Origin of the sequence: Pseudoduganella umbonata (assembly GCF_014192225.1) — a bacterium.
Taxonomy (GTDB): domain Bacteria; phylum Pseudomonadota; class Gammaproteobacteria; order Burkholderiales; family Burkholderiaceae_D; genus Rugamonas; species Rugamonas umbonata.
The window spans coordinates 57672-173014 of sequence record NZ_JACHXS010000003.1; the positions used below are offsets into that span (position 1 = coordinate 57672).

Sequence of the window (115343 nt, forward strand, 5' to 3'; positions counted from 1 at the left end):
CCTGAAGAAGATCGCCGTGCCGTCGCGCAGCTCGTACTTCGGCATCGTCGACCTGGCCGGCTTCAAGAAGGATCGCTTCTACCTGTACCAGGCGCGCTGGCGCCCGGAACTGCCGATGGCGCACCTGCTGCCGCACTGGAACTGGGCGGAGCGCGTGGGCCAGGTGACGCCTGTGCACCTGTACACGTCCGGCGACGAGGCCGAGCTGTTCCTGAACGGCAAATCGCTGGGCCGGAAGAAGCGCGGCCCGCGCGAATACCGGCTGCGCTGGGACGACGTGGTCTACCAGCCGGGCACGCTGCAGGCGGTGGCCTACAAGGACGGCAAGCGCTGGGCCGAGGATACCGTGCACACCACCGGCAAGGCGGCCAGGCTGCTGCTGTCGGCCGACCGGCAAACCATCCGCGCCGACGGTGACGACCTGTCGTTCGTGACGGTGACGATCGCCGACAAGGATGGCCGGCCGGTGCCGCGCACCAGCAACCGCGTGAAATTCACGCTGACCGGACCGGGCGACATCATCGCCACGGACAACGGCGATCCGACCAGCTTCGAATCGTTCCAGTCGCGCGAACGCAATGCATTCAACGGCCTGGCGCTGGCAATCGTGCGTACCCGCGCGGGACAGGCGGGCAAGCTGGTGCTGACGGCGACCGCGCAGGGGCTGGGAAGTGCGAAGGTGACGCTGGAGAGCAAGGCGCCCTGAGCGCCGGGCCGATGTGGCGTGCGGCGTCCTGGGGAGCGGCTACAATAGCCGCTTTTCCCGGCACCGACGCCGGCATCCCATGATCCCCGGCCTGCCCTCCACGCCCTTCCGCCTCGACCGCCTGCGCAACGCCTCGTCGCAGGTATTCGACCACCTGCGCGGACTGATCGTGACGCTGGTGCTGGCGCCGGGCACGCAGCTGCACCGCAGCGAACTGGCGGACTACTACGGCCTGTCGTCGACGCCGCTGCGCGATGCGCTGTCGCGGCTCGGCGAGGAAGGCCTGGTCGACATCGTGCCGCAACAGACGACGACCGTCAGCCGCATCGACGTGGACGCGGCGCGGCAGGCGCACCTGCTGCGGCTGTCGCTGGAACTGGAAGTGGTCAATTCCCTGGCGCAGGCGCCGGATGCGGCGCTCGCGCTGGCACTGCAGCAATCCATCGCGCAGCAGCGGCTCGCCGCGCAATTGCAGGACGACGCGGCATTCGACCGCGCCAGCACGGCGTTTCACCGGCAGCTTTTCAAGCACGCGCAGGTTGCCGACCTGTGGGAACTGCTGCTACGCCAGGGCGGCAACCTGGAACGGCTGCAGCGGCTGCAGCCGCGCACCGGCGCGCAGCATGTGCTGGCCGATCACGCCGGCATCGCCGATGCGATCGGCCGCGGCGATGGCGGGCTGGCGATGGACCGCGTGCGGCAGTGCCTGGGCGATGCGCTGGCGGGGGTGGCGGCGATCCGGGCCAAATATCCAGAGTATCTGGGAACCGGGGACAGCCGTTGAGTATGCTGGTATCGGCCGATTACGCCCGCGCCGCTGGTGTCGGACACCCTTGGGTGTCGGACACCGGTTTTCGGTGACGATTCCTGCGCATTACGCAAGAACCGGTGTCCGACACCACAAGGCCGGTGTCCGACACCGCGACGCTGGCACTTTCGTCAGCATCAAACGCCGCTCGCTTGCCGACATCAAGTCTTGGCCAAGCCACTCAGTCCCGTGCGAGGCTGGGCTTGTTCGGGTGGTACGTCCAGCCGGGCACCAGGTAGCGCATCGCCATCGCGTCGTCGCGCGCCCCGCCGGCCACTTCCTTATAGAGTTCGTGCGCCGCTTCGATGCGCTCCATGTCCGGTTCGATGCCCAGGCCCGGCTTGTCCGGCACCGCCACGGCGCCGTTCTCGATCCGCAGCGGCTCGCGCGTCAGGCGTTCCGCGCCCTCCTGCCAGATCCAGTGCGTGTCGATCGCCGTGATGTCGCCCGGCGCCGCGGCAGCGGCGTGCGTAAACATCGCCAGCGACACGTCGAAATGGTTGTTCGAATGCGAGCCCCACGTCATGCCCCAGTCGGCGCACAGCTGGGCCAGGCGCACCGACCCCTGCATCGTCCAGAAGTGCGGGTCGGCCAGCGGGATGTCGACGGCGCCCAGCAGATACGAATGGCCCATCTGGCGCCAGTCGGTGGCCACCATGTTGGTGGCGGTACGGATGCCCGTGGCGCGGCGGAATTCGGCCATTGTCTCGCGGCCCGAGTAGCCGTTTTCCGGACCGCACGGATCTTCCGCATAGGCCAGCAGATGGCCCTTGCCCTTGCACGCGGCGATCGCCTGCTCCAGCGACCACGCACCGTTCGGATCGACCGTCACGTTGCCTTGCGGGTGGCGCGCCTTGATCGCGGCCACCGCCAGCAGTTCGTCGTGCGGCGACATCACGCCGCCCTTCAGCTTGAAGTCGCGGAAGCCATACTTCGCCACGGCCGCATCGGCCAGGTCGGCCACGCTTTCCGGCGTCAGCGCCTCGCGGTGGCGCAGCTGGTACCAGTCGTCGCCGGCCTGCGCCTGCACGTAAGGCAGGTCGGTCTTGCCGGCATCGCCGATGTAGAACAGGTAGGCCAGCATCGTCACGCTGTCGCGCTGCTGGCCGTTGCCCAGCAGTTCGCAGACGGGCACGCCCAGGTGCTGGCCCAGCAGGTCGAGCAGCGCCGCTTCGACGGCGGTGATCACATTGTCGAGCCGCAGGTTGATTTCATGGGGCTGGCGCAGCACCGCCGCTTCCGCCTCGTTGGTGACCTGGTGCTGCATGCCGCCGCGCGCGCCGAATGCGGCGCGCAGCGCATTGAGCGTGCGCTGGTAGCGGCCGACCGGCGTGCCCACCACCAGCGGCACGATGCGCTCCAGCGCCTTCAGGATGCCCTCCCCGCCCGGCACCTCGCCCATCCCGGTATTGCCGGCGCTGTCGGTCAGCAGCACGATGTTGCGGGTGAAGTACGGCGCATGCGCACCGCACAGGTTCAGCAACATGCTGTCGCGGCCGGCAACGGGAATCGCGCGCATGGAGGTAATGACGGGTGTGGTCGAAGTCATGGTCGGTAATGGGCAGGCTATGGTCGAAAACGGTCGGCAATGTTTCCTGAAAAATGGGGACGTACCCCATTTTTCGAGCAACATTTCCTAAAACCGGGGTCTGACCCCGGTCTTCGGAAATGTTGCCTTACATCAGGTCGTCATTGGTATTTCCTCAAAAACAGGGTCCGTCCCTATTTTTGGATTTTTACAGGGTTGTGATGCACTAATATATCACGACGGTTAAAACGGCTGGCGGGAAATCAGCCGGCGAGGAATTCGGGATAGTGCTCGCGCAGCGCCATCAGCCGCGACAGCGTGCCGCTCAGGTGGCGCCGGATGCATGCCTCGGCAAGGCCGGCGTCGCCGGCGGCGATGGCGTCGGCCAGATCGGCGTGCTCGGCCAGCACGGACTCAGCCTTGCCGTTCAGTTGCATGTGCAGACGCCGGAGCCGGTCCATGTTGCCGCTGCTGCCGCGCATCAGCCGCCACAGGTCGTGCGCCCGCGCGGCGGCGAACATGCGCTCGTGGAACGCCTGGTCGGTATGGATGAACGCTTCGAGATCGCCCCGCTCCAGGCACTGCCGCTGCCGGGCGACGAGCGCCTGCAAGCCTTCTGCCAGGCCGGCATCGCGCTGCCGCGCCACGGTGCGGGCGATTTCCAGTTCCAGCGCGAGACGCAGGAAGTGCGCGTGGCGGGCCGAGTCGATGTCGACGGCGCTGACCCGCGTGCCATGCTGGGGGAAGATGTCGACCAGCCCTTCTTCTTCCAGTTTCAAAAGCGCGTCGCGCACGGGCGTGACGGACACGCCGTAATAGCGCGCCAGCTCGCTGCGGTCGAGGTTCATGCCTGGCTTGAACGCCAGCGTGACGATCGCGCTACGGAGGTGTTCGTAGACCTGCCGGGCCGCGCCTTGCGACTTGTCGGGTACGAACGGGGCCGCCAGGTCGAGCGTCGTCATGGATTCCCCGCCGCCGCGGGCCAGCTGCCGTAGGCGTCGCGCAATGCGCGCAGCGCCACGCCGATCAGGTCACCCGCGGTCAGGCCGCCATGCAATTGCTTCACGTGGCCGTAGGCGATGTTCATCACCAGGGCGCCCAGCTGCAGCACCGGGACCGGCGCCAGACCGTCCGGAAATATCTGCGACAGCCGCGACCCCACCTGGTGCCATTCGTCGTCGAACATCTTTGTGTGGCGCGCCGCCACGGCGGCATCGGCGCGCGCCAGACGGGCCATGTCCACCACGAGCAGCCGCAGGTCCGGTTCGTGGCGCATGCCGTCGGCCCATGCGCAGGCGGTGGCGATGATCGCATCGGCATCGCCGGCCGCGTCCAGGCGCCGGCACAGTTCATCGGCCTGGCCCAGCGCATAGTAGTCGAACATCGCGAAGAACAGCTCGTCCTTCGATGCGAAGTTCGAATACATCGCGCCCTTCGAGTACCCCGCTTCCTCGGCGATGCGGTCGATCGACGCGCCGGCATAGCCTTCGCGCGTAAACACGACCGCGGCGGCGGCCAGCAGCCGTTCGCGGGTGCGGGCGCGGCTTTGTTCGCGCGTCAGGCGCGGCGGCCTGGCGGCGGGGGCGCTGGCGGCGGTAGCGATGGCGGCGGCGGATGCGTCCTGGTCAGTCATGATCCTGTTCGTAAAAGGTCAGCCCTCCGCGCAGAGGACGGTCGGCGTGACGGACATGCCCACCTTCAGCAACTGCGCGGCGCGCTGTCCCGGATCGATGACGATCTTCACCGGCAGGCGCTGCACCACTTTCGTGAAATTGCCGGTGGCATTGTCCGGCGCGATCGGCGAGAACGACACGCTGCTGGCGGGCGCGAGGCTTTCGACATGGCCGGTCAGCGTGGTCCCGGGCAGCATGTCGACCGCAATTGTAACGCGCTGGCCGGCACGCATCTTCGCCAGTTGCGTTTCACGGAAATTGGCTTCGATGTACGCATGCTGCAGCGGCACGATGGCAAGCATCGCGGTGCCGACCTGCGCGTAGGCGCCGACACGCACCGCACGCTGGCCGACGATGCCGTCGACCGGTGCCTCGATGCGCGTGTACGACAGGTTCAGCTCCGCGGCGGCCAGTGCCGCCTTCGCGCGCGCCACCTGGGCCTGCGCCTGCGCCACCTGCGCGCCCAGCACGTCGAGCTGCTGTTTCGCCGCGGCCAGCGCCGCCATGTCCGCCGTGTGGTTCGCCGCGGCGGCGTCGGTCTGGGATTCGGCCTGCTGGCGGTCCTGCACGGACGCCGAGCCGTCCGAGGCCAGGTCGCGATAGCGTTCCGCGTTGGCCTTCGCGTACTTCAGCGTGGCGGCGCCGGCATCGATGGCGGCGGACGCGCGCCGGATCGTGCTGCCCTGCTGGGCGATGGCGGCGCGCGCGCTGGCCAGGTCCGCCTCGGCCTTCGTCAATTCGGCGCGGGCGATGTCGACCGCCACGGCGAAGTCCCGGTCGTCGATGCGGGCCAGCAGCTGGCCCTTGCGCACGGCCTGGTGGTCCTCGACCAGTACCTCGGCCACCCTGCCGGCAACCTGCGGCGCGACCAGCGTGAAATCGGCGGTCACGTACGCATCGTCCGTGCTCTGGCGGCTGCCGCCGCCTTCGTCGTGGCTCCACGACCAGGCGCTGCCGGCGGCCAGCGCGGCAAGCAGGACGCCGATGGCGATCTTTGCGGAAGTTGGAAGAGACATGTAGATCCTCGAATGAATGGAATTATTGTTTTGGCAGCACCGGCGGCGCGATGTACTGCAGCGACAGCACCAGCGGCACCAGCGCCAGCGCCAGCGCACCGAGCACCAGGTAGCCGTCGGCGATGGACAGCACGAAGGCCTGGTGCGACACACGCCCGGCCACGCCGGCCAGCGCGTCCGGCGGCACCGCACCGGCGCTGCGCCGCATGTTGGCGGCGCCGTCGAGCAGCACGTTGGCATGGGTGGCTTCGCGCACGGCCAGCAGGCGGCCGACCAGCGCGCTGCCCAGCATCGTGCCGAACGCGCGCAGCGTGTTGACGATGCCGGAGACCTGCGGCCCTTCCATCGGCTGCACCACGCTGGTGGCCAGGAACAGCAGCGCGATCACGGCCATCGGCTGGCCGAACGCGTGCAGTGCCTGCGCCAGCGCGAATTCGGCCGCCATCCACGCCGGGGTGATGCGCGAGCCCACCCAGCACGCGGTGGCGATCAGCACCAGGCCCATGGCGAACACATGGCGCGCATCGATCCATTTTTTATATAGCAGCCAGGAGACGGCCGGGCCCAGGATGAATTGCGGCAGGCCCACCTGCAGGCCGATGACGGCCAGTTGCGGCGTGCGGAAGTGCCAGGCATGGCCCAGGTAGTCGGCCGGCAGCAGGGAGCCGGACAGCAGCACCACCAGCATGCCGACGAAGACCGTGAAGCCCAGGCCCAGGTTACGGCGGTGCAGCAGCTGCAGCTTGATGAACGGCATCGGATGGAACCATTCGCAGACCAGGAAGATCGCCAGCAAGGCCGCGCCGCCGCCGAACAGCCAGCACACCAGCACGCTGTTGAACCAGTCCAGCCGCTCGCCCTGCGACAGGCCGATGCCGATCATCACCAGGCCCGCCAGGCCCGTCACCAGGCCAGGCAGGTCGATCTGGCGGAAGCGTTCCAGCCGCACCGGGTCCTGCGGGATGCCCCACCCTACCGCGGCCAGCGAGAACAGCGCCATCGGCACGGTTTGCCAGAACAGCAGGCGCCAGTCGGCCACGGCGTCGGTCCACGTGGCCGATAGCCAGGTGGCCACGTTCGGCGAGAACGTGGCCGTCATCGCATACAGGGCCAGGCCATACAGCCGGATCGGCGCCGGGAAGAAGCGCAGTGCGGCAGCCATCAGCACGGGAATCAGGAGCCCGCCAAACAGTCCCTGCAGGCAGCGCAGCACCAGCAGCGTGGCTGCATCGGGCGCGAGCGGCGTGACGAGGCCCAGCAGGGTGAAGATCGCCACCACGGCCATGTGGTAGCGGCGGAACGAGAACGTGATCGCGAACCATGCCGAGAACGGCATCGCGGCCAGCTCGAAGGCGCCATACAGGCTGGCGACCCAGCTGCCGTCGTCGATGCCCATGCCGTACACGGCGCGGATGTCGCCCAGCGCCAGTGTGCCGATGCGGCTGTTCAGGCCGGACATCATCGCCGCCACGAAGACGCCGGTCACGCCGGTCAGCAGCCGCGGGCCGAACGGGTGGACGGCGGGCGCAGGAGGTACGGCGGACGGTGCGACAGGCGATGCGGCGGGCGCCGGTGCGGCCCCAGGAGCCGCCGGTTGAGCGGTTGGTTGCGCGGCCATCGTCAATCGATCCGCGTGGACGTGGTTGCCGGCAGATGCGCCGCCGCCACGGCTGCCGCCTTGGCCTCGGCCAGCGTCGCGCAGACGCCGGAACCGGCCAGGCCGGCATCGTCATAGGTCTGGATTTCCCAGTGCCAGCGGCCGTCGAATTCGTCGGGCCACACGCACAGGCGGCGGTGATCGACGCTGTACAGCGCGTCGTCGAGGTCGAGCACCCACAGTGGCAGGTCGGATTCGTCGGATTGGTGCCAGTCGCGCATGAACGGTCGGAATTGATGAAAGGCATCAATTATACCGACCGGTATCTGAATTTCAAGCGGTATTACACTTCTGAAGTTCCTTCTACGCCTGCGCCCTGGTGTCGGACACCGGCTTCCTGGTGTCGGACACCGGTTTTCGCATGATTAATCCATAAAACCGGTGTCCGACACATTTCCTGGATGAGACGCCCAGGAAAAATGTCCGACACCAGACGCATTGAAGCTAGCGGTGCTCCAGCCAGTCGGCCAGCACTTCGGCCGTATGCTCGCCCAGCATCGGTGGCGGCCGGTCGTAGGTCACCGGCGTGGCCGACATGCGGATCGGGTTGGCGACCAGTGGTACGGTGCCGGCGACCGGGTGCGGCATGTCGATGCGCATGCCGCGCGCCTGCACCTGCGGATCGTCGAACACCCTGTCGAGCGTGTTGATCGGGCCGCACGGCACGCCGGCGCCTTCCATCAGCGCCACCCACTCGGCGGTCGCGCGGGTCACGGTGATGGCGTGGATGCCGGCGACCAGTTCCGCGCGGTACCGCACACGCTGCGGATTGGTGGCGTACCGTTCGTCGCTGCCCCACTTCGGCCGGCCCAGCACCTCGCACAGCTTGCGGAACTGGCCGTCGTTGCCGACCGCGACGATCATGTAGCCATCCGCGGTGGCGAACTCCTGGTACGGCACGATGTTCGGGTGGGCGTTGCCCATCCGCCGCGGCGCGCTGCCGCCGACCAGGTAGTTGGCCGCCTGGTTGGCCAGCACGGCTACCTGCACGTCCAGCAGGGCGAGATCGATATACTGGCCCTCCCCGCTGCGCTCCCGGTACGCCAGCGCGGCCAGTACCGCGTTGGCGGCGTACAGTCCCGTCATCACGTCGGTCAGCGCCACGCCCACCTTCATCGGGCCGCCGCCCGGTTCGCCGTCGGGCAGACCAGTGAGGCTCATCAGCCCGCCCATGCCCTGGATCAGGAAATCGTAGCCCGCGCGCTGCGCGTAGGGACCGTCCTGCCCGAAGCCGGTGATCGAGCAGTAGATCAGCCGGGGATTGAGGACCTTCAAGCTGGCGTAATCGAGGCCGTACTGCGCCAGGCCGCCGACCTTGAAGTTTTCCAGCACCACGTCGGCCTTTTCCGCCAGCCGCCGCACCAGCGCCTGGCCATCCGCCGTGGCGATGTCGATCGCCACCGAGCGCTTGTTGCGGTTGGCGCTCAGGTAATACGCCGATTCGGAAGTCGGCGTGCCGTCCTCGCCGGGCAGCCACGGCGGCCCCCACGCGCGGGTGTCGTCGCCGCTGCCGGGCCGCTCGACCTTGACGACGTCCGCGCCCATGTCGGCCAGCAGCTGCCCGGCCCACGGCCCGGCCAGCACGCGCGACAGGTCGAGCACCTTCAGGCCGGCCAATGCGCCCTTGTTGATGGGGTCCGCCATGGCCGTCAGAACGCCGCGATACCCGTCATCGCGCGGCCGAGGATCAGCGCGTGGATGTCGTGCGTGCCTTCGTAGGTGTTGACCACTTCCAGGTTGACGAGATGGCGGGCCACCCCGAATTCGTCGCTGATGCCGTTCCCGCCCATCATGTCGCGCGCCAGGCGGGCGATGTCCAGCGCCTTGCCGCAGGAATTGCGCTTCATGATCGACGTGATCTCGACGGCGGCGCTGCCCTCGTCCTTCATCCGGCCCAGCCGCAGGCAGCCCTGCAGCCCCAGCGTGATCTCGGTCTGCATGTCGGCCAGCTTCTTCTGCACCAGCTGGTTCGCCGCCAGCGGCTTGCCGAACTGCTTGCGGTCCAGCACATACTGGCGCGCGCGGTGCCAGCAATCCTCGGCCGCGCCCAGCGCGCCCCAGGCAATGCCGTAGCGGGCACTGTTCAGGCAGGTGAACGGCCCTTTCAGGCCGCGCACGTCGGGGAAGGCGTTTTCTTCCGGGCAGAACACCTCGTCCATCACGATCTCGCCGGTGATCGACGCACGCAGGCCGACCTTGCCGTGGATCGCCGGCGCCGACAGGCCCTGCCAGCCCTTTTCCAGCACGAAGCCACGGATCGCGCCTTCGTCATCCTTGGCCCACACGACGAACACGTCGGCGATCGGGCTGTTGGTGATCCACATCTTGCTGCCGCTGAGCTGGTAGCCACCGTCGACTTTTTTCGCGCGGGTGATCATGCTGCCCGGGTCGGAGCCGTGGTTCGGCTCCGTCAGGCCGAAGCAGCCGATCCACTCGCCGCTGGCCAGCTTCGGCAGGTATTTCTGCTTCGTCTGCTCGTTGCCGAATTCGAGAATCGGCACCATCACCAGCGACGACTGCACGCTCATCATCGAGCGGTAGCCGGAATCGACCCGCTCCACCTCGCGCGCCACCAGGCCGTAGCTGACATAGCTCAGGCCGGCACCGCCGTACTGCTCGGGAATCGTCACGCCCAGCAAACCCAGCTCGCCCATCTCGCGGAAGATCTCGCTGTCGGTTTTCTCATGGCGGAACGCTTCCAGCACGCGCGGCGCCAGGCGGTCCTGGCAATACGCGCTGGCGGAATCGCGCACCATGCGCTCTTCGTCGGTCAATTGCTGGTTGAGCAGCAACGGGTCGTCCCAGTGGAAGGCAGCTTTGTGCTTTGAAGTCATTTCGAACTCGCGGAAAGGATCTTGAGGAAGGTCAATATGGTGCGCAATGTACAATGCGGCGAATCGTGCGGCAAACGTTTTATATGCACTCACCTGTGCGCATAACGCACTTGGAGAACCCCATGCGCAGGAAAATCCCGTCCACTCTCGCCCTGTCCGCGTTCGAAGCGGCGGCCCGCCACCAGAGCTTCACCAAAGCCGCCGACGAACTGGCCGTCACACAGAGCGCGATCTGCCGCCAGATCGGCGCGCTGGAGGAGTTCCTCGGCGTGGCGCTGTTCCGCCGCGGCCGGCGCGGCGTGGCGCTGACCGAGGCGGGCCAGGCCTACAGCCGCAAGGTAACGGCCCGGCTGGACGACGTCGAGCGCGACACACTGGAACTGATGGCCGGCGGCGGCAGCGGCGGCACGCTGGAACTGGGCGTGGTACCCACCTTCGCCACCAAATGGCTGTTGCCGCGCCTGCCCGACTTCCTGGCGCGCCATCCGGGCATCACCGTCAACCTCAGCGCCCGCGCGCGGCCGTTCCTGTTCGACGATACGCCGTTCGACGCGGCGATCCATGCCGGCGAGGCGTTGTGGCCGGGCACCGAAGGCATCTTCCTGATGCACGAGGACCTGATGGCCGTGTGCAGCCCGGCGCTGCGCCAGGCCGGCGACTGGTGCGGGCAGCCGCTGCTGCAGATCAGCACCCGCCCCTACCTGTGGCGCGACTGGTTCCGCTCCCTGGACATGGCCATGGACACGGACATGGCCGGCCCGCGCTTCGAATTGTTCTCGATGGTGGCGGAAGCGGCGGTCCATGGCATGGGTACCGGACTGGTGCCCCGCATGCTGATCGAGGACGAACTGGCGCGCGGCACCCTCGTCCCCGTCACCCCGCACGCCTATCGCAGCGACCGCTCATACCGGCTGCTGTACCCCGAACGCAAGACCGGGCATGCGCCGCTGGCGGCCTTCCGCGACTGGCTGGCGGCCCAGGCGGCCGCCTATGGCGGCCAACCGCAGTAAGCCTGACCTTTGCGCGCCTGACTTCGCGTCCGCGTCACGGCTGGTCCATCGCCGCGAACCGCTCCACCAGGAAATCCACGAAGGTCCGGATCCGCGCCGACAGCTGGTGCCGGTGCGGACACACCGCATAGATGTCGGCATCCGGCGTGCGGTAGCCCGGCAGCACCTGCACCAGCCGGCCGGTTTCCAGATAGCGCTCGATATCCCAGCCGGCGCGCATCAGGATGCCGTGGCCGTCCAGCGCCCAGTTCACCGCGATTTCGCCATCGTTCGTCGTCAGGTTGCCGCGCACCTTGACGGCGACCGCGTCCCGTTCGCCGTCCTTCCCCGCATGCAGCCGCCACACGCCATACGCCTCGTCGCCCTGCCGGATCGCGATGCAGTTGTGCCGCGCCAGGTCGGCCGGCGCCTTCGGCTCGCCGGCCCGCGCCAGGTATTTCGGCGCGGCACACAGCAGCCGGCGGTTGGCGGCCAGCCGCCGCGCGATCACGCGCGTGTCGCCCGGGGCGCCGAAGCGGATGCACACGTCGAACTGGTCGTCGGCCAGCGGCGGCGGGTCGACCGACAATTGCAGCTGCACGTCCACTTCCGGGTAGCGCAGCACGTACTGCGAAATGGCCGGGGCGATATGCAGCCGGCCGAAACCCAGCGTGGCGTTGACGCGCAACTGCCCTTTCGGCGTGCCTTTCGACTTCGTCAGCATCTGTTCCAGGTCCGCCAGCTCCTGCAGGATGCGCTGCGCATGCTCGAACAGCACTTCTCCCTCCGCCGTCAGGCTCATGCGCCGCGTGGTGCGGTTCACCAGCGGTACGCCGATCCGCCCCTCCAGTAACGCCAGGCGCTTGCTGACGGCGGAAGTGGTGATGCCCAGCTCCCGCGCCGCGCCGCTCAGGCTGCCGATGGTGGCGAGGGTGACGACGAAGGCCAGTTCCGCCGGTTGCAGGTTTGCGTTCATTGTTGATGTCCAGGTTAACAACGGATTGAGTTTAGCGGCCATTCGCACGCCGGTCCACCCGCTACAGTCCTTCCACTTTCATTCGATTCAACCAAGGAGACAGCATGAAGACCTACCAGATCGCGACCATTCCCGGCGACGGCATCGGCAAGGAAGTGGTACCGGCCGGGCGCGACGTCCTGGCGGCGCTGGCCGCCGGCAGCGCCACGTTCCAGTTCCAGTTCGAGGATTTCGACTGGGGCGGCGACTATTACCGCAAGCATGGCGTGATGATGCCGGCCGATGGCCTGGACGCGCTGCGCGGCAAGGATGCAATCCTGTTCGGCTCCGCCGGCGACCCGGACATCCCCGACCACATCACGCTGTGGGGCCTGCGCCTGAAGATCTGCCAGGGCTTCGACCAGTACGCCAACGTGCGCCCCACGCGCATCCTGCCCGGCATCGACGCGCCGCTCAAGCGCTGCGCCGCGGAAGACCTGAACTGGGTCATCGTGCGGGAAAACTCGGAAGGCGAATACTCCGGCGTGGGCGGCCGCGTGCACCAGGGCCACCCGATCGAGGCGGCGACCGACGTGTCGATGATGACCCGCGTCGGCGTCGAACGCATCCTGCGCTTTGCCTTCAGGCTGGCGCAGTCCCGCCCGCGCAAGCTGCTCACCGTGATCACCAAGAGCAATGCGCAGCGCCACGCGATGGTGATGTGGGACGAGATCGCGCTGCAGGTGTCGCAGGAATTCCCTGACGTGAAATGGGACAAGGAACTGGTCGATGCCGCCACCGCGCGCATGGTCAACCGCCCCGCCACGCTGGACACGATCGTGGCCACCAACCTGCACGCCGACATCCTGTCCGACCTGGCCGCCGCGCTGGCCGGCAGCCTGGGCATCGCCCCCACCGGCAACATCGATCCGGAGCGCCGCTACCCGTCGATGTTCGAGCCGATCCACGGTTCCGCGTTCGACATCATGGGCAAGGGCCTGGCGAACCCGGTCGGCACGTTCTGGTCCGTCGTGATGCTGCTCGAACACCTGGGCGAGCACGAAGCCGCCGCGCGCGTGATGGCGGCGATCGAACACGTCACCGCGAACCGGGCCCTGCACACGGGCGACCTGGGCGGCAAGGCCACCACCGCCGACGTGACGCGCGCCGTGTGCGATTTCCTGGCGCAGGCCGAGGACCGCAAGGCCGCCTGATCCCCCCGTATCATCGTTGCCCGTTCCGACCAGCCGCCAAGAGCCGGGCGGAACGGGTGCTGCAGCAACCCTCGCGGGACCCTCACCGGGATCCTCACCGGGATCATCACGGAGACAACCATGTCAAAACGATTCTTTGGAAAGCTGTATGTGCAGGTGCTGATCGGCGTGCTCGCCGGCGGCATCCTCGGCGTCCTGTACCCTCACTTCGCGGCGGACCTGAAGCCGCTGGGCGATGCCTTCATCCGCCTCATCAAGATGGTGTTCGCGCCCGTCATCTTCGCCATGGTGGTGCTGGGCATCGCCAAGATGGACAGCATGAAGGAACTGGGCCGCGTCGGCTCGCGCGCGCTGATCTACTTCGAGGTGATGTCGACGTTCGCGCTGGGCCTGGGCCTGGTCGTCGTCAACCTCGCCAAGCCGGGCGTCGGCATGAACGTCGACGTCGCCACGCTCGACACGACGGGCATCAAGAACTACACGGCCGCCGCGGGCCACTCCGGCGGCTTCGTCGACTTCCTGCTGCACATGATCCCCACCAGCGTGGTCGAGGCACTGGCGAAGAACGACATCCTGCAGATCCTCGTGTTCGCCACGATGTTCGGGGTGGCGCTGTCGCACATGGGCCGCCGCGCCAAGCCGGTGGTCGACTTCCTGGAAGCGTTCAGCAACAGCATGTTCATCGTCGTCGGCATGATCATGCGCGTGGCCCCGCTGGCCGCGTTCGGCGCGATCGGTTTCACGGTCGGCAAGTACGGCCTGGGCTCGCTGGTATCGCTGGGCTACCTGATGGCCTGCATGTACCTCACCTGCTTCGTGTTCGTGGTCGCGATCCTGGGCCTGGTGGCGCGCATGTCCGGCTTCAGCCTGTGGAAGTTCCTGCGCTATATCAAGGACGAGATCTTCACCGTGCTGGGCACCAGCTCGTCCGAATCGGTGGTGCCGCAGTTGATGCGCAAGCTGGAGCACGTGGGCGTGTCGAAGCCGGTGGTCGGGCTGGTGATCCCGTCCGGCGTCACGTTCAATCCGGACGGCCAGTGCATCTACTACACGATGGCGGCGATCTTCATCGCCCAGGCGACCAATACTCCGCTGACGCTGACCGACCAGCTGGTCGTGCTCGCCGTGTTGATGGTGACGTCGAAGGGTTCCGCCGGCGTGACCGGTTCCGGCTTCATCACGCTGGCCGCCACGCTGGCGTCGATGGGCAAGATCCCCGTCGAGGGCATGGTGCTGCTGCTGGGCGTGGACCGTTTCATGTCCGAGGCGCGCGCCATCACCAACACGATCGGCAATGCGGTGGGCACGATGGCGATCGCCCAGTGGGTGGGCGCGCTGGACCGCCGGCAGATGGACCGGGTACTGGACGGCCAGTCGTCGCCCGAAGAGCTGCGCGCGCTGTACACCCAGGAGGACGAGGATGGCGGCAAGGCCGCACCGGAGCTGGTACCGGTGCACAAGGTCTCCGCGTGAGATGTACTATCGGCCTACCGAGCAAGCATGGAGACAACGATGAATGACACCGAAGCACGCGCGCTGCTGCGCCGCATGCTCGACGCGGCGATCGCGGCATCGCAGCCGGCCCTGTGCATCCCCGGCCAGCTGCCCGAGCCGTCCAGCGGACGAACGATCGTGATCGGCGCCGGCAAGGCCTCCGCCGAGATGGCCCGCGCTGTCGAGCGCAACTGGAGCGGTCCGCTGGAGGGCCTGGTCGTCACCCGCTACGGCTATGCGGTGCCGTGCGAGCGCATCGAAATCGTCGAGGCGGCGCATCCGGTACCGGATGCCGCCGGCCACGCCGCCGCGCGGCGCATGCTGGACCTGGTGCGGGGCCTGTCCGAGAACGACACGGTGCTGTGCCTGGTCTCCGGCGGCGGTTCTTCGCTGCTGCCGCTGCCCTTGGACGGCATCACACTGGAAGACAAGCAGCGGGTGAATGCTGCGCTGCTGAAATCCGGTGCGACCATCGGCGAAATGAATTGCGTGCGGCGCCACCTGTCGGCCATCAAGGGCGGCCGGCTGGGCGCGGCCTGCCACCCGGCGCGCGTGGTCACACTGCTGATCTCCGACGTGCCCGGCGACGATCCGTGCGATATCGCGTCCGGCCCCACGGTGGCCGACCCGACCACCTGCGACGATGCGCTGGCCATCGTGCGCCGGTACGGCATCGACCTGCCGGAGCGCGTGCTGGAGGTGCTCAACGATCCGGACCGCGGCCGCGGCGAATCCGTGAAACCCGGCGATCCGCGGCTGGCCCGGGCCGAGGTGCGAATGATCGCCACGCCGCAGATGGCGCTGGAAGCGGCGGCCCGCGTGGCGGAAGATGCCGGCATCACGCCCTATATTCTCGGCGACAGCCTGGAAGGCGAAGCGCGCGACGTGGGCAAGGTACTGGCCGGGATCGCGCTGCAAGTGGCGCGGCGCGGCCAGCCGTTCCGTGTGCCCTGCGTGCTGCTGTCCGGCGGCGAAACCACGGTCACGGTGCGCGGCAACGGCCGCGGCGGGCGCAATGTCGAGTTCCTGCTGGCCTGCGCGCTGGCGCTCGGCGGCGCGCCCGACATATACGGCCTGGCGGCCGATACCGACGGCGTCGACGGCCAGGAAGAGATCGCCGGCGCGGTCATCGGCCCGGACACGCTGGCGCGCGCCTGGGCCGTGGGCTTGCGCCCGCACGACAGCCTGGACGACAATGACGGCCACGGCTTCTTCGGGGCGCTGGGCGACAGCGTCGTCACCGGCCCCACGCTGACCAACGTCAACGATTTTCGCGCGCTGCTGGTCCTGCCGCGCCGCGCAACCTGATACGGGAATCCCATGCACCGCAACCGCAATGCCAAGATCGTCGCCACCCTCGGCCCCGCCAGCTCCGATCCGGACACCATCCGCGCGCTGTTCGACGCCGGCGCCGACGTGTTCCGCCTGAACTTCAGCCACGGCAGCCATGCCGACCATCGCCAGCGCCTCGAGGCGATCCGCGCCATCGAAGCGGACACGGGCCGCCCGGTCGGCGTGCTGCTCGACCTGCAAGGTCCCAAGCTGCGGCTCGGCACCTTCGCCGAGGGCGCCGTCACGCTGGCCGCCGGCGATGCCTTCCGCCTCGACCTTGACCGCGACGTGCCGGGCGACGTCCACCGCGCGCCGCTGCCGCATCCGGAGATCTTCGCGGCGCTCGTGCCCGGCACCGACCTGCTCATCGACGATGGCCGGGTCCGGCTGCATGTGGAAGCCTGCGGTCCGGCGTTCGCCGCGACGCGCGTCGTCACCGGCGGGCGTATCTCCGACCGCAAGGGCGTCAACGTGCCCGGCGTGGTGCTGCCGCTGTCGGCGCTGACGGAGAAGGACCGGCACGACCTGGAATTCGGCCTGAAGCTGGGCATCGACTGGGTGGCGCTGTCGTTCGTGCAGCGGCCCTAGGATATCGCCGAGATCAGGGAACTCGTGGCCGGCCGCGCGGCGATCGTCGCCAAGCTGGAAAAGCCGGCGGCGATCCACAGCCTCGACGCGATCGTGGCCGAAGCCGATGCGATCATGGTCGCGCGCGGCGACCTGGGCGTGGAAATGCCGCCGGAACAGGTGCCGGCGATCCAGAAGCGCATCGTGCGCGCCTGCCGGAAGATCGGCAAGCCGGTGATCGTGGCCACGCAGATGCTCGAATCGATGGTGGCGGCGCCGGTACCGACGCGCGCCGAAGCCTCGGACGTGGCCACCGCGATCTACGACGGCGCCGACGCGGTGATGCTGTCGGCCGAATCGGCCTCCGGCCAGTATCCGCGCGACGCGGTGCGCATCATGAATTCGATCATCGCGCAGACCGAGGCCGATCCGTACTACCGCGAAGAGCTGGCGATCGCCGGCGGCGCCGCCGCCACGCTGGCGTCGGACGGCATCGGTGTCGCCGTGCGCAGCGTGACCGAGGCGCTGCGGGTGGCGGCCGTGGTGGCCTACACGTGTTCGGGCTACTCGGCGCTGCGCATGGCGCGCGAACGGCCGCGCGCGCCGATCGTCGGCATGACGCCGTCCGTCGAGACGGCGCGGCGCCTGGCGCTGGCCTGGGGCGTGCATCCCGTGCTGTGTCCCGCGGTGGCGGACGTGGCCGAGATGAGCGACCAGGCCTGCGCGATGGCGCTGGGCGAGGACATCGCCCGGCCGGGCGACACCATCGTCATCTCCGCCGGCATGCCGTTCGGAACGCCCGGAACCACCAACCTGCTGCGGATCGCGCAGGTGGGTTGAGCGGCTGTGCGGCGGATCATCCGCCGGCCGCCAGCGGGCCCGGATACGCTTCGCCCGCATGTTCCACGCCGGCCGCGCGCGCGGCGGCCAGCTCCGCCAGCACCTGCGCCCTTGTGACCGGGCTCATCGAGGGTGTTCCGGCCGGCCCGGGATAGGCTTCGCCTTCATACAGCGCGCCGGCGGCACGTGCGGCCGCCAGCTCGGCGCGTACCTCGGCCCGTGTCGCCATCGACGGGATGTCGAACACCAGCGCCTGATATCCTTCGCCGCCGCTGCTCAGTGTGCCGGCGGCGCGCGCCGCCAGTACTTCGGCGCGTACCTGTTCACGGGTCAGCGATTGCGATTGCGCGTTGGTGGCATTGGCGATACCGGCGGCGGCCAGGAGGATGGCGAAGATCGTGTTGGTGGTGGTTTTCATGTCGTGCTCCGTTCAAGTGGGTGTAGGAGCATTACAACCGGCGCACGTGTACGGCATATGTCCTGGCATCGGCCGGGTGTCAGCGCGGGTATCGCGACTGCGCGCCGATACATCGGGATACAAATAAGTACTACACCAGTCGGCAATTCACGCGACGGCCGCAAGGAAAATGGCGCTGTCCGCGATCGGCGATACTGCGCTCATCGGTTAAAGCAGCGGAGCGGCATGGCTGTCGGATCGGCGCGTCACTTGCAAGCAGCAATACATCTTTGCGATGTAAGTTTGGCATTCCCACCGAACGGAGATATCCATCATGCGCAAGCTGGCTCTTTCCCTGTATTTCGCGCTCGTAGCGGCCCCCGCGCTTGCGCTACCGGGCTATACGCTCACGATTGTCGATAATGCTCAAGGTAACCGGGTGACAGGTTTGAACGATAGCGGAATCGGCGTTGGCTTCACTACGTGGGAGGCGATAAGGTTCAGCAGGGATGGCGTAGCCGCTGTGCCATTTCCCGGAGCAGTATGGAACAGTGAGGCATTTGCGATCAACAACGCCGGCACCATCGTCGGTGCAGTGGTGGAGCGCAGGGGAGAGTCCAGCCGCGCTTTTGTCATACAGGACGGCGTGTATCGTGATCTCGGCGGCCTGAAAGGATCGTACAGCACGGCCTGGGGCGTGAACAATGCCGGTACCGTACTGGTCAACTACGACACGATCTCAAGGTCGGCAGGCAGCTACATATGGAACGCGAACAGCGGTCTGGTGGATCTGGGCGCGCTCAGCACGAATGGCGGCATGTTTGCCAACGCAATCAACGATCGTGGTCAGGTAGTGGGAACAGCGCGCGGAGTGGACGATGACCTGCACGCGTTCATCTGGGAAAACGGCAAGATGGTGGACTTGACGCAGCTCGTCATTTATGGCGAATTCGGCTTCAGCGTCAGCGGAATCTCCGAACAGGGCGACGTGTTTGGCACGGCCAACCAGAGGTTTACCAGCCACGCATGGGTCATCAGGGATGGCAGCTCCGACTATTACCCCGATCTGACGCGAATCACTTTCATCGATTCCGCCGGCCGCATTTATGGCATTGACCAGCAACAGCAGGCCGTGATCGTCGACGGTGCGACCACTATCCGCGTCAGCGACCTGATCGAGGGGGCTCCCGACTGGATTCTCGGGATGGATGCCGTCAACGACAATGGCGACATCCTGACGTACGCTTGCTACGACGGTAATTGCAACTACACGGCGCTGCTCACCCCGGTGCCGGAGCCTGCCACCTATGCCATGCTGCTGCTGGGCGGATTTGCCTTGTATTGCCGGCAGCGCCGCCGCCGGGGTTGAGCGTTCGCGGACCGGTCGCAATATGTGTGCACGCTTGCGGCGCCCAAAAAAAATGCCGGCTCTGGGCCGGCAAATTCCAATTCTCTGGGAGAGTTGGAGGAGACAGGTGCATCATCTCATCCGCCTCGATATTGCGCTACTTTATTTCCCGCATACCAACCATCAGCTTCATGAATGACTGCGGTATCCGCATCATTTGACCGGCGGCTTCGTCAGCGATTTCGTCAGTACCACGCGCTTGATGTCGCCCACGATGAACAGGTAGCTGAAGATCGCGACCGCCGCGTTGGCGCCGACGAACACCAGCGCGCCGGCGAACGAACCGGTGTTCTGCACGATATAGCCGATGACGATCGGCGTGGTGATGCCGGCGGTATTGCCGAAGGTATTGAACAGCGCGCCGGACAGCCCGCCCGCTTCCTTTGGCGACGTGTCGGCCACCACGGCCCAGCCCAGCGCGCCGACGCCCTTGCCGAAGAAGGCCAGCGACATCACGGCCACCACCAGCATGTCGGTCTCGATGTAGTTACAGCCGATCATGCTCATCGACAGGAACATGCCCAGCACGATCGGCGTCTTGCGCGATACCGACAGCGAGCAGCCGGACTTGCTCAGGCGGTCCGACAGCCAGCCGCCGGCGATGCCGCCCAGGAAACCGGCGATGGCCGGCATCGACGCCACGAAGCCCGCCTTCAGGATCGTCATGCCGCGCTCCTGCACCAGGTACACGGGGAACCACGTCAGGAAGAAGTACGTCAGCGTGGTGATGCAGTACTGCGCCACGTACACGCCCAGCAGCATGCGGTTCGACAGCAGCTCCTTGATGGCGGCGAACACGTCGATCTGGCTCGGCTCGGTGCCGTGGCGGGTGCTTTCCAGGTCGACCAGCGCGCCGCCTTCCTTGATGTACTGCAGTTCGGCGGCGTTGATGGACGGGTGCTGGCGCGGTCCATGGATCACCTTCAGCCAGACGAACGAGAGGCCGATGCCCAGCGCGCCCATCACGTAGAACACGCTGTGCCAGTCATAGGTGTGCACCAGCCAGCCCATGATCGGGGCGAACAGCACGGTGGCGAAGTATTGCGCGGAATTGAAGATGGCCGCGGCCGTGCCCCGCTCGTGCGTCGGGAACCAGGACGACGCGATGCGGCTGTTGCCCGGGAACGAAGGCGCCTCGGCCGCGCCCACCAGCAGGCGCAGCGCGAACAGCATGGCCACCGCGGCGCCGCCGGTGAAGAAGCCGATCGCGCCGGTCAGCATCGTGAACAGCGACCACAGGAAGATGCTGAAGAAGTACGTGATGCGCGTGCCGAAGCGGTCCAGCAGCCAGCCGCCGGGCAACTGGGCCAGCACGTAGGACCAGGCGAATGCCGAGAAGACGTAGCCCATTTCCACGGCGGACAGGCCAAGGTCGGCCTTCAGGTTCGGGCCGGCGATCGAGATCGTGGCGCGGTCGGCATAGTTGATGGTGGTGACGGCGAACAGCATCGCCAGAATGGTCCAGCGCGCGCGCGAGCGCGTCTGCGTCGCTCCGGCGGCGGTGGCGGATGGTGCGTGATCCATGGTGTCTCCTTGTTGGTCTGATCGCGGTGATCTGATCGCGTTGATCTGTAGCGCCGCCCGTGGCGGCATGCCTGCACCGTCAGATCATATGCCCGGCCCGGCATGCCGACAAACCAAAGTGTGATGACACCTATTCACGAATTGAATCACTGCCATGGTGCTGCCCGCCAGTTTTCCAGATCGGATGGCTGCACGCCGCTACGTAAAAGCACGTAGTGCGCTTCAATCAACCCGTTGATCAAGTCAGGACGGGCATTCAGGAATGGTCAGTGTGCGGCCGGCGAGCGGCCAGGGAATGCCTGGCGGCGTGGCCGGTCAATGCTGCGCGAACGTCGGCAGCACATCGTGCAGGAACAGCTGCAGCACGGGATTATCGTTGGTGCGCCGGTAGGTGCAGACCATCTCCACCGGTTCGGTGGCCACTTCGCGCAGCACGATACCCTCGAAATGCAGCCGCGAAGCGCCGGCGGCGATCAGCGCCGCGCCCATGCCGGCGCGCACCAGCGCCAGCATCGTGTGCACCTGCCCGATATGCTCGACGATGTCGGGCACCACCCCCTCGCGCGAAAAACGCTCGGTCAGCATCTGGTGGAACGGGCGCGCCTCGTATGGCGAATACATGATGAACGGCTTGCCGTGCAGGCTGGCCAGCGTGGGAGCCGCCGGCCAGGCGTCGGCCTCGCTCTCGGGAATGGCCAGCATCAGGGGCTCGGTGGCCAGCAGCGCGCTGGTCAGCTCGGCATTGATCGGGTGCGGCCGCATCAGGCCAAGGTCGAGCTGGCCAGCATTGAGCATCTCCACCTGCGTCGTGCTGACCAGTTCCTTCAGGGTCAGCGAAATGCCCGGTGCGCGGTCGCGCAGGCGCCGCACGACTTCCGGCAACAGGTTATAGCCGGACGCCGACGTGAAGCCGATGGCCAGCGTGCCCTGGTCGCCCCTGGCCGCGCGCCGCGCCGTGAACGCCGCCTCTTCGGCCATGCGCAGGATCCGCGCCGCCTCCGGGAAGAACGCCCTGCCGGCGGCCGTCAGCCGCACGGTGCGGCTGTTCCGCTCCAGCAGCTGGGCGCCCACATGATGTTCGAGCAGGCGGATCTGCCGGCTCAGCGGCGGCTGGGTCATGTTCAGGCGCTCGGCGGCGCGGCTGAAATGCAATTCCTCCGCCACTGCGACGAAGCAGCGGAGCTGGCTGATCTCGAACATCGGTATGCTTCCTGCAACGAAAGAGCCGCCATTGTACGAGACACATCGCGAGACACATCGCGGGACACATCGCGGGACACATCGCCAGAGACATCGAGAGACCCATCGCCGGACTCCTCGCGGGACCCACGGCGGGGCACTTCGCGAGACCCGCTGCCGGATCCATCGGGCCGCCCTGCCCGCCTTCCGTCACCTGTCCACGGCATCGATCGCGGCCGGCAACGGCCTTGCAGGTTTGTCTATAATGACCGGCACCTTTTCCACTCTGCCGACCATGATCTCGTTGCCACCATCGTTCTGGCCCCTGGCCGCCACCTGGCTGCTCGCCGTACTGTCGCTGTGGGCGCCGCCAATCTTCCACGTGGCCGCCTGGCTACCCGCGCTGGCGATCGCCGTCGCCACCGCCGTGGCGCTCGGCGCGATGCAGGCGACCGGCGTACTGGCCGTGCTGCTGCTCGTGGCGCTGTGCTTCGGCTGGCAACGGGCGAGCCATCGCGTGGCGAAGGGCGTGATGCTGGCGGCGATCGTCGTGCTGTCGCTGGCGATGGCACTGCACCAGGTGCCCGGCTTCGCCAATCCGCTGCTGGTCGACAAGCTGCAGGTCAGCGCGGCGTCGGCAGCCGTCTCGCTGTACCTGAACCTCGACAAGACCGCCGTCGGCATCGTGCTGTGCGCAACCTTCGCCGTCCCCGCGCGCAACCGGGCCGCCTGGCGCGGCGTCGCGGCGGCATGGCCCGTGATCGTGGCGACGCCCGTCATCGTGCTGCTGGCCGGCTACGGCGCCGGCGTGATCGCCATCGACCCGAAATGGTTCGCCAGCTGGTTCCACTACGCGCCGCTGTTCCTGCTGACGAACCTGTTCACGACCTGCCTGGCCGAGGAAGCGTTCTTCCGCGCGCTGGTGCAGGGCCGGCTTGCCGAGGCATTGTCGACACGGCCCGACGGCGCGCGCATCGCCGTGGCGGTGGCGGCCGTGCTGTTCGGCGTGCCCCACGCGCACGGCGGCCCCGCGCTAATGGTGCTCGCCACGTTCGCCGGCTTCGGCTATGGCATGGCCTACCAGCGCAGCGGCCGCATCGAGGCGGCCATCCTGACGCACTTCGCGCTCAATGCCACGCACTTCCTGATGTTCACTTATCCCGCGCTGAGCTGAATCCACTCGCGAACTTTCCTGAAAAACAGGGTCCGTCCCTATTAATTGGGAAATCAGCGCCCTGGTGTCCGCCACGGCTTCTTGTGTCGGACACCGGTTTTGCAAGCGAACGCTACCGAGAACCGGTGTCCGACACCAGACAGCCGGTGTCCGACACCAGGCAGCCGGTGTCCGACACCAGACAGCCGGTGTCCGACACCAGCGCCTGTATTCTTCCAGCCAAAAAAAAAGCCGGCTCTGGGCCGGCTGAAGTCCAATTCTCTGGGAGAGTTGGAGGAGACAGGTGCATCATCTCACCCGCATCGGCATTCCGCCACTTTATTTCCCGCATGACACACATGAGTTTGGTGAATAACTGATCGGTTCTCGATTAGTTCTCATCGGTAGCGCAACCAGAAATATTCCAACGACAACGCAAGATGGGCTACCATACGGCGATGGTTGCGCTATTCATTTGCCTCGCTGCGAGTGTTACAGCGAACGCGAAGCGGCGCGACCGATGACATAACGATAAAGCGAGACATCATGACCAACACCCAAGACACCGCTACCGCGCGGCTGGGCGTGGGGGAGAAAGTCGGCTACTGCCTGGGCGACCTGGCGGCCAACCTGATCTTCCAGACCCTGCTCACCTTCATCGCCTTCTTCTATACGGACGTGTTCAAGGTCTCCCCCAACGCGGCGGCCACGATCATCTTCGTCGGCGGCATCGTCGGCGCCTGCTTCAATCCGCTGATGGGCCTGATCGCCGACCGCACGGTCACGCGCTGGGGCAAGTTCCGCCCGTGGATCCTGTGGACCTCGGTGCCGTTCGGCCTGATCGCCATTCTCGCCTTCAGCACGCCGGACCTGGGACCGGACGGCAAGATCATCTACGCCTCGCTGACCTACGTGCTGCTGATGCTGGTGTACTCGGCCAACAACCTGCCCTACTCCGCGCTGTCCGGCGTGCTGACCGGCAGCATGAGCGAGCGCAACAGCCTGTCGGCCTACCGCTTCGTGGCCGTGATGGTGGCCCAGTTCATCATCCAGGTACTGCTGCTGCCGCTGGTGCTGATCCTGGGCGACGGCGACAAGGTGGCCGGCTTCCGCAACACGATGATCATCTTCGCCGTCGCCGGCACGATCTGCTTCCTGATCACGTTCTTCACCACCCGCGAGCGCATCGTGCCTACCGCGGCGCAGCGCTCCAGCATCGGCCAGGACATCACCGACCTGCTGCGCAACCGCCCGTGGATGGTGATGCTGGCCGTGACGATCCTCGTGTTCGTCACGCTGGCGCTGAAGGGCGGCATGTACATCTATTACTTCCGCAGCTACCTGTCGGGCCAGCACCTGGCCACGTTCCTGCAGGACGTCGGCTTCAACGGCTTCATCGCCGGCCTGAATGCCGTACTCGCCAGCGTGGGCCTGACCGCGTTCCAGTGGCCGGAAGATGCGCCGACGTCCGCCTTCAGCGTGTTCAATGCGATCGGCATCGTGATGATGATCGTCGGTATCGGCTTCTCGCGCCCGCTGGCCGACCGCTACGGCAAGCGCGAAGTGTTCGGCATCGCGCTGTTCATCTCGACGATGTTCATGCTGGCGTTCTATTTCTATGCGCCCACCTCGATCGGCCTGGTGTTCGTGTCCCAGCTGCTGCACGGCTTCTTCTACGGCATCACGATCCCGCTGCTGTGGGCGATGATCGCCGACGTGGCCGACTACTCGGAATGGAAGAACAACCGCCGCGCCACCGCGCTGCTGTTCTCGGCGATGATCTTCGGCCTGAAGGCCGGCCTGTCGGTCGGCGGCGCACTGGTAGCAGGCCTGCTGTCGGTGGTCGACTACGACGCCTCGCTGGCCACGCAGGCACCGGCGGTGGCCGACGGTATCCGCCTGTCGGTCAGCCTGTATGCCGCGATCCCGTTCCTGCTGGCCGTCGGCTGCCTGGCCTTCTACGAGATCAGGAAATCGACCGAGCGCACCATCGAACAGGAACTGGGCCTGCGCCGCGCCGCGCAGCAATAACGGGCGAACAGTCAATCACACCATCATCAATCACAGTAACGACATGGCAAATACCGAAGACGACAAGCGCAAGGACACGCTGGCACGCGTGGAGCAGCTGAAGACGAGCGCGATTTCGCAACCGCTCGTCACCCACCTCTACACGGCCGATCCGTCGGCGCACGTGTTCGACGGCCGCATCTACATCTACCCGTCGCACGACATCGAAGCCGGCATCCCGTTCAACGACAACGGCGACCACTTCGCGATGGAGGATTACCACGTCTTCTCGATGGACCGCCCGGACGGCGAAGTGACCGACCACGGCGTCGCGCTGCACGTGAAGGACGTGCCGTGGGCGGCGCGCCAGATGTGGGCGCCGGACGTGGCGCGCAAGGACGGCAAATACTACCTGTACTTCCCCGCCAAGCGCGCCGACGGCATCTTCCAGATCGGCGTGGCGGTGTCAAGCAGCCCGGCCGGCCCGTTCGCGGCGGAACCGGCGCCGATCGAAGGCAGCTATTCGATCGACCCGGCCGTCTTCGAGGACGGCGGCGAGCACTACATCTACTTTGGCGGCATCTGGGGCGGCCAGCTGCAGAAATACCGCGATAACGCCTACGGCGCCGCCAACGAGGAACCGGCCGACGGCGAACCGGCCCTGCAGGCCCGCGTGGCCCGCCTGTCGGCCGACATGAAGCAGTTCGCCGAGGCGCCGCGCGCCGTCGTCATCCTCGACGAACACGGCAACGAACTGCTGGCCGGCGACCATGAGCGCCGCTACTTCGAGGGCCCGTGGATGCACAAGTACCAGGGCAAGTATTATTTCTCGTACTCGACCGGCGACACGCATTTCCTGTGCTACGCCACGGCCGACAATCCTTACGGCCCCTTCACTTACCAGGGCAAGATCCTGACGCCGGTGATCGGCTGGACGACGCACCACTCGATCGTCGAGGTGGAAGGCCGCTGGTTCCTGTACTACCACGACAGCAGCCTGTCGGGCGGCGTTACGCACCTGCGCTCGGTGAAGGTCACGGAACTGTTCTACGACGACGCGGGCCGCATCGTCACGCTGTACCCGTATGGCGAGCAGCACCAGGACGTAGACATCGCCTGAGGCGCCCGCGCTTCGGTGTCGGACACCGGCTCCTCGGTGTCGGACACCGGTTTTCGCCGGCATGCCGGAAGCCTGACCGCCGGTATGCCGGAAGCCTCACGCAAAAACCGGTGTCCGACACCATGAGGCCGGTGTCCGACACCAGGCCACCTGTAGCCACCTGACACCGCCCGCGGAGCATCACTCGCCGGGCGGAACCAGGAGCCGCAACTGCCCCGACGGCAGGTCCACCATCGCCACGGCGCTGCGCATGCCGATGGCCAGCCGGTCGCCGTCCGCCGACAGCACGGAAGAGTTCGGATACAGCTGTTTCCACGGCGCGTCCGCGACGATCGTGCGCAGTGCCAGGTTCCGGTCGATCGAGACCAGCGCATCGGACAGCGTGACCAGCATGCCGCCATCGTCGAGCATGGTCGCAGCGTACGGTGCGAAAGGCAGGTGCAGCGCCGTGGCGGCCTGCCAGCGCCCGCCGTCGCGGAACACGCGCAGCAGCGACCCGCGCGATGCGAACATGTGCGCCACGCCTTCGGTCGCATAGATGCCGTCGTCCCGGCGCAGCAGGTCGACGATCGCGTGATCCGATATCCGGTACTTCTCGCTGCCGTCCGCGCTATACCAGTACAGGCCGCCGCCGAATTCGCCCCGGTGGAATCCGGCCAGCCAGCCGTCGTCCACCGCGATGACGGCCTGCGCCGCACGAAGCAGCGCAGGCTGGCCGTCGGCATGCCGCGGCACGCGCTTGCCGGAGGTCGTCGGTCTGGCGCGCAGCGCGCCGCCCTCCGTGTACACCAGCCATTCGTCGCTTGAATGGTTGGCGGCCAGCAGCCAGTCGCTGCGCGCCGCCGGTTCGGCCGGTATCGCCGTTTCGCGCCAGCGGCCCAGGTCCGGCTCCGGGCCGGCAGCGGCCGCCGCGGCGGCGATGTGCAGCGACAGCAGCAATCCCACGAAAGATCTCATCGCAAAGCTCCCGGTATGAAGGCCGGCCGCCAGAAGGCCGGCCAGCGATCTTACCGCATGCCGTGCGCCGGGTGGGTCAGCAACCGGCTGCCGCGGGCTTCCTGCGCCGCGCCACCGCAGCCAGCACGCCCAGGCCGGCAAACAGCATCGCCACATTGGCCGGTTCCGGCACCGCGCTCACGCCCGTCACGTTGGTGTACGTGCCGTCGAAGCTGTACGTCACCGCCAGGCTGTCGATGGTCGTGACCCCCATCAGCTGCGCGAAGGCGGCATTGCCCGCATAGTCGCCCAGGAAGCGCAGCGAGTAGCCGGACCCGTCATGCGTCAGCGCCAGCGTTTCGCCGGCCGCGATCGCACCCAGCCCATCGAAAGTGAGCACCGTGTTGCCCAGCACGATGACCGAGCTGTCGGCCAGCGCCAGGCTGGCGAACGACTGCGCGGCGGCGCCGGACAAGTCCAGCGTGCCGCCGCCCAGCACCAGCGCGCTGCCGGCGGCGACGACATCCGCGCCCTGCAGCGCCAGCGTGCCGCTGCGCACCTCGACGCTGGCGAAGTTGGCGATCGCACCGGCGTAGGCGAAGGCGTTGCCGGCGCCGGCATCGACCACCAGCGCGTTGCTGCCGGCGCCGCCATCCACGCTGCCCAGCACGACGGCATTGCCGCCGCTGATCACCAGCGTATCGTTGCCGCCGCCAAAGGCGATCGCCTGGCCGCTGCTGCCGCCGTCGATGGTGCCGGCATTGGTGATGTGCGCGTTGTCCGCATTGGTGCGGATCGCCGCGCCCGTGGCACCGCCGCCGCGGATCGTGCCGCCGGCACGGTTGTCGATCGTGACGGTGTAGCCGCTGGCCGCGCCGGTGACGGCGATCGCGGAGTCGCCCTGCCCGCGAATCAGCCCGCCCGACTGGTTGACGATCGTCGCATTGCCGTACAGGCCTTCGCGGGTGCCGGCCAGCGGGCCGCTGGCGATATCGTTGCCGGCCAGCGTGATGCCGCGACCCACCGCGCCCGCATTGCCGGGAGCTACCAGCCCTTCGATGGTGCCGCTATTGACGATCGTGCCGCCGCCGGCCGAGATGCCTTCGCTGTACGCCTGGCCGCCCGCCTCCACCGCGTTCAGCGAGCGGATGATGCCCGTGTTGGTGATGTGGACGAGGCCATCGACATCGATGCCATCGCCGTCGCCCGTCACGCCATTTCCGGAAATCAGCCCGCCGTTGACGACCGTCACCAGCTGCCGGCCATTGAAGCCATCGACATTGATGCCCGAGCCGTCATTGCCGCGCACGATGCCGCCGGCCAGGTTGGTCAGGTCGAGCGTCGACACGGACGCGGCGTTCTTCTGCTCGAACGTGATGCCATGGCGGCCCGCATCGACCAGGCCGGTGGCGGCGTTCGTCACGCGGATGCCGGAATTTTCCTGGCCATCGATGCCGTCGCTGCTGCTGCCGGTCGCCGTCACCGAACGGATCGTGCCGGCGTTGAACACCACGCCGCCCGCGCCCGGCCGGATCGCGTCCGCTTCGTTCGCCAGCAGCAGGCCGCCGGCGAAGTTGTTGATCGTGTTCGCACCCGCCACGGCATTGAAGTCGACCGCCTGCGCGCCGTCCGCCGAGCCGTTCAGCGACACCAGCGAGCCGTAGTTATTCAGCGTCACGCTGGCTGCCGCGCTGTTCACCTGGATCACGTCGGCATCGGCGGTGCGGATCAGCGCGGCGGCATTCGTGGCGCTGCCGTTGTCGATGACGAACTCGGTGACGGCGCCGGTGGCGCGGATCGCGCGGCCGCTGCCGGTCTGCGCGATCGTGCCCTGGTTGTTCAGCCGGGGCTTGTCCCCGGTGACCGCCACCGCCACCGCCGATCCACCCACCGCCAGCGTGGCGCCGGCGGCCACGGTACCCGTTTCTCCCTTGCCCAGGCTCTGGGCCGTGCTGCTGCCGGTGGCGATATTGAACGATGCGGCATTGGCCAGTGCCGGGCTGGCCAGCACGACGGCCATCATCAGCGCATTGAACGGCAGGCCGGTACGGCGGCACAGGAACGGGGAACGTGGCAGGGACATCGGTGGCTCCGGAAGAAAAGTTAGTTGTCAAAGTTAAACTAACTTTATGACAACGTCGTGACGTGTCCTACCCCGCCCAGGACGCCGGCGCTCGCTACGGCGCGTCGAAGCGCGCAGCGTGCCCGCTGCGGCGAAAGCCGTCGACGATGAAGTCGATGAACAGCCGTGTCTTGGCCGGCACCTGCTTGCGGCTCGAGTAATAGATCGACAGCGCACGGCTGCCGCCATGCCATGCCGGCATGATGCGCACCAGTTCGCCACTGTCCAGCAGCGGCAGCGCATGCGGCAGCGGCAGCAGCGCGATTCCCATGCCGCTGGCCGCCGCGCGCGCCATCGCCTCGGGATCGTTCATCACGGCCGCCGGACGCACGGCCGCGAACACCTCCTCGCCGGCCGCATTGCGCAGGATCCACGGCAGCACGCGGCCCGATTCCAGCGAACGGCGCACCACGCCGCGGTGCCGTGCCAGCCCGTCCGGTTGGCCCGGCGCGGGATGGTCGCGCAGGTACGATGGCGCGGCCGCGAGCACGAGCCGCACGCGGGCCAGTTCGCGCGCGATCACGCCTTCCGACAGTTCGATGCCGCCGCCGATCGCCACGTCGAAGCCTTCGGCCACCAGGTCGACCTGCCGATTGTCGAAATGCAGGTCCGGTACCACGGCCGGATGGCGCCGCGCGAACTGCTCCACCAGCGGGACGATGTACTGGCGGCCGATCGCATGGGCCAGCGAGACCTTCAGCATGCCGGCCGGCTGGCCCGCACCCTGGCGCAGCTCGGCGAGCGCGTCGCCGATGTCGCGCCACGGCACGCGCACCTGGCCATACAGGCGCTCGCCATCGGTCGTCAGCGCCATGCTGCGCGTACTGCGCTGGAACAGGCGCACGCCGAGCTTGGCCTCGAGCCGGGCCACGCTCTTGCTGACGGCCGCCGGCGTCAGTCCCAGGCGCCGCGCCGCGGCGGAAAAGCTGCGCTCGTCCGCGGTGGCGACGAATGCATCGAGATAGCTGCCCAGTTCGATATCCATCGGGGTATTTTATACCTGTGGTTGAAACTGAACCCGTCATTCATGTCCTACCGCAAGCGATCGACGGTGACCATACTGTGTTCATCCCAACCACATCTACAAGGAAAACATCATGAGCACCCCACTGAACGGCAAGATTGCTTTCATCAACGGCGGTTCGCGCGGCATCGGCGCCGCCACCGCACGCCGGCTGGCCCGCGACGGCGCAACCGTCGCCATCGGTTATGCCGCCTCGGCCGCTGCTGCCGAGGCGCTGGCGGCCGACATCGCGGCGGCCGGCGGTACCGCGCTGGCGATCCGCGCCGACGCGGCCGATGCCGCGGCGCTGAAAGGCGCGATCGATACCGTGGCCGACCGCTTCGGCCGCATCGACATCCTCGTCAACAATGCCGGCGTGCTGCACCTGGGCGACGTGGCGCAATTTTCCCTGCAGGATTTCGACCGGACGGTGGCCATCAACGTGCGCAGCGTGTTCGTCGCAGCGCAGGCCGCGCTGGCGCACATGGGCGAAGGCGGCCGCATCGTCAACGTCAGCAGCACCAATGCGCTGCGCATGCCGTTCGCCGGCGGCGCGGTGTATGCGATGAGCAAGTCGGCACTGACCGGCCTGGCGAAAGGCATGGCGCGCGACCTGGGGCCGCGCGGCATCACCGTGAACAATGTGCAGCCGGGCCCGATCGATACCGACATGAATCCCGCCGATGCCGAGTTCGGCGCCGTCATGCACGGCCTGATGGCCCTGCCGCGGCATGGCCATCCCGACGAAGTGGCGGCGATGATCGCCTACCTGGCCAGCCCGGAAGCGGCGTTCGTCACCGGCGCCGACCTGCTGATCGACGGCGGCTTCGCGGCTTGACGGCTCAGTGCGACGCCAGCGCGCGCTCCAGCGTGGCGAAAAACGCGTCGCGCTCGAACAGGCTCATGACCGAACCGTCCGGCAGTTCCAGCACTTCGCTGACGTCGGTGCGCATGTCGGTCACGCCGCCGCCGGCGCGCAGCAGCTTCGGCGACGGCCGCCGCGCGCTGGCCGGCAGGTGCACGATGCTGTCGACCCGGTCGACGATCACGCCGTAGCGCTCGCTGCCCCGTTCCAGCACGAGGATCCGGCACTCCGCGGCGTCGTCCAGCGGCGGCATGCCGTACAGGCGGCGCAGGTCGATCACCGAGATCATCTGCTGGCGCAGGTGGAGCATGCCATGGACGCAATGCGGCGCGCCCGGCGGGCGCGTCATCCCCGCCGTGTACGGGATCAGCTCGCGCACCTGGCCGATGTCGGCCGCCCACGGCGTTCCGAGCGCGAACGCCAGGTAGACCTGCTTGCGCGCCGCTGCGGCGCCGGCACTGCGGCCCGTCTCCTGCGCGGCTTCATCCTGGTAGATGCGCCGGTGGCCGGCGCACACCTCGGCCAGCTCGTCGTCGCCGAGCACGTGCGCGTGGTCGAGGAACAGGGTATCGGGGCCGTCCCGGCGCGGCAGGCAGCCGCGGAACATGGCGCCGCGACGGGTGCCCAGCAGCGGGATCGGCAGCACGTCGCTGTCGAAAAACGGCATGATCGTGTCGACCGAATCGACCAGGAAACCCAGCAGCTCGTCGCCGACGCGCACGATCAGGATGCGCCGTGCCTCGTGCACGGCGGCGGGCGCGCAGCCGACCAGCTGGCCGAAGTCGACGATGCCCACGGCACGGCCGCGGAAGTTGATCCAGCCCTTGCACAGCGGCCCCGCCATCACCGACGGGCGCAGTTCGGGCACGGCGATGATTTCCTGCACGGCCGCCATCGCGAAAGCGAACGACGTGCCGCCGGCGGAGAAGCACAGGCACTTGCGCGCCTCCGCGTGGCGCAGGAAACGGGCCCGCTCGGCGGCCCGGCTCGCGGCCGACATCGAACGCACCTGCGGCACGTTATCGATGCGCACCAGCGCGTCCGGCATCAGCACCTGCAGCAGGCGCTCGCCATCGGCCAGCAGGATCGTGCCGCCGACGACGGACTGGCGCCCGCCGGCGTGGCTGATGATGCTGCGCTGCTCGGGGCGCACCCGCAGCACTTCACCGGTGCTGTCGAACACCAGGCCGACCAGCACGTCCTCGTGGTCGAGGATCGCGATCTTCTGCCGCGCACTGGCGGCAGGCGCCGACGGATCGAAGATCCGCGCCAGGTTGACGACGGGGATGGCGGTGCCGCGCAGCGTGAAGATGCCTTCCAGGCAGTCCGGCGACAGCGGCATGCGCGTGACCCGGTCGGGGTAGGCCACCACTTCGCGGATCGCCAGCGCCGGCAGCGCGAACTCGGCGCCGCCCAGGTGGAAGGTGCCGAACAGTTCGAGGCCCGCGGCATCGACAAGGGCGCGCGCCGCAGCCGCACGCGCATTGTCCATCGCTTCGGCGGCGGCCTGCACGTCCGGGGTGGGCGGCACGCCTGCCGCGGTCATGTGGAGCGTGTGCATCGGAGCGCCGCCGGTCAGACGGTGAAGCCGGATACGGTCTGGTTCAGGTCCGCGGCCGTGCGGTTCAGTTCCTCGGTCTGCACGGCGATGCTGTCGCACGATCCGGCCGATTTTTCCGACTCCTCGGCGATGTGGGCGATCGCCACCGCCACTTCACGCGCCGACAGCGACTGTTCGTTGACCGAGTCGGAGATGTCGCCGATGGCCAGCGACGTGCGCTCCACGCCGGTGGCGATGCGGTCGAACGCATCGCTGGCCTGGCGTGAAATCTCGCGGCCCTGCGCCACGCGCCTGACCGATTCGGCGATCAGCTTGGAGATTTCCTTGGCGGCCTGCGACGAGCGCTCGGCCAGTTTGCGCACCTCGTCGGCCACGACCGAGAAGCCCAGGCCGTGCTCGCCGGCGCGCGCCGCCTCGATGGCCGCGTTGAAGGCCAGCATATTGGTCTGGCTGGCGATCTCGCCGATCACCTTGACGATCTCGCTGATATCCTCGGACGACTGGTTGATCAGCGCCATCGCCTCGATCGACCGGGCCACCGCGCCGGCACCCGTCTCGGCGGCTTCCTTCGTGCTCTGCGCCAGCGTATTGGCTTCGTTCGCGCCGCGGGCGATGGTGGCAATCGACGCCGTCAGGCCATCGACCGAGGCATTCATCTGCTCCACCGTGGCGCCCAGCGCCTGCGCGCCGCCGGCCACCACATTCGAACGCTCCGCGATCGTGTGCGCCGACGACGACAGGCGTGCCACTTCGGATACCACGTGCGCGATCACGCCGCGCAGGTCCGCGATCATCTTGCCGACACCGGCGCCGAGCTGGTCGACCGGGTCGGTGCCGCTCATGTCGAGCGTGCCCGTCAGGTCGCCATGCGCGGCCCGTTCCACCTGTTCGAGCAGCAGCGCCACCTTGCGGCGATCGGCTTCATTGCGGCGTACCACCTCCTCTTCCAGCGCCACCTGGGCGGTGATGTCGGTGGCGAACTTGACCACCTTGTACGGCTTGCCGTCGAGGCCGAAGATCGGATTGTAGGTCGCCTGGATCCAGACCGGGCGGCCATCGGCGCCGATGCGCTTGTAGCGGCCGGCATCGAACTCGCCGCGGTTCAGCTTCTGCCAGAACTTGCGGTATTCCAGGCTGGTGGCGTAGTCGTCGTCGCAGAACACGCGGTGGTGCTCGCCCTGCACGTCGCCCAGTTCGTAGCCCATCACGGCAAGGAAATTGGCGTTGGCGGTCAGCAGCACGCCGTGCATGTCGAACTCGACAACCGCCTGCGCCTTGTCGATCGCGCTGACCAGGCTGGCGTGCTCGTTGGCGCGCAGCTTGTGCGCGGTGATATCGCAGGCAAACTTGATCACCTTGAAAGGCCTGCCTTCCTCGTCGAGGATCGGGTTGTACGACGCCTCGATCCATACATCCCGCCCGCCCTTGCCGATGCGGCGGTATTGCGCGCGCTCGAACTCGCCGCGGCGCAGCCCGGCCCAGAAGGCTTCGTAGTCGGCCGAACGCACGTAGTCGGGATCGCAGAACATCGAATGGTGGCGGCCCACCACCTCGTCCAGCGTGTAGCCCAGCGTGGCCAGGAAATTGTCGTTGGCGTGGAGGATGGTGCCGTCGAGACGGAACTCGATGATGGCCTGCACCCGGTTCAGGGCGCTGCTGATGGCGCCGGAGTCGGCTTGGAGATCATGTCCGGCGGTGCGGGCGGGGGCGGTGGCAATGGTCATTGCGGGTCCTGATGGCAAGTGGATGAGTTCCACCTGGCGGCGGACCACGCGACGCTGCTCCGGTCGCCGGACCATTATCCTGCCGAAGTTGCCACACGTAAAGCTTGCCCGTTAGCACTTATAACAACTGTGTGGCGTACAGGTTACATATAAGATATTGCTGACCCGCGCCACCACGTCAATCTCACCAATACTCACGCATCACGCCGGCGCCGGCCCCCATCCGAGGTCCGGCACCGGCTACCTGCGGTATTACTTCGCGGCGTACCTTGCGTTATGCAGGAAATTACCGCGCGGCGTACCTTGCGTTATGCAGGAAATTACCGCGCGGCGTACCTTGCGTTACTCAGCGGCGGTACTACGCGGCGCGAGCGCGCCCTGCAGCTTGCCGGCCGCCGCGGACAGCGTGCCGTTCGGCTCGCGCACCTTCACCAGTACGCTGGCGATGCCGGCCTCGGTGGTCGCCTGCGGGCTGTGGATCACTTCATAGCCCGGGTCGGCCGTGAACGTCACCGCCTGGCCGGACTGCGGCACGGTGGTGCCGCTGGCGTCGACCAGGCGGGCGCGCGCGAACACCAGGTCGCCGACGGCGGGCGGCACGCCCATCTCGTCCAGCGCCACGTCCAGTTTCACGGCGTCGCCCGGCGTGCGTACCTTGTGCTCGGCCACCGCCTTGCCGCCCGTGTAGGCCACTGCCACCAGTTCTCCGGCCTGGAAGGCGCCGGTATCGAATTCCACCGGCGGATGCTTCAGCCGCGGATGGGTGGACGACGGTGCGGCCTTCTGCCGCGCCACGGTCTTGCCATTCAGCCGCAGTTCCACTTCCTCGGCATTCGTGAACACGCGCACGCGCGGCGACGATTCCGGCGTCCAGTAGCTGGCGATGAAGACCATCGGGCCGCCGCCCCACTGCGGCGTCGCCTTCGGCGCGACCTGCTCCGGACTGCGCTGCGAGCGGAAGAACTCGGCCGCGAACTTCGGCAGCCGGTCGATACTCATCACGCCAGACGCTTCCAGGTCCGGCGCGTAGCCGCGCGCGTAGTCGAACATGACCCAGTAGCCGTCGGCAAAGGCCGGCGTCGTGAAATTGTCGTCATGCGCCTCGGCCACGTTGGCGGCCTGCTGCAGCAGGTGCTTCTCGCCCTGCGACAGCAGCTGGCGGCTGGACCGGTCGGCCGGCTTCAGGTCGCTCCAGGCGCCCTGGTTGAAGCCGGCGTTCATCGCGTAGTATTCCCAGTCGCCGTATTCGGAAACGATCAGCGGCTTGTCCGGCAACGCGTGCTTGTCGCCGATCCTGTGCTGGCGTGCCTGCATGTAGATGTCGTAGGAACGGGGCAGCCAGCCCACCGAGAACGCCTGGTCGCCCGGGTATTCGGTATGCACGGTCTTGTGCAGCGTGTCGACGAAGGCGTCCGGCATGTCCGTCTCGTTCAGCGAGCATTCCCAGGCCAGCACGCTGGCATGGTTGCGGTTGCGGCGGATCATGTCCTCGCAGGTCTTGATCACCTGCTTGCTGAAGGCCGGATCCTTGTTGAAGTATTGCCAGCCCGGCACGCCCGGGATTACCAGCAGGCCCAGCTCGTCGGCCGCGGCCATGAACGCCGGCGACTGCGGGTAGTGCGACAGGCGGATGTAGTCGAAGCCGTACTTCTTCACCAGCAGCGCGTCGCGGTACTCGGCCTGCGGCGACAGCGCGTAGCCCACGTGCGGGTATTCCTGGTGGCGGTTCACGCCGCGCAGCTGCAGCGGCTCGCCGTTCAGCACCAGCTTGTGTTTGCTGTCGAACGCCAGGCGGCGGATGCCGATGCGGGTCTGCACCGAATCTCCGCCCCCCGCGCCGGCGCCCTCGCCCACGACTGAAGTGTCCAGCACGTGCAGGTTGGGTGCCTGCGGCGACCACAATTGCGGCTGCCCGACCTTCAGCGGCATCGTCACGTGGCGGCGTTCGCCCGCCTTCAGCGTCACCTTCTGCTCGGCGCGGGCGATCTCCTTGCCCTGCCAGGCCAGCGTATTGCGCACGGTGACGGTGCGCGCCGCCTTCGACGTATTCGCCACTTCGGTCTTCACCTGCACCGTGGCCTGTGTCTTGTCGGCCTGCGGGAACGTGACGAACACGCCACCGCCGGCCGGCGTGGCCGCCAGCATCTCGTCCGTGATGTGCACGGCCGGCTTGGTGATCAGGCTGACGCCGCGGTACATGCCGCCGTGCTGGATGTAGTCCAGATCCTTGAGTGGCTTGGGACCGGTGATAGCGTTATCTTCGTTGTTCGCGCGCACCACCACTTCGTTCTTGCCGCCCGCCTTCAGCAGGCCGGTCACGTCGAACGCGAACGGCAGGTAGCCGCCCAGGTGCTGGCCCAGGTGCTTGCCGTTCAGCCAGACGTCGGCCACGTTCATCACCGCCTCGAAGCGCAGGATCGCCCGTTCGCCCGGCTTCAGCGCGGCGTCGAACGTCTTCTTGTAGAACACCGTGCCCTGCCAGGGCGCCGTCGGCACGCGCGGCTCGATGTGGGCCGCGTGCGGCAGGCTGACGGTGCTCCAGGCGCCCGCCGGCACCTTGCCGGCGGTGGCGCCGGCGGCCTGCTTACCGTCGGCGCGATGGAACTGCCAGGCGTCGTTCAGGCTGGTGGTGGCGGCCTGCGCGGAACCGGCCAGCGCCATGGCGGCCAGCGCCAGGGTGGTCAGCAGTGCGGTGGCCAGCGCAGGGGTCGGCGCAGTGGTCGGCGTGGTGGCCGGCGTAGTGCGGGCCAGGCGGCGCGGGGCGGAATTCAATGTGCGAAATGGCTTCATTCGTCTCGGAGTAGGGTTGATGGGGCCGATCCGTGTCGGCCCGTGATTGTACGACAAGCAACGCGCCTGACCAGCCGTGCAACAGCCGAAAGGCAGGCTGCCGGCCCGCCAATGCCATATAAAACGGCTGGCCGGCGCCAGATCGACTACACTGCATGCAGCGGCCATGGTGAACCGGAGCACACCGGAGCTTGCCGACCTTCATTCACCTTCCGCGCGGAGCCTTCATGTCATCCCAATCCTACCGGGGCCACGTCATCGACGTGACCTGCCAGTCGCTCGACGACCGGATCAGCTACCTCCTCAGCATCAGCGTGCGCGCCACCGGCGAAACGCGCCACCAGGCCGGCTCGCTGGCTGCTTCCTTCAGCCGCGGCTGCGATGCCGAGGACAGCGCGTTCGCCGAGGCCCGCGCCTGGATCGAGAATTCCCCGCTGCGGTGGCCCTTTGCCGCGCCGCTGGAGCACGCACGGTAGCGCCAGGAGTCCAGCAGGAACAGGTGAAAAAGGAGCACAGCATGGAAACATCCGAAACGGCTGCCGCGCTCGAAGTCACGTACGACGGGCGCCACTATCATTTCCGCCAGTACCGGTACGACCGGCTGGAGGATGCCTTGCGCTATGCCACTGCCCAGCGCGACGTGCCCGGCTTCCGGGCCGATAGCGCGTTCGTACCGCGCTGGCTGCCCGCATGGCTGCCCAGCGAAGCGGAGCGCGCCCGGATGCACGAACTGGGCATCGGCTTCGCAGGCGGACGCTTCAGCGTCGGCGACTATCACTACGACAAGCTCGACGACGCCGTGGCCTTTGCCAGCACGCGGCAGGGCAAGGCGTGACCGCGCGGGTTTCATAGCGCTGGCGTGGCATAGGGCTGCCCTGAAGGGCCTGCCCGCATCGCCCGGGCACCTTCGCGGCGCCTGTCTGCTGCCGTGCCTATGTTTGCTGCCGTGCCTATTTAGCTTCCCGCTTTTCCCATTCCTTCTGTTCCGTGGACAGCTTCGCCTTGCAGGCCTTCCGGTCGTTCCAGTCCATGTGCTTGTCGCAGTCCCGGCTGCTGTCTTCCGGCAGGTAGCGGCAGCCGGCCAGGCCAAGTGCGATGGCGATGAAGAAAATGGTTTTGCTCACTGCCGGGCTCCGTAATTTTCTGATGATGCGGTGATGGATCGCGTTGGACAGCGTTTACGGCCGGGTGTCTTTCCCGACACCGCGCGTCTGATAGAACAATAATCAACATGTTGACACATGCACAAAATCAGCGCAATGCGCGCTACCATCGAGCCTCCGAACCGCGCCTTTCACTGGAGTCCCGATGCACCGCCCGATGTCCTTCCTGCCCGCCCTGCTGCTTGCATTCGCCCTTCCCGCCACCGCCGAACCCGGCCAGCCGATCGCCCAGCGCTTCAACGCCGACCCGTCGCCGCATTACTTCGACACGAAGGCAGGCGGCAAGTTCTACCTGTACGCCACCGACGACGCCAGCAATTCCGGCAAGTATTGGGACTCGACGACGTGGCGCCTGTACACGTCGCCGGACATGAAGACGTGGACGGACGCCGGCATTCCGCTCGACGTGAAAGTGTTCAAATGGGCGCGCCCCGATGCGAAGGCGTGGGCGCCGGAAGCGGTGCAGCGCAACGGCAGGTTCTACTTCTATGCCCCGGTGGGCGGCGACACGATCGGCGTGGCGGTCTCGGACCGCCCTGACGGCGGCTTCGCCGATGCCCGCACCACGCCGCTGGTCGACAAGGCGCGCGACGCCAACGCGGGCGACGAGCCGATCGACCCGGCCGTGTTCGTCGACAGGGACGGCCAGGCCAACCTGTACTTCGGCACCCGCGTGCCGAAAGTGGTGAAACTGAAGGCCGACATGGTCACGCTGGACGGGCCGATCCTGGACGTGGCGATCGCCGGCCTGCCCCCGCTGGACAAGACGGAAAAGGCCGACAAGGCGAACAAGACGGGCAGGAAAGCCTATGGCGAAGCGCCGTTCCTGCACGAGCGCAACGGCATGTATTACTTCACCTTCTCGACCGGCTGGCCGGGCCAGATCGTGTACGCCACCGGCACCTCGCCGCTCGGCCCGTTCACGTACCGGGGCGTGGTGCTCGACTACCTGAAGATCTCGACGAACCACCAGGCCATTCTCGAGCATGCCGGTAAAAGCTGGCTGTTCTACCATGACAGCCTGCTGCCGGGCGGCGGCAGCCACCGGCGCTCGATCGCCATCGCACCGCTGGAGTACGGGACCGACGGCAGCATCCGGCAGGTGCCGCTGGGCGCGGGAACAGCCGTGAAATAGATTCGCCCTGCCCTGAGTTTTCCTCGTTTGTCGTCAAGCCTGCCGTCGGCCACCATGGCGGCACGACTTGAACAAACGGAGACTCACATGTTACTGAAAGATCGCGTGGCAATCGTGACCGGCGGCGCCGGCGTCAATGGACTGGGCTTTGCGACGGCGCGCATGCTGGCCGCGCATGGTGCAAAGGTGGTGATCCTCGACCTGGCCGGCGCCAACCCGGCCGGCGCCGCGGCGGAACTGGGGTCACAGCACCTCGGCCTGGTAGCCGACGTAACGAACAAGGAACAGTGCGAAGCGGCCGCGCAGGCCGCGCTGGAACGCTTCGGCCGCATCGACATCCTGTTCGCCAATGCCGGCATCACGCAGCCGCGCAAGACGCTGGACATTTCCACCGCCGACTATGACGCGGTACTCGACGTGAGCCTGCGCGGCACGCTGCTGATGGCGCAGGCCGTGCTGCCGGCCATGCAGGCGCAAAAGCACGGCAGCATCGTCTGCACCTCGTCCGTCTCGGCGCAGCGCGGCGGCGGCATCCTCGGCGGACCGCACTACTCGGCCGCCAAGGCCGGCGTGCTGGGCCTAATGCGGGCGATGGCGCGCGAGTTCGGGCCGGACGGCATCCGCGTCAACGCCATTACGCCGGGCCTGATCGCCACGGACATCATCAAGGGCAAGCTGACGGAGGAACGCAAGGGCGAGATCGCCACCGACATTCCGCTGGCCCGCCTGGGCAGGGCCGACGACATCGCCGGCGCCGTCGTCTTCCTGGCCAGCGACCTGTCGGCTTATTGCACCGGCGTCACGCTCGACGTCAACGGCGGCATGCTGATCCACTGATGCTTCATGTTCCGATGGCGGCCCCGCCGCCATCGGTCACGAATCCCCGTATCCAGTCCGCCACCGTGCGCACCGCCTGCAGGCCCTCGCGGCTCTTCGGCACGGCCAGGTAATGCCCGGTGGCCTCGATGGCCAGTTCGCCGAACGGGCACACGAGGCGCCCCTCCTTCAGGTAGTCCTGCACCAGCACCGTGCTCTCGATGCACATCCCCAGGCCATTCTCGGCCGCACCCAGCGTCATGAACGCGCGGTCCAGCCGCAGCCCCCGTACGGGATGCCGGCATTCGGGCGCGAAGCGCGCGATCCACTCGTCCCACGAGGTCAGCGACACGTCGTTCTGGATGAGATAAAAATTCTCGATGTCGGCCGGCGGCAGCGGCAGCGTCCAGCCGTCGACCAGCGCCGGGCTGCAGACCGGCAGGTAGCGTTCGTGCTGCGAGACCGGCTCGACGTGCACGCCGGCCGAGGCAGTGGGCCGGCCGTACAGCACGGCCACGTCGACGCCGCTGCTGGAGAAATCCGGCGGCTGGTGTACGGCCCACAGCCGCACGTCGATGTCCGGATGGGCGCGCAGGAACGCCGGCAGCTGCGGCATCACCCAGATCGCCGCGAAACTGGGCGCGCACTGGATCGTCACCACCTGCTGCTTGCTACCGCGATCGAGGATGGTGCGCAGCTCGTCGTCGATGTCGCCGAACGAGCGGCGGATCACTTCATACAGCCGGGCGCCCTCTTCCGTCGGCTCGACGCCGCGGCGGGCGCGCTCGAACAGCAAGGTGCCGAGCGCTTCCTCCAGCGTCTGGATCGAATGGCTGACGGCCGACGCCGTGATCGACAGTTCCTGCGCCGCGGCGGCGAAGGAACGGTGCATGTAGGCGGCCTCGAAAGCCTGCAAGCCCTTGAGGGATGCCTTGCGCAGGGCGCGGTATCGCTGAACTGGTTTCATCTATCGCCAAGAATTACTCGCTATACGGTGGGTCTTTCAATTCTTACACTGGTTTCGTGACAAGACCAATGATTCGCAACCGGAGACGACAATGAAACCAGATTCACCCGACCAGCTGCGCGCCCTGGAAAGCGCCGCCTACCGCATCCGCCGCTTCGCGCTGAGGATGGGCGAGGTGCAGGGCCAGGGCTATGTGGGCCAGGCGCTCGGCATGGCCGACATCCTCGCCGTGGCCTACCGCCACGCGCTGCATTATCGTGCCGACGAGCCGGAATGGGAAGGCCGCGACCGTTTCCTGCTGTCGCACGGCCATTACGCGATCGCGCTGTATGCCGCGCTGCTGGAGGCCGGCATCCTGCCGGAAGACGAGCTGGAAACCTATGGCAGCGACGACAGCCGGCTGCCGATGTCGGGCATGGCCACCTACACGCCCGGCATGGAAATCTCCGGCGGCTCGCTGGGCCAGGGGCTGACGATCGCGGTGGGCATGGCGCTGGGCCTGCGCCAGAAGAACAACCCCGCCTTTGTCTACAACTCGATGTCGGACGGCGAACTGGACGAGGGCTCGACGTGGGAAGCGGCGCTGTCCGCCGCGCACTTCGGGCTGGGCAACCTGATCACGCTGGTGGACATCAACAACCAGCAGGCCGACGGCCCTTCCGGCAAGATCCTCGGCTTCGAGCCGCTGGCGCAGAAGTGGGAAGCGTTCGGCTGGCACGTGCAGCGCGCCAGCGGCAACGACATGGCCGCCGTGCTGGCCGCCTTCGATGCCGCGCGCAGCCACCCGGACCCGCAGCCCCGCGTGATCCTGTTCGACACGCTGATGGGTTCGGGCGTGCCGTTCCTGGAACAGCGCGACAAGAACCATTTCATCCGCGTCGAAGCCGACGAATGGCAGCAGGCCATCGCCATCCTCGATGAGAAACAAACCCAGGCAGGAGACCAGCAATGAACGCCCCCATGAGCAAACCGCGCCTGACCACGTCGGCGATGATCGCCTCCATCGCCAGCGAAGGCCAGCGCACCGTGGCCGCGCCGTTCGGCAACGCGCTGGTGGCTCTGGCCGCCGGGCGGCCCGACATTGTCGGCATGAGCGCCGACCTGGCCAAGTACACCGACCTGCACCTGTTCGCCAAGGAATACCCGGAACGCTTCTTCCAGATGGGCATGGCCGAGCAATTGCTGATGGGTGCCGCCGGCGGCATGGCCAAGGAAGGTTTTACCCCATTCGTCACCACCTACGCGGTGTTCGCGTCGCGCCGCGCGTACGATTTCATCCACCAGGTGATCGCCGAGGAAAACCTCAACGTCAAGATCGCCTGCGCGCTGCCCGGCCTGACCACCGGCTATGGCCCCAGCCACCAGGCCACCGAGGATATCGCCATCTTCCGCGGCGTGCCGGGGTTGACGATCGTCGATCCGTGCGATGCGCTCGATACCGAACAGGCAACGGCCGCCATTGCCGAGCACAAGGGCCCGGTCTACATGCGGCTGCTGCGCGGCAAGGTGCCGCTGGTGCTGGACGAGTACGACTACAAGTTCGAATTGGGCAAGGCCAAGCTGCTGCGCGACGGGCGCGAGGTGCTGGTGATCTCCAGCGGCATCATGACGATGCGCGCACTGGAGGCGGCGCAGGCGCTGAAGGACGATAATGTCGGCGTCGCGGTGCTGCACGTGCCGACCATCAAGCCGCTCGACACCGAGGCGATCGTGCGCGAAGCGTCGCGCGGCGGCCGGCTGGTGGTGGTGGCCGAGAACCACTCCGTGGTCGGCGGCCTGGGCGAGGCGGTGGCGGGCACGCTGCTGCGCGCGGGCGTGGCACCGGCGTTCCGCCAGGTCGCGCTGCCGGATGCCTTCCTCGATGCCGGCGCGCTGCCCACGCTGCACGACCGCTACGGCATCTCGACGGAAGCGATGGTGGCCAGCATCCGCTCCTGGCTGCGCTGAGCGCACACGGCCGAGGGCACCGGGCAGCAATGCCCCGCATGCGCAAGGAGGCGGCAAGACCTCCGCGCGATGACAGAACAATCTGGAGACACGCATGAAAACACCGATCGTCACACCCGCGGCAGGTGCCGCCTATCACTCCGGCGTCGCCGACGTCGAAACCCGGGCCTACGCGAAAGTCACGCGCCGGCTCGTGCCTTTCCTGATGCTGTGCTACCTGGGCGCCTACCTGGACCGCGTCAACGTGGGCTTCGCCAAGCTGCAGATGCTGTCCGACCTGCAGTGGAGCGATACCGTCTACGGCCTGGGCGCCGGCGTCTTCTTCATCGGCTACTTCCTGTTCGAAGTGCCGAGCAACATGATCCTGCACCGCTTCGGCGCGCGCCGCTGGCTGGCGCGCATCATGATCACGTGGGCCATGATTTCCGCCAGCTTCGCCTTTGTCAGTTCGCCAACGATGTTCTATGTGCTGCGCTTCCTGCTCGGCGTGGCCGAGGCGGGCTTTGCGCCCGGCGTCATCCTCTACATCACCTACTGGTTCCCCTCCGCGCGGCGCGCCAAGGTGATGGGGATGTTCTTCATGGCGATTCCGCTGGCCTCCATCGTCGGCGCACCGCTGTCGGGCTGGATCATGGAGGCGTTTGCCGGCGTGCATGGCCTGCGCGGCTGGCAGTGGCTGTTCGCGCTGGAAGCCATTCCGTCGCTGGTCCTGGGCATCGCCATCCTGTTCTACCTGGACGACAGCATCGCCGGCGCGAAGTGGCTGTCGCCGGAAGAGAAGGCGGTCCTGCAGCGCAATATCGCCGCGGAAAACGACGGCAAGGTGGCGCACCAGACGGTCCGCGACTTCCTGGCCGACCGGCGCCTGTGGCTGCTGACCGGCATCTACTTCTGCATCGTGATGGGCCAGTACGGCCTGACGTTCTGGCTGCCGACGATCGTGCGGAACGCCGGCGCGACCGGCCTGTGGGAAGTCGGCATGCTGGCCGCGATTCCGTACGGCGTGGCGCTGGTGTGCCTGCCGCTGGTGGGCCGCAACTCGGACCGCACCCGGGCCCGCCGGCTGCACTGCGGCGTGCCGATGCTGGCGGCCGCCGCGGCCCTGTTCGCCCTGCCGTTCACCGACGGCATCGGCACGGCGCTGGCCCTGCTCAGCGTGGCGGCCGCCGGCGCCCTGTGCGGCACCTCGCAGTTCTGGGCGCTGCCGACCGCCTTCCTGGGCGGCATGACGGCGGCCGCCGGCATCGCCACCATCAACTGCATCGCCAACCTGGCCGGCTTCTTCTCACCCTCGCTGGTGGGCTGGCTGAACGATTTTACGGGCAAGCAGGGCGCCGGCCTGATGCTCACTTCCGGCATGCTGCTGCTCGGCGCCTGCCTGATCGTCCTGTTGCCGAAACAGGCCGTCGACCGCTGACCGCCTGCCGGGCCCAGCCCACTGGCGCCCGGCAGGCCCCTCCCCCGCATCTCACGGCGCCGGCCCGGCAAGGGACCGGCGCGTCCATAAAAAATACGGAGACACCATGCAACGCAAGCTGGTCTGGGGCGCGTGCGCCCTCGCCTGCGGCACCGCCGCGGCACAATCGAACGTCAATGTGTACGGCCTGGTCGACATGAATGTCGGCGTCATTTCCGATGCCGGCGCCCATGGCGGCAACACCATGCGCGTCAATTCCGGCGGCATGAACACGTCGCGCCTGGGTTTCACCGGCAGCGAAGACCTGGGCGGCGGCCTGAAGGCGCTGTTCCAGCTGGAGATGGGCATCGCCGCCGATACCGGCGTAGCCGACACGCCATTGTTCAAGCGCCAGGCCACCGTGGGGCTGGAAGGCCGCTGGGGCACATTGCTGCTGGGCCGCGCATTCACGACCGTGTACGACTTCGTGCTGCCCTACGATCCGATGGGATACGCGCCGCAGTACTCGTGGGCGCCGGCCGGCAATGCCAGCGGCGCCGGCAAGTACGGCATGGCGTTCGCGTTCGACAACCTCGTCAAGTATGCCGGCAAGACCGGCAACTGGAGCTACGGCGCCAGCTACGGCGCCGGCGAAGGTTCATCGGCTGGCGACGGCGCGAAAGGCGCCGCGGCCGTCAACTACGCGGCCGGCCCATGGTCCGCGATGGCGGCGTACGAACGGATCAACGGCGTGCCCGATGCCACGACCGGTGCGCGGGGCGATACCACGGCATGGCACATCGGGGCGATGTACTCGGCCGGCAAGGTGAAACTGCAGGCGGCGATGCGCGACTACCGGCAGGAAGCAGCAAGCACGCCCGAGCTGCGGGCACGGTTGTATTGGGCGGGAGCGAACTACATGATAACGCCGGCCGTTACGCTGGCCGGCGTCGTGTACTACCAGGATGTGCGGCACGGGCCCGTCGAGGCGGACCCGGTGATGATCGTCGGGCGGGTACGCTATGCGCTGTCGCGCCGTACCGACCTGTACGTCACCGCCGCGTACGCGAAGGCGCAGCACGGGCAGCTGGTCGGCCTCGCACGGGACGAGGCCGGATTCGGCAGCCGGCAGAAAAGCGTGCTGGCGGGAATCCAGCACCGGTTCTAAAGCCCCAGGCCGAGCCCGACGTTAATATCCCCCGTGGTTGCTCCACATTACATGCAGTCGTGCATTTCAAGTACCACAGCGGGCAGGCGCTGGCTTGCTCGTATCGAAGTCGAGAACGCCCTCAGCGTTGGCGCTATAGTGTCCAGTATCACTCAGCACCATTTTCAACGTGGTGCCTTCCACGAGCAGCGTGTAGCAAGCTTTCTTTCTCGCTCCAAACAGCAAGGTTTTTCCGGTGAATGTTAAGGGTTCCCAAGCGAACGTGGTGAGTTCAGTCGGCCCGCCATTGAAGACCACGATGACTTCTTCGCGAACCTTGACGCTATAAGACTCATAATGTCTTTTCAACAACTTTACGTTCTGGTGTGCTGCGGCAACCTCATCTTTGAAGTCATTGTCTGCAACGTGAAGTGCGTTAAGAAAATATTGCCGCGTACCCACGGGCACGGCGAGCTTCGGCTGGATCTCAAGCCTCCACGCACCTATATCAGGTGATGACGCGTAGCCCTTATTTTCTGGCGCGAAATTGCCCCATGCATATCCACTCCCGGCATTACCGTAGCGGACCAGGAACCGACAATCACCACTCTTGCCAAGTTTCTTGAATTCCTTGTTCTCCAGTTTGACCTGCTCGCATTCGCCGCCGCTGTCTTTGCCGCCGACAAGCGTTGTCTCGCGGCTTTCGGGCAATAACGGCTGGATTGTCACCATCCCATTTCCATTTCGTACAGTAATTGACGCATTGTTGGCAGCTTCGCTCAACGCGTAGCGACCGGAGGTTCCACTTGCAATGCTCCCGCCAACCACAGGTTTATTGACCATATGAAGCAATGATGTCGGTCGCTCGCCCGCGGTCGTCAGCAGGTTGTCGAAGATCAGGATCGTTGGAGGTATCTGTGCTGCCCCGGCGTCAGCTTTCGGGCCACGCAGGTAAACAATACTGCGTTTGAAGCCAGAGCTCTGATCCAGCTTTGGCCCATAGGCTTTGCTTGCATTACCGGCTACATACACATAGCTGACGCCGTCGTAGTAAGCTTGCACACCGTCCAGGCCATTCTTGAGCGGCGTGGCGATTTCTGAGGGGGTAGGATAAAGCGCCCGGCCGTTATACCATTGCCCCCCGTCATTGCTCCACGGTTCAGGCCCGTCCGGGTAAATGAACTGCTCGTTCTGGTCGAACAACACTATGGAGTTATGCGCGATAGTTCGCTGGTAATAGCTCTTCCAATGCGAAGACAGGTAATCGTCGTACTGACCAGAATCGATCAGTAGCGGCGCTTTATAGTTGAGGCTGAAACTGTTCTGATCGAGGTGCTGATGGTTTTCACTGATGTAAGACGTTGACTTGAAATCCAGTAGTGTGGCCTCTGGATAATTCCAGGTATCGCGAATCAGCACATTTCCGGCCACATTAAAATAACGAGATAGCGGCAAGCCCTCGACCGAGCTTGTTTCTCCAGGCCTTTCAGGATACAGCAACCGCTCCCAGAAATAGCCTTCATCGCGCATGCGCCGATCGCGAAGCACCTTGCTCTGATAAAAACCATATGCCACTGGATCCTGCGCTGCTAGCGCAACAACCCCGATCTGCGAGCTGCCGACCGATGTTTGGAAATTATCGCCGGTCGCAGGGAAGGTATCATCATGGCGCAAACCGTAGATATACGGATAGATGGCTGACGCAAGGAAATCGGCCTTCAACTCAGAAGCCTCGTCGCCATCCAGCGCGCGCTGCCAGACTTTCAGCCTGTCGGCGAGTTCCAATGAAGAGCTGTTATAGGAAAACAGGCTGTGGTGGCCACCATTGGGTGAAACGGACTGCCGGACCGGCAGGAAACCCTCTTTATAATGCTGGAAAATGGTATCGATCATGCCACCGACGCCAGGCTCCACCGGATGAATCGCGAGCAGGCCCAGCAGTGAATTGAATTGGGCGCTCTGGGGGTGACCGGCCAGATAGTATCTGGGCACGTTCGACTGCCCCTCCAGCCATACCTCGCCGTTGCAATTAAAAGTTTGATCATTCAGGATATCCGAACCGCAGATAGCGAATCGTAGGTCGTCGTGAAAGTCTGGGGTATCGTGAGCGATCGTATCCTTGATCAGCTTGGCTATGCTCGCCAGATAAGCGCTACCATTCGGTAAATCGGTGAATGCTTTATTAAACCAATCGTAATAGAGTCCCAAGGCGCCGACGCGGGAAGACATGCTCCACTCGATGCCGGCGCCGAGCGCTGTCCTTCGGATCAGCTCTATATGGTCGCGGGCGCCCTGCAGGTAGGCCGGCTTTTTCGTCACGTAATAGGCCAGCGCTAGCGTTCTGGCAGGGTTGACAATTTCTGCTCGCCCCTCCTTATGTACCGCGCAAATTTTGGGGGCTTCCACTGGTACCGCGGATTTGATGCACTCCGCGACATCGGCGGCGTGCCTGTCTGCGTTCGCCAGCAGGGTCGCCCAGGCAGACGACAGTTCGATGTCGACATTTTCGGCTTCCCATAGGGTCGTGCCATCAAGACTGGAAAGTTTGAATTGTTTTATCACGTCCCCGCGATGGCCATGGAACGTGAAATCCTGTGCAGCGGCGTGCCAGTCGACAGGTTTGCCAGAGCCATCCTTCAGCCACGCGAACGTGCTGACCTTACTCTCATTAATGTGCAATGAGGCGTCGCCTTTAGCCGAATCCCATGTCAGAGAAATCGATGTCTCATGATTCACCGGCAAATCCACTTTGCTGACCGCAATGAATCCGTTTCGATCCGAATCACGCAGGCCGATCTGTAGTGTGACCATTCCAGGAGACTGATCCTTCAGATACCGGATCAGAATGCTTCGCCCGGGCGCCTTTGCATCACCGAAGATGTCGGCTTCTTCCCAATCCTTGCCAGCTCGAGGTACCGGTGTGAACTTGAAGGCAATTTTCCCGCCCAATGCGGGAAAGCTGCTTACACGAGGCAGTGCGCCCAGCACTTTGGCGACGTCATCCGCTGTGGCGAACAGATATGGATGCGATGTTTTGACCGCCAGCGCGGCTGATGCCGGGACGGCGAAACAGGCAGCGACGGCCGCAACGATACCCGCGCGCGCAAATGTGGAAAGCAGCATCAATGTTCCCCTGGTGGATTGTCAGAGAAAACATTTTACTTTTTGCTATCGTCGAAAAATCTAACGAATTGTCACTTTATCTATTTGCTGCATTGGCGAGGAGCCCGACAGACTGCAACCTTGATCGTCATTCCGCGCAGAGCACGCGCCGTTGGTCCGCCCAACGCCTGCCGCATGTCATTGAGACGACATCGCAGGCGCGACGACACGTGCGAGCGGGAATGTGGCTACATCAGCCGAAAGGAAAGTTCTGCTGGCGGCGGGCCGGCCCCGATTCTGTTCGCGCGGTTCTGCCAGCAGGCGGCACACTTGTCCGCCCGGCAGCGACGGCAAGATGCGAACCCGGGGCACCCCTGGGTTCGCCGTTGACGGTAGGCGCGCGCCACCGGCCCGCGCGTTCTACTCAGGCGTGGGACAGGTGCCCCTCTTCCTGCCCTTCAGCTTCCTTGCTGCCCGACCCGTTGAAGAACACGTTCAGCACCACGGCCGCCACAGCGGTCAGCAGGATGCCCGATTCCAGCAGCGGATGCAGGCTGTGCGCCATCTGCTGCGCCCAGTGCGGCGCCACCAGCGGAATCAGGCCGAAGCCGATCGACAGTGCCACGATGTACAGGTTGAAGCGGTTGGTGCGGAAGTCGACACGGTTCAGGATGCGGATGCCCGCCGCCGCCACCATGCCGAACATCACGAGGCCGGCGCCGCCCAGCACGAACTGGGGAATCGCCTCGACCAGCGCGGCCAGTTTCGGCAGCATGCCCAGCACGATCATGATCACGCCGCCGGCCACGCAGACCCAGCGGCTCTTCACGCCCGTCACCGCGACCAGTCCCACGTTCTGCGAGAAGCTGGTGTGCGGGAACGTGTTGAAGACGCCGCCGATCAGCGTGCCCAGGCCGTCGGTGCGCAGGCCGGCGGCCAGTTTCTGCTGGTCGACCTTGGTGCCCGTCATTTCGGACAGCGCCAGGAACATGCCGGCCGATTCGATCATCACCACGATCATCACCACCGTCAGCGTGAGGATCATCACGATGTCGAAGGTGGGCGTGCCGAACGCGAACGGCGTGACGAGCTCGAACCACTTGGCGCCGGCAACTTTAGCGAAGTTCATCTTGCCCATCGAGTACGCCACCGCGCAGCCGGCCACGATGCCGAGCAGCACCGAGATATTGCACAGGAAGCCCTTGGCGTAGCGGACCGTGAAGATAATGAACAGCAGCACGAAGGTGGCGATCGCCAGGTTGTCCAGCGCGCCGTAGTTCGGGTTGGCCAGGGTCGGGATCGGGCCCGGCAGCTTGCTCGCCAGCGGGGCGGCCGAGGCGGCCGCGTCGGCCTTCAGCTGGTCGACCATCGTCACCAGCGTGGGCACGTCCACCGCGCGGGCGGCGGAATCGGGACCGCCCATCGCCCAGCCCACCCCCACGCGCATCAGCGTGATGCCGATGACCAGGATGATGGTGCCGGTGACGACGGGCGGGAAGAAGCGCAGCATCCGGCTCATCGCCGGCGCCAGCAGCAGGGCCAGCGCGCCGGCACCGATGCCGGCACCGAAGATGGCGCGGGCGCCGTCGACGCCCGGCACCCCGTTGGCGATCGCCACCATCGGCCCGACGGCGGCGAACGTCACCCCCATCATCACCGGCAGCCGGATGCCGAAGTACTTCGTCATGCCGAGCGACTGGATCAGCGTGACCAGGCCGCAGCAGAACAGGTCCGCCGAGATCAGCATCGTCACCTGCTCGGGCGACAGCTGCAGTGCCCTGCCGACGATCAGCGGCACGGCGATGGCGCCGGCATACATCACGAGAACGTGCTGCAGGCCGAGGGCGCCGAGGCGCCCCAGGGGCAAACGCTCGTCGACGGGGTCGACGGGCTCCAAGGCCGGGCTGGAGGCCCGGTCCGACTTCTGTTGCTTCATGCTTGTCTCCTGGTTGTTATAGTAAACTTCAGAATGCATGTTGCTGCCGATGGGCCGGACCCGGCACCTTGCTGCTTCGGGCTGCTTATTGTTGAGCTGCTTATTGTTGAGCTGCTTATTGTTGAGCTGCCTATTTTCGGGCTGCTTATTTTCGGGCTGCTTATTTTCGGGCTGCTGATCCCATCACGATCGTCATGACGATCATCATGACGATCGTTGCCCCGTGGGTCATTCGACCTTGGCGCCGTCCTCGTACCACTTCTTCAGCAGGTCGCGCTCGCCCGGGGTCATGCTCGTCGCGTTATTCAGCGGCATCAGCTTCATGACCACAGCCTGCTGGTACAGGGCCTGCGCATGGCGCTGGATCTCGCCGGTGGAATCGAGGCGGATACCCTTGCTCTGCATCGTCGCCGAGTGGCACATCACGCAGCGCTGGTCGACCACGGCCTTGACCTTGGCGAACGGGTTTTGCGCGACCGCGGCCGTGGCATCGCCGGCGGCAGCCGGGGCTGCGGCTTCGACCGGCGCTTCGGCCTGCGGAGCCGGCACCAGCCAGACGATCAGCGCGACCATCACGGCGGTACCGCCGAACGCGTGTTCCCAGGGAACCCGCTTGCCGTGCACCAGCGCCTTGTGGCGGGCCACGAAGCTGTGGCGGATCAGCGCGCCCGTCATCATCATCAGCACCAGCACGATCCAGTTGTGTTCACCGGAGTACAGGAAGCCGTAGTGGTTCGACAGCATCGCGAACAGCACCGGCAGCGTGAAGTAGGTGTTGTGCACCGAACGCTGCTTGGCGCGCCAGCCGTAGATCGGGTCGACCGGCTCGCCCGCCTTCAGCTGCTTGACGACCTTGCGCTGGCCGGGAATGATCCAGAAGAACACGTTGGCGCTCATCGCCGTGGCCATCATCGCGCCGACCAGCAGGAACGCGGCACGGCCGGCGAACAGCTGGCAGGCCAGCCACGAGGCGAACACCACGAAGCCGAACACGATCAGGCCCACCTTCAGGTCGCCGTTCTTGGTGCGGCCCAGGGAACGGCAGATGGTGTCGTAGATCAGCCAGAACACGACCAGGAAGGCCAGCGCGCCGATGACGGCCGCCTGCGCAGGCCAGTCGTGCACGGCCTTGTCGACCATGAACGTGCCGGCATTGAACAGGTACAGCACCGTAAACAGTCCGAAGCCGGACAGCCAGGTGGCGTAGCTCTCCCAGTAGAACCAGTGCAGGTTGTCCGGCATGGTTTTGGGAGCCACCAGGTACTTCTGCGGATGGTAGAAACCACCGCCGTGGACGGCCCACAATTCGCCGTCGACGCCCTTGGCGACGAGATCCGGCGCGGTGGGCTTCTCGAGACTGTTGTCGAGGAAAACAAAGTAGAACGATGCGCCGATCCAGGCGATCGCGGTAATGACGTGGGTCCAGCGCAGCAGCAGGTTGACCCAGTCCATCAAGTACATATCCATAGAGCCTCAAACAAGCAGAGAAGCACGGTGTGAAAACCGTACTGTCCCCTCACCACAGCGGGCTCTGTGTGGGGCAAATCATCGCAACCATCGGCAGCCCCTGGGGGCGATACCGGTGTGCTCCGCGGCGACACTAGTAACTGTATACGATCCAGTCTTCGCTGGATATACGTTAGCTAACTTATTGGCTGATGTGGTTCAGGAACCACGGTAGGTCGAATACGACCACGGGCTGACCAGCAGCGGCACGTGGTAGTGGCCGGCCGCGTCGGCGATGCCGAAGTCGAGCGGCACCTCGTCGAGGAAGGCAGGTTCCGGCAGGCGCACGTCGCGTGCGCGGAAGTATTCCGCCACGGCGAACACCAGGCGGTAGCGGCCGACGGCCATGCTGGTGCTGTCGAGCAGCGGGCCGCCATCGTTGCGGCCGTCGGCGTTCAGCGTCAGGCTCTTGATCGTGGTGACGGTGTCGCCATCGATGCGCTGCAGCTGCACGCGCATGCCGGCCGCGGGGCAGCCGTTCATCGTGTCCAGTACGTGGGTACTCAAATGTCCCATGGGGCTCCTTTTTCTCGGTATGGGCCGGCGGGATTGCCGGCGGTTCTCATGACAATTCGTGCACAAGCCTTGCACAACCATCAATGTACAGGATTGCATACACTTTTTGCTTTTCTTTTTTTGAAAAGTGTATACACTCTGATTCCGATGTCAACCTGTTTATGTTCCGATCCTTGTCCTGATCTTCATGACTCGAACCCGCACCCAACTGAAAATCGTCGCGACCGACCTGGCACCGGATGCCCATGCGCCGGCCGCCGGCGCCACCCAGCGCATCGTCGACTCGATCACCGCCGCGATCGCCGAGCGCCGGCTGATGCCGGGCACCAAACTGTCCGAGCAAAAGATCGGCGACCTGTTCGAGGTGTCGCGCACCGTCGTGCGCCAGGCCCTCAACCAGCTGAGCCGTGACCGGCTGGTGGTGCTGGAACCGGCGCGCGGCGCGTTCGTCGCCACGCCCACCGCCGAGGAAGCGCGCGACGTCTTTGAAATGCGCGCCATCCTCGAGACGGCCGTCACGAAGCGGCTGTGCGCCACTATCACGGACGAGCAGATCCGCCAGTTGCGCGAGCACCTGGCGCTGGAAGGCGCGGCCGTCAACGATGCCGCGGTGCCGGGGCGCACGCGCCTGCTGGCGGACTTCCACCTCGTGCTGGCGCGCATGCTGGGCAACGAGGTGCTGACGCAGATGCTGAGCGAACTGCTGACCCGTTCGTCGCTGATCGCGCTGATGCACCAGTCGTCGCATTCGGCCGGCGAATCGCACAGCGAGCACGTGGCGATCGTCGACGCGTTCGAACGGCGCGACGTGAAGGCGGCGGTGCGCCTGGTGAGCAAGCACCTCGTCAACGTGCAACACAACCTGAACCTGGATCCGCAGCAGGTGGATCTGGCCGAAATCCTCAACCGATAGAAGAAAAGCAACCATGAATCCACTCTATCCACGCGACCTGAAGGGATATGGCCGCGACCGGCCGCAGGCCAACTGGCCGGGCGGCGCGCGCGTTGCCGTGCAGTTCGTGCTGAACTACGAAGAAGGCGGCGAGAACTCGGTGCTGCACGGCGATGCCGGCAGCGAGCAGTTCCTGTCCGAGATGTTCAACCCGGCCGCCTTTCCCGCCCGCCACCTGTCGATGGAAGGCATCTACGAATACGGCTCGCGCGCCGGCGTGTGGCGCATCCTGCGCGAATTCGAAAGACGCGGACTGCCGCTGACGATCTTCGGCGTGGGCATGGCGCTGGAGCGCTGCCCGGAAGTGACGGCGGCCTTCGTGGAACTGGGCCATGAAATCGCCTGCCACGGCTGGCGCTGGATCAGCTACCAGAACGTCGACGAAGCCACCGAGCGCGAACACATGGCGCTGGGCATGCAGGCCATCGAGAAGCTGACGGGCGCACGCCCGCTGGGCTGGTACACGGGCCGCGACAGCCCGAACACGCGCCGCCTGGTGGCCGACTACGGCGGCTTCGACTACGACAGCGATTACTACGGCGACGACCTGCCGTTCTGGCTGAACGTGCGCAAGACCGACGGCACGCGGGCGCCGCAGCTGGTGGTGCCGTACACGCTGGACTGCAACGACATGCGCTTCGCCCTGCCCCAGGGTTTCTCGCACGGCGACCCGTTCTTCCAGTACCTGAAGGACACGTTCGACGTGCACTACGAAGAGGGAGCTGAAACCCCGACCATGATGAGCATCGGCATGCACTGCCGCCTGCTGGGCCGCCCCGGCCGCATGCGTTCGCTGCAGCGCTTCCTCGACTATATCGGCCAGCATGACCACGTGTGGGTCGCCCGCCGCATCGATATCGCGCGCCACTGGAAAGAGGCGCATCCATTCAACACCGACACGGCTTTCACGTGGGACTAATATGCAGACTCCAATGCTGACCCTGGAACAATTGAACAATGCCACGCAGGCCGAATTCACGGCCCTGCTCGACGGCGTGTATGAACATTCGCCGTGGATCGCTGAGCAGACCTGGCACGCCCGCCCGTTCGCCAGCCTGGCGAACCTGAAGCGCGCGCTGATCGAAACGCTGCGCACGTCGCCGCCGGAAGCCCGCCTCGCATTGATCAAGGCCCACCCGGAGCTGGCCGGCAAGGCGATGGTCACGAAATCGCTGACCGCGGAATCGACCAACGAGCAAAGCAAGGCCGGCCTGACGGACTGCACGCCGGAAGAGTTCCAGCGCATCCAGCAGCTGAATGCCGACTACAACGCGAAATTCGGCTTCCCGTTCATCCTGGCCGTGCGCGGCCCGCGCGGCCTGGGCATGAACCGTCACGAGATCATCGCCACGTTCGCGCGCCGCCTGAACAACTCGCCGGACTTCGAGTTCGCCGAGTCGCTGCGCAACATCCACCGCATCGCCGAGATCCGCCTGAACGACAAGTTCGCCACCGAGCCGGCCCTCGGCAACCTGGTGTGGGACTGGCACGAGGAACTGGCAAAGCACACCGAACCGGGCTACGCCGAACGCAACGAGCTGTGCGTCACCTACCTGACCGACGCGCACCGCGCCGCCGCCCGCGAGCTGGCGAACCGGATGCGCGAGGAATGCGGCTTCGACGACGTGACGATCGACGCGGTCGGCAACGTGGTCGGCATCTACCATGGCAAGGACCCGCAATCGAAACGCCTGCTGACCGGCTCGCACTACGACACGGTACGCAACGGCGGCAAGTACGACGGCCGCCTGGGTATCCTGGTGCCGATGGCCTGCGTGCGCGAACTGCACCGCGCCGGCCGCCGCCTGCCCTACGGCATCGAGGTGGTCGGCTTCGCCGAGGAGGAAGGCCAGCGCTACAAGGCCACCTTCCTCGGTTCGGGCGCGCTGACCGGACAGTTCGACAAGACCTGGCTCGACCAGCTCGATGCGGACGGCGTGCCGATGCGCGCCGCGATGGCCCATGCTGACCTCGACATTTCCGCCATCGATGCGCTGAAACGTGACCCGTCGCGCTACCTCGGCTTCATCGAGACGCATATCGAGCAGGGGCCGGTGCTGAACGACCTCGACCTGCCGCTGGGCATCGTCACGTCGATCAACGGCAGCGTACGCTACGTGGGCCAGATCACCGGCATGGCCAGCCACGCCGGCACCACGCCGATGACGATGCGCCGCGACGCGGCCGCGGCAGCCGCCGAACTGGTGCTGTACGCGGAAAAGCGCGGCGGCTCGGTGCAGGACCTGGTGGCCACCGTCGGCATGCTGGAAGTGCCGAACGGTTCGATCAACGTGGTACCGGGCCGCTGCCGCTTCAGCCTCGACGTGCGCGCCACGACGAACGAGGTGCGCGATGCCGCCGCCGCGGACATCCGCAATGAACTGGCGGCGATCTGCGAACGCCGCGGCCTGCAGTACACGCTGGAAGAAACCATGCAGGCCGACGCCGCGCCGTGCGCGCCGGAATGGCGGCTGCGCTGGGAAAGCGCCGTCGAGGCACTGGGCCTGCCGGTGTTCCGCCTGCCCAGCGGCGCCGGCCACGACGCGATGATGCTGCACCGCGTGATGCCCCAGGCAATGCTGTTCCTGCGCGGCCTGAACGCCGGCATCAGCCACAACCCGCTCGAATCCATCACCAACGACGATACGGAACTGTGCGTGCGCGCATTCCAGAACGTTCTCAATCAACTTGCCACGGACCTGACATGACCACCAACATGAACACTTCTGCCCCTTACGAATCCCTCGACGCCTGGATCGACGCGCATTTCGACGAGGAGGTTCGCTTCCTGCAGGAGCTGGTCCGCGTGCCGACCGATACGCCGCCGGGCAACAACGCGCCGCACGCCGAGCGCACCGCCGAACTGCTGAAGGAATTCGGCTTCGACGCCGAGCTGCATGCGGTGCCGGAAGAGCGCACCCGCGCCGCGGGCCTGGAAACCATCACCAACCTGGTGGTGCGCCGCAAATATGGTGAAGGCCGCACCGTGGGCCTGAACGCCCATGGCGACGTGGTACCGCCGGGCGAAGGCTGGTCGCAGGACCCGTACGGCGGCAATGTCGTCGACGGCAAGCTGTATGGCCGCGCCGCGGCCGTGTCGAAGTGCGACTTCGCCACGTTCACGTTCGCCACCCGCGCGCTGGAAGCGCTGGGCAAGCCCTTGAAAGGCGGCGTGGAACTGTACTTCACGTATGACGAGGAATTCGGCGGCGAACTGGGCCCGGGCTTCCTGCTCGAGAACAAGCTGGTGAAACCGGACATGCTGATCGCCGCCGGCTTCAGCTACCAGGTGGTGACGGCCCACAACGGCTGCCTGCAGATGGAAGTCACGGTGCACGGCAAGTCGGGCCACGCGGCCGTGCCGGAAACGGGCGTCGACGCGCTGCAGGCGGCGACGAAGGTGCTGACGGCGCTGTACGACCAGAACCGCCAGTACAAGGAAGTGCGCAGTAACGTCAAGGGCATCAACCACCCGTACGTGAACATCGGCCTGATCGAAGGCGGCACCAACACCAACGTGGTGCCGGGCAAGGTCGTCATGAAAGTCGACCGCCGCATGATCCCGGAAGAAAATCCGGCCGAGGTGGAAGCGAAGCTGCACCGCGTGATGAAGGATGCCGTGGCCGACTGCCAGGGCGTGACGATCGAGATCCGCCGCATGCTGCTGGCCAACGCGCTGCAGCCGCTGCCGGGCAACGCGCCGCTGGTCGATGCGCTGTCGCGCCACGCCACCGCCGTGTTCGACGAAGAGATCGGTGCCGCGGGTACGCCGCTGTACACGGACGCCCGCCTGTTCGGCGAAGCCGGTGTGCCGGCCGTGCTGTACGGCGCCGGCCCGCGCACGGTTTCGGAAAGCAATGCCAAGCGCGGCGACGAGCACATCTCGCTGGAAGACCTGCGGCGCGCGACCAAGGTCGTGGCGCGCTCGCTGTTCGATCTGCTGGATTAAGCCTGCTTTGGCAGGATGATGAAGCCCGCCCTCGCGAGACGGCGGGCTTTTTTGTTGCCTCAACTGCGCCGGCACGCCGCGAATACCGTTCAGATCAGCATGCTCCGACATAACCGATGGCGTTCGCGTCGCTGGTGTCGGACACATCCATGTGTCGGACACCGGTTTCCCTGACGTGTCGGAGCGCTTACGGTAAACCGGTGTCCGACACCAGATCGCCTCCGCCATCGACCGCATCGCACGCCGCTGTGTTTCGTGCAACTCAGGATCGATAAGGTAGTACACGCCGCCGGTACGCGACTTCACGTTCCCTGGACAAATGAAGCGTCAATTCGACTAGCGTACCCATCCGCGCGGATTGTGACATGCCCGAAATGGTAAAACCTTCCCGGAGCTTTGCAATGAGTACCGGGTTGTTGACGACGGTGTGCCTTGAGCGGATTGCCCACGCTCCGGCGAGCGTTGCGTGCCGCACGATCGCGTTGATGAGTGCCGTGTAAATTCCGCGCCGCCGACGCGTTGGCAATACACCGCTGTTCGCCATATAAAAGACGTTGTCGCGTTCCATCCATCCATACGACCACCCGACCAGCGTATTATTTTCATACGCTCCCCAGCGAACCATCGGCGAATGCACCAGGCCCGACGGCGTCGGCGCAGCCTGGCCATCGGTAGCCGGTTCTGCCTCATTTGAATCCTGCTCCAGCTCGGCAAAAACGCGCCGCTGAAGAACGGAAAATTCCGGCTCGGGGAATCGATCGGTCAACCGGACCTCGATCGGGGATATGTTGTCATCCATGGGTATGCGCTGTTAGTCGGCGAGCGTATGGTTCATCTGCGCAGTATCTCATCATGTATCTCGTCATTTAACGCGCTTGCAAGGTAGCGCCCATTCCCATTGCTGCGCTACCGGTAATCCGTGACAGCTTCGTTCGCATGACGATTGATAACCGCAAGCATTGCCGGATCGCGCCTGTATTTCTTGCGAAGCATTGATAGCTGGCGGTTGGCGGCGCTGCAGTACTTGCGGATGCCATTTTCGATCTCCCGTTTCTGATCGAATGGTAATTCGCTGTCGTATTCACCGCCGAAATGTTCGCATGCCTCTGCATTTTCCACATACGCGCTGACATCGCGCGGCAGGTGCGCCGAACTGCACAGACCTGACAGGTGAAAGGTGCACAGCAGTATCGACACCGCATTCATTCGCATGAAAGGCCTCGGGTTCATCGATGGTTCAACACGGCATGCCGGCTCTGATATATCCGGAAGTTGCCCATTTATTTCTATTATGCTAATTTCACGCCGCGAAGCTATAAGCGCAAGCTGCCAGAACAGCCAGCTGTCAATCGCGGCACCACGGTGCTATGTAAGTATTCCACCCAACGAGGAAAAATCATGTTCAAGAAATTCGCGGCAGAAGCACTGGGTATCAGCGATATCGGCGTCATCGTCGGGCCAGAAGATTACAGCAAGGTCGATGCGGACGATTACCTGTTCAGCGAAGACGGCGAACAGATCTTTTTCCTCATCAAGAGCAAGAAGGATGAGTACTGCTTCACCAACCTTGCGCTGATCCACGTGGACGGCGACTCGGCCGTGTCGTCGAAGCGCTCGATCAGGCGCTACGATTATGCGTCCCACCTGATCACTGGCGTCAGCATCGAGACCGCCGGCACGCTGGACATGGATATCGAGCTGAAATTCAACCTGGACGCCACGCAGTTCTCGATCGACGTGAAGAAGAACTTCATCGAACAGCTGAAGGACATCTACAAGGCGCTGATCTCCATCGGCAGGCAGCAGCGGCGCGATGCGACATGCCGCGACAATGCGCTGCGCGCGCTGGAAGCCACGGCCTCGGTGCACAAGCTCAATATCGCTCCCGATGGCGGCAGCCTCACCACGCAATTCAATGCGCTGCTGGCCGCGCTGAATACCGCCGTGCTCGATACGCATACCCGGCGCGATTTCAGCGACGTGTTCGCCAAATACATTCATAACTGATTGAGCATTTCGCCCCAAGCCATCCGCATGGTGTACGCCGCGTGCCTGGCAGGCGCGGCGTTCAATCATGCACGCATCCTGCTCGGCCATGGCCTGTGGTGGGACTATGGCGGCGTCCACCCGTTTTACGCGGCATTCTGGACGTCGCTGACGTTCTTCGATGCGCTGGCGGTGCTGCTGCTGCTGGCGCGGCCGAGGGCCGGCGTCGCATTGACCGCGCTGATCATCGTCGCCGACGTCCTTGTCAATACCACCGCCGCACTGGCCTATCGCTTCGACCTGCCGTCGTTCGCGGCACAATGCGGTTTCCTGTTTTTTGTACTGGCGACGGTCACGCGTGCCTGGCATGGCTGCGCACCGGCCGATTCGGCCACGCTCCAGCACTAGGCATCATCAGGCATCAATAGTCCGGACCAGCGATTGTCGTGTGCTGTTAAACTCGCGCTTCACCTGAAATGTATCTTGAGCAAGAGATGAAAAGTAATTCGAACAGCCGCCTGGTGTATTCCACCGAAAGCGGCCGCATGTGCCCGGAATGCGGCCAGCCCGTTTCCGGATGCGCGTGCAAGGCAGCGGCCGTGCCCAAGGGCGACGGCGTGGTCCGCGTGTCGCGCCTGACGAAGGGCCGGGGCGGCAAGACGGTCACGGTCGTCAAGGGCCTGGCGCTCGATGCCGCCGCGCTGGCCCTGCTGGGCAAGCAGTTGCGCACAGCGTGCGGTTCGGGCGGCACCGTGAAGGACGGCGTGATCGAGATCCAGGGCGATCACTGCGACCTCGTCATGGCAGCGCTCGGCAAGCAGGGCCACGATCCGAAGCGCACCGGCGGCTGACGCGCTTCGCCCTTATCCACAGCACAGATCTACAACACCGATCCACACCACCGAACAAGCGGAACAACCGATGAAACCGATTTTCCTTGCGGCCGGCCTGGCCTTCAGTACCGCGGCATGGACCGCTCCTGCGGCTCCAGCAGCTCCAGCAGCTCCGGCGGCTCCCGCGGCTTCCGTGCAGACGCGCGACGTGCCCGTCAACGTATTCATGCAGAACCGCCTGCCGCTGCCGATCGCACTGAATGTGCCGGTGCCGGTCGAGTACGCGCAGTCGAACGTCAAGCGGATCGGCTATTCCTACTGGATGCGCCCCGCCGACGCGGCCAGGGCAACCCCCGAAAACCTGCCCGGCGCCCAAGGCCACATGTACGGTTCGACGGCCACCGCCGTCACCTATGACCCGCGCTACAAGGTGTTCTTCGGTATCGACGATCCCGGTTCGCTGAACAAGCTGAAGGAAGCCGCCACCAACATTCAGGTCAGGCAATTCAAGGATGCGAAACACCCGGCCGTGATGATCTCGATGATCAGCAGGAGCACCGGGCAGCCGGCGTACTTCATGTACATGTGGACCGGCGTGAAGCGGGACGTGTTCTACCTGGCCTTGCGCGCACCGGATGGCCGCCCCGACGTCGGCAAGGCCGTGTGGGACAAGCTGGCGGCGAATATCAAGTAACCGGCCCCCTTCCCGGAACGCGCGGTCCCGGGACGCCGGGTTGGCAAGAAAGGAGCCTGATCGATGAAGAGCGAGAGATTCCGTTATGTGATGCTGCTGTACGGCGCGTTGCTGGTGACCGGTTGCGCGGCGTGGTTTCTCGCGCCGGACGTGTTCTTTGTCGTGCTGCTGGCAACCGGCGGGGCCTTGAGCTGCACCGCCTGGCAATCCATCCATGAAAGCTATATCGGCGGTCACCTCAGTGCCAGGCGCAAATTGCTGAACCTGAAAGTGATGGTGTTGCTGACCGTCGTCTCCGCCATCGCCACGGTGGTCACGTATGTCACCAGCGACCGGATCGAATGGCCCGGCCTCTGGCTGGGCTTTACCGTCTACAGCCTGCAGTGCCTGGCCCTGCGCCGGCCCGGCAAGCAGATCTGGCTTCCCTGAGAACGGCCGGCCCGGAAAAGCTTCACCGCGTGGACAACGCGCGCACCATGTAAACAGCCCCGTCGCCATAGCTCGCCAGGCGCGAGCGCTCAACGGCGTCGTGCACCGGCTGCGGAGTGTAACCATTGCGTGCCCAGTATCCCTGGGAATCCTGCACCGACACCAGTGCGCTGCGGTGCAACCGCGCCGCACTCCCGATTGCCCACATCCGTTCCAGCAGCGCACGCGCCAGTCCTCGTCCCGCATGGGACGGCAGCACCGCCATGTCGTGCAGGTACAGCGTATCGGGCTCACCGTGCGCACCGGCGAAGTCGCCATGCAGCGGCGTGACCTTTCCATGCCGAGAGCGATAGGCCGCCAGGTACCCGCATGGCTGGCCGTCGATTTCGCACACCAGCGAACAGTTCAAAGGGCTTGCCAGTCGCCGCGCGTACACTTCCGCGTTCTCGATGAAACCGTGGCCGTAGCAGGCCAGCTGGATGCGCAGCAAGGCAGGAAGATCGTTCGCGTGAAGGGGGCGGAGAACCGGGCGTGAGGAAGACGGGGAAATGTTGGGCATGAAGGAAAGACGATTGCGCCACGCATTATACAAAGAAAAAGGGACAGGCCCCACGCCTGTCCCTTCCCCATTCCACAGCAAAAACGCCTTACTCGACGCGCACCACGTGCAGCAGGTTGGTCTTCCCGGCGGAACCCGACGGATAGCCGGCGATCACCACCACATCGTCGCCCAGCGTGGCGAGGCCGCACTGGACGGCGGCGGCCGGCGCGTCGGCGATCATGCCGCCCAGCGTCGTCGCCTCGTCGAACGGCATCGGGTGCACGCCCCACGCGATCGCCAGCCGGCGGGCGATCGACGGCGATGGCGTCAGCGCCAGGATCGGCGTGTTCGGCCGTTCGCGGCTGGCGCGCAGGCAGCTCGCGCCGCTCAATGTGTACGTCACCGTGGCGGCGGGCTTCAGCAGCCGGTCGACGCGGCGCAGCGCGCAGCAGATCGCATCGGCCGTGGTGGCCGTCGCCGGCGAATGGCTGGCATCGAGGCCCTCGCGCCACAGCGGGTCCTGCTCCACTTCGGTTATCACGTTGTCCATCACGGCCACCGATTCGACCGGGAACTGGCCGGAAGCCGATTCGGCGGACAGCATCACCGCATCGGCACCCTGGTAGATCGCGGTGGCCACGTCGGAGACCTCGGCGCGCGTCGGCACAGGCGACGCGATCATCGATTCCAGCATCTGCGTGGCGACGACCACCGGCTTGCCGGCTGCGCGCGACGCATGCACGATGCGCCGCTGCAGCACAGGAACCTGGTGCGCCGGCAGTTCGACGCCGAGGTCGCCCCGCGCCACCATGATGCCATCGGCAAGCGCGACAATGCCGTCCAGCGCATCGATCGCGGCGGGCTTTTCCAGCTTGGCCATGATCCAGGCCTTGTCGCCGATCAGCGCGCGCGCTTCGGTGATGTCTTCAGGGCGCTGCACGAACGACAGCGCCACCCAGTCCACGCCCAGTTCCAGCCCGAATGCCAGGTCGGCCCGGTCCTTCTCCGTCAGCGGGGAAATCGGCAGCAACACGCCCGGCACGTTGACACCCTTGCGGTCGGACAGCACGCCGCCCGTCAGTACCGTGGTTTCGGCGTAGTCGGTGCTGCAGGCATCCACGCGCAGGCGCAGCTTGCCGTCGTCGAGCAGCAGGTCGGTGCCCGGCTCCAGCGCGGCGAAGATTTCCGGATGCGGCAGGCAGGCGCGCGACGCGTTGCCCTCGGCCGGGTCCAGGTCGAGCCGGAAGCTTGCGCCGTCGGCCAGCTGCACCTTGCCGCCGGCGAGGCGGCCGATGCGCAGCTTCGGTCCCTGCAGGTCCATCAGGATGCCGATCGGACGGCGGATTTCCTTCTCCACCTCGCGAATGGTGCGATAGCGCTCGGCGTGGTCGGCATGGCTGCCGTGGCTGAAGTTCAGCCGGAAGACATCGGCACCGGCTTTTGCCAGCGCATAAATCGAATGGTACGTGGAACTGGCCGGCCCGAGGGTGGCCAGGATCCGTGAGCGGCGCTTGCGCAGCATGCGTTCTCCAGGGTGTTAGGTGGTCGGGACAGCGGGAATCAGGGGAACTGAATCAATGCAGCTGATCACAGCAGCAGGATTGCCCGGAAGTCGTTGACGTTGGTAAGTGTCGGGCCGGTGATGAGCGCGTCGCCCAGCGCGCCGAAGAAGCCATGCCCGTCGTTGTTGTCCAGGCTGTCGCGCGGACGGATGCCGTGGGCCCAGGCGCGCGCCAGCGTGTCCGGGCCGATGAAGGCGCCGGCCACTTCCTCGGCGCCATCGACGCCGTCGGTGTCGGCCGCCACGCCATGCACATCGGCCGCGCCATCCAGTGCGATCGCCAGCGCCAGCAGGAATTCCACATTGCGCCCGCCGCGGCCGTTGCCGCGCAGGGTCACCGTGGTTTCGCCGCCGGACAGCAGCACGCACGGCGGTTTTACCGGCTGGCCGTGGCGATGTACCTGCAACGCGATGCCGCCCATGACGCGGGCCACTTCGCGCGCTTCGCCTTCGATGCTGTCGCCCAGGATCACCGGGGTCACGCCGGCATCGCGCGCCACGGCGGCCGCCGCTTCCAGCGCCATCTGCGGCGAGGCGATGATGTGGGTGGTGACGTTTTCCAGCCGCCGGTCGCCCGGCTTGACGGTTTCGCCGTCGCCGCTTTCCAGCAGGCGGCGCGCACCGGCCGGCAGCTCGATGCCGTAGCGCCTGACGATGGCCAGCGCATCGGCGCAGGTGGTGGCGTCGCCCACGGTCGGACCGGAGGCGATGTCGGCCGGGTGGTCGCCCGGCACGTCGGAAATCAGCAGATTGACCACTTGCGCCGGGTAGCAGGCGGCGGCCAGCCGGCCGCCCTTGATGGCGGACAGGTGGCGGCGCACGCAGTTCATCTCGGTGATCGTGGCGCCGGAGGCCAGCAGCGCGCGGTTGATCGCCTGCTTGTCTTCCAGCGTCACGCCGGCACCGGGCAGCGGCAGCAGCGAGGAGCCGCCGCCGGAAATCAGGCAGATCACCAGGTCGTCCCTGGTGAGTCCTTTCACGGCGCCGAGGATGCGCTCGGCCGCGGCGCGGCCGGCGGCATCGGGTACCGGGTGCGCCGCCTCGAGGATCTCGATGCGCTCGCACGGCACGGCATAGCCGTAGCGGGTGACGACGATGCCCTCCAGCGGCCCTGCCCAGTGTTTTTCGAACGCCTGGGCCATCGCCGCCGATGCCTTGCCGGCACCGATGACGATGGTGCGCCCTTTCGGCGCGGGCGGCAGGTACTTGCCGATGGTCAGCGAAGGCTGCGCCGCGTTCACGGCGGCGCTGAACATTGCCCCAAGCAGTTCACGCGGCGCGGCGATCATTTCGTGTTCCCTGCCTGCTGGCCGATCTCGAAGTTGGCCATCACTTCCAGTGCCCGCACCATGGCCGAGTGGTCCCAGCCGCCGCCGTCGCGCGCGGCGCACGCGTTGAACAGTTCCTGCGCGGTCGCCGTGTTCGGCAGCGACACGTTCAGCTGGCGCGCCGTGGTCAGGGCCAGGTTCAGGTCCTTGCGGTGCAGGTCGATGCGGAAGCCCGGATCGAAGGTGCGCTTGATCATGCGCTCGCCGTGCACTTCCAGGATGCGCGACGAAGCAAAGCCGCCCATCAGCGCCTCGCGCACGCGGGCCGGGTCGGCGCCGGCCTTGGCGGCCAGCAGCAACGCTTCGCCGACCGCCTCGATCGTCAGCGCCACGATGATCTGGTTGGCCACCTTGGTGATCTGGCCGTCGCCGTTGCCGCCCACCAGCGTGATGTTCTTGCCCATCAGCTGGAACAGCGGCTTGACCGTTTCAAAGGCTTTCTCGCTGCCGCCGACCATGATCGTCAGCGATGCGGCCTTGGCGCCCACTTCGCCGCCCGACACCGGCGCATCCAGGTATTCGCAGCCCAGCGCGTTGATGCGCTTGGCGAATTCCTTCGTGGCCACCGGCGAGATCGAGCTCATGTCGACGACGATCTTGCCGGCGGTCAGGCCCTTCGACAGGCCATGTTCGCCGAACAGCACGTCTTCGACGTGCGGCGTGTCCGGCACCATCACGATGACGATGTCCGCCGCTTTCGCCACGTCGGTGCCGCAGGCGCACACGCTGGCGCCGGCTTCGATCAGGTTCGACGGGGTCGGGGTCTGCGAGTACGTGAACAGTTTATGTCCTGCGTCCGCCAGGTGTTTCGCCATCGGGGCACCCATGATGCCCAGGCCGATGAATCCGATATTTGCCATGATGTTCTCCTCTGTGTTCTCTTCAGTCGTACGTTCGGGTACTACAGTTACTTGACTTCCTGCAGCCAGCGCAGGCCTTCGCGGGTGTCGCCGGCCGGCTTGTATTCGCAGCCGATCCAGCCGTCATAGCCGATCCTGTCGATGTGGCGGAACAGCCAGCCGTAGTTGATCTCGCCGGTGCCCGGTTCGTTGCGGCCCGGGTTGTCGGCGACCTGGATGTGGCCGATGCGGCCCAGGTGGCGCGACAGCGTGGCGCCCAGCTCGCCTTCGGTGCGCTGCGCGTGGTACACGTCGTACTGCACGAACAGGTTGTCGGAGCCCACGTCGTCCAGGATGCGCAGCGCCTGTTCCGTGCGGCTCAGGTAGAAGCCGGGAATGTCGTACGTGTTGATCGGTTCGATCAGCAGCCGGATCCCCGCTTCCTTGAGCTTCGCCGCGGCGTAGGCCAGGTTGTCGACGACCGTCTGGCGCAACACATCCTCGGGAACGCCGGCCGGCGCGATGCCGACCAGGCAGTTCACGGTGCGGCAGCGCAGCGCGGTGGCGTATTCGATCGCACGGTCCACGCCGGCGCGGAATTCCTCCACGCGATCGGGATGGCAGGCGATGCCGCGCTCGCCCTTCTCCCAGTTCCCGGCGGGCAGGTTGTGCAATACCTGCGTCAGGCCCTGCTGCTCCAGCTGCGCCGCCAGTTCTTCCTTGGCGAACGGATACGGGAACAGGTATTCGACACCCTTGAAGCCCGCGTCGGCGGCGGCCTTGAAGCGTTCCAGGAACGGCAGCTCGTTGAAGAGCATGGTCAGGTTGGCTGCGAATCTTGGCATGGTGGTTCTCCTTGTTGGCTCGTGCAGTGCTGATTGCTTGTTGCTGATTACTTCAGGCGTGGAACGACGGCGGTCGGTGCGTCGCCCTCTTCCGTGGCCAGCGCCTCGAATTCGTTGATGGCGTTGATTTCGGTGCCCATCGCGATGTTCGTCACGCGTTCCAGCATGATTTCGACGACGACCGGCACGCGGAACTCGCGCATCCAGGCCTTGGCCTTTTCGAATGCCGGCTGGATGTCGGCGATTTCACGCACGCGGATCGCCTTGCAGCCCAGGCCTTCGACGACGGACACGTGGTCCACGCCATACACGCCCAGTTCCGGTGCGTTGATGTTCTCGAACGCCAGCTGCACGCAATAGTCGATGTCGAAGTTGCGCTGCGCCTGGCGGATCAGGCCGAGATAGGCATTGTTGACGACGACATGCAGGTAAGGCAGGCCGAATTGCGCACCGACGGCCAGTTCCTCGATCATGAACTGGAAGTCGTAGTCGCCGGAGATGGCAACGACCTGGCGTTCCGGATCGGCGGCGCAGACGCCCAGCGCGGCGGAAATGGTCCAGCCCAGCGGGCCGGCCTGGCCGCAGTTGATCCAGTTGCGCGGCTTGTACACGTGCAGGAACTGGGCGGCGGCGATCTGCGACAGGCCGATCGTGCTGACGTAGCAGGTCTCCTGGCCGAACGCCTTGTTCATCTCTTCATAGACGCGCTGCGGCTTGATCGGCTCGTTGTCGAAGTGGGTCTTGCGCAGCATCGTGCGCTTGCGCTCCTGGCATTCGGCCACCCAGGCCGAACGGTCCTTCAGCGCACCCAGCGCGTCGAGGCCGCAGGCCACGTTGATCAGCTGGTCCAGCGCGGCGCCGGCGTCGGAGACGATGCCGTAGTCCGGGCCGAACACGCGGCCGATCTGCGTCGGTTCGATGTCGATGTGGACGAACTTGCGGCCTTCCGTGTACACCTCGACCGAGCCGGTGTGGCGGTTGGCCCAGCGGTTGCCGATGCCGATCACGAAGTCGGACGCGAGGATCGTGGCGTTGCCGTAGCGGTGCGACGTCTGCAGGCCGGCCATGCCCGCCATCAGCGGGTGGTCGTCCGGCAGCGCGCCCCATCCCATCAGCGTGGGGATCACCGGCACGTTCAGGATCTCGGCGAATTCCTGCAGCTTGGCCGCGGCGTCGGCGTTGATCACGCCGCCGCCGCACACGATGACCGGGCGCTCGGCCGCGTTCAGCATCTCCAGCGCCTTCTCGGCCTGGGCACGGGTGGCCGCAGGCTTGTACAGCGACAGGCTTTCATAGGTGTCGATGTCGAATTCGATCTCGGCCATCTGCACGTCGAACGGCAGGTCGATCAGCACCGGGCCGGGGCGGCCCGAGCGCATGATGTGGAACGCCTGCTGGAACACGCGCGGCACCAGCGCCGGTTCGCGCACCGTCACCGCCCACTTCGTGACCGGCTTGGCGATCGATTCGATGTCGACCGCCTGGAAGTCTTCCTTGTACAGGCGGGCACGTGGAGCCTGGCCGGTAATGCAGAGAATAGGTATCGAATCGGCGATTGCGGAATACAGTCCCGTGATCATGTCGGTACCGGCCGGGCCGGAGGTGCCGATGCACACGCCGATGTTGCCGGCCTTGGCGCGGGTGAAGCCCTCGGCCATGTGCGAGGCGCCTTCGACGTGCCGTGCCAGCACGTGGCGGAAGCCGCCATCCTTCTTCATCGCCGAATACAGCGGGTTGATCGCCGCGCCCGGCACGCCGAATACGGTCGAAACACCTTCCTTGCGCAGTACCGCTGCCGCTGCGTCGATTGCTCTCATACGGGCCATGCTCGTCTCCTGGTTTCAAGTGAATGACCCCAGCATACGGAGATGGCGGAAACTGTTGAATTGCTGCTAGTATTCGATCAGTCGATACTTGGAGTATGGAATTGGACCGTTATACCGAAATCCGCAGTTTTCTGCTTGTCACTGAAAAAGGCAGCTTCGCCGCTGCCGCAGTCGCCGAGGGCGTCACGCCCGTGGTGATGGGGCGCCGCCTGGACGCCCTCGAACGCCGCCTCGGCGTGCGCCTGATGCACCGCTCCACGCGGGGCCTGACGCTGACCGCGCTGGGCGAGCAATTCATCGAACCCTGCCGCCAGCTGTTGCGCGATTTCGACATCGCCGAAAACAGCATCAGTGCCGGCCGCGCCACCGTGCGGGGCCACCTGGTGGTTTCCGCGCCGGCGGCATTCGGCCGCTCGCACGTGGCGCCGCATGCCCCGGCGTTCCGCGCGAACCACCCGGAACTGAAGATGTCGTTCAACCTGACCGACAGCGTGGTGGACCTGGTCCGCGAGGGCTACGACATGGGCATCCGCATCGGCGAGGTCACCGATCCGAACTACGTCGCCGTGCCGCTGTTCCCGAACCGCCGCGTGGTGTGCGGCACCACCGCCTACTTCGAACGCCACGGCATTCCGCGCACGCCGGACGACCTGGTACGCCACAACTGCCTGGCATTCAACCTGCAAGGCGGCCAGCAGCGCGGCTGGATCTTCCAGGACGGCGGCAAGCCGTTCGCCGTGCGCGTGGACGGCGACCTGTCGTGCAACGACGGCGAACTGCTGTTCGACTGGGTGAAACAGGGCCTGGGCATCGGCTGGCGCTCGACCTGGGAGATCCAGGCCGAGCTGAAACGGGGGGAACTGGTGACAGTGCTCGACGAATACGCGGTGCCCAGCTACCCGATCCAGGCCGTGTATCCGCAGCAGCGCTATCTGCCGGCGAAGATCCGGCATTTCATCGATCACCTGAAGCTGGTGTACAACGCGCCGGGGTACTGGGAAAAGGCGCGGGGTAGCTGACCCGGCCGTTTGGTGTCGGACACCGGTCTCATGGTGTCGGACACCGGTGTTTGCGCGATGTCGCGGGAAGCCTGGCGAAAACCGGTGTCCGACACCGAACACCCGGTGTCCGACACCAGAACCCGTCCGCCGTCAACCGGGTTCAGCGCCTCAGAACTTCGCCACCGCCGCCGGCCCATCCAGCTGCTTGACCATGATGTTCCGGTAGAACGTCTCGGCCCCTTCCGACTGGATCGAGAACTTGCCGCGCGCCAGCGGCACGGTCTTGCCGTCCACCTTCTGCAGCGAATTCTCGCCGCGGAACACTTCGTGGCCGTTGACGATGTGGATCAGCGTCTTGCCGTCGGCGATCACTTCCATCGTGTTCCACTCGCCGGACGGTTTCTCGTAGTTGCCCTTCTTCAGGATGCGCGCGGCCAGGCCGGTGCGCAGCGGCAACGCCGGTTCGTAGCGGAAGAATTTCCAGTCGCCCTGGTTGGCATCGCCCACCCGGGCGTCGACGGTCACGCCGTCCAGGCTGTGGTAATCGCCGCAATCGCCTTCCTGGATCTGGAATTCATGGCTGCGCATCCAGTGGCCGCTCTGCGCGCCCTCCGGGCCGACGCCGTAGTACAGCAGGCCGCTGTCGCGCGGCGCGTCGAGCCGCGGGAACCATTTCTTCTCGCCCCACTTGACGTCGAACTTCAGGTGGAAATTGGCGTACTCGCCGACGGTGTGCACGCCGCCCCACTCCTCGCCGGACACGCGCAGCATGCCGTCCACGACCGAGAACACTTTTTTCGGATCGTTGTTGGCGCCACGGATCGTGGTGGGCGTCTTCATGTTGTCGGACGTGGGCTGCATGCTGACCCAGGTGGTCCAGCCGCTCATGTCCTTGCCGTTGAAGAGCGGCTTCCATGCGCCGTCGGCGGCGGACGCGGAGGCGGCGAAGGCGATCGCGGCGGTCATCAGGCCCAGGCGGGCGGTGCGGAGCAGGAAGGTCATCGGTGTCTCGCTGTGTTATGAATGAACAGCGCCCGGAGAGGCGCAAATGGTAGCGCAATCTAACACGCGGCGGGACGGCCGGATAGCACGGAATCGGCAGACATCCCAAGGACGGACAGCCGTTTTGGGATCGGCAACCGCGGCTCAGCCCGGTGCTTGTTTTATACTACGGACCGGGCTGCGATCGTGTATCCGCCCTGCGACGAACGTGCGGGAAGGCTGCCGGAAAGGTACGGAAGGTTACGGATCAGGTGCGAGACGACTTACAAAACGCGATGCGGCACCGCCTCCTGTTCGCCTGCACGGCAGTGGCGGCGCTGGCCGCGCTGGCGCTTTCGCCATGGCTGGCGTGGCGCGAAGCGGAACGCCACGCCTATGCCGCGCAGGCCAGCCTGGCCACGCGCTTTGCCCAGGACGTACTGCACCGGTCCGACGAAATGGTGCGCCAGTCGCTGGCCGGCGTTGCCCTGCTGGCGCGCTCTCCGGACGGGCCCTGCACGCCCGGTCAGCGGGCGATCATGCGGCGCATCGACCTGACGTCGACCTACATCCAGGCGATCGGCCAGGTGCGCGACGGCGTCGTGCGATGCTCGTCGATGGGCGATACGCCGATCCCGCTGGGCAGCCGCATCCTGCGCACCTCGGATGGCCTGCGCATCTACTCGAGCGTGCCTCTCGACGGCAACGACGGCTCGCCGCTGATGGCGATCGAACGCGACGGCTATGCAGCCCTGATCCACACCGACCTGCCGCTCGATGCCGGCTCCGCGATCCCCGGCATGTCGCTCGCCGCCCTGCACCTGGAGCGGCGGCTGGACGAACCCGTGACCATGGCCGCCGGCTACATCGACCGTGCATGGGTAAAGCGGCTGGGAAGCCGGCGCAGTGTCACGTTCACCGATGGCCGCTACCTGGTGGCGGTGGTCCGGTCGCGGGTGCTGCCGACCGCCGGCGTGGCCGCGCTGCCGCTGTCGGAGCTCCCCGCACTGCGCAATGCCGTCGCGCTGCGCCTGGTCCCGGCCGGCGTAGTAGCGGGCGTCGCCATCGCCGCTGCGTTGCTGCTGCTGGCGCGCCGGCAGACGTCGCTCACCACCGCCCTGCGCAGGGGCTTGCGCAACCATGAATTCTTCATGCTGTACCAGCCCGTCGTGGACCTGCAGTCGGGCCGCTGCACCGGCGCCGAGGCGCTGTTGCGCTGGCGCAGGGACACGGGGGAACTGGTCGGCCCCGACGTCTTCATCCCCCTGGCCGAGCAGACCGGCACCATCGGGGCGCTGACGGCGCGCGTGCTCGAGCTGGTCGAACGGGATACCGGGGACTTCCTGGCGGCGCACCCGGGATTCCACCTGGCCGTGAACGTCTCCGCGGCCGACCTGGCGGCCGATCCCATCGTCGGCCTGTTCGACGCGATGCTGGCGCGCGGGGCCATCACCGCCACCAACCTGGTGGTCGAGATCACCGAACGGGGCATCCTCGACATCGAGGCCGCGCGCACGGTCATCGGCGCGCTGCGCGCCCGCGGCATCCATGTGGCGATCGACGATTTCGGCACCGGTTACGCCGGCCTGTCGTACCTCGAATCGCTGCAGGTCGACGCACTCAAGATCGACCGCTCGTTCATCGAGGCGATCGGCACCACGGCGCCGACCAACCAGGTGGTCAGCCACATCATCGCGATGGCTGGCGCGATGCGCCTGGCGATGATCGCCGAAGGCGTGGAAACGCCCGCGCAGGCCGACTACCTGCGTGCCCGCGGCGTCCAGTACGCACAGGGATGGCTGTACGGCAGACCTCAGCCGTTCGAGGACGTGGCGGCACTTTTCGAGCGCGGCGCTGGCAGCGCAGCGCGCTCCCCGGGCGCCGCCACGGGCTCCTGAGCGCCGCTTCTTTCCCGCAAGCGGCGCCGAATTCGTTATAAATTTGTCCGATTTTCTGACACTCCGAAAATTACCGGAATGCTACTATCCGGACATAACAAAACGGAGACAGCCACGATGAGCACCACGGTCATTGGCAGGGGAGTAGTGGTATCCCAGGGGACGCTCGACGAGCGCCCGCAGCCCGGCATCCAGCCTGGCGCGCAATCCACGGCGAAGGCCCGCGCCGGCGCCGCCGCGCAGGCCGAATGCGCCGGTTTTTTCAGCGCCCACGGCATCTCCAAGCCCAGCGCGCTGTTCGACACGCTGGCCGACATGTATTACTTCGCCAAGAACCGCGCGGGCCAGTTCGTGTGGGGCAACCGGCTGCTGCAGGAGCAGCACGACCTTGCCGACGTCAACGATATCCTCGGCAGGACCGACCACGATTTCTTCCGGCGCGATATCGCCGACCGCATCCGCGCCGACGACCTGTCCGTGATGGAGCGCGGCGTCACCGTGAAGAACAAGCTGGAAGTGCTGGGCAGCGCCAGCGGCGAGCTGACCTGGCTGTTCACCACGAAGGCGCCGATCCGCGACCGCCATGGCGAGATCGTCGGCATCGAAGGCTTTTCGCGCGACGTCAAGCGTTCGCAGGACGTCATCGCGCCGTTCCATGAATTCCGCGCCAGCATCGAGTACCTGCAGTGCCACCTGATGGAAAACATCAGCATCGAGCACCTGGCCCGGCTGTCGTGCATGTCGCTGTCGACGTTCGAACGCAAGTTCAAGCAGCATTTCTCGCTGACGCCGAAGCAGTACATCCTGCACCTGAAGGTGCAGGAAGCCTGCCGCCTGCTGCCGCAGGTGAACAACATCGCCCGCGTGGCGGCCGAAACGGGCTTCGGCGGCCAGAGCTATTTCACCAAGCAGTTCCGCACGGTGGTCGGCATCACGCCGAAACAGTATCAACTGTCGCTGGCCGGCCGGGGCACCAGCGTGCGGCGGGCGCGCCCGAACCCGGCCTGACCCGGTGACTGCGAAAGAGCCGCTGAAGCGGCCACGCAGCACCGTCTGAAATCGTTGTCTTTTGGAGGAGACCCGTATGAACCGTGGAGAACAAGGGCCGCGCGAGCCCGCTGCATCGAGAGCCGATCCTGATCCTGTACAGGCCGCCGACGCACAGGTCCACCCTGCCCGCCGTTCCGCCCTGCTGCGCATCGGCGCACTGTGCGGGCTGGCACTGTCCGGCGACATCCTCGCCGCCGTCGCGGCACCCCCCCGCGGCGCGCCGGAGCTGCTGACGCGCGACGAACTGGCGCTGACGGGCGTGCTGGCCGAACTGATCATCCCGCAGACGGATACGCCGGGCGCGCTGGCCGTGGGTGCGCACCGCACCATCGACCACCTGCTGAAGGCGTGCGTGCGCGAGCCCGACCAGGCGGCCTTCCGCGCCGGCCTGGCACGGATCGAGCAAGTGGCGCTGGCCAAGGGCGGCAAGCGCTTCGGCGCCTTGTCGCACGCCCGGCAGGTGGCGCTGCTGCAGGCCATCGACAACGGCGCGGCGCCGTTCAATGGCGCGGACCAGGGCTTTTTCCGCCAGCTGAAAGGCTATGTGGCATTCGCCTATTACACGTCCGAAGCGGGCGCCTCGAAGGAACTGGCCTACCTGCCGTTCCCCGGCGGCTTCACCGGCAGCGTCAAAGTCAACCGATCCACCCGCACCTGGGCACTGTAAACATGGAACCTGTCTCGTCGTTCTACATCAAGACCAGTCCGGAGCGCTTCGATGCGATCGTCGTCGGCTCGGGCATCACCGGCGGCTGGGCCGCCAAGGAACTCACGGAACGCGGCCTGAAGACCCTGATGGTCGAGCGCGGCCGGCCGGTCGAACACGGCGTCGACTACATTGGCGAAAACAAGGACCCGTGGACCATGCCGAACCGCGGCAAGGTCGATGCCAAGGTGGCGGAGGAACAGTTCTTCCACCAGAAGATGTGCTACGCGTTCGACGAACACACGCAGCAGTTCTTCAACAACGACCGCGACATGCCCTACTCCACGCCCGACGGCCGGCCCTTCAGCTGGATCCGCGGCAACCAGCTGGGCGGCAAGTCGCTGATGTGGGCGCGCCAGTCGTACCGGTGGAGCGACCTGGATTTCGAGGCCAACCTGAAGGACGGCCACGGCGTGGACTGGCCGATCCGCTACGCCGACCTGGCGCCGTGGTACAGCCACGTGGAACGGCACGTGGGCATCAGCGGCAGCCGGGAAAACCTGGCCGTGCTGCCGGACAGCGAATTCCTGCCGGCCTTCGACTTCAACACGGTGGAACTGGCCCTGAAACAGAAATTCGACGCGAAATACGCGCCGGCGCGGATGATCATGGGCCGCACCGCCAACCTGCGCACGCCGGGCGAGCACCAGCTGGCCCAGGGCCGCGGCCAGTGCCAGGCGCGCAGCCAGTGCCACCGCGGCTGCTCGTTCGGCGCGTATTTTTCCACCCAAAGCTCGACGCTGCCGCCGGCGGTCGCCACCGGCCGCCTGCGCATCGCCACCGACAGCATCGTGCACAGCGTGATCTACGATGCCAAGACCAACCGGGCCACCGGCGTGCGCATCATCGATGCCAACACGATGGAGATGCGCGAGTTCCACGCCAAGGTCGTGGTGCTGTGCGCATCGACGCTGGCCTCGACGGCGATCCTGCTGAACTCCACGTCGGAAGCGTTCCCGAACGGGCTGGCCAATTCGTCCGGCGTGCTGGGCCACTACCTGATGGACCACCTGTTCGGCGCCGGCGCCAGCGGCCGGGTCGAGGGCTTCGAGAACGATTACTACCAAGGCCGCCGGCCGACCGGCCCGTATATCCCGCGTTTCCGCAACGTGCTGGAAAAACACGAGAAATTCCTGCGCGGCTATGCGCTGTCCGGCGGCGCGGGCCGCGAAGGCTGGACGTCGGCGGCCTACAAGCCCGGCTTCGGCAAGGACTTCAAGGCGATGATCCGCAAGCCCGGGGGCTGGCGTTTCGGCCTCGGCGGCCAGGGCGAGATGCTGCCCCGCTTCGAGAACATGGTGAGCCTGCATCCGACGAAGAAGGACAAATGGGGCATGCCCCAGCTGCACATCGACTGCAGCTATTCCGACAACGACCGCAAGATGCAGCAGGATATCGCCGACACGGCCGCCAACATCCTCGAGGACCTGGGCCTGAAGGATATCGAGAAACACATCAAGTCGCTGGAAGACTGGCCGCCCGGCCTGTCGATCCACGAGATGGGCACGGCGCGCATGGGCCGCGACCCGAAGACGTCGGTACTGAACGGTTTCAACCAGGCGCACGACGTGCCGAACCTGTTCGTCACCGATGGTGCCGCGATGGCTTCCTGCGCGTGGCAGAACCCGTCGCTGACCTTCATGGCGATGACGGTCCGCGCCTGCGCCTACGCGGTGGACGAGCTGAAGGCCGGCCGCATCTGATATGCAAACAAGGGAGACACGATGAAAACGATGCAGACGATGAAACTGGCGGCGCTGATGGCGCTGTCCGCAGCAACACTGGGCAACGTGGCGATGGCCCAGGCCGCGCAGCCGCGCCTCGGCGTGCAGCTGTGGTCCGTCAAGGACGAGATCAAGCAGGACTTCGAGGGCACGCTGGCGAAGATCGGGAAACTGGGCTTCCAGGGCGTGGAGTTCGCCGGCGAGTTCGGTCCCTACAAGGACAACCCGGGCGGCCTGAAGGCGTTCCTGGACAAGAACAAGCTGCAATGCGCGGGCGCCCACATGCATTTCGATGCGCTGGCCGACGCGAAGTTCGAGGCCACCACGGCGTTCTACAAGACGCTGGGCTGCTCGAACCTGGTCATCTCGATGGATGCACGTGGCAAGACCACCGCGGGCAGCGCAGAAATGAGCAAGCAGCTTACGGCATTGTCGGGCAAGCTGGCCGGCAAGGGCATGCGCATCGGCTATCACAACCACGCCGAGGAATTCGCCGGCGCGGTGGGCAGCACGCCGTGGGACGTGATCGCGAAGAACACGCCGAAGGCCTCGATCATGCAGCAGGACGTGGGCTGGACCACGTATGCGGGCAAGGATCCCGTCGCCTACGTGCAGGCCTACCCGGGCCGCACCACCACCACGCACTTCAAGGCCAAGCTGGCCGAAGGCGCGGCCGGCACGCCGATCATCGGCCAGGACAAGACCGACTGGGCCGGCCTGGCCCGCGCCGTGCGCCAGGTCGGCGGCACCGACTGGATCATCATCGAGCAGGAAGAGTACCCGAACGGCATGGGCCAGCTGGAAACGGTGGCCGCGTCGCTGAAGGGCCTGCAGGCCGTGCTGGCGAAACTGCCGAAGTGACGCGATGAGCCTTTCCGTACGTTTCAGCCACGTCGTCAAGGAATTCGGCCCGGTGCGCGTGCTGCACGGCGTCGACTTCGCGCTGGAGGCGGGCCGCGTGGTCGGCCTGCTGGGCGAGAACGGCGCCGGCAAGTCGACGCTGATGAAGATCCTGGCCGGCTACGAGCACCCGACCGGCGGGCAGCTGGTGGTCGATGGCGTGGAGCGCCGGTTCGCCAGCGCCCGCGATGCCGAAGCGCTCGGCATCGCGCTGATCCACCAGGAATTCAACCTGGCCGAACACCTGTCGATCGCGCAGAACATCTTCCTGGGCCATGAAAAAACGCGCGGCTGGCTGCTCGACCACCAGGCCATGGCGCGCGACGCCGCCCGCTACCTGGAACAGGTGGGCCTGGATGCCGATCCCGGCACGCGCGTATCGGAACTGATCGTCGCCGAAAAACAGCTGGTGGAAATCGCCAAGGCGCTGTCGCGCAACGCGCGCCTGCTGATCATGGACGAACCGACCGCCACGCTGTCGCCCGGCGAAACGGCCAAGCTGTTCACGCTGATGGCACGGCTGAAGGCCGAAGGCGTGACGATCATCTATATCTCGCACAAGCTCGACGAGATGGAAGCGCATACCGACGAGGTGGTGGTCATGCGCGACGGCAAATTCGTCGCGCGCGCCAACACGGCCGACGTCAACCGCCAGCAGATGGCCAACCTGATGGTGGGCCGCGACGTCTCGGACATGTTCGTGCCCAAGGCGCCGCCCGCCGCGAACGCGCCGGTGCTGCTGGGGGTTTCCGGCCTCACGGTGCCGGGCTGGGTCGAAGGCCTGAGCTTCGACGTGCGCGCCGGCGAAATCCTCGGCTTCGCCGGGCTGGTCGGTGCCGGCCGCACCGAGGCGTTTGAAAGCATCGTCGGGCTGCGGCCGCGCAGCGCCGGCACGGTGGCCATCGCCGGCCGGAACGTGAAAATCCGCAGCCCGCGCGACGCCATGGCCGAAGGCCTCACTTACCTGAGCGAGGACCGCAAGGGCAAGGGCCTGCACATGGACCTGAACCTGCGCGAAAACCTGACGATGATGACGCTGGAGCGCGACGCCCGCCCCTGGGTCGACCCGAAGGCGGGCCGCGCCGCGCTGGACCAGGCGATCGCCGATTTCGGCATCCGGCTGCGCGACCCGGACTGCGCGGCCCGCTCGCTGTCCGGCGGCAACCAGCAGAAACTGGCCCTCGCCAAATACCTGCGGCCCGGCCCGAAGATCGTCGTGCTGGACGAACCGACCCGCGGCGTCGACGTGGGCGCCAAGCGCGACATCTATGCGCTGATCCACCGGCTGGCGGCCGAAGGGCGCGCCGTGGTCGTCATCTCGTCCGAACTGATCGAACTGATCGGCCTGTGCCACCGCGTCGCCGTGCTGCACGGCGGCCGGCTGAACGCCGTGCTGGGCCCGGACCAACTCACCGAAGAAAACCTGATCTCCCATGCAACCAACACCCACCACTGAAAGCGGCCCAGGCCTGCCTGCCGTTGCGCGACTGTCCGGCAGATTCAAGGGCGCCGGCCCCGTGATTGCACTGATCCTGCTGTGCATCGCCGGCGCACTCCTGAATCCCGGCTTCGCCACGTTCGACAACCTGATGAACGTGCTGACCCGCACCGCCTTCATCGGCATCATCGCCGTCGGCATGACGTTCGTCATCGCTTCCGGCGGCATCGACCTGTCGGTCGGCTCGATGGCCGCGCTGGTCGCCGGCGTGATGATCGTCGCGATGAACGCCCTGGCACTGGGCGCGTCGCCACCCTCCCCGGTGGCGATCGTGGTGATCGGCATCGCACTGGCGCTGGCCTTCGGCGCCGTCGCCGGGCTGGCGCACGGCTTCCTCGTCACGCACGGGCGCATCGAGCCGTTCATCGTCACGCTGGGCACACTGGGCATCTTCCGCGCCGTGCTCACGTGGCTGTCCGACGGCGGCGCCATCACGCTCGACTTCAACCTGTCCGAAACCTACGGTCCGGTGTACTACCAGAGCGTGCTGGGCGTGCCGATCCCCGTGTGGATCTTCGCGCTGGTGGCCATCGCCGGCGTCGTCATCCTGAACCGCACGCCTTTCGGCCAGCACGTGCAGGCGATCGGCTCGAACGAACAGGTGGCCCGCTATGCATCGATCCGCGTCGACCGCGTCAAGACGCTGACGTACCTGCTGCTGGGCGTGTGCGTGGCGATCGCCACGATCCTGTACGTGCCCCGCCTGGGCTCGGCCACGCCGACCACCGGCATCCTGTGGGAGCTGGAGGCGATTGCGGCCGTCGTCGTCGGCGGCACGTCGCTGAAAGGCGGCTCGGGTCGCATCATGGGCACCGTGATCGGCGCGATCCTGCTGTCCGTGATCGGCAATATCCTGAACCTCACCAGCATCATCAGCGTGTACCTGAACGCCGCCGTGCAGGGTGTCGTCATCATCACCGTGGCCTACCTGCAGCGTGGCCGCCGCTAAGTCTTTACAAGGAAAAACGTATGCACTTCATCAACAAGATCGCCGCCGCCTGCCTGCTGGCCAGTGCCGGCCAAGTCATTGCAGCCCAACCCGTGACAGCGCAACCCGTCACGCTCGGCGTGGCGATCCCCACCGCCACGCACGGCTTCACCGGCGGCATCGTGTGGTGGGCCAACCAGGCCAAGAAGGAACTGGAAGCGGCCAACCCCGGCCTGAAGGTCATCGTCAAGACGGCCGGCAGCTCGCCGGAACAGGCCAACCAGGTGCAGGATCTGCTCGTCGTGAACAAGATCAATGCGCTGGTGATCCTGCCGCTGGAGTCGGCCTCGCTGACGCAGCCCGTGGCGCAGGTGAAAAGCAAGGGCGTGTACGTGACGGTGGTCGACCGCGGCCTCACCAGCCCGAACGCGCAGAATGCCTACGTGGCCGGCGACAACACGGCCTTCGGCCGCCTGCCGGCCGAGTACCTGGCGAAAAAACTGAACGGCAAGGGCAATATCGTCGTGTTGCGCGGCATGCCCAGCACGATCGACAACGAGCGCGTGAATGCCTTTAACGCGGAAATCGCCAAGCATCCCGGCATCAAGGTGCTCGACGCCAAGTACGGCAACTGGAACCGCGACGATGCGTTCAAGGTCACGCAGGACTACCTGACCCGCTTCAAGGCGATCGATGCCGTGTGGGCGGCCGACGACGACATGGCGATCGGCGCGCTGAAGGCGATCGAACAGGCCAGGCGCACCGACATCAAGGAAGTGTTCGGGGGCGCGGGCGCCAAGTTCGCCGTCAAGAAGGTGATCGACGGCGACCGGCTGATCCAGGCGAACGTGTCGTACTCGCCGAAGTTCATCTACGACGCGATCAAGATGACCGCCAACGCCCGCCTGAAGGGCGAGACGCTGCCGGCCAAGACGATCATTCCGTCGGTGCTGATCACGCGCGCCAACGCCAGCCAGTTCTATTACCCGAATTCCCCGTACTGAAGCGATTCGGCGCACCGACACTTTTTCATTTCAAGGAACAGCATGAAGACCATCAAGGGACCGGCGATCTTCCTCGCCCAGTTCATGGGCGCCGAAGCGCCGTTCGACACGCTGGCCGGCCTGGCCGGCTGGGCCAAGGGACTCGGCTACGAAGCCGTGCAGCTGCCCACCGACCCGCGCCTGATCGACCTGGACAAGGCCGCCGGCAGCCAGACCTACTGCGACGAGATCACCGGCGTGCTGGCCGAGCACGGGCTGAAGATCACCGAGCTGTCCACGCACCTGCAGGGGCAGCTGGTGGCGGTGCATCCCGCCTATGACGCGCTGTTCGACGGCTTCGCGGCACCGCACGTGCGCGGCAATCCGCAGGCGCGGCAGGAATGGGCCGTGGGCCAGGTGAAGGCGGCGGCGCAGGCGTCGCGGCGCCTCGGGCTGACCACGCACGCGAGCTTTTCCGGCGCCCTCGCCTGGCCCTACCTGTACCCGTGGCCGCAGCGCCCGGCCGGCCTGGTCGAGGAAGCGTTCGGCGAGCTGGCGAAACGGTGGAAGCCGATCCTCGACGTGTTCGACGATGCGGGCGTAGACGTGTGCTACGAGCTGCACCCCGGCGAGGACCTGCACGACGGCGTGACGTTCGAACGCTTCCTGGCCGCCACCGGCAACCATCCGCGCGCCAACATCCTGTACGACCCGAGCCACTTCATGCTGCAGCAGCTCGATTACCTGGCGTTCATCGACATCTACCATGAGCGCATCAAGGCTTTCCACGTGAAGGATGCGGAGTTCCGGCCCGACGGCCGGCAAGGCGTCTACGGCGGCTACGGCGGCTGGGTGGACCGCGCCGGCCGCTTCCGCTCGCTGGGCGATGGCCAGATCGATTTCACGGGCATCTTCTCCAAGCTCGCGCAGTACGACTATGCCGGCTGGGCCGTGCTGGAATGGGAGTGCTGCCTGAAGCACCCGGAGGATGGCGCGCGCGAAGGCGCGGAGTTCATCCGCCGCCATATCATCCGCGTGGCCGAACGGGCCTTCGACGATTTCGCCGGCAGCGGCACCGACCGCGGCGCCGTGCGCGCCCTGATGGGGATCCAGGCATGAGCATCATCAACACGAAGGGGTCCGGAACGCCACTGCCCCGCAAGCTCCGCCTCGGCATGGTGGGCGGTGGCGACGGCGCCTTCATCGGCGCCGTGCACCGCATCGCGGCGCGTCTCGACGACTGCTATGAAGTGGTGGCCGGCGCCCTGTCCAGCAACCCCGAACGGGCGCTGGCCAGCGGCACCGCGCTGCGCTTCGACCCGTCGCGCTGCTACGCCGACTACCGCGAGATGGCGCGTGCCGAAGCGGCGCGGCCGGACGGCATCGACGTCGTCGCCATCGTCACGCCGAATCACCTGCACGCGCCGGTGGCCACCGCCTTCCTGGAGGCAGGCATCCACGTCATCTGCGACAAGCCGCTGGGCATCGCCACCGCCGAAGGCGAGGCGCTGGCCGCGCTGGCGCGCGAGAAGAACCGCGTCTTCGCGCTGACGCATACGTACACCGGGTACCCGATGGTGCGCCATGCCCGCGAACTGGTGGCATCGGGCGCGATCGGCGACGTGCGGCTGATCCACGTGGAGTACGCCCAGGACTGGATGGCCGAAGAAGGCCCGCAAAGCGCGGAATTCCAGCGCACCAACTGGCACAACGATCCGGAACGCGCCGGGCCCACCGGGTGCACCAGCGACATCGGCACGCACGCGTTCCAGCTCGCCGGGTTTGTATCCGGCATGCAGCCGAACGAATTGCTGGCCGAACTGCACTCGTTCACGCCGGACCGCGTGCTGGACGACCATGTACAGGTGATGCTGCGCTACCCGAACGGCGCGCGCGGCATGCTGTGGTCGAGCCAGATGGCGACCGGCTGCGAGAACGCGCTGAAGCTGCGGGTATTCGGTGCGAAGGCCAGCCTGGAATTCCACCAGGAAAACCCGAACGAGCTGTGGCTGACGCCACTGGGCGGCAGCGCCCAGCGGCTCACCCGCGGCCGCGTGCGCGGTGCCGCCGCCGAACATGCGACACGCGTGCCGTCCGGCCATCCGGAGGGTTACCTGGAAGCGTTCGCGCAACTGTACCGGGACGCCGCCGCGCGGATCCACGCCGTGGATGCCGGCCTGCCGCTGCCGGCGGAGACCGCCGACCTGCCGACCGTCGACGATGGCGTGGCGGGGATGCGATTCATCGATGCAGTGCTGGAGAGCGACCGGGGCGGGTCGCGGTGGACGAAGCTGGGGTGACCCGACTTAATTGTTGTCCAGTTATATTGTTTACATTGACATAAGAATGAGAATCGTTATCATTCTCGTTCCTTGGTAAATGACCGCTGGTGCGCGTCGTCGTCATGCGCGGCACGCACCGCAAACTGGACAACAAATGAAGAAGAACAAATCGGGCGGCCCGCGCCGCCGACTGGCTCGCCTGCCCCTGTATGCCGGCCTCGCCATGCCGCTGGCCGCCCTCGCCCAGGTTGCCGAGCAGTCGCAACCCGTGATGCCGACCGTGGAAGTGCAGGCGCAGAAGGAAAGCGATACCGGCTACACGATCCGCGTGACGGGTACCGCCACGCCGCTGGGCCTGTCGATCCGCGAGACGCCGCAGGCGGTTTCCGTGATCACCCGCGAACGCATCGAAGACCAGGGCCTGGCGACGATCACCGATGTGGTCAACAACGCCACCGGCGTCTCGGTGAACCAGTACGAAACGCACCGCGCCGGCTTCACGGCGCGCGGCTTCGACATCACCAACCTGCAGATCGACGGCATTCCCACCACCTGGGAACAGTCGTGGAGCGCCGGCGAAACGCTGGGCAGCCTGGCCATCTACGAACGGGTGGAAGTGGTGCGCGGCGCGACCGGCCTGATGACCGGCGCAGGCAATCCGTCCGCCGCCATCAACCTGATCCGCAAGCGCGCCACCAGCAAGGAACTGGCCGGCACCGCCGAAGTGGAGATCGGCCGCTGGAACGAGCGCCGCGCCCTGGTCGACGTGTCCACGGGCCTGAACCAGAGCGGCAGCGTGCGCGCCCGCGTGGTCGGCGAGTACCGCACGGCGGACAGCTGGGTCGACTACCTGGAAAACAAGGACAAGACGGTGTTCGCGACCGTCGAGGCGGACCTCGCACCGGGCACGCTGCTGTCGGCCGGCTTCAGCCGCCAGGAAACCGATCCGAAAGGCTCGATGTGGGGCGGCCTGCCGTTCTACTACACCGACGGCACGCCGACCAACTGGGACCGTTCGAAGACCACGGCCGCCGACTGGACCTCGTGGGCCAGCAGCTACAACAACGCCTTCGTCAACCTGGAACACAACTTCGCCAACGGCTGGCAAGTGCGCGGTTCGTACAGCCGCGGCGAACGCCGGGGCAATTCCTACCTGCTGTACCTGTCGGGCGTTCCCGACCGCGTGACGGGCGTGGGCCTGTCCGCCTTCTCCGGCTCGTACGCCACCCGCTCGAAGCAGGACGACATCAGCCTGCACGCCAGCGGCCCGTTCGCGCTGGGCGGCCGCCAGCACGAGGCGGCATTCGGCTACCTGCACTCGAAGCAGGAATTCAATTCGGACAGCCGCGCCGCCGACTACGGCGACGCGAATTCGGCCGTCGGCGACTTCAACAACTTCAATCCGGGCGCCTATCCGGAGCCGAGCTGGGGTCCGCGCACGTTCTACGAAGCCAGCGAAACCAAGCAGGAAGGCCTGTACGGCGTGCTGCGCTTCTCGCTGGCCGATCCGCTGAAAGTGATCATCGGCGCGCGCGTCAGCAATTACGAGAAAACCGGCTACGGCCTGTGGACCGCCGCGTACACGATCAAGAAGAACCGCGAAGTGACGCCGTACGCCGGCCTGGTCTACGACATCGACCGCAACTGGTCGGCCTACGCCAGCTACACCGACATCTTCCAGCCGCAGAACCTGAAAGACTTCAATGGCGGCCTGCTCGATCCGGTGGTCGGCAAGAGCTATGAAACGGGCATCAAGGGCGCGTTCCTGGACAACCGCCTGAATGCGCAGTTCTCGGTATTCCGCATCAAGCAGGACAAGCTGGGCGTGGAAGTGGGCAATATCGACCGCGACGGCGACGGTCCGCTGCTGCCGGAGACCTACTACCGTGCCGCCGATGGCGCGGTCAGCAAGGGCTTCGAAGCCGAAGTGTCGGGCGAACTGGCACGCGGCTGGAACGCCACCGCCGGCTATGCGTACTTCAAGGCCGAGGATGCCGCCGGCCTGGAGTTCAACAGCATCTACCCGCGCAAGACGTTCCGTGTGTTCACCACCTACCGCTTCCCGGGCGAGCTGAGCAAGCTGACGGTCGGCGGCGGCGCGAACTGGGAAAGCCGCACGTGGACCAACGACCCGACCGCCCCGGCCAATACCAGCGGCCAGATCGTGCAAGGTTCGTTCGCGCTGGTCAACCTGATGGCGCGCTACGACATCAACGACCGCCTGTCGGCCCAGCTGAACGTCGACAACGCGTTCGACAAGACGCACTACGCGATGTTCTCCGCCTTCAACGCGATCACGTACCAGGCGCCGCGCAGCGTATCGGCTACGCTGCGGTACCGGTTCTGACGTAAAAGGCTCCTGGCGAGCACTGAACTGAACCTCAAAAAAAGGGCGTTGCGGGTATAACCCGCAACGCCTTTTTTGCTGGCGCAGTCTGCTTGACCGTCGGGGCTTACATTTTCCAGCGTAAACCAACCGAGACCGAACGCCCGATCTGGAGCGTACCGAAATTGCTCACCTGCGCGTTACCCGCGTTGCCGAAGTGGTAGTACGCCTGCTGCACTTCGTTGCCCAGGTTGACGCCGCTGATATCGACCGACATGCTGTCGCTGATCTTGTAGGAGATCTGCATGTCCACGCTCTTCTCCGGATGACGCCAGATACCGATCGGATTCGCAAACAAGGCCGCTTCGTTGGTGGCCAGGAAGCCGGAGCGCCAGACCTGGGACAGGCGCGCGCTGATGGGGCCCTTTTCGTAAGCCAGCGTGGCGTTGTACGACTTGTCGGAGACGCCGAAGAACGGTGTCTTCAGCTGGGCGACGATGTCGCCGGCAGCATTGGCTTCAGGCACGTTCTGCGAAGAGCTGAGTCGCGTATAGCTGGCCTGGATGCCCAGGCCGTCCAGCAGGTTCGGCAGCCCCTTCGGGAAGTAGATCAAGCCGAGCTCGGCGCCTTTGATCGTGCCGTTCGATGCGTTGACCGGCGAGTTGATGACGTAGTCATAGCCGTTCGCGTGGCTGCCGCCGGTGGTCGAGTTGCGGTACGGGTCGTCCGCCGGATCGACGTGAACCCTGCGCGCCAGGTTCACGATCAGGCCGTCGATCTTGCGCTTGAACAGCGTGCCGTAGAGTGCGCTGTCCTTCTGGAAATACCACTCGGCCGTCAGATCGAGATTCTTGGAGCGCGTCGGCTCAAGGTCCGGATTGCCGCCGCTGCCCGAGCCATAACCCACATTCGAAATGTCGTCACCGAGTTGCAGGACAGGATTGAGGTCGCCGAAGTTCGGGCGGCGCAGGGTTTCACCGTAGTTCAGGCGCACTACGACGTCCTTGGCGGGATCGTAAATCAGGGTCATGCTGGGCAGAAACTTCCCGACCGACTTGCTGGCACTGGACGCCGTGACGGCCTTGGTGGTGGGATCGACCTTGTAGGCAGTCATGTCGGTACCGACCCTGACGTAGCGCACGCCGAAATTGCCGCGCAGGCGATGGCCGAACAGCTCGTTCTCGGTATTCCCCATCAGGAAGAAGTTGCGCGTCTTTTCATTGACCTCGAACGTCTTCTGCAGGCTCAGCCGCTCCGTCGTCAGGAAGTTCGCATCGACCGAGTTATACAGCTTGCGCCACTCGTCGATATGGTCGCGGATGTAGTAGGCATTGGGCTCCAGCCAGGTACGCGGAACGTCCGCGAAGTCCGTGCCGAAGTTCGAGTTGGTGGAGTAATAGGCCGAATCCAGCGAGGCGAGGTTGCGGCCCAGGAAGGCCGACTGCGTGCGGTTGGCCTCCGACGCCTTGCGGTCGTCGAAGCGCATGCCGAAGTGGAGCGTCTTCAGCGCCCCCCAGTCGGCATCGTAGACGCCCGTCAGGTTGGCCGTCGCGGCGCTGCCCTTGTTGCGGTTGGCGTTATCGAAGAACTGCGCGACATTCCACTTGGTCGGATCGATCAGATCGGCATCGTTATTGAAGTGGAACGACGTGTTGTCGCTGCCGTCATTGAAGTCGACGCTGATGGATGGTGCAACGCGATCCATCCGGGTGGCGGTGAATTCCGTGTGGAAGGTGCTGGACTGGTACGAAACGTCACCTTCCAGCCTGAGCCTGTCGCCAAGGTCCCACTTGCCGTTCAGGGCATAAACGCGGGAATCGGTTGCCGACGTGGTGTAGTCGCCGCTGTTGAAGCCATAGACGTTACCGACCGTACGACTCTTGATGATGTTCGTTCCCGGGAACGTGGTAAACGACCCGGCGGGGTCGTTGCCGAGATCTCCCCACCAGTCGACGAAGCTGAACAGCAACTGGTTGAAGGTCTTGTTGCGATAGCCGTTGTACATCGATTCGAAGGTATAGACCGAACTGCTGTTCGGTTTCCACTGCAAGGCGATATTGGCGGAAGAGCGCTTCCGCTCGCCCTGGAGGTCGGCCTGGAAGATGGCGTCGCGCGACAGATAATACGGATACGCCTTGCCGTTGAAATCGAGCGTCGAACCCGCCGCGGTCGGCAAGCCGGTACGGGTACCGGGCGTCCAGATGCTGGTGTCGGTGATGCGCTGCAAGGGCGTGTAACCGGCTGGAATTTCGGCGGGATTCGCGCTGACAAACGGCACCATGGCACCCGGCGCCACGCTCTCGTTGCGGTATTTCGTCCTGGTCTCCGACAGGTTGACCAGGGCACCGACTTCGCCGAAGCCGGTTTGCCAGCGGTTGCTCAACATGCCGCTGAGCTGCGGGTTGGTCTTTTCCGCGGGGTCGAGATAAGTTCCACGGCCCGAAAGCGACACCTTCGGACCCTTGAAATCGAACGGCCGCAGCGACTTGACGTCGATCTGGCCGGCAATGCCGGTTTCCAGCTGGCTGGCGTCGCGCGTCTTGTAGACGTCGATCTGGCGCACCAGGGTCGAGGGAATGTCCTGCAGCGCGACCTGCGCGCCGGACGCGGTAAAGATATTGCGGCCGTTCCAGGTGGTCTGGACGTCCGGCAGGCCACGGATGGAGATGGTGCCGACTTCGCCGCCGGCGCGGTCGGTGACCTGGATCCCCGTCACGCGCTGCAGCGCTTCCACGACATTGTTATCGGGCAGCTTGCCAATGTCTTCGGCAATGACCGACTCCACGACCTGGTCGCTGGTGCGCTTGATTGCCAGGCTCTTGATCAGCGATGCCTTGACGCCCGTGACGACCACGGTTGGGGTCTCAACTGGTGCGGTGTTTTCAGCGGGTGCGGTGTTTTCAGCGGGTGTGGTGTTTTCGGCGGCCGCTTGCGCCCATGCCGAGGCGCTGCTGAGCAGGCCGGCGCCCATCAGCACGGCGACCGACATTTTCACTTTCAGGTTACGGGATGGGCGGCCCGTACTGGTTCCGATGGTATTCATGCTGCGTCTCCTTGTTTTACTTGTTTTGTGCACGTTGCTTGGGCAACGTTTTCATGGTCCAGCGAATTCATCTTAGTAAGGTGGAAATTACCGATCCAATCAAATTTTTGCGGTTTTCGATATCCGAATGCATATCGCTCGACGGACCAAAACGCACGACCGGTCGGTCTGGCAGGGGTAGAACCGCCCGGAAGGCGCGCACGACAAACCAAGCCGAATCCGGCGCGGTGCCCGCAGCCCCCGCCCGTCAACCAGAAAGAATCAACACAATGTGACGATTTCGCAACAGCGGCACTGGCCTCGGCAGTTCGTGCCCTCGGGGCATGCAAGGAAATACTTTGCAACGTCGAGCAATATGATTACCCTGCCTCAGTACCGCTACGCCAACGCTCACCACGTGGGAGATCGGGAAATGAGAGATTCACGCCAGGACGAGGCGACGGCCCGCGCGATCGATATCGCGCTGGTCCTGCGCAAGCTGCGCGGCATGGACGCGGCAAAGGACTACCTCCGCTCCGCCCATGTCGCCGAAGAGCTGATCGCGCGCACGCTGACGACGGACGCCATCCGCGCGTCGATGACGGCGCCATCGCGCAGCCCCGATCCGGATACCGGGCCGGTGCCCGGATCGCCGAAAGCTACCCCGTTCTACCAGACCACCGGCCGGCGCCATGACGTGGTGCGCGCGGCGCTGGTGCAGGTCGCCATCGCGCTGAACGGGCGGCAGCTTGCCGGCCGGGCCGAAGAGATCCTGCGCCGCGAAGCACTCTCCGATGACGTGATTGCCCGCGTGCTGGGCCAGGACGACAGCCGGCGCAGGATGCCGTGACGGCAGTGGCGACGCCGAGCGCGCAGATTAACGATAATTAATGATTCGGCCATTCCGCCTTTAGCCGTCAAGCGGCATAGTGCGAGGTTCGAGGATTCCATCGTTAACCCTTGTCACCTGGACCATCATGCCCTTTTCCTTCCGCCCGCGCCGCGCGGGCCTGGCTGCCGCAGGCGCCGCCGCGCTCGCCCTGTCCGGCTGCGGCGCCGACCAGCCGCCGAAAGCCGAAGCCGCCGCCCCCGTCGTTTCCGCCCTCACCGTCGAGCGCACCAGCGTGCCGCTCGCCCTCGAACTGCCCGGCCGCACGGCGCCGTTCCTGCTGGCCGAGGTACGCGCGCGGGTCGACGGCATCGTGCAGGAGCGCCGCTTCGTCGAGGGTGCCGACGTGCGCAAGGGTGACCCGCTGTACGTGATCGATCCGGCGCCGTACCGCGCGGCGCTGGGAAGCGCCCAGGCCACGCTGCAGCGGGCCAGGGCAAACCTGGCCAGCACGACCGCGCAGCTGGACCGCTACAAGGTGCTGGTCGGCGGCAATGCCGTCAGCAAGCAGGCCTACGACAACGCCGAAGCGGCGCAGTTGCAGGCCGCGGCCGACGTGGCGGCGGCCGAAGCGGCCCTCACCACGGCGCGCATCAACCTCGGCTACACCAGCGTCAGCGCGCCGATCGCCGGCCGCAGCAGCGTGTCGCAGGTGACCCAGGGCGCCTACGTGCAGGCCGGTTCGGCCACGCTGCTGACGACGATCCAGCAGCTCGATCCGATGTACGTCGACCTGCAGCAGTCGAGCGCCGAGGGCCTGGCGCTGCGGCGCGACATCGCCAGCGGCAGCCTGAAACTGGAAGGCGCCGGCAAGGCGCAGGTGCGCCTGAAGCTGGAAGACGGCAGCACCTACGCACACCCCGGCACGCTCGAGATCAGCGGCGTGACCGTCGACCGGGATACCGGTTCCGTCACGCTGCGCGCGCGTTTCCCGAATCCGGAAAAGCTGCTGCTGCCCGGCATGTTCGTGCGCGCCAGCGTGGAACAGGGCGTGCGGCAGGGCGTGGTGCGCGTGCCCGCGGCGGCCGTGACGCGCAATCCGCAGGGCGAAGCCACCGTGATGCTGGTCGGCGCCGGCAACAAGACGGAAGTGCGCACCGTGCAGGCGGGCGCGCTGGTGGACGGCCACTGGCTGGTGGAGCATGGGCTGAAGGATGGCGAACGCCTGGTCGTCAGCGGCGTGCAGAAGCTGCGGCCGGGGGTCGTGGTCACGCCGCGCACCGTGGCCCCGTCGAAGCTTGCCACCGCGCCCGGCCCCGCCGCGCCCGCGGCACGCTGAGGGTGACGACGCATGGCTAAATTCTTCATCCAGCGGCCCATCTTCGCGATCGTCATTTCCCTGCTGATCATGCTGGCCGGCGGCATCGCGCTGTTCAAGATGCCGGTCGAGCAGTATCCGCCGGTCTCGCCCCCGTCCGTGCAGATCCAGGCGACCTTCCCCGGCGCTTCCGCAGAAACCATGGCCAATACCGTGGTGCAGGTGATCGAGCAGCAGATGACGGCGATCGACAACCTGCTGTACATGACGTCGACTACCGACGACACGGGCCAGTCGACCACCACGCTGACTTTCGCGCCGGGCACCGACCCCGACATCGCCCAGGTGCAGGTGCAGAACAAGCTGCGCTCGGCCGAACCGCGCCTGCCGTCCGAGGTACAGCAGTCGGGCCTGCGCGTGACCAAGTCGACCAGCGACTTCCTGATGGTGGCGGCCTTCGTTTCCGAAGACAACAGCATGACCAAGTTCGACATCGCCAACTACGTGGCGTCGAACATCCAGGACCCGCTGTCGCGCATTCCCGGCGTGGGCAGCCTGAACGTGTTCGGCACCCAGTATGCGATGCGCATCTGGCTCGATCCCGTCAAGCTGACCGGCTTCGCGCTGACGCCGCTGGACGTGAACCGCGCGATCCAGGCGCAGAACGTGCAGATTTCCGGCGGCCAGCTGGGCGGTTCGCCCGCCGTGGCCGGCCAGACGCTGTCCGCCACGATCAACCAGGCCAGCCTGCTGCGCACGCCCGACGAATTCCGCCGCATCCTGCTGAAGGTGCAGCCGGACGGCTCGTCGGTGCGGATCGGCGACGTGGCGCGCGTGGCCCTGGGTCCGGAAAACTACAATGTCGACGTGCGCTACAGCGGCAAGTCCGCTTCCGGCATCGGCATCCAGCTGGCGCCGGGCGCCAACGCGCTGACCACGGCCGACGCCGTGCGCGCCCGCCTCGTCGAGCTCTCCGCCTTCTTCCCGCACGGCCTGAAGGTGGTCTACCCGAACGACGTGACGCCGTTCATCGAAGTGTCGATCCACGAAGTGGTCGTCACGCTGCTCGAAGGCATCGCGCTGGTGTTCCTCGTCATGTACCTGTTCCTGCAGAACTTCCGCGCCACCCTGATCCCGTCGATCACGGTGCCGGTGGTGCTGCTGGGTACCTTCGGCATCATGTCGGCACTGGGCTTCACGGTCAACACGCTGTCGATGTTCGGCCTGGTGCTGGCCATCGGCCTGCTGGTCGACGATGCCATCGTGGTGGTGGAAAACGTCGAACGCGTGATGCACGAGGAAGGCCTGGAGCCGTACGAGGCCACCGAGAAGGCGATGAGCCAGATCACCGGCGCGCTGGTCGGCGTGGCCCTGGTGATCTCGGCCGTGTTCGTGCCGGTGGCCTTCTCCAGCGGCACGGTGGGCGCGATCTACCGGGAATTTTCGCTGACCGTCGTGGCGTCGATGCTGCTGTCGGTCTTCATCGCGCTGACCTTGACGCCGGCGCTGTGCGCGACGATGCTGAAGCGCCCGGACCCGGACCACCACGAGAAGCGCGGCTTCTTCGGCTGGTTCAACCGGTCGTTCGACCGGAGCCGCGACCGCTACCTGGGCGGCGTGGCCGCCATCGTGCGCCGGCGCGGCGTGTGGATGGCGCTGTACGTGGTGCTGATCGGCGTCGTCGCGCTGCTGTTCCTGCGCCTGCCGGGCGGCTTCCTGCCGCGCGAGGACCAGGGCTACATGTTCGTGCAGGTGCAGACCCAGCCCGGCAGCACGCTGGAAACCACCGGCAAGGTGATGGAGGAAATCAACCAGTACCTGCTGAACGATGAAAAGGCGATGGTCGATTCCACCTTCGCCACGATCGGCGCCAGCCAGCCGAACCGCGGCCAGAACCAGGGCCGCCTGTTCGTGCGGCTGAAACCGTGGGACGAGCGCACCAGCGACGACCTTTCCGTGGCGGCGCTGAGTGCCCGCATCTCGGCGCGCTATGCCGATTTCCAGGGCGCGCAGGTCAACGCGGTGGAGCCGCCGCCGATCCGCGGCCTGGGTTCGGCCACCGGCTTCTCGCTGCAGCTGCAGGACCGCGGCGGCCTCGGCCACGAAGCGCTGGCCAAGGCGCGCGACCAGCTGCTGGAACTGGCGAAGAAGGAACCGGCCCTGGCCCGGGTGCGCTTCACGGGGCAGGCCGACAACGCCACCTACAAGATCGACATCGACCGCGAGAAGGCGGCCGCGCTGGGCGTGAACCTGACGGACGTGGACCAGACCTTCTCGACGGCCTGGGGCTCGCGCTACATCAACAACTTCCTCGACACCGACAACCGCATCAAGCGCGTGTACGTGATGGCCGATGCGCAGTTCCGCATGAACCCGGACGACATCCGCTACCTGCACGTGCGCAACGGAGCGGGCACGATGGTGCCGTTCCCGGCGTTCGCCAGCGCCCGCTGGACATGGGGAGCGCCGGCCGTGCAGCGCTACAACGGCATTTCGTCGGCGGAGATCCTGGGCCAGCCCGCGCCCGGCCACAGCACCGGCGGGGCGATGGAGATCATCGACCGCCTGATGGGCGAACTGCCCGAGGGCATCGGCTACGAATGGAGCGGCATCTCGCTGCAGGAATCGCAGGCCGGTGCCCAGGCACCGCTGCTGTACGGGCTGTCGATCCTGGTGGTGTTCCTGTGCCTGGCCGCGCTGTATGAAAGCTGGGCCATCCCCGTGTCGGTGATCATGGTGGTGCCGATCGGCGTGCTGGGCGCGCTGGCCGCGGCCACGCTGTTCGGCCTGGAGAACGACGTGTTCTTCCAGGTCGGCCTGCTGACGACGATCGGCCTGTCGGCCAAGAACGCGATCCTGATCGTGGAATTCGCCCGCGAACTGCAGCTCGAAGGCCGGAACGTGCTGGACGCCGCGATGGAAGCGGCCAAGCTGCGCCTGCGGCCGATCCTGATGACGTCGATGGCCTTCGTGCTGGGCGTGCTGCCGCTGGCGATCGCCACCGGCGCCGGCGCCGCCAGCCAGAACGCGCTGGGCATCGGCGTGATTGGCGGCATGCTGACGGCCACCTTCCTCGCCACGTTCCTGATCCCGCTGTTCTTCGTGCTCATTGCCGGCAAGATCAGGGAACGCCGGCGCGCGCCCAAGCCGGCCGCCGCCATCGCCGGCCAGGAGGTCCACTGATGAAGCGCCTTGTTTCCGCCGTCTCCATCGTCTCCCTGGCCGCGCTGGCTTCCGGCTGCGCACTGCAGCCGGCCTACGAACGTCCCGCCGATGCGGCGCCGGCGGCCTGGCCCGCCGGGCCGGCCTATGCCGTCCCGGACGCGCCCGGTACCACGCCGGCAGCCGACACCGGCTGGCAGGATTTCCTCGCCGATGCGCGCCTGCGCCAGCTGGTCGGCATCGCGCTGGCCAACAACCAGGACCTGCAGGTTGCATTGCTGCGGGTATCCCAGGCCCGTACGGCGCTGCAACTGCAGCGCAGCGCCGCCCTGCCCCAGGTGGGCGTCGAAGCTTCCGGCACGCGCGGCAGGAGCGCCGGCGGCGCCACCACGCGCAGCAATTTCGCCGGTCTCGCGGCCAGCTGGGAGATCGACCTGTTCGGCCGCCTGCAAAGCCTGACGGATGCGGCACGCGAACAGTACCTGGCCAGCGCCCATGGCCGCCAGGCCGCGCACATCCTGCTGGTGGCCCAGGTGGCCGAACAGTACCTGGCGATGCTGGCCTATGGCGAGCAGCTGGCCGTGACGGACGAAACGCTGGCGGCGGCGCGCGAGTCGTACCGCATCGTCAAACTGCAGTTCGATACGGGCACCGTTTCCGAGCTCGATGAGACGCTGGCGCGCGGCAACGTCGAACAGGCGGCCGCCAACCATGCCGCCCAGCAGCGGCTGCGCGCCCAGGCGGAAAACGCGCTGGTGCTGCTGCTCGGCCAGCCGCTGCCGCCGGCCACCGCGCCGGACACGCCGCTCGACAGGCAGCCGATACTGGCCGCGCAATTCCCCGCCATCCCGGCCGGCCTGCCGTCCGAGCTGCTGCTGCGCCGGCCGGACGTGCAGCAGGCCGAAGCCCTGCTGCGCGCCGAATATGCCAACATCGGCGCGGCCCGCGCCGCGTTCTTCCCGAACATCGGGCTGACGGCCAGCGCCGGCACCGCCAGCGCCGCGCTGGGCCAGCTGTTCGAGGCCGGCACCGGCGTGTGGTCGTTCGCGCCCAGCGTGCTGCTGCCGCTGTTCGACGGCGGCGCGCGCCAGGCCAGCCTGGACAGCGCCCGCATCGCCCGCGACATCGCCGTGGCGCAGTACCGGCGGACCGTGCAGGCGGCGTTCCGCGAGGTGGCGGACGGTCTCGCTGCGCGCGGCACCTACGATACCGAACTGGCGGCGCGCCAGCGCGACGTGGCGGCCCAGCAGCGCCGCCTGGAACTGGCCGAGCTGTTGTATTCCAGCGGCACCGGCGATTACCTGGGCGTGCTGACGGCCAAGACGGATTTGTACAATGCACGAGTTTCCCTGATCGCGGCCCGGCAGAACCAGCTGGCCGCGCTGGTCGGCCTGTACCGCGCGCTGGGCGGCGGGTGGCTGGAAAATAGCGGCGACACGCCCGCGCAGGCGGATAACGGGGTGGCAGTTCCCGCGTCCTGATCGCACATGAAAACCGGTGTCAGACACCCTCTGCGAGGATGTCTGACACCATGCACCGGCCGCCGGCACTCAGCTGCGCTGGTGTCTGACACTTTTTCCCGAACGCCTCGATCGGGAAATGGTGTCAGACACCGGTTTATATCGAAAGACACGAAACAGCATGAAACTCCTCCTCGTCGAAGACAACGAGCGCGTCGCCCGCTTCGTGAAGAAGGGCCTGACGGAAGCGGGCCACACGGTCGATCACGCCGACAACGGCCGCGACGGCATGTACCACGCCGTCAGCGAACCGTATGACGCGATCGTGATGGACCGCATGCTGCCCGGCGGGATCGACGGCCTGGCCATCGTCGAAGCGCTGCGCCAGGGCGGCAACCGGGTGCCGATCCTGATCCTGTCCGCGCTCGATGGCGTGGACGACCGCATCCAGGGGCTGCGAAGCGGCGGCGACGATTACCTGGTGAAACCGTTCGCGTTCGGCGAACTGCTGGCCCGCCTCGACGCGCTGCTGCGGCGCTCCCAGCACCAGCCGGTGGAAACGACGATGGCGCTGGGCGACCTGAGCATGGACATGCTGGCCCACAAGGTCACGCGCGCCGGCAGGCCGGTGACGCTGCAGCCGCGCGAATTCAAGCTGCTCGAATACCTGATGCGCCATGCCAACCAGGTGGTCACGCGCACGATGCTGCTGGAGAACGTGTGGGACTACCACTTCGACCCGCAGACCAACGTGATCGACGTCCACATCAGCAAGCTGCGGCAGAAGATCGATGCCGGTTTCGGCAAGCCGCTGCTGCGCACCGTGCGCAATGCCGGCTACATGCTGACGGACCAGCCATGAGGACAGGCGGTAACGACTGGCCGCAAGGAAAACGATAACGTGAGACTTCCCGGTTTCTCCGCCCGCACGATCGCGATCGGCTATGCCTTCGTCAGCCTGCTGGTGCTGGCGATGTTCGCCGGGCCGCTGTGGTATGCGTGGCATACCAACATCCAGGAGGTACGCACGGAACTGATCACCTCCGATGCGCAGCGCCTCGCCAACCTGTTCCGGCGCGGCGGGCCGTTCGCGCTGACCACCGCCATCGACAGCCAGGTGACCGGCACCAACGACGGCGTGCGCAAGATCATCCTGTTCATGGCACCCAACGGCGTCAAGCTGGCCGGCAACCTGCCGGCGTGGCCCGCCGGCCTGCCGGACCGGGACGGCGTCAGCGAGGCCACCATCCGTGTCGACGGGGTGCCGCGCCGGATCGAACTGGTACGGGTGTCGCTGGGCCGCGGCTACCGGCTGCTGATCGCCAGTAACCTGAACCGCTTCGACGAGCTGGAGCGCCTGTTCGTCTGGGGGCTGCTCGGCTGCGCCGCCACGGTGCTGGTGGGCGCCGCGCTGGGCGGAGTGCTGATCCGCAGGGCGCTGCTGACGCGCGTGCAGGGCATCAGCCAGACCACCGCCGCGATCATCGAAGGCAAGCTGTCGCGCCGCCTCGCCGAGCCGCGCGACGGCGACGAACTGCAACTGCTGACGCGCACCGTGAACCGCATGCTGGACCAGATCGAGCACCTGGTGACCGGCGTGCAGGACGTGTCGAACGCCATCGCCCACGACCTGCGCACGCCCCTGTCCGAATTGCGCGCGCGGCTCGAGGAGCTGTCCGTCACACGCCCGAACGAAGAAGAAACGTTCGACGAGATCGATGCGGCGATCAACGACGTCGACCGCGTGATGAACATCTTCAATGCGCTGCTGCGGCTGGCCGAAATCGACAGCGGCAGCCGGCGCAACGGCTTCGTCACGGTCGACCTGGCGAAGCTGGCGGCGGAAGTGGCCGAATTCTATGCGCCGGTGGCCGAGTTGAAGAATATCGCGCTGGCCTTTGCGCCGCGCGGCACGCTGTGCGCCGTGGGCGACCCGGTGCTGCTGGCGCAGGCGCTCGGCAACCTGGTGGAGAATGCGCTGAAATATGCGCCCGAGGGCGGCACGATCGCCATCTCGCTGCACCAGCCGCAGCGCGACATGCTGGAGATCGTGGTGGCCGACAATGGCCCGGGCATCACCGCGGATGAACGGCCCCGCGTGGTCGAACGCTTCTACCGGGGCGACATCAGCCGCGGCACGCCCGGCGTCGGCCTCGGCCTGTCCGTCGTGTCGGCCGTGGCGCGGCTGCATGGCGGCACGCTGCTGCTGGCCGATAACCGGCCCGGCTTGCGGGCCACGCTGCAGGTGGCGGTCAGCCCGGCGGGGGGCACGCAGGGCTGATAACGACCCTGTCACCGCCCGCTTCGTTCGGATCACGGATCAATGGCCGAGAGACATTCGGGAGCGGGCCGAGCACCCGGACTGGCGCAAGGCTGCTGTTCCGGTGCCTGGATGGCTGGCCTGCCTTCCAGCCTGCCTTCCTGCGTATGCGCCTGACCAGCCGTCGGCGCATCCGCAGCGGAACTCTTGAATAGGTACATTGCGACACTCCACGCGACGATGAACAAAAAGGGGGTCGCGAGCGCAGTCATGTGGCCCACCAATGTCACGAAGGGAGTGACTCCAAGTGAAAACTCCGGGAATTGCCGCCGCAGGCTCCTCTGTGCCTGGTGCGCCGCAAGGATACCTACGAATGAAACGGAGGATCCTGTGATCCCGATACACACCAGGTAGTAGGCGAACAGGCCAAGCGTCTCCAGGTAAGGACCCGCAACATAATCGATAGGACCCTTTGCGAAGTCCCAATGAGTGATTTCCGCGATCCGATAGCGAACGAAGCCGTATGCCGTTCCGAGCACGGCTTGCGTGGTCAGCAGCCACGTCGTGCGCTGGTTGACGAGTTCGTCCTCACGCCACCAGCGTTCCCGCGCATGCCGCTCCCTGTCGAACATGAAACGAAGCTCATCCATACTAGGTTGCTGTTCGTTGCTCATCATGCACCTCCGATGGGAGCCCGGCCGCAGGTTCGATGGAAGACTTCAAGAAATGCCTGGGGGACGAAATACCATACGTCATCGCCCCTTAAAAACCAAGTCTTTCATGCGGGGATGACACCGCGTGGCGCGATTGACACGCGATCGCGACAAGGCATGGCTGCCGGCCTTCGGCGCGCCCCTATTTCCCCAGCCACTTCAGCACGAGCGGAATCAGCCCCGGCGCCAGCAGGGCCGTCAGCACGCCGTTCAGCCCCATCCCCAGTCCGGCGAAGGCGCCCATCTCGGCGCTGACCTGGAAGGCGCGCGCGGTGCCGATGCCGTGCGAAGCCACGCCCAGCGCGAAGCCGCGCACTTCGTGCGAATGGATCTTCATCCAGCCGAACAGGAAGCGCGCCGTGACGGCGCCGAAGATGCCGGTGCCGATCACCAGCACGGCGGTCAGCGACGGCAGGCCGCCCAGCCGCTCCGACACGGCCATGGCGATCGGCGTGGTGGCCGATTTCGGGCCGATCGAGCGGGCCAGTTGCGCCGAACCGCCCAGCGCCACGACGATGGCCACGGCGGAAGCGATGGCCGTGACCGAACCGCACACCAGCGCCAGCATCACCGGCATGAACGCGCGGCGCAGCCGCGGCAGCTGTCCCACCAGCGGCACGGCCAGCGCCACGGTGGCGGGGCCGAGCAGGAAGTGGACGAACTGGGCGCCGGCGAAATAGCGCTCGTAGCTCATGCCGGACAGCCACAGCGCGCCGCAGACAAGGGCGATCGCGATCGCCACCGGGTTGGCCAGCGGCGAGAACCTGCAGCGGGCATAGACGGCTTGCGCCACCGCGTAGGCGCACAGGGTCAAGGTCAATCCCAGCAGCGGCGAAGCGCTCAGGTAGACCCAGAACGAGCGCAGGTCGGTCAGCTCAGGCATCGGGTTCCTTCGGGCTCGCGGCGCGCAGCACCAGGGCGGTCACGGCCAGCGTCAGCAGCGTGCTGCCCGCCAGGCCGGCCAGCAGCGCCAGCCAGTGGCCGCTGCTGGAGGACGCCGCCGCGAAAATGCCGACGCCGGCCGGCACGAACAGCAGCGACAGGTGGCGCAGCAGTTCGTTGGCATCGGCTTCGATCTTCTTCTGCAAGGCGGGCGCCGCCAGCAACGCGGCGAACAGCAGCAGCATGCCGGCCACCGGGCCGGGAATCGGCAGGTGCAGCAGGTAGACGATGCCTTCGCCCAGGCATTGGAACAGCAGCAGGATGGTAAAGCTGACGAGCATTGCGACTCCTATCGTGGATCGGTTGCGGTGGCCGGTTCGGCGAAGGCATCGGCCACCAGCGTACGCAGCCAGCGGTTGCCCTCGTCCTGGTTGTAGCGCCGGTGCCAGAACACGTTGGTTTGCAGCGCCGCCAGGCGCAGCGGCGATTTTACATACACGAGGCCGAACGGCGCGGCGGCCCGCTCGGCCAGCTTCTGCGGCACCGTCACCACCAGGTCGGTCGTGCCGACGATGTACGGCGCGGCCGAGAAGTGCGGCACCGAGAAGCTGGCCGAAGTGAGGATCCCGGCCTTCTGCAACGCGGTGTTGATGCGGTCGTACGGGCTTTCCAGCGCCGCCACCACCAGGTGGCGCGCGGCGGCGAAACGCTTCATCGTCAGCGCGCCGGTGGCCAGCGGGTGGCCGGCGCGCAACAGCGTCACGTACTCCTGCCGGAACAGGCGGCGCTGGTACAGCGCGCCCGGTGCATCGTCGAAGGCGCCGATGGCGAGGTCGATGCGGCCCGCCTCCATCTCGCCCCGCAGGTCCGCCGTGCCGGCGCGCACCGAGGCAATGCCGACGCCCGGCGCGGCGGCGCCGCACAGTTCGACCAGGCGCGGCATGAAATAGACTTCTCCCACGTCCGTCATCGCGACCGTGAAGCGGCGCCGGCTCGCGGCCGGGTCGAATGCCTGCGCCGGCGCCAGCGCCTGTTCGAGGTGGGACAGCGCCGTGGCCACCGGTTCGGCCATGTGCTCGGCATACGGCGTGGGCTGCATGCCCGCCGCCGTGCGCACGAACAGCTCGTCGCCGGTGGCCCGGCGCAGGCGCGCCAGCGCGTTGCTGACGGCCGATTGCGTCAGGCGCAGTCGACGCGCGGCCGCCGATATCTGCCGCTCGCGGAACACCTCCTGGAACACCAGCAGCAGGTTCAGGTCCAGTTCGCGCAGTTCCATCGCACCTCTATTTATTTCATGAATAAACGGCATTTTCGCATTCGTTGCGCAAATGGTCTACCGGCCTGCACGGGAGTACAGGCCGTACCGGGAGGCGTGCACCGGCCCCCCGCAAGCCTGCTACACTGGGACGTAACAGGGCGTGGAGCACATCGCTATGAGCATCCGGCAACGCAACAATGTCAAGGCGTGGGGCAATGGCCCCACCACGCTGCTGTTCGCGCACGGCTTCGGCTGCGACCAGTCGATGTGGCGCTTCCTGCTGCCGGCCCTCGATGGCCGCTACCGCATCGTGGTGTTCGACGCGGTCGGCAGCGGCGCCTCCGACTGGCGCGCCTACGATCGGGTGAAGTACGGCTCGCTGCTCGGCTATGCGCAGGATGTGCTGGAGATCGCCGACGAGTTTGCCGAAGGATTTGCCGACCGGCCGCTCGTGTTTGTCGGCCACTCGGTGGGGGCAATGGTCGGCCTGCTGGCCACGATCCTGCAGCCGGGCCGCTTTGCCGCCCAGGTCATGGTCAGCCCGTCGCCGTGCTACCTGAACGATGGCGATTACCGCGGCGGCTTTTCGCTGGAGGACATCGGCGACCTGCTGCAGACGCTGGCGGACAATTACGTGGGATGGGCGCGCACGATGGCGCCCGTCATCATGGGTGCGCCGGCACATCCCGAACTCGGCAAGGAACTGGCCGACAGCTTTTGCCGCGCCGATCCCGCCATCGCCGCCCACTTCGCCCACGTGACGTTTCTTTCCGATCACCGCGCCGACCTGCCCCGGTCGGCCACGCCGGCGCTGATCCTGCAGTGCACCGACGACCTGCTCGCACCGCGCGCCGTGGGCGAGTTCACGCACCGCGCGCTGGCCGGCAGCGAATTGTGCCTGATCGACAATACGGGCCATTGCCCGCACATGAGCGCGCCGCGTGCGTGCGCCGCCGCGATCGCGGATTTCCTGCCGCGCCTGGCCGGCTGATGCCATGGCGCCAACGCACGGACCCTCGCCGACAGACCTGTTCGACCGGGCGCCCTGCGCACTGCTGCTGACGGAGCCGGACGGCACGATCCGCTGCGCCAACCGGGGCAGCGTGGACTGGCTCGGTTATCCGCATCATGAACTGACGGGCGGCATGCGGCTGCAGGACCTGCTCAGCATCGGCGGCGGCGTGCTGTACCAGACGCATTGCCAGCCCCTGCTGCGGTTGCAGAAAGCGGTCGGCGACGTGCAGATCGATCTCGTGCGGCGCGACGGCATACGCGTGCCGGCGCTGCTCAACGTTGCCCGGCACCGCTTCGGCGAGGCCGAAATGGATGTGCTGGCCATCTTCACCGCCATCGACCGCCGCGCCTTTGAACGCGAATTGCAGCGTACAAAGGCTGAACTGCTGGCGGCCCAGGCAGCCAGGGAAGAAATGACCGGAGAGCTGCGCAAGGCACTCGATGCGCTCGCCGCCGCGGACCACCGCCATGACGAATTCCTGCTGGCGTTCTGCCACGACCTGCGCAATCCGCTGGGGCCGATGCGCGGCGCGCTCGACATGCTGAAGCTGACGATTCCGGCCGACCACGCGGCGGCCCGGCTGATAGCCGTGCTCGACCGCCAGTTGCGCCTGCTCGCCGACCTGGTCGACGGTGCGAGCCGCTAGTCCAACAGCTTGTCCAACGTCACCGGCAAGTCGCGCACCCGGATGCCGCAGGCGTTGTAGATGGCATTCGCCACCGCCGCGGCGGTGCCGGTAATACCGATCTCGCCGATGCCGCGCGCACCGGCCGGCGCGTGCGGATCGGGGATGTCGGTCCACATCACGTCGATGGCCGGCACGTCCAGGTGTGCCGGCACGTGGTAGTCCCACAGCGTGGGGTTCATCACGCGGCCGTTGCGCTCGTCGAACAGCGTTTCTTCCATCAGCGCCATGCCCAGCCCCATGATCATGCCGCCACGGAACTGGCTGGCGGCTGTCTTGGCGTTCAGGATGCGGCCGCAATCGAATGCGCCCAGCAGACGCGTCACGCGCGGCTCGCCCGTTACCGCGTTGACGCGCGCTTCGCAGAAGATCGCGCCGGTCGAGTGCATCGACCAGTGCAGCGTCTCGAGCGGCGGCGGCGCCTGCCCTTCGATCTTCAGCTCGTCGCGGCCGGCGCGGGACAGCAGTTCGGCGTAGCTGGCATGGCGCAGCGGATCGCCCGCCTTGCACAGCCCGCTGGCGTTGTCGCGCCGGTGGCCGCGCACTTCGTCGAAGTGCAGTCCGTCGAGCGGCGTGCCGGCGCCGCCCAGGCGCAGCAGGTCGGTGAACAGCGCGCGCAGGGCGGCGATGACGGCCCGGCCGATCGATGCCGTCTGCTGCGAGCCGCCGGCCAGGACAGTGCCGGGAAACGCCGAATCGCCATACGACACCGTCACGTTTTCCAGCGGCACCCCCAGCCGGGCCGCCACGATCTGCGCCTGCACCGTGGCCGTGCCCATGCCCATTTCATGCGCGGCCACTTCGACGTGCACGCGGGACTCCCTGGTCAGCGTGATGCGCGCCGCGCCGCCGGGCATCCGGTAATACGGGTAAGTGGCGGTGGCGCAGCCCATGCCGACCCACCATTCGCCCTCGCGCCGCATGCGCGGCCTGGCCTCCCGGGCCGCCCAGCCGAAGCTTTCCGCGCCCATCCGGTAGGCTTCCACCAGATTGCGCGACGAGAAAGCCGAGCCCTTGGTCGGGTCCTTTTCCGGCTCGTTGCGGCCGCGCAGGTCGGTCGGGTCGACGTTCATCCGTTCGGCCAGTTCGTCGATCGCGCATTCCAGCGCGAACGAGCCGACCGACTCGCCCGGCGCGCGCATGAAGGTGTTGGCCAGCATGTCCATCTTCGCCGCCTGGACGGCGAGCTTGAAACTGCCGGCTGCATACAGCGAACGGGCCGGCATGATGAACGGTTCGGGCATATTGTTATGCGCCGTCATGGCGGCCATGCCGGTATGGATCAGTGCCGTGAACCGGCCGTCGTCGCCGGCCCCGATCGCCACGCGCTGCTCGGTCAGCGTGCGGCCGCCGACCCCGCGGTACACACCCTCGCGCGACAACATGATGCGCACCGGCCGCCCCGCCAGTTTTGCCGCCGCGGCGGCCAGCACCTGGTGCTGCCACAGCGCCTTGCCGCCGAAGCCGCCGCCGACGAACGGCGACGTGACGCGCACCTGGCTTTCCCTCAGCCCGAATACCTGTGCCAGCGACCACGCCGTGTGCGCCACCGCCTGCGTGGCGTCGTGGATGCGCAGCTCGTCGCCATGCCACGCCACCGTGGCGGCGTGCAGTTCGATCGCATTGTGGTTCAGGCGCGGCGTGCGGTAAACGGCATCCACGCGGTGCGGCGCCGCCGCCAGCGCCGCCTCCGCGTCACCGATCTCCACCTTCTGCGGCTCGCCCTGGAACGCCGTGTCTTCCAGGCCCCGCGCCTTGGCGGCCGCCACCGAAGTGGTCGCCGTCTCCTCGTGGTACGTGACGCGCACCAGCGTTGCCGCGTGGTCGGCCTGTTCCTGGGTGCCGGCCAGCACCAGCGCCACCGGCTGGCCGTTCCAGTGCACCGAACCATCCTGCAGCACCGGCAGGTTGTCGCCGCCGGCCGCCTTTGGCTTGCTGAGGAACATCGGCACCGGCTTCATGCGCGGTGCATTCTCGTGCGTCATCACGAGGACCACGCCGGGCGCCGCCTCGGCCGCCGCGGTATCGAGCGTGGCGACGCGCCCCTTGGCAATGGTGCTGTGTACGAGCGCCGCGTACGCCATGCCGTCCAGCGCGAATTCGGCCGCGAACGGCGCCGCGCCGCGCACCTTCACGGCGCCATCGACGCGCGACACCGGCGCGCCGACCAGCGCATGGCCTTCGGCGATCAGCGTATCGGGAATGCCGCCGGGGATGAAGGCGTCGGGCGCCACCTCGACCGCCTTCTGCATTGCCGTCTGCACGGCTTTCTGGAGGATGCTCATCGCGGCTCCTTACGATCGGGTATCGACGAGACCGTCCAGCACGGCCACGATGGCGCGGCGTGCCAGGTCGATCTTGAAGGCGTTGTCGCGCAGCGGCCGGGCGTCGGCCAGTTCCGCGGCGGCAGCGGCGGCAAACAGTTCCTCGGTGGCGGGCTGCCCTTTCAGCATGCGTTCGGCCGTCCAGGCGCGCCACGGCTTGTGGGCCACGCCGCCCAGCGCCAGCCGCACGTCGCGCACCACGCCGTCCTGCACGTCGAGCGCGGCGGCCACGGACACCAGCGCGAACGCGTAGCTGGCCCGGTCGCGCACCTTGCGGTAGCCGGAGCGGGCGCCGAAGGCCAGCGCCGGCGCTTCGATGGCGGTGACCAGTTCGCCCGGCTGCAGCGCCGTCTCGCGCTCCGGATGATCTTCCGGCAGCAGGTGGAACTCCGTCAGCGGCACCGTGCGGCTGCCTGCCGTCCCTTGCAGGTGGACGACCGCATCCAGCGCGGCCAGCGCCACGCACATGTCGGATGGATGCGTGGCCACGCAATGGCTGGAGGCGCCAAGGATCGCATGCATGCGGTTGAAGCCGTCGAGCGCGTCGCAGCCCTGCCCCGGTTCGCGCTTGTTGCAGCGCGAGCCTTCGTTATCGTAGAAATAGCCGCAGCGGGTACGTTGCAGCAGGTTGCCGCCCACGGTCGCCATGTTGCGGATCTGCGGCGAGGCACCGGCAGTGATCGCCCGCGTTAGCAGCGGAAACCGCGTGCGCACGGCGCGATGCTCGGCCAGTGCCGTATTGGTGGCCGCGGCGCCGATCAGCAGGCTGCCGTCGGGCCGCTCGTCGATCGCATCGGACAGCCCGGTGACGTCGACCAGCATGGCCGGATGCTCGATCGTCTCGCGCATCAGGTCGACCAGATTGGTGCCGCCGCCCAGGTACCGGGTGCCGGGCGTGGCGCCGCGTGCGACGGCATCGCCCGCATCGACGGCGCGGGCAAACGTGAAGGGTGTCATTGCGGCTCCTTTGCATAAGGCCCGCCAACGACTTCGGTCACGGCAGCGACGATGCCGTTATAGGCGCCGCAGCGGCACAGGTTGCCGCTCATCCGTTCGCGCACCTCGTCGTGGCTGAATTCCACGGTGTCGGCCGCCAGGTCGGCGGTCACGTAGCTGGGCACGCCCCGCTTCACCTCGGCCGCCATGCCCAGCGCGGAGCACAGCTGGCCCGGCGTACAGTAGCCGCACTGGAAGCCGTCGTGCTCGACGAACGCCTGCTGCAGCGGGTGCAGCGCATCGCCGTCCGCCAGCCCTTCCACCGACGTGACGGAACGCCCCTGGTATTGCACGGCCAGCGCGAGGCAGGACAGGATCCGGTGCTCGCCGTCGACCAGCACGGTGCAGGCGCCGCACGCGCCCTGGTCGCAGCCTTTCTTCGTACCGTTCAGGTGCAGGTGCTCGCGCAGCAGGTCGAGCAGCGATACGCGCGGATCGGCAGGTACCGGCACCCGTGTGCCGTTGACGGTGATGATGGGTGGCGCGAGGGCCGAGACTGCAGGCGGGTTTGGCATCGGCGTTTCCTTTCGGCGGGCGGTGGGAAAACCGGCGCGCAGACCGCCGGTCATCGATGGACAGCTACCGAGTGTAATGCCGAGAAAACGTTTGCGGCGCCACGGTGGAGTGGACGGTGGCGGCCAGGTTCGCAGAGTTACTTGCAAAGTTACTTGCGTTGGCAGCGCATTATTCTTCTGCTATCGTCCAGCTTCACCGCAACACGATTTTGCAATGACGGGGGACAAATGTATGCCGAGAAGCGCTCGCCTGGCGAACATCGCCAACGGATTGTGCGGTTCGTTTATCAGCCGGAACAACGACGTGGATGGTTACTGGGCGATCGGCAAGCTGCGTTTGCTGGCCGGGCAGCATGAGCAGAGCGCGGTGTCACTGGACGTGCTGGCTTCAGCGATGCAGCCACTGCTGCCCGGGTTCGAACCGGGACTGGCGCACTATCGCGGTCTTCTGGCAAAGCTTGCCGGCTGTTCCGGTATCCCGCCCGAGGAAATCACCGCGGCGCGCATTGAGGTTGACTTTGCTCCGCCGCCCTGGCCCAGAATCCCTTATTACGAGCCGCAATGTGGCGAACAGTACGTCCTCACCGTGACCGTGAGCGCGGAAGGCAGGGCCGATGGCATCGTGCGCCATGCCGGCTATTGCCGGCCGCATGATCCAACCAGCGAGCGCCGGTCGACCCGTCCGTCAGGTCCTTGGCCACCGGTCGAACTCGCGGCAAGTCCTGGCACGGGTGCCCGGGCCTGAGCTTTATTTCGGATCGGTCGAATGGTGCAAAAATATTCTGTCGCGTTGTCGATTTCCATCGTGATGGTTCGTCGTGTCGATGCAGGACCAGATATTTCCGCTAACCCATAACCCGAGGATGTCCATGAACAAGCAAATATTCGTCAACCTGCCGGTCAGGGAACTCGACAAGTCCAAAGCCTTTTTCGAAGCGCTCGGCTACAGCTTCAACCCCCAATTCAGCAACGAGAAAGGCGCCTGCCTGGTGATCGCCGAAGGCAGCATCCATGCCATGCTGCTGACCCAGGCCTTCTTCAAGACCTTCATCGACAAGCCCCTCGCCCAGGCGACGGAGGCCACGGGGGTTCTGATCTGCCTGAGTTGTGAAAGCCGCGAGGAAGTCGACGAACTGGTGGCGAAGGCGATCAAGGCTGGTGGCCGGGTACCGCGTCCGCCGCAGGACCATGGTTTCATGTACAGCCACGCATTCGAGGATCTGGATGGCCATGCCTGGGAGTTGGTGTGGATGGCGCCGGGGGATCAGCAGCACTGAGCCGCTTCGGGTGAGCGGGCTGAAAGCGAACACGTCGCGCGGCGGGCATGCACCGCCTGCGCCTTCTTTTTCCACTGTCGGTCTAAAACGATCTAGAAGTGTCGAAAAGAGTCTAATCCGCTCTCGTTCGGACAGGTCGACATCTAATAGTGTCTAAAAGCTCGACTGCCGCGGTCTATTTCGATCCATCGCAAACAGGAAGAGTCTAAAACAACGTAAGCGTCGAGCCTGCACCGTGGCCGTGCTCACCGCTCGATGCCGACGTACACCCCATTGCGGAAGTAGCAATTTGCCGAGGCACCCCACAGCTGGCTGATGTCAATGTACTGCATGCCTATGATGGTCTGGACACCCACCATCGGCCGCTTTATTTCGAACACTTGGCCGCAATTGGTGCGTGTACCGATATTGATTGTCTTGCGCATGACCTCAGCTTCACGCACGAGCTGCTGCATAAACTCCTCTCTAGCCTGCTGCGCTTTTTCCTGCCTGGTCTTATCGGCAGCGAGTTCAGCGGCCTTCTGCGCGGCGATGTTCGCCCTGGCGCTGCGCTTCAGATCGCCCATCTTTTTCGCGCCTTCAATACAGTAGGCAAACTTCTGTTCGAGGGCCGCCTGGTCATGGTCGTAATGAATGTCCACCGAGCCGTGGCGATACAAAGCATCCCCAGTCAGATCTACAGGAGACGTCGAGTCGGGATAGTGCGTGTACGGGAATGCCTTGGCGGCATCAACGAGTGCGTCGGTTTTCCAGTTAAATTTGGTCTCGTCAAAGTCACATGTGTTCGCGGACACTGACGAGAACTTCGTCCACTCCAACGGAGCCTGGATAAGCTTGCCCTCGGCATTATTGCCACACGCGACGACCCGGTCCTGTTTCCAAGTAATTGCATCGAGTTTCGTACCATCGTTCAGCGTGACGGCGTACTTGAAGTAAGTTGCCTCGCCAAGCTGTCTCTCCTTGGCGTCGACCGTAGCTGCCTTGATCTTGGAAAGGTTGATCAAATAGAAGCTGAGATTGGCGGTCTTCGTCAGGATTCCCGAGATTCCATCAAAGACGTACACCGGGACGCATACCTTGTCGAGTCCATGACGCTTCGCAACTTCACCCGGCTCCGAACGGGCCAGCAAGAAATCTCCTGTTCCCGCATTGGCTCCGAAAAAGTGCTGGGATCGTGCATTATTGTTGTCGAAATAGCGCGCGACCTTGGACGTATCTGTCTTCCATTCGACCGCGTGTGCTGCGACTGGCGTCATGAGAAGGGTTGCGAGCAGCGCACGCTTGCAGGCGCCGAGGAATTGCGTCATAAGAGAATGAGTGTACGGAGCGTTAATCGCAAAAGCTAATGGAAATACAGTGATCTACTGCCTGAAATATCGATTTTACACAGCCCTTTGTGTTTCCACAAGGCAATTTCATTGTATGTTCTAGAGGTTGTCAAGCGTCACCGGCTCGGCCAGATTTGCTGTGGAAGCTAGACGGTTACACAGTTCTACAAGGCTGCATTGGTCTCGGCATGGTCGTTTTACCTTGGCGCAAAGGACTGGCCGAGTCGGCTGATGCAGGGGTGTCACCAGGCTTCATTCATGGCGGCGCGCGGCGACAGTCACGCTGAGTCTGACACGTGCTCCACTGCGACCGATTTTCAGCACCACCGCGCGGACGGCCGCATCAAGTCTGGGAACGCCCCAACCCGTCCCCATCTGCCCGGTATCTCCAGCCCGTCAGATCCAGCATGCGAACGTTCCTGAAAGCCCTCGTGGTTGCCGTCATTCTCATGGTGGCCTACGAATTCCTGTCACCCACCATCGAACGCGCCCTGTACGCAATGCGGCTGGTGGCGATGCCCAAGCCGCAAATGCTCCCGGTGCCGGTCGAGGGCGTACGACCGCGCGCGCTGCGCGACACCTGGGGCGGCGCACGCAGCGCAGGCCGCAAGCACGAAGGCATCGATATCTTCGCCCGGCGCGGCACGCCCGTGCTGTCGAGCACCGAAGGCATCGTCACGCAGGTCGGCACCAACCGCCTCGGCGGGCTGGTGGTGTGGGTGATGGGGCCAGGCGGCCAGCGCCATTACTACGCCCACCTCGACCGCTATGCCGACGTGCAAGCGGGCATGCGCATCGAGGCCGGCCGGGTGCTGGGCTACGTGGGCGATTCCGGTAACGCGAAAGGTACGCCGCCGCACCTGCACTACGGCGTGTACGACGTCGGCGGCGCGATCAATCCTTATCCGCTGCTGCGCTGCACGGCAGCGAAGACGGAGGCTTCGGCCCCGCAGCCGGATTGTCCGGGCCAGCGCGATGGGCCGGCCTGATCCCTGGAACTCAGCATCCGGCCGGCCTGCCGCCCTGGCTGCCCTGCACTCCGGCGGCGATCGCCTCGGCGAGCCGGCCCAGCGCGGCCCGGTGCGCCGCCACCACCGCCTCGTAGCCGGCACCGGCGTCCTCGCGCAGCACGCTGCGGCACGTGAGCACGGTACTGCTGCCCACCAGCCGCACGCTCCACACGGCATCGACCAGCGCGTAGCTGCCCGGCACCGATTCGAAGCGCTGCACGTTGGTGCTGATGCGGTACACCGGCGCGCCGTCCGGCGCCGGCGTGCGGTAGACATCGATCGCGCCGAGCCGGGAGGTGACGTCCAGCGACAGCGCGCTGCCGATTTCGTCCGCCAGCGGGCCGGCCCAGCGGTGGTGATCCAGCACGTCGACCCGCCCTGCCGCGCCGTTGCCGACGACGAGCTGGTTGCGCTGCACCTGCGCCGGGATGTTCACGGCCAGCATTTCGACATACAGCTTGCCGGTCGTGGAAGCCGGCGCGGGAGCCGAGGCAGGCGGAACTCCACCGGCCAGCGTATAAAAGCGGTCGACGGGCGGCGCCGAGCAGCCGGCCAGCGCCGCGGCGAGGCCGAGCGCGGGCAAAGCGGTGCGCGCGTTGAACGGACGCTTCATTTTTTCTTCTCCTCCTGGGGTTTGCCGCGGATCAGCGACTCAGGGTGGCGTTCGAGGTACTCGGCCAGCGCGTCGATGGACTCCATCGTGCGCGTGACTTCCTGCAAGGTGCGGCGCAAGTCGGACTGCAGCGGCGCGTCCTGGGCCAGCAGGCTTTCCGCGCTGGCGAAGGTTTTACGGGCCGAGGCAAGGGTGTCCTTCACCTCCGGCAGCACTTCGCCGTCGAGGCGTTCCAGCGTGGCGGCGGCGCGCTCCAGCGTGGCCGTCGCCTGCACCAGCGTGCGGTCCAGGTTGGCACCGATGTCGTCGAACGGCACCTTGTCGAGCTTGCGGGCAATGCTCAGCAGCTGGCTTTGCAGCTCGTCCAGCGAGCCCGGCACGGTGGGCAGCACGAGCCGGTCCGGTTCCACCACCAGTGCCGCTTTCGGCGCGTTCGGGAAAAAGTCCAGCGCGATGTACAGCTGGTTGGTCAGAAGGCTGCCGGTGCGCAGCTGGCCGCGCAGGCCGCGGCCGATCATCCGGCCCATCGTGTCGTGGCCGGCCTGCACGTCGCCGGAATAGGCGTCCAGGAAGCGCTTGCCCAGGCGGCCGGGGTACAGGTCGATCGTGACCGGCATGCGGAAGACCTTGCGCACGCGGTCGAACTCCACGCCGACCGCGCGCACTTCGCCCAGCACGATGCCGCGGAAGTCGACGGGTGCGCCCGGCACCAGCCCGCGCAGCGACTGGTCGAAGTACAGCACCGCCGCCACGGCCGGGCCATCCGGCGCCCTCAGGGCCGCCGCACGGTCTTCGGCCAGGATGAAGCGGCTGCCCGGCGGCGCGGCCGCGGCGGGCTTGCGCCCGTTGCCCGACTCGAACGCGATGCCGCCCGTCGCCAGCGCCGCCAGCGACTGCGTGTTCAGCTTGAAACCGGCCGCGTCGAGGCGCACGTCGACGCCGCTGGCGTGCCACCAGCGCGTGTCGGTGCCGACGAAGCCCACGTAGCGGTCCTCGATGAAGACGGACATGTCGATGCCGTCGCCCTCCCGGTCCAGTTCGAACGAGGCCACCTGCCCCACGCGCAGGCGGCGGTAGTAGACGGGCGAGCCGATGCCGACCGAACCCAGGCTGTCGGCATGCAGCCGGTACTCGCGTCCCCTCAGGCCGGGCGGCACGGCCGGCGGCGTGTCGAGCCCGGTGAATTCGGTGGTGGTGTCACCCTTGCTGCCCGGCGCCGCGCCGATATAGGGGCCGGACAGCAGCGTGCCCAGGCCCGACACGCCGCTGGCGCCGATCTGCGGCCGCACCACCCAGAAGCGCGTGTCCGCGGCGGTGAAGCGTTTCGCTTCGCGCGCCATCTGGATCTTCGCGTCGACCCGGTTGCCGTCCTCGCCCAGCGTGACGGCGACGACTTCGCCGATGTCGACATCCTTGTATTTCACCCTGGTCTTGCCGGCCTCGAGCCCCTCGCCGGTGGCGAAGCTGACGACGATCGTCGGGCCGCGGCTGGTCATCCAGTCGATCACCTGGGTGGCGCCGATGACGGCGGCCAGCACCGGGATCAGCCAGATCAGCGACGGCAGCCAGCGGCTCGGCCGGTCGACGGCGGGTGGCGGAAGGTCTTGCTCAGGCATGCGATTCTCCGTTAAGCGGGTCCCAGATCAGCCGCGGATCGAAGCGGCTGGAGGCGATCATCGTCAGGATCACCACGCAGCCGAAGGCCAGCGCACCGGGGCCGGCGGTGATCACCGCCAGCGTCTGGAAGCGCACCAGCGCCACGGTCAGCGTGACGACAAAAATATCGAGCATCGACCAGCGGCCGATGAATTCCACCATGCGGTACACCCGCGTGCGGCCGGCCGGCGCCCAGCGCGAACCCCATTGCGCTGTGCCGGCCAGCACCGCCAGCGCCACCAGCTTCGATACCGGCACCAGCACGCTGGCCACGAAGATCACGATGGCCAGCCCGGGCGAGCCGGTTTCCCAGAACAGCACCACGCCGCTCATGATCGTGTCGCCGCCGGTGCCGCCGATCGATTCGGTATACATCACCGGCAGGATGTTGGCCGGCACGTACAGCATCGCGGCCGCCGCCAGCAAGGCCCATGTCCACGTGATGCTGTTGGGGATGCGGCGATGCAGTACGGCGCCGCAGCGGCGGCAGTGCCGCCCCTCGCAGGCACCGCCGTTGAGCAGGCCGCACGCGTGGCAGTCGATCGGTTGCGCGGGTGCCGCCTCCTCCGGCGGACGTGGCGCCGGGTCGATCTGCTCGCCCAGCGCCCACAGCGCGCGCGGCTCGTAGCGCAGCGCCACCGCGGCCAGGATCGTCAGCGCGGCAAAGGCGAACAGGCCCGGATGGGGAATCACCCGCGCCAGGCTGGTCATCTTGATGGCGGTGACGAGGATGCCGATCATCAGCACTTCCGTCATCGCCCAGTGGCGTGCGCCCTGCACGACCCGCAGCAGCAGGTGGAAACCCGGCGGCCGGCGGCCGCGCAGCAGCCCGGCCGACACGTACAGCAGCGCGCCCAGTTCCAGCGCCGGGAACGCCACCGCAAAGAAGAACACCATCGCCGCGATCACTTCCATGCGCTCGTTCCACAGCACGCCGATGGCCTGCAGCAGCGTCGCGCCCGACGTCAGGCCGTTCATTTCCAGCTCGACGATCGGAAAGCACTGCGCGATCAGGTACACCAGCACCGCACCCAGCGTGACGGCCACCATCGATGCCGGGGTGGGCGCCGGCCCGTGCGCAAACCATCGATACAGCACGTTGCCGCAGCGGGTGCAGCGGGCCCGCTGGCCGTCCGCCAGCGGGCGCCACCGATACAGCGCGCCGCAGTCGTGGCAGCCGACCGGCTCTCCCTCCGTCATGAACACGCCTTTCGCGCGGCGGCGCAAGGCAGGCAGCAAGACACACGGCAATACAAATCGGTTCGCGGCATCGGTTCTCCGGGCATGGCGCAAAGGCGGATCTTGTCATTATCGCCAGATGAGCGGGTGCCAACGCGCACGATAGGCACACGCCGGCCACGGCGATACCGGAAAACTTGTCCGTTCGGCTATGATGGGGCTACATCGTCTACCTGCACAACTCCACAATAAAAAATCCATGAAGCGCTACACTCTGCCGCAATCCTCGTTCCTGCTGCTCCTCGGCGTCGTCACGCTGGCCTTCTTCTGGATCCTGCTGCCGTTCTCCGGCGCCGTGTTCTGGGGCGTGGTGTTCGCCATCGTCTTCGCGCCGCTGTACGCCGCCCTGCTGAACGCGCTCGGCAACCGCCCCAACTCGGCGGCGCTGCTGGCGCTGCTGCTGATCCTGCTGATGGTGATCATGCCGCTGACGATGATCGCCGCCTCGCTGGTGGACCAGGCATCCGCCGTGTACAGCATGATCAACACGGGCCAGATCGATTTCAACGTGATGTTCCAGCGCGTGATCGCCGCGCTGCCGGCGTGGGCGTTGTCGGTGCTGGAGCGTTTCGAACTGACCAATATCGCCATGCTGCAGGACAAGCTGACGGCCGGCGCCGCGCAGATCAGCCAGGCGGCGGCGCGCTACGCGATCAATTTCGGCAGCAAGGCGCTGGATTTCATGATCAGCACCACCGTCATGCTCTACCTGCTGTTCTTCCTGTTCCGCGACGGCCGCACGCTGTCGGCCCGCATCAAGCGCGCCGTGCCGCTGGCGTCGCGCTACAAGAAACCGCTGTTCGACAACTTCATCACCGTGATCCGCGCCACCGTCAAGGGCAACGTCCTGGTGGCGATGGCGCAGGGCGCGCTCGGCGGCCTGATCTTCTGGCTGCTCGACGTGCCGGGCCCGCTGCTGTGGGCCGTGGTGATGGCGTTCCTGTCGCTGCTGCCGGCCGTCGGCGCGGCGATCATCTGGGGGCCGGTGGCGATCTACTTCCTGATCACCGGGTCGGTCTGGCAGGGTGTCGTGCTGGCGCTGTACGGCGTGCTGGTGATCGGCCTGGTCGACAACGTGCTGCGCCCGATCCTGGTCGGCAAGGATACCAAGCTGCCCGACTACATCGTGCTGCTGTCGACGATCGGCGGCATGGCGCTGTTCGGCCTGAACGGCTTCGTGATCGGCCCGGTGATCGCCGCGCTGTTCATCGCCGCCTGGAACCTGTTCGCCAACGCCGACGAGTTCCACGCCGAATAAGGCCGCATGGCGATCGCATCGCGCCCCCGCTACGCCTTCCATCCCGCGGTCGCCGCATGGTTCGCCGCGGCCTTTTCACGCGGCGCCACCGAGGCCCAGCGCCACGCCTGGCCACTGATCCAGGCCGGCAAGGACACGCTGGTCGCCGCGCCGACCGGTTCCGGCAAGACGCTGACGGCGTTCCTGGCCGCGATCGATGCGCTGGTGCGGGAAAGCCGGGAGCAGGCCCTGCCCGATGAAACGCGGGTGCTGTACATCTCGCCGCTCAAAGCCCTGTCGAACGATATCCGCGTCAACCTGCTGGAGCCGCTGGCGGGCATCGACCGCGAACTGGCGGCCCTCGGCCTGCCGCCGCACGGCATCCGCAGCGCCGTGCGCACCGGCGACACGCCGCAGGCCGAGCGCAACGCGGCGCGCAAGCGCCCGCCCCACATCCTCGTGTCCACGCCGGAGTCGCTGTACGTGCTGCTGGGTTCCGACAGCGGCCGCGCCATGCTGTCCACTGTGCGCACGGTGATCGTCGACGAGATCCACGCGGTGGCCGGCAGCAAGCGGGGCAGCCACCTGTCGCTGAGCCTGGAGCGGCTGGCCGCGCTGCGCCAGGTGCCGCCGGTGCGGGTCGGCCTGTCGGCGACGCAGAAGCCGCTGTCGGTCGTGGCGCAGTTCCTGGCCGGTGCCGGGCGGCCCTGCTCAGTGGTCGACGTGGGCCATGTGCGGGCCCGCGACCTGGGCCTGGAACTGCCGCCGGTACCGCTGGAAGCGGTGATGCCGAACGAAGTGTGGGAGCGCGTCTACGACCGGCTGGCCGAGCTGTCGGTGCTGCACCGGACCACGCTGGTGTTCGTCAACACGCGGCGCATGGCCGAGCGGATGGCGCGGCACCTGGCCGACCGCCTGGGCGGCGAGCACGTGGCGGCCCACCATGGCAGCCTGGCGAAGGAATACCGGCTCGATGCGGAGCAGCGGCTGAAGCGGGGCGACCTGCGCATGCTGGTCGCCACCGCGTCGCTGGAACTGGGCATCGACATCGGCGACGTCGACCTGGTCTGCCAGATCGGTTCGCCGCGCAGCATCGCCGCGTTCCTGCAGCGCGTCGGCCGTTCCGGCCACCACGTGGGCGGCCTGCCGAAAGGCCGGCTGTTCCCCACCTCGCGCGACGACCTGGTCGAATGCACCGCCCTGCTCGACTGCGTGCGCCGCGACGAACTCGATACGCTGCACGTCCCGGTTGCCCCGCTCGACGTGCTGGCGCAGCAGATCGTGGCCGAGGTGGGCAGCCGGGAGTGGCACGAGGATGCGCTGTTCGACCTGGTACGGGGGGCGATGCCGTATGCCGCGCTGGCCCGCGACCGCTTCGACGCCGTGCTGCGCATGCTGACCGAAGGCTTCAACAGCCGGCAGGGCGTGCGCGGCGCGTACCTGCACCG

98 protein-coding genes and 1 pseudogene (2 of these 99 cut by a window edge) are annotated in these 115343 nt (G+C 66.3%); 54 read left to right on the forward strand and 45 right to left on the reverse strand.

Annotation, left to right across the window (positions count from 1 at the left end):
* On the forward strand, positions 1-706 hold the final stretch of the coding sequence (gene galB, locus FHS02_RS09060) for a beta-galactosidase GalB (protein ID WP_137313122.1). It extends 1847 nt beyond the left edge of the window; the window shows 706 of its 2553 coding nt (coding positions 1848-2553); the start codon falls outside the window, past its left edge; its stop codon occupies positions 704-706.
* 79 nt (positions 707-785) lie between these two features.
* Positions 786-1490: a GntR family transcriptional regulator gene (locus tag FHS02_RS09065; RefSeq protein ID WP_137313123.1), complete on the forward strand. Its 705-nt coding sequence runs from the start codon at positions 786-788 to the stop codon at positions 1488-1490.
* A 205-nt stretch (positions 1491-1695) separates the two neighbouring features.
* Here FHS02_RS09065 and FHS02_RS09070 read toward each other — a convergent pair whose 3' ends face one another.
* From FHS02_RS09070 to FHS02_RS09105, 8 genes are all read right to left on the reverse strand, one after another.
* On the reverse strand, positions 1696-3063 hold the full coding sequence (locus FHS02_RS09070; protein ID WP_217496912.1) for an enolase C-terminal domain-like protein: 1368 nt from the start codon (positions 3061-3063) through the stop codon (positions 1696-1698).
* Between the two features lie 242 nt (positions 3064-3305).
* Positions 3306-4004: a GntR family transcriptional regulator gene (locus tag FHS02_RS09075; RefSeq protein ID WP_137313124.1), complete on the reverse strand. Its 699-nt coding sequence runs from the start codon at positions 4002-4004 to the stop codon at positions 3306-3308.
* Positions 4001-4675, reverse strand: coding sequence for a TetR/AcrR family transcriptional regulator (locus tag FHS02_RS09080; RefSeq protein WP_137313125.1), 675 nt, complete (start codon positions 4673-4675; stop codon positions 4001-4003). The genes FHS02_RS09075 and FHS02_RS09080 overlap by 4 nt, the downstream gene beginning before the upstream one ends.
* Before the next feature lie 18 nt (positions 4676-4693).
* Positions 4694-5731 carry an HlyD family secretion protein gene (locus FHS02_RS09085; protein ID WP_137313126.1) on the reverse strand — a complete coding sequence of 346 codons (1038 nt, stop codon included), beginning with the start codon at positions 5729-5731 and terminating at the stop codon, positions 4694-4696.
* A gap of 22 nt (positions 5732-5753) precedes the next feature.
* Entirely contained in the window at positions 5754-7349 is a 1596-nt protein-coding gene (locus FHS02_RS09090) for an MFS transporter (protein WP_137313127.1), read from the reverse strand.
* Positions 7350-7351: 2 nt separating this feature from the next.
* Positions 7352-7609 carry a hypothetical protein gene (locus tag FHS02_RS09095; protein ID WP_137313128.1) on the reverse strand — a complete coding sequence of 86 codons (258 nt, stop codon included), beginning with the start codon at positions 7607-7609 and terminating at the stop codon, positions 7352-7354.
* Between the two features lie 223 nt (positions 7610-7832).
* Complete coding sequence (locus FHS02_RS09100) at positions 7833-9032, reverse strand: CaiB/BaiF CoA transferase family protein (protein WP_137313129.1); 1200 nt, start codon at positions 9030-9032, stop codon at positions 7833-7835.
* A gap of 5 nt (positions 9033-9037) precedes the next feature.
* Entirely contained in the window at positions 9038-10222 is a 1185-nt protein-coding gene (locus FHS02_RS09105; protein WP_137313130.1) for an acyl-CoA dehydrogenase, read from the reverse strand.
* A gap of 122 nt (positions 10223-10344) precedes the next feature.
* Between FHS02_RS09105 and FHS02_RS09110 the strand changes: the two genes are divergently transcribed.
* Positions 10345-11232 (forward strand): LysR family transcriptional regulator, encoded by an 888-nt coding sequence (locus tag FHS02_RS09110; RefSeq protein ID WP_137313131.1) that lies wholly within the window; start codon positions 10345-10347, stop codon positions 11230-11232.
* 34 nt (positions 11233-11266) lie between these two features.
* Here the strand turns inward: FHS02_RS09110 and FHS02_RS09115 are convergent, their stop codons facing one another.
* Positions 11267-12187, reverse strand: a complete 921-nt coding sequence (locus tag FHS02_RS09115; protein WP_137313132.1) for a LysR family transcriptional regulator — start codon at positions 12185-12187, stop codon at positions 11267-11269.
* Positions 12188-12291: 104 nt separating this feature from the next.
* On the opposite strand from FHS02_RS09115, the gene FHS02_RS09120 reads away from it, so the two are divergent.
* From FHS02_RS09120 to pyk (FHS02_RS09135), 4 genes and pseudogenes are all read left to right on the forward strand, one after another.
* Entirely contained in the window at positions 12292-13380 is a 1089-nt protein-coding gene (locus FHS02_RS09120) for a tartrate dehydrogenase (protein ID WP_137313133.1), read from the forward strand.
* Between the two features lie 120 nt (positions 13381-13500).
* A complete protein-coding gene (locus tag FHS02_RS09125) occupies positions 13501-14853 on the forward strand; it encodes a dicarboxylate/amino acid:cation symporter (protein WP_137313134.1) in 1353 nt (450 codons plus the stop codon).
* Between the two features lie 39 nt (positions 14854-14892).
* The gene (locus tag FHS02_RS09130) at positions 14893-16182 is read left to right on the forward strand and encodes a glycerate kinase type-2 family protein (RefSeq protein WP_137313135.1); all 1290 of its coding nucleotides are present in this window, start codon (positions 14893-14895) and stop codon (positions 16180-16182) included.
* 12 nt (positions 16183-16194) lie between these two features.
* Positions 16195-17613 (forward strand): annotated as a pseudogene (gene pyk, locus FHS02_RS09135) (pyruvate kinase).
* 16 nt (positions 17614-17629) lie between these two features.
* Here the strand turns inward: pyk (FHS02_RS09135) and FHS02_RS09140 are convergent.
* A complete protein-coding gene (locus FHS02_RS09140) occupies positions 17630-18031 on the reverse strand; it encodes a DUF4148 domain-containing protein (protein ID WP_137313136.1) in 402 nt (133 codons plus the stop codon).
* 313 nt (positions 18032-18344) lie between these two features.
* Between FHS02_RS09140 and FHS02_RS09145 the strand changes: the two genes are divergently transcribed.
* Positions 18345-19379 (forward strand): HAF repeat-containing PEP-CTERM protein, encoded by a 1035-nt coding sequence (locus FHS02_RS09145; RefSeq protein ID WP_137313137.1) that lies wholly within the window; start codon positions 18345-18347, stop codon positions 19377-19379.
* A 192-nt stretch (positions 19380-19571) separates the two neighbouring features.
* Here the strand turns inward: FHS02_RS09145 and FHS02_RS09150 are convergent, their stop codons facing one another.
* Together FHS02_RS09150 and FHS02_RS09155 are read right to left on the reverse strand one after the other, a co-directional pair.
* Positions 19572-20942 (reverse strand): MFS transporter, encoded by a 1371-nt coding sequence (locus tag FHS02_RS09150; RefSeq protein WP_137313138.1) that lies wholly within the window; start codon positions 20940-20942, stop codon positions 19572-19574.
* Between the two features lie 315 nt (positions 20943-21257).
* Positions 21258-22142, reverse strand: coding sequence for a LysR family transcriptional regulator (locus FHS02_RS09155; RefSeq protein WP_137313139.1), 885 nt, complete (start codon positions 22140-22142; stop codon positions 21258-21260).
* 244 nt (positions 22143-22386) lie between these two features.
* Between FHS02_RS09155 and FHS02_RS09160 the strand changes: the two genes are divergently transcribed.
* The 3 genes from FHS02_RS09160 (at position 22387) to FHS02_RS09170 (ending at position 26404) form a co-directional block, all read left to right on the forward strand.
* Positions 22387-23295 (forward strand): CPBP family intramembrane glutamic endopeptidase, encoded by a 909-nt coding sequence (locus tag FHS02_RS09160; protein WP_137313140.1) that lies wholly within the window; start codon positions 22387-22389, stop codon positions 23293-23295.
* Positions 23296-23820: 525 nt separating this feature from the next.
* Positions 23821-25305: an MFS transporter gene (locus FHS02_RS09165; RefSeq protein ID WP_137313142.1), complete on the forward strand. Its 1485-nt coding sequence runs from the start codon at positions 23821-23823 to the stop codon at positions 25303-25305.
* 43 nt (positions 25306-25348) lie between these two features.
* Positions 25349-26404 carry a glycoside hydrolase family 43 protein gene (locus tag FHS02_RS09170; RefSeq protein ID WP_137313143.1) on the forward strand — a complete coding sequence of 352 codons (1056 nt, stop codon included), beginning with the start codon at positions 25349-25351 and terminating at the stop codon, positions 26402-26404.
* A 180-nt stretch (positions 26405-26584) separates the two neighbouring features.
* On the opposite strand, the gene FHS02_RS09175 is transcribed toward FHS02_RS09170, so the two are convergent.
* The 3 genes from FHS02_RS09175 to FHS02_RS09185 all read right to left on the reverse strand — a co-directional run bounded on the left by FHS02_RS09175 (position 26585) and on the right by FHS02_RS09185 (position 30447).
* Entirely contained in the window at positions 26585-27361 is a 777-nt protein-coding gene (locus FHS02_RS09175) for a hypothetical protein (protein ID WP_137313144.1), read from the reverse strand.
* 76 nt (positions 27362-27437) lie between these two features.
* Positions 27438-29423, reverse strand: a complete 1986-nt coding sequence (locus FHS02_RS09180; protein WP_137313145.1) for a beta strand repeat-containing protein — start codon at positions 29421-29423, stop codon at positions 27438-27440.
* 94 nt (positions 29424-29517) lie between these two features.
* Positions 29518-30447: a LysR family transcriptional regulator gene (locus tag FHS02_RS09185; protein ID WP_221403824.1), complete on the reverse strand. Its 930-nt coding sequence runs from the start codon at positions 30445-30447 to the stop codon at positions 29518-29520.
* Between the two features lie 112 nt (positions 30448-30559).
* Between FHS02_RS09185 and FHS02_RS09190 the strand changes: the two genes are divergently transcribed.
* Positions 30560-31303: an SDR family oxidoreductase gene (locus tag FHS02_RS09190; protein WP_137313146.1), complete on the forward strand. Its 744-nt coding sequence runs from the start codon at positions 30560-30562 to the stop codon at positions 31301-31303.
* Between the two features lie 4 nt (positions 31304-31307).
* Here FHS02_RS09190 and FHS02_RS09195 read toward each other — a convergent pair whose 3' ends face one another.
* From FHS02_RS09195 to FHS02_RS09205, 3 genes are all read right to left on the reverse strand, one after another.
* Entirely contained in the window at positions 31308-32891 is a 1584-nt protein-coding gene (locus FHS02_RS09195) for a chemotaxis protein CheW (protein ID WP_229422556.1), read from the reverse strand.
* Between the two features lie 14 nt (positions 32892-32905).
* Complete coding sequence (locus tag FHS02_RS09200; RefSeq protein WP_137313147.1) at positions 32906-34615, reverse strand: methyl-accepting chemotaxis protein; 1710 nt, start codon at positions 34613-34615, stop codon at positions 32906-32908.
* 342 nt (positions 34616-34957) lie between these two features.
* Positions 34958-37405 carry a glycoside hydrolase family 2 protein gene (locus FHS02_RS09205; RefSeq protein ID WP_229422557.1) on the reverse strand — a complete coding sequence of 816 codons (2448 nt, stop codon included), beginning with the start codon at positions 37403-37405 and terminating at the stop codon, positions 34958-34960.
* A gap of 227 nt (positions 37406-37632) precedes the next feature.
* On the opposite strand from FHS02_RS09205, the gene FHS02_RS09210 reads away from it, so the two are divergent.
* Positions 37633-37881 carry a hypothetical protein gene (locus FHS02_RS09210; RefSeq protein WP_137313148.1) on the forward strand — a complete coding sequence of 83 codons (249 nt, stop codon included), beginning with the start codon at positions 37633-37635 and terminating at the stop codon, positions 37879-37881.
* 41 nt (positions 37882-37922) lie between these two features.
* Complete coding sequence (locus FHS02_RS09215; protein ID WP_137313149.1) at positions 37923-38240, forward strand: hypothetical protein; 318 nt, start codon at positions 37923-37925, stop codon at positions 38238-38240.
* A 115-nt stretch (positions 38241-38355) separates the two neighbouring features.
* Here the strand turns inward: FHS02_RS09215 and FHS02_RS09220 are convergent, their stop codons facing one another.
* Positions 38356-38529 (reverse strand): hypothetical protein, encoded by a 174-nt coding sequence (locus FHS02_RS09220; RefSeq protein WP_175424747.1) that lies wholly within the window; start codon positions 38527-38529, stop codon positions 38356-38358.
* Between the two features lie 184 nt (positions 38530-38713).
* Here FHS02_RS09220 and FHS02_RS09225 point away from each other — a divergent pair, with 184 nt between their 5' ends.
* The gene (locus tag FHS02_RS09225; RefSeq protein WP_217496914.1) at positions 38714-39703 is read left to right on the forward strand and encodes a family 43 glycosylhydrolase; all 990 of its coding nucleotides are present in this window, start codon (positions 38714-38716) and stop codon (positions 39701-39703) included.
* A gap of 87 nt (positions 39704-39790) precedes the next feature.
* Positions 39791-40540 carry an SDR family NAD(P)-dependent oxidoreductase gene (locus FHS02_RS09230; RefSeq protein WP_137313150.1) on the forward strand — a complete coding sequence of 250 codons (750 nt, stop codon included), beginning with the start codon at positions 39791-39793 and terminating at the stop codon, positions 40538-40540.
* Positions 40541-40544: 4 nt separating this feature from the next.
* Here FHS02_RS09230 and FHS02_RS09235 read toward each other — a convergent pair whose 3' ends face one another.
* Positions 40545-41486, reverse strand: coding sequence for a LysR substrate-binding domain-containing protein (locus FHS02_RS09235; protein WP_137313151.1), 942 nt, complete (start codon positions 41484-41486; stop codon positions 40545-40547).
* Positions 41487-41577: 91 nt separating this feature from the next.
* Between FHS02_RS09235 and FHS02_RS09240 the strand changes: the two genes are divergently transcribed.
* The 4 genes from FHS02_RS09240 to FHS02_RS09255 all read left to right on the forward strand — a co-directional run bounded on the left by FHS02_RS09240 (position 41578) and on the right by FHS02_RS09255 (position 45997).
* Positions 41578-42438, forward strand: coding sequence for a transketolase (locus FHS02_RS09240; RefSeq protein WP_137313152.1), 861 nt, complete (start codon positions 41578-41580; stop codon positions 42436-42438).
* Positions 42435-43433 (forward strand): transketolase family protein, encoded by a 999-nt coding sequence (locus tag FHS02_RS09245; RefSeq protein WP_137313153.1) that lies wholly within the window; start codon positions 42435-42437, stop codon positions 43431-43433. The genes FHS02_RS09240 and FHS02_RS09245 overlap by 4 nt, the downstream gene beginning before the upstream one ends.
* 94 nt (positions 43434-43527) lie before the next feature.
* Positions 43528-44850 carry an MFS transporter gene (locus FHS02_RS09250; RefSeq protein ID WP_137313154.1) on the forward strand — a complete coding sequence of 441 codons (1323 nt, stop codon included), beginning with the start codon at positions 43528-43530 and terminating at the stop codon, positions 44848-44850.
* 106 nt (positions 44851-44956) lie between these two features.
* Positions 44957-45997, forward strand: coding sequence for a porin (locus FHS02_RS09255; RefSeq protein ID WP_137313155.1), 1041 nt, complete (start codon positions 44957-44959; stop codon positions 45995-45997).
* A gap of 66 nt (positions 45998-46063) precedes the next feature.
* Here the strand turns inward: FHS02_RS09255 and FHS02_RS09260 are convergent, their stop codons facing one another.
* The 4 genes from FHS02_RS09260 to uraH form a co-directional block, all read right to left on the reverse strand.
* Positions 46064-49099, reverse strand: coding sequence for a heparinase II/III domain-containing protein (locus FHS02_RS09260; protein ID WP_137313156.1), 3036 nt, complete (start codon positions 49097-49099; stop codon positions 46064-46066).
* A gap of 403 nt (positions 49100-49502) precedes the next feature.
* Positions 49503-51014, reverse strand: a complete 1512-nt coding sequence (locus FHS02_RS09265) for a nucleobase:cation symporter-2 family protein (RefSeq protein WP_137313157.1) — start codon at positions 51012-51014, stop codon at positions 49503-49505.
* Between the two features lie 228 nt (positions 51015-51242).
* The gene (locus tag FHS02_RS09270) at positions 51243-52481 is read right to left on the reverse strand and encodes a urate hydroxylase PuuD (protein WP_137313158.1); all 1239 of its coding nucleotides are present in this window, start codon (positions 52479-52481) and stop codon (positions 51243-51245) included.
* Between the two features lie 198 nt (positions 52482-52679).
* On the reverse strand, positions 52680-53036 hold the full coding sequence (gene uraH, locus FHS02_RS09275; RefSeq protein WP_137313159.1) for a hydroxyisourate hydrolase: 357 nt from the start codon (positions 53034-53036) through the stop codon (positions 52680-52682).
* Between the two features lie 187 nt (positions 53037-53223).
* On the opposite strand from uraH, the gene FHS02_RS09280 reads away from it, so the two are divergent.
* The 4 genes from FHS02_RS09280 to FHS02_RS09295 are packed head-to-tail and all read left to right on the forward strand — an operon-like array spanning position 53224 to position 57937.
* Positions 53224-53949, forward strand: coding sequence for a GntR family transcriptional regulator (locus tag FHS02_RS09280; protein WP_137313160.1), 726 nt, complete (start codon positions 53224-53226; stop codon positions 53947-53949).
* Positions 53950-53962: 13 nt separating this feature from the next.
* Positions 53963-54907, forward strand: coding sequence for an allantoinase PuuE (gene puuE / locus FHS02_RS09285; protein WP_137313161.1), 945 nt, complete (start codon positions 53963-53965; stop codon positions 54905-54907).
* Between the two features lie 13 nt (positions 54908-54920).
* Complete coding sequence (gene uraD, locus FHS02_RS09290; RefSeq protein WP_137313162.1) at positions 54921-56696, forward strand: 2-oxo-4-hydroxy-4-carboxy-5-ureidoimidazoline decarboxylase; 1776 nt, start codon at positions 54921-54923, stop codon at positions 56694-56696.
* Between the two features lie 8 nt (positions 56697-56704).
* A complete protein-coding gene (locus FHS02_RS09295) occupies positions 56705-57937 on the forward strand; it encodes an ArgE/DapE family deacylase (protein WP_229422558.1) in 1233 nt (410 codons plus the stop codon).
* Positions 57938-58199: 262 nt separating this feature from the next.
* Here FHS02_RS09295 and FHS02_RS09300 read toward each other — a convergent pair whose 3' ends face one another.
* Both FHS02_RS09300 and FHS02_RS09305 read right to left on the reverse strand, forming a co-directional pair.
* The gene (locus FHS02_RS09300; RefSeq protein ID WP_137313164.1) at positions 58200-58736 is read right to left on the reverse strand and encodes a GNAT family N-acetyltransferase; all 537 of its coding nucleotides are present in this window, start codon (positions 58734-58736) and stop codon (positions 58200-58202) included.
* A gap of 107 nt (positions 58737-58843) precedes the next feature.
* The gene (locus tag FHS02_RS09305; protein ID WP_137313165.1) at positions 58844-59149 is read right to left on the reverse strand and encodes a hypothetical protein; all 306 of its coding nucleotides are present in this window, start codon (positions 59147-59149) and stop codon (positions 58844-58846) included.
* A gap of 186 nt (positions 59150-59335) precedes the next feature.
* Between FHS02_RS09305 and FHS02_RS09310 the strand changes: the two genes are divergently transcribed.
* The 5 genes from FHS02_RS09310 (at position 59336) to FHS02_RS09330 (ending at position 61879) form a co-directional block, all read left to right on the forward strand.
* Positions 59336-59944, forward strand: a complete 609-nt coding sequence (locus FHS02_RS09310) for a PH domain-containing protein (RefSeq protein ID WP_137313166.1) — start codon at positions 59336-59338, stop codon at positions 59942-59944.
* Positions 59945-60331 (forward strand): hypothetical protein, encoded by a 387-nt coding sequence (locus FHS02_RS09315; protein ID WP_217496915.1) that lies wholly within the window; start codon positions 59945-59947, stop codon positions 60329-60331.
* A gap of 86 nt (positions 60332-60417) precedes the next feature.
* Positions 60418-60774: a translation initiation factor Sui1 gene (locus tag FHS02_RS09320; RefSeq protein WP_137313167.1), complete on the forward strand. Its 357-nt coding sequence runs from the start codon at positions 60418-60420 to the stop codon at positions 60772-60774.
* Positions 60775-60844: 70 nt separating this feature from the next.
* The gene (locus tag FHS02_RS09325) at positions 60845-61450 is read left to right on the forward strand and encodes a hypothetical protein (protein ID WP_137313168.1); all 606 of its coding nucleotides are present in this window, start codon (positions 60845-60847) and stop codon (positions 61448-61450) included.
* Positions 61451-61513: 63 nt separating this feature from the next.
* Positions 61514-61879: a hypothetical protein gene (locus tag FHS02_RS09330; protein ID WP_137313169.1), complete on the forward strand. Its 366-nt coding sequence runs from the start codon at positions 61514-61516 to the stop codon at positions 61877-61879.
* A gap of 22 nt (positions 61880-61901) precedes the next feature.
* Here FHS02_RS09330 and FHS02_RS09335 read toward each other — a convergent pair whose 3' ends face one another.
* The 6 genes from FHS02_RS09335 to gcl all read right to left on the reverse strand — a co-directional run bounded on the left by FHS02_RS09335 (position 61902) and on the right by gcl (position 68819).
* Positions 61902-62438: a GNAT family N-acetyltransferase gene (locus tag FHS02_RS09335; protein ID WP_137313170.1), complete on the reverse strand. Its 537-nt coding sequence runs from the start codon at positions 62436-62438 to the stop codon at positions 61902-61904.
* A gap of 88 nt (positions 62439-62526) precedes the next feature.
* Positions 62527-63942, reverse strand: a complete 1416-nt coding sequence (gene pyk / locus FHS02_RS09340) for a pyruvate kinase (protein ID WP_137313171.1) — start codon at positions 63940-63942, stop codon at positions 62527-62529.
* A 65-nt stretch (positions 63943-64007) separates the two neighbouring features.
* Positions 64008-65270 (reverse strand): glycerate kinase type-2 family protein, encoded by a 1263-nt coding sequence (locus FHS02_RS09345; protein ID WP_137313172.1) that lies wholly within the window; start codon positions 65268-65270, stop codon positions 64008-64010.
* The gene (gene glxR, locus FHS02_RS09350; protein WP_137313173.1) at positions 65267-66169 is read right to left on the reverse strand and encodes a 2-hydroxy-3-oxopropionate reductase; all 903 of its coding nucleotides are present in this window, start codon (positions 66167-66169) and stop codon (positions 65267-65269) included. Before glxR ends, FHS02_RS09345 begins: the two co-directional genes overlap by 4 nt.
* Before the next feature lie 47 nt (positions 66170-66216).
* The gene (hyi, locus tag FHS02_RS09355; protein ID WP_137313174.1) at positions 66217-66993 is read right to left on the reverse strand and encodes a hydroxypyruvate isomerase; all 777 of its coding nucleotides are present in this window, start codon (positions 66991-66993) and stop codon (positions 66217-66219) included.
* 47 nt (positions 66994-67040) lie between these two features.
* On the reverse strand, positions 67041-68819 hold the full coding sequence (gene gcl, locus FHS02_RS09360; RefSeq protein ID WP_137313175.1) for a glyoxylate carboligase: 1779 nt from the start codon (positions 68817-68819) through the stop codon (positions 67041-67043).
* Between the two features lie 101 nt (positions 68820-68920).
* Here gcl and FHS02_RS09365 point away from each other — a divergent pair, with 101 nt between their 5' ends.
* On the forward strand, positions 68921-69838 hold the full coding sequence (locus FHS02_RS09365) for a LysR family transcriptional regulator (RefSeq protein WP_137313176.1): 918 nt from the start codon (positions 68921-68923) through the stop codon (positions 69836-69838).
* A 150-nt stretch (positions 69839-69988) separates the two neighbouring features.
* Here FHS02_RS09365 and FHS02_RS09370 read toward each other — a convergent pair whose 3' ends face one another.
* Entirely contained in the window at positions 69989-70822 is an 834-nt protein-coding gene (locus tag FHS02_RS09370; RefSeq protein ID WP_137313177.1) for a 3-keto-disaccharide hydrolase, read from the reverse strand.
* A gap of 275 nt (positions 70823-71097) precedes the next feature.
* On the opposite strand from FHS02_RS09370, the gene FHS02_RS09375 reads away from it, so the two are divergent.
* The 11 genes from FHS02_RS09375 to FHS02_RS09425 all read left to right on the forward strand — a co-directional run bounded on the left by FHS02_RS09375 (position 71098) and on the right by FHS02_RS09425 (position 85117).
* Positions 71098-72699, forward strand: a complete 1602-nt coding sequence (locus tag FHS02_RS09375; protein ID WP_137313178.1) for an EAL domain-containing protein — start codon at positions 71098-71100, stop codon at positions 72697-72699.
* Positions 72700-72816: 117 nt separating this feature from the next.
* On the forward strand, positions 72817-73707 hold the full coding sequence (locus tag FHS02_RS09380; RefSeq protein ID WP_137313179.1) for an AraC family transcriptional regulator: 891 nt from the start codon (positions 72817-72819) through the stop codon (positions 73705-73707).
* 76 nt (positions 73708-73783) lie between these two features.
* The gene (locus FHS02_RS09385; RefSeq protein WP_137313180.1) at positions 73784-74416 is read left to right on the forward strand and encodes a gluconate 2-dehydrogenase subunit 3 family protein; all 633 of its coding nucleotides are present in this window, start codon (positions 73784-73786) and stop codon (positions 74414-74416) included.
* A 2-nt stretch (positions 74417-74418) separates the two neighbouring features.
* Positions 74419-76158, forward strand: coding sequence for a GMC oxidoreductase (locus FHS02_RS09390; RefSeq protein ID WP_137313181.1), 1740 nt, complete (start codon positions 74419-74421; stop codon positions 76156-76158).
* Between the two features lie 21 nt (positions 76159-76179).
* A complete protein-coding gene (locus tag FHS02_RS09395; RefSeq protein ID WP_137313182.1) occupies positions 76180-77040 on the forward strand; it encodes a sugar phosphate isomerase/epimerase family protein in 861 nt (286 codons plus the stop codon).
* Between the two features lie 4 nt (positions 77041-77044).
* Positions 77045-78535: a sugar ABC transporter ATP-binding protein gene (locus FHS02_RS09400; protein WP_137313183.1), complete on the forward strand. Its 1491-nt coding sequence runs from the start codon at positions 77045-77047 to the stop codon at positions 78533-78535.
* Positions 78513-79526, forward strand: a complete 1014-nt coding sequence (locus tag FHS02_RS09405) for an ABC transporter permease (RefSeq protein ID WP_137313184.1) — start codon at positions 78513-78515, stop codon at positions 79524-79526. Before FHS02_RS09400 ends, FHS02_RS09405 begins: the two co-directional genes overlap by 23 nt.
* Before the next feature lie 20 nt (positions 79527-79546).
* Complete coding sequence (locus tag FHS02_RS09410) at positions 79547-80509, forward strand: substrate-binding domain-containing protein (RefSeq protein WP_137313185.1); 963 nt, start codon at positions 79547-79549, stop codon at positions 80507-80509.
* A 42-nt stretch (positions 80510-80551) separates the two neighbouring features.
* Positions 80552-81607: a sugar phosphate isomerase/epimerase family protein gene (locus tag FHS02_RS09415; RefSeq protein ID WP_137313186.1), complete on the forward strand. Its 1056-nt coding sequence runs from the start codon at positions 80552-80554 to the stop codon at positions 81605-81607.
* Positions 81604-82788, forward strand: coding sequence for a Gfo/Idh/MocA family protein (locus FHS02_RS09420; RefSeq protein ID WP_229422559.1), 1185 nt, complete (start codon positions 81604-81606; stop codon positions 82786-82788). Before FHS02_RS09415 ends, FHS02_RS09420 begins: the two co-directional genes overlap by 4 nt.
* Before the next feature lie 136 nt (positions 82789-82924).
* Positions 82925-85117, forward strand: coding sequence for a TonB-dependent siderophore receptor (locus FHS02_RS09425; protein ID WP_137313187.1), 2193 nt, complete (start codon positions 82925-82927; stop codon positions 85115-85117).
* Between the two features lie 106 nt (positions 85118-85223).
* Here the strand turns inward: FHS02_RS09425 and FHS02_RS09430 are convergent, their stop codons facing one another.
* Entirely contained in the window at positions 85224-88139 is a 2916-nt protein-coding gene (locus tag FHS02_RS09430; RefSeq protein WP_183444251.1) for a TonB-dependent receptor, read from the reverse strand.
* A gap of 412 nt (positions 88140-88551) precedes the next feature.
* Here FHS02_RS09430 and FHS02_RS09435 point away from each other — a divergent pair, with 412 nt between their 5' ends.
* From FHS02_RS09435 to FHS02_RS09460, 6 genes are all read left to right on the forward strand, one after another.
* Entirely contained in the window at positions 88552-88968 is a 417-nt protein-coding gene (locus FHS02_RS09435) for a hypothetical protein (RefSeq protein WP_137313188.1), read from the forward strand.
* Between the two features lie 127 nt (positions 88969-89095).
* Positions 89096-90286 (forward strand): efflux RND transporter periplasmic adaptor subunit, encoded by a 1191-nt coding sequence (locus FHS02_RS09440; RefSeq protein WP_137313189.1) that lies wholly within the window; start codon positions 89096-89098, stop codon positions 90284-90286.
* Positions 90287-90298: 12 nt separating this feature from the next.
* Complete coding sequence (locus FHS02_RS09445) at positions 90299-93448, forward strand: efflux RND transporter permease subunit (protein WP_137313190.1); 3150 nt, start codon at positions 90299-90301, stop codon at positions 93446-93448.
* Positions 93448-94908: an efflux transporter outer membrane subunit gene (locus tag FHS02_RS09450; RefSeq protein ID WP_137313191.1), complete on the forward strand. Its 1461-nt coding sequence runs from the start codon at positions 93448-93450 to the stop codon at positions 94906-94908. Before FHS02_RS09445 ends, FHS02_RS09450 begins: the two co-directional genes overlap by 1 nt.
* 160 nt (positions 94909-95068) lie before the next feature.
* Positions 95069-95749: a winged helix-turn-helix domain-containing protein gene (locus FHS02_RS09455; protein WP_137313192.1), complete on the forward strand. Its 681-nt coding sequence runs from the start codon at positions 95069-95071 to the stop codon at positions 95747-95749.
* A gap of 39 nt (positions 95750-95788) precedes the next feature.
* Positions 95789-97168, forward strand: a complete 1380-nt coding sequence (locus FHS02_RS09460) for a sensor histidine kinase (RefSeq protein WP_229422562.1) — start codon at positions 95789-95791, stop codon at positions 97166-97168.
* A gap of 32 nt (positions 97169-97200) precedes the next feature.
* On the opposite strand, the gene FHS02_RS09465 is transcribed toward FHS02_RS09460, so the two are convergent.
* The 4 genes from FHS02_RS09465 to FHS02_RS09480 form a co-directional block, all read right to left on the reverse strand.
* Positions 97201-97824, reverse strand: coding sequence for a hypothetical protein (locus FHS02_RS09465; protein ID WP_137313193.1), 624 nt, complete (start codon positions 97822-97824; stop codon positions 97201-97203).
* A gap of 178 nt (positions 97825-98002) precedes the next feature.
* A complete protein-coding gene (locus FHS02_RS09470; RefSeq protein WP_137313194.1) occupies positions 98003-98743 on the reverse strand; it encodes an LrgB family protein in 741 nt (246 codons plus the stop codon).
* Positions 98736-99083, reverse strand: coding sequence for a CidA/LrgA family protein (locus tag FHS02_RS09475; RefSeq protein WP_137313195.1), 348 nt, complete (start codon positions 99081-99083; stop codon positions 98736-98738). Before FHS02_RS09475 ends, FHS02_RS09470 begins: the two co-directional genes overlap by 8 nt.
* Before the next feature lie 8 nt (positions 99084-99091).
* Positions 99092-100018, reverse strand: coding sequence for a LysR family transcriptional regulator (locus FHS02_RS09480; RefSeq protein WP_137313196.1), 927 nt, complete (start codon positions 100016-100018; stop codon positions 99092-99094).
* Positions 100019-100175: 157 nt separating this feature from the next.
* Here FHS02_RS09480 and FHS02_RS09485 point away from each other — a divergent pair, with 157 nt between their 5' ends.
* Together FHS02_RS09485 and FHS02_RS09490 are read left to right on the forward strand one after the other, a co-directional pair.
* Positions 100176-100991: an alpha/beta fold hydrolase gene (locus FHS02_RS09485; protein WP_137313197.1), complete on the forward strand. Its 816-nt coding sequence runs from the start codon at positions 100176-100178 to the stop codon at positions 100989-100991.
* Between the two features lie 4 nt (positions 100992-100995).
* Positions 100996-101661, forward strand: coding sequence for a histidine kinase dimerization/phospho-acceptor domain-containing protein (locus tag FHS02_RS09490; protein ID WP_137313198.1), 666 nt, complete (start codon positions 100996-100998; stop codon positions 101659-101661).
* Here FHS02_RS09490 and FHS02_RS09495 read toward each other — a convergent pair.
* From FHS02_RS09495 to FHS02_RS09505, 3 genes are read right to left on the reverse strand one after another with little or no spacing between them, the layout of a single operon-like run.
* Complete coding sequence (locus FHS02_RS09495; protein ID WP_137313199.1) at positions 101658-103985, reverse strand: xanthine dehydrogenase family protein molybdopterin-binding subunit; 2328 nt, start codon at positions 103983-103985, stop codon at positions 101658-101660. The genes FHS02_RS09490 and FHS02_RS09495 overlap by 4 nt on opposite strands.
* 9 nt (positions 103986-103994) lie before the next feature.
* Positions 103995-104981, reverse strand: coding sequence for an FAD binding domain-containing protein (locus FHS02_RS09500; RefSeq protein WP_137313200.1), 987 nt, complete (start codon positions 104979-104981; stop codon positions 103995-103997).
* The gene (locus FHS02_RS09505; RefSeq protein WP_137313201.1) at positions 104978-105535 is read right to left on the reverse strand and encodes a 2Fe-2S iron-sulfur cluster-binding protein; all 558 of its coding nucleotides are present in this window, start codon (positions 105533-105535) and stop codon (positions 104978-104980) included. Before FHS02_RS09505 ends, FHS02_RS09500 begins: the two co-directional genes overlap by 4 nt.
* A 214-nt stretch (positions 105536-105749) precedes the next feature.
* Here FHS02_RS09505 and FHS02_RS09510 point away from each other — a divergent pair, with 214 nt between their 5' ends.
* Positions 105750-106280 carry a hypothetical protein gene (locus tag FHS02_RS09510; RefSeq protein WP_221403825.1) on the forward strand — a complete coding sequence of 177 codons (531 nt, stop codon included), beginning with the start codon at positions 105750-105752 and terminating at the stop codon, positions 106278-106280.
* 124 nt (positions 106281-106404) lie between these two features.
* Positions 106405-106812, forward strand: a complete 408-nt coding sequence (locus FHS02_RS09515) for a VOC family protein (protein ID WP_137313203.1) — start codon at positions 106405-106407, stop codon at positions 106810-106812.
* 245 nt (positions 106813-107057) lie between these two features.
* Here FHS02_RS09515 and FHS02_RS09520 read toward each other — a convergent pair whose 3' ends face one another.
* Complete coding sequence (locus tag FHS02_RS09520) at positions 107058-108119, reverse strand: hypothetical protein (RefSeq protein ID WP_137313204.1); 1062 nt, start codon at positions 108117-108119, stop codon at positions 107058-107060.
* Positions 108120-108547: 428 nt separating this feature from the next.
* On the opposite strand from FHS02_RS09520, the gene FHS02_RS09525 reads away from it, so the two are divergent.
* A complete protein-coding gene (locus tag FHS02_RS09525) occupies positions 108548-109129 on the forward strand; it encodes a M23 family metallopeptidase (RefSeq protein ID WP_137313205.1) in 582 nt (193 codons plus the stop codon).
* A gap of 10 nt (positions 109130-109139) precedes the next feature.
* Here the strand turns inward: FHS02_RS09525 and FHS02_RS09530 are convergent, their stop codons facing one another.
* From FHS02_RS09530 to FHS02_RS09540, 3 genes are read right to left on the reverse strand one after another with little or no spacing between them, the layout of a single operon-like run.
* Complete coding sequence (locus FHS02_RS09530) at positions 109140-109763, reverse strand: PqiC family protein (RefSeq protein WP_137313206.1); 624 nt, start codon at positions 109761-109763, stop codon at positions 109140-109142.
* Positions 109760-111379 (reverse strand): PqiB family protein, encoded by a 1620-nt coding sequence (locus FHS02_RS09535; RefSeq protein WP_137313207.1) that lies wholly within the window; start codon positions 111377-111379, stop codon positions 109760-109762. Before FHS02_RS09535 ends, FHS02_RS09530 begins: the two co-directional genes overlap by 4 nt.
* Complete coding sequence (locus tag FHS02_RS09540; protein ID WP_137313208.1) at positions 111372-112619, reverse strand: paraquat-inducible protein A; 1248 nt, start codon at positions 112617-112619, stop codon at positions 111372-111374. The genes FHS02_RS09535 and FHS02_RS09540 overlap by 8 nt, the downstream gene beginning before the upstream one ends.
* Positions 112620-112857: 238 nt before the next feature.
* On the opposite strand from FHS02_RS09540, the gene FHS02_RS09545 reads away from it, so the two are divergent.
* Positions 112858-113916, forward strand: a complete 1059-nt coding sequence (locus FHS02_RS09545; protein ID WP_137313209.1) for an AI-2E family transporter — start codon at positions 112858-112860, stop codon at positions 113914-113916.
* Positions 113917-113922: 6 nt separating this feature from the next.
* Positions 113923-115343, forward strand: partial view of a DEAD/DEAH box helicase gene (locus tag FHS02_RS09550; protein WP_137313210.1) — the 5' end (the start) only. 2938 nt of this gene lie beyond the right edge of the window; only the first 1421 of its 4359 coding nucleotides appear in the window; the start codon lies at positions 113923-113925; its stop codon lies beyond the right edge, outside the window.

Excerpts from the sequence above, each read along its gene's own strand:
- FHS02_RS09065 (WP_137313123.1), top strand. The coding sequence starts at position 786 with ATGATCCCCGGCCTGCCCTCCACGCCCTTCCGCCTCGACCGCCTGCGC.
- FHS02_RS09070 (WP_217496912.1), bottom strand. The coding sequence starts at position 3,063 with ATGACTTCGACCACACCCGTCATTACCTCCATGCGCGCGATTCCCGTT.
- FHS02_RS09075 (WP_137313124.1), bottom strand. The coding sequence starts at position 4,004 with ATGACGACGCTCGACCTGGCGGCCCCGTTCGTACCCGACAAGTCGCAA.
- FHS02_RS09080 (WP_137313125.1), bottom strand. The coding sequence starts at position 4,675 with ATGACTGACCAGGACGCATCCGCCGCCGCCATCGCTACCGCCGCCAGC.
- FHS02_RS09085 (WP_137313126.1), bottom strand. The coding sequence starts at position 5,731 with ATGTCTCTTCCAACTTCCGCAAAGATCGCCATCGGCGTCCTGCTTGCC.
- FHS02_RS09090 (WP_137313127.1), bottom strand. The coding sequence starts at position 7,349 with ATGGCCGCGCAACCAACCGCTCAACCGGCGGCTCCTGGGGCCGCACCG.
- FHS02_RS09095 (WP_137313128.1), bottom strand. The coding sequence starts at position 7,609 with ATGCGCGACTGGCACCAATCCGACGAATCCGACCTGCCACTGTGGGTG.
- FHS02_RS09100 (WP_137313129.1), bottom strand. The coding sequence starts at position 9,032 with ATGGCGGACCCCATCAACAAGGGCGCATTGGCCGGCCTGAAGGTGCTC.
- FHS02_RS09105 (WP_137313130.1), bottom strand. The coding sequence starts at position 10,222 with ATGACTTCAAAGCACAAAGCTGCCTTCCACTGGGACGACCCGTTGCTG.
- FHS02_RS09110 (WP_137313131.1), top strand. The coding sequence starts at position 10,345 with ATGCGCAGGAAAATCCCGTCCACTCTCGCCCTGTCCGCGTTCGAAGCG.
- FHS02_RS09115 (WP_137313132.1), bottom strand. The coding sequence starts at position 12,187 with ATGAACGCAAACCTGCAACCGGCGGAACTGGCCTTCGTCGTCACCCTC.
- FHS02_RS09120 (WP_137313133.1), top strand. The coding sequence starts at position 12,292 with ATGAAGACCTACCAGATCGCGACCATTCCCGGCGACGGCATCGGCAAG.
- FHS02_RS09125 (WP_137313134.1), top strand. The coding sequence starts at position 13,501 with ATGTCAAAACGATTCTTTGGAAAGCTGTATGTGCAGGTGCTGATCGGC.
- FHS02_RS09130 (WP_137313135.1), top strand. The coding sequence starts at position 14,893 with ATGAATGACACCGAAGCACGCGCGCTGCTGCGCCGCATGCTCGACGCG.
- FHS02_RS09140 (WP_137313136.1), bottom strand. The coding sequence starts at position 18,031 with ATGAAAACCACCACCAACACGATCTTCGCCATCCTCCTGGCCGCCGCC.
- FHS02_RS09145 (WP_137313137.1), top strand. The coding sequence starts at position 18,345 with ATGCGCAAGCTGGCTCTTTCCCTGTATTTCGCGCTCGTAGCGGCCCCC.
- FHS02_RS09150 (WP_137313138.1), bottom strand. The coding sequence starts at position 20,942 with ATGGATCACGCACCATCCGCCACCGCCGCCGGAGCGACGCAGACGCGC.
- FHS02_RS09155 (WP_137313139.1), bottom strand. The coding sequence starts at position 22,142 with ATGTTCGAGATCAGCCAGCTCCGCTGCTTCGTCGCAGTGGCGGAGGAA.
- FHS02_RS09160 (WP_137313140.1), top strand. The coding sequence starts at position 22,387 with ATGACCGGCACCTTTTCCACTCTGCCGACCATGATCTCGTTGCCACCA.
- FHS02_RS09165 (WP_137313142.1), top strand. The coding sequence starts at position 23,821 with ATGACCAACACCCAAGACACCGCTACCGCGCGGCTGGGCGTGGGGGAG.
- FHS02_RS09170 (WP_137313143.1), top strand. The coding sequence starts at position 25,349 with ATGGCAAATACCGAAGACGACAAGCGCAAGGACACGCTGGCACGCGTG.
- FHS02_RS09175 (WP_137313144.1), bottom strand. The coding sequence starts at position 27,361 with ATGAGATCTTTCGTGGGATTGCTGCTGTCGCTGCACATCGCCGCCGCG.
- FHS02_RS09180 (WP_137313145.1), bottom strand. The coding sequence starts at position 29,423 with ATGTCCCTGCCACGTTCCCCGTTCCTGTGCCGCCGTACCGGCCTGCCG.
- FHS02_RS09185 (WP_221403824.1), bottom strand. The coding sequence starts at position 30,447 with ATGGATATCGAACTGGGCAGCTATCTCGATGCATTCGTCGCCACCGCG.
- FHS02_RS09190 (WP_137313146.1), top strand. The coding sequence starts at position 30,560 with ATGAGCACCCCACTGAACGGCAAGATTGCTTTCATCAACGGCGGTTCG.
- FHS02_RS09195 (WP_229422556.1), bottom strand. The coding sequence starts at position 32,891 with ATGCACACGCTCCACATGACCGCGGCAGGCGTGCCGCCCACCCCGGAC.
- FHS02_RS09200 (WP_137313147.1), bottom strand. The coding sequence starts at position 34,615 with ATGACCATTGCCACCGCCCCCGCCCGCACCGCCGGACATGATCTCCAA.
- FHS02_RS09205 (WP_229422557.1), bottom strand. The coding sequence starts at position 37,405 with ATGAAGCCATTTCGCACATTGAATTCCGCCCCGCGCCGCCTGGCCCGC.
- FHS02_RS09210 (WP_137313148.1), top strand. The coding sequence starts at position 37,633 with ATGTCATCCCAATCCTACCGGGGCCACGTCATCGACGTGACCTGCCAG.
- FHS02_RS09215 (WP_137313149.1), top strand. The coding sequence starts at position 37,923 with ATGGAAACATCCGAAACGGCTGCCGCGCTCGAAGTCACGTACGACGGG.
- FHS02_RS09225 (WP_217496914.1), top strand. The coding sequence starts at position 38,714 with ATGCACCGCCCGATGTCCTTCCTGCCCGCCCTGCTGCTTGCATTCGCC.
- FHS02_RS09230 (WP_137313150.1), top strand. The coding sequence starts at position 39,791 with ATGTTACTGAAAGATCGCGTGGCAATCGTGACCGGCGGCGCCGGCGTC.
- FHS02_RS09235 (WP_137313151.1), bottom strand. The coding sequence starts at position 41,486 with ATGAAACCAGTTCAGCGATACCGCGCCCTGCGCAAGGCATCCCTCAAG.
- FHS02_RS09240 (WP_137313152.1), top strand. The coding sequence starts at position 41,578 with ATGAAACCAGATTCACCCGACCAGCTGCGCGCCCTGGAAAGCGCCGCC.
- FHS02_RS09245 (WP_137313153.1), top strand. The coding sequence starts at position 42,435 with ATGAACGCCCCCATGAGCAAACCGCGCCTGACCACGTCGGCGATGATC.
- FHS02_RS09250 (WP_137313154.1), top strand. The coding sequence starts at position 43,528 with ATGAAAACACCGATCGTCACACCCGCGGCAGGTGCCGCCTATCACTCC.
- FHS02_RS09255 (WP_137313155.1), top strand. The coding sequence starts at position 44,957 with ATGCAACGCAAGCTGGTCTGGGGCGCGTGCGCCCTCGCCTGCGGCACC.
- FHS02_RS09260 (WP_137313156.1), bottom strand. The coding sequence starts at position 49,099 with ATGCTGCTTTCCACATTTGCGCGCGCGGGTATCGTTGCGGCCGTCGCT.
- FHS02_RS09265 (WP_137313157.1), bottom strand. The coding sequence starts at position 51,014 with ATGAAGCAACAGAAGTCGGACCGGGCCTCCAGCCCGGCCTTGGAGCCC.
- FHS02_RS09270 (WP_137313158.1), bottom strand. The coding sequence starts at position 52,481 with ATGGATATGTACTTGATGGACTGGGTCAACCTGCTGCTGCGCTGGACC.
- uraH (WP_137313159.1), bottom strand. The coding sequence starts at position 53,036 with ATGGGACATTTGAGTACCCACGTACTGGACACGATGAACGGCTGCCCC.
- FHS02_RS09280 (WP_137313160.1), top strand. The coding sequence starts at position 53,224 with ATGACTCGAACCCGCACCCAACTGAAAATCGTCGCGACCGACCTGGCA.
- puuE (WP_137313161.1), top strand. The coding sequence starts at position 53,963 with ATGAATCCACTCTATCCACGCGACCTGAAGGGATATGGCCGCGACCGG.
- uraD (WP_137313162.1), top strand. The coding sequence starts at position 54,921 with ATGCTGACCCTGGAACAATTGAACAATGCCACGCAGGCCGAATTCACG.
- FHS02_RS09295 (WP_229422558.1), top strand. The coding sequence starts at position 56,705 with ATGAACACTTCTGCCCCTTACGAATCCCTCGACGCCTGGATCGACGCG.
- FHS02_RS09300 (WP_137313164.1), bottom strand. The coding sequence starts at position 58,736 with ATGGATGACAACATATCCCCGATCGAGGTCCGGTTGACCGATCGATTC.
- FHS02_RS09305 (WP_137313165.1), bottom strand. The coding sequence starts at position 59,149 with ATGCGAATGAATGCGGTGTCGATACTGCTGTGCACCTTTCACCTGTCA.
- FHS02_RS09310 (WP_137313166.1), top strand. The coding sequence starts at position 59,336 with ATGTTCAAGAAATTCGCGGCAGAAGCACTGGGTATCAGCGATATCGGC.
- FHS02_RS09320 (WP_137313167.1), top strand. The coding sequence starts at position 60,418 with ATGAAAAGTAATTCGAACAGCCGCCTGGTGTATTCCACCGAAAGCGGC.
- FHS02_RS09325 (WP_137313168.1), top strand. The coding sequence starts at position 60,845 with ATGAAACCGATTTTCCTTGCGGCCGGCCTGGCCTTCAGTACCGCGGCA.
- FHS02_RS09330 (WP_137313169.1), top strand. The coding sequence starts at position 61,514 with ATGAAGAGCGAGAGATTCCGTTATGTGATGCTGCTGTACGGCGCGTTG.
- FHS02_RS09335 (WP_137313170.1), bottom strand. The coding sequence starts at position 62,438 with ATGCCCAACATTTCCCCGTCTTCCTCACGCCCGGTTCTCCGCCCCCTT.
- pyk (WP_137313171.1), bottom strand. The coding sequence starts at position 63,942 with ATGCTGCGCAAGCGCCGCTCACGGATCCTGGCCACCCTCGGGCCGGCC.
- FHS02_RS09345 (WP_137313172.1), bottom strand. The coding sequence starts at position 65,270 with ATGATCGCCGCGCCGCGTGAACTGCTTGGGGCAATGTTCAGCGCCGCC.
- glxR (WP_137313173.1), bottom strand. The coding sequence starts at position 66,169 with ATGGCAAATATCGGATTCATCGGCCTGGGCATCATGGGTGCCCCGATG.
- hyi (WP_137313174.1), bottom strand. The coding sequence starts at position 66,993 with ATGCCAAGATTCGCAGCCAACCTGACCATGCTCTTCAACGAGCTGCCG.
- gcl (WP_137313175.1), bottom strand. The coding sequence starts at position 68,819 with ATGGCCCGTATGAGAGCAATCGACGCAGCGGCAGCGGTACTGCGCAAG.
- FHS02_RS09370 (WP_137313177.1), bottom strand. The coding sequence starts at position 70,822 with ATGACCTTCCTGCTCCGCACCGCCCGCCTGGGCCTGATGACCGCCGCG.
- FHS02_RS09375 (WP_137313178.1), top strand. The coding sequence starts at position 71,098 with ATGCGGCACCGCCTCCTGTTCGCCTGCACGGCAGTGGCGGCGCTGGCC.
- FHS02_RS09380 (WP_137313179.1), top strand. The coding sequence starts at position 72,817 with ATGAGCACCACGGTCATTGGCAGGGGAGTAGTGGTATCCCAGGGGACG.
- FHS02_RS09385 (WP_137313180.1), top strand. The coding sequence starts at position 73,784 with ATGAACCGTGGAGAACAAGGGCCGCGCGAGCCCGCTGCATCGAGAGCC.
- FHS02_RS09390 (WP_137313181.1), top strand. The coding sequence starts at position 74,419 with ATGGAACCTGTCTCGTCGTTCTACATCAAGACCAGTCCGGAGCGCTTC.
- FHS02_RS09395 (WP_137313182.1), top strand. The coding sequence starts at position 76,180 with ATGAAAACGATGCAGACGATGAAACTGGCGGCGCTGATGGCGCTGTCC.
- FHS02_RS09400 (WP_137313183.1), top strand. The coding sequence starts at position 77,045 with ATGAGCCTTTCCGTACGTTTCAGCCACGTCGTCAAGGAATTCGGCCCG.
- FHS02_RS09405 (WP_137313184.1), top strand. The coding sequence starts at position 78,513 with ATGCAACCAACACCCACCACTGAAAGCGGCCCAGGCCTGCCTGCCGTT.
- FHS02_RS09410 (WP_137313185.1), top strand. The coding sequence starts at position 79,547 with ATGCACTTCATCAACAAGATCGCCGCCGCCTGCCTGCTGGCCAGTGCC.
- FHS02_RS09415 (WP_137313186.1), top strand. The coding sequence starts at position 80,552 with ATGAAGACCATCAAGGGACCGGCGATCTTCCTCGCCCAGTTCATGGGC.
- FHS02_RS09420 (WP_229422559.1), top strand. The coding sequence starts at position 81,604 with ATGAGCATCATCAACACGAAGGGGTCCGGAACGCCACTGCCCCGCAAG.
- FHS02_RS09425 (WP_137313187.1), top strand. The coding sequence starts at position 82,925 with ATGAAGAAGAACAAATCGGGCGGCCCGCGCCGCCGACTGGCTCGCCTG.
- FHS02_RS09430 (WP_183444251.1), bottom strand. The coding sequence starts at position 88,139 with ATGAATACCATCGGAACCAGTACGGGCCGCCCATCCCGTAACCTGAAA.
- FHS02_RS09435 (WP_137313188.1), top strand. The coding sequence starts at position 88,552 with ATGAGAGATTCACGCCAGGACGAGGCGACGGCCCGCGCGATCGATATC.
- FHS02_RS09440 (WP_137313189.1), top strand. The coding sequence starts at position 89,096 with ATGCCCTTTTCCTTCCGCCCGCGCCGCGCGGGCCTGGCTGCCGCAGGC.
- FHS02_RS09445 (WP_137313190.1), top strand. The coding sequence starts at position 90,299 with ATGGCTAAATTCTTCATCCAGCGGCCCATCTTCGCGATCGTCATTTCC.
- FHS02_RS09450 (WP_137313191.1), top strand. The coding sequence starts at position 93,448 with ATGAAGCGCCTTGTTTCCGCCGTCTCCATCGTCTCCCTGGCCGCGCTG.
- FHS02_RS09455 (WP_137313192.1), top strand. The coding sequence starts at position 95,069 with ATGAAACTCCTCCTCGTCGAAGACAACGAGCGCGTCGCCCGCTTCGTG.
- FHS02_RS09465 (WP_137313193.1), bottom strand. The coding sequence starts at position 97,824 with ATGATGAGCAACGAACAGCAACCTAGTATGGATGAGCTTCGTTTCATG.
- FHS02_RS09470 (WP_137313194.1), bottom strand. The coding sequence starts at position 98,743 with ATGCCTGAGCTGACCGACCTGCGCTCGTTCTGGGTCTACCTGAGCGCT.
- FHS02_RS09475 (WP_137313195.1), bottom strand. The coding sequence starts at position 99,083 with ATGCTCGTCAGCTTTACCATCCTGCTGCTGTTCCAATGCCTGGGCGAA.
- FHS02_RS09480 (WP_137313196.1), bottom strand. The coding sequence starts at position 100,018 with ATGGAACTGCGCGAACTGGACCTGAACCTGCTGCTGGTGTTCCAGGAG.
- FHS02_RS09485 (WP_137313197.1), top strand. The coding sequence starts at position 100,176 with ATGAGCATCCGGCAACGCAACAATGTCAAGGCGTGGGGCAATGGCCCC.
- FHS02_RS09490 (WP_137313198.1), top strand. The coding sequence starts at position 100,996 with ATGGCGCCAACGCACGGACCCTCGCCGACAGACCTGTTCGACCGGGCG.
- FHS02_RS09495 (WP_137313199.1), bottom strand. The coding sequence starts at position 103,985 with ATGAGCATCCTCCAGAAAGCCGTGCAGACGGCAATGCAGAAGGCGGTC.
- FHS02_RS09500 (WP_137313200.1), bottom strand. The coding sequence starts at position 104,981 with ATGACACCCTTCACGTTTGCCCGCGCCGTCGATGCGGGCGATGCCGTC.
- FHS02_RS09505 (WP_137313201.1), bottom strand. The coding sequence starts at position 105,535 with ATGCCAAACCCGCCTGCAGTCTCGGCCCTCGCGCCACCCATCATCACC.
- FHS02_RS09510 (WP_221403825.1), top strand. The coding sequence starts at position 105,750 with ATGACGGGGGACAAATGTATGCCGAGAAGCGCTCGCCTGGCGAACATC.
- FHS02_RS09515 (WP_137313203.1), top strand. The coding sequence starts at position 106,405 with ATGAACAAGCAAATATTCGTCAACCTGCCGGTCAGGGAACTCGACAAG.
- FHS02_RS09520 (WP_137313204.1), bottom strand. The coding sequence starts at position 108,119 with ATGACGCAATTCCTCGGCGCCTGCAAGCGTGCGCTGCTCGCAACCCTT.
- FHS02_RS09525 (WP_137313205.1), top strand. The coding sequence starts at position 108,548 with ATGCGAACGTTCCTGAAAGCCCTCGTGGTTGCCGTCATTCTCATGGTG.
- FHS02_RS09530 (WP_137313206.1), bottom strand. The coding sequence starts at position 109,763 with ATGAAGCGTCCGTTCAACGCGCGCACCGCTTTGCCCGCGCTCGGCCTC.
- FHS02_RS09535 (WP_137313207.1), bottom strand. The coding sequence starts at position 111,379 with ATGCCTGAGCAAGACCTTCCGCCACCCGCCGTCGACCGGCCGAGCCGC.
- FHS02_RS09540 (WP_137313208.1), bottom strand. The coding sequence starts at position 112,619 with ATGACGGAGGGAGAGCCGGTCGGCTGCCACGACTGCGGCGCGCTGTAT.
- FHS02_RS09545 (WP_137313209.1), top strand. The coding sequence starts at position 112,858 with ATGAAGCGCTACACTCTGCCGCAATCCTCGTTCCTGCTGCTCCTCGGC.